The organism is Pseudomonas sp. Lb2C2, from assembly GCF_052112205.1.
Classification (GTDB): Bacteria; Pseudomonadota; Gammaproteobacteria; order Pseudomonadales; family Pseudomonadaceae; genus Aquipseudomonas; species Aquipseudomonas kilonensis.
This window is the reverse complement of sequence record NZ_JAUTYW010000010.1, coordinates 1-113,572: the sequence shown is the minus strand read 5'-3', so window position 1 is coordinate 113,572 and position 113,572 is coordinate 1. Positions and strand designations below refer to the sequence as shown.

Here is a 113,572-nt window from a genome sequence, read left to right as displayed (position 1 = left end):
CTTGAGGGAGCTTCGACTCCCCCTCATCCACCCCAACCTTAACCGCCGGATCCTGCTCCCCAACCGCCGACCTACACCCACCCTTCCCCGGACAATCCACCAACCCCAACGGATCCACCCACCCCGTCGGGTTCAGGGTGTACCGGTACCCATTTAGCCCACCCGCCAACTTGCTCGGGTCAGGCGTCAAATAGCGGCCAGTCTCGGGATTGTAGTAGCGGTGCCGGTTGTAGTGCAGGCCGCTTTCGGGGTCGAAGTATTGGCCTTGGAAGCGCAACGGTTGCTCAATCTGTTCGCCGTCGCCGTGCTGGAGTTCGGTGAGTTTGCCGTAGCCGTTGTAGCGCGCCGACCAGACGATCTGGCCGGTGGGGTCGGTCAGTTCCTGGGGCGTGCCCAGGTGGTCGAGGTGGTAGTAGAACGGCGTGGCTTTTTCCGGGCCTTCGCCATCAAGCATCGCCAGTGGGCGGAAGGTGCCGGGTTCGTAGACGTAGCTGCGGTGGTGGCGCGGGCTGTTTTCGGCGACGACCTGGTCGCCCTGCCAGAAAAACTCCGTGGTCAGGCCATCCACGGTCTTGCTGATGCGTCGGCCAAAGGCGTCGTAGCGGTAGGACGTTTCACGCCCATCCGCCGTGGTGACGGCGATCAGGTGGTGCTGGCTGTCGTAGCGGTAGGTGCTGACCAGGGCCTGGCCGCGGCGTTCGCGGATCAGGTTGCCGAAGGCGTCGTAGTCGTAGTGGCGGTCGCCCTCCTTCAGCAGGCGGTTGCCCTTGAGGGTGGTCGGGCCGGGGCGGTCCTGCATCATCAGGTTGCCGGCCGGGTCGTGGCAGAAGTGTTCCGGCGGTTCGCTGTGGGAAAAGTCGATGCGGGTCAGGCGATCCAGCGGGTCGTACTGGTAGCTGCGGCGGTTTCGGTTGTCGGAAAGGTTCTGCAAGTTGCCCTTGGCGCTGTAGGCATAATCGCGCCAGAACAGTTGCTGCTGTTGGTTCTGCCATACGGTGTGGGCCTTGAGGCGGCCCTGTTCGTCGTACGTGTAGTCACTGAGCAGCCGGCCTTGCTGACGTTGCCGTTCGCGACCGCCGACAAAGCGGTGTTCGGTCAGGCGCGAGCCGTTGAGGTCGATGGCGGTCAGTACGCCGCCCGGGGCATGGTGGTAGTCGAGTTGGCTGTCGTCCGGCAGGCGCAGGTGATTGAGGCGTCCGCAAGCGTCGTAGCGATAACGCAGGGTGCCCCAGCCCTGGTGCTCGCAGACCAGCCGATCCTGGGCGTCGTATTCGAAGGCCAGCGGATGATTGCTGCCGTCGTTGACGTGGACCAGCCGGCCCAGTTCGTCGTAGCGGTACTCGATGGCCTGGCCGTCGGGCAAGGTCTTGACCCGCAGCCGCCCGGCCGCGTCGCGCCGGTACTGGGTGAGCCGTTGCGAACCGTCCTCGCCGTGCTCGGTTTTTTCCAGCAGGTGGCCATTGAGGTCATAGGCGTAGGCGGTGCGTTGGCCGTCGAAGCCGACTTGCTGTCGGATCAAGCCGTTGGGCGTGTAGTCCAGCTGATACTTTTCGCCGGATTCGTTTTCGATCTCGGTCAGCAACAGCCGCGCCGAGTCGTAGCGGTACTTCAGCTCGCTGCCGTCGGGGTTCAGGCGGCGGCTGACCAGGTGCAGGTCGTCGGCGTATTCGTAGCGGGTGACCCGCCCTTGTTCATCGCACTCGGCGGTGACCTTGCCGTAGGCGTTGTAGCGCCAGGTTCGGGTGGCACCGTTAGGCAAGGTCACCTGCAGCAGGCGGCCGACGGCGTCCCATTGGTAGTGCGTGAGCGCGCCGTGTTCGTCCTGGCGGCTGAGCAAACGTCCCAGGGCGTCGTAGGAAAAACACCGGCGACTGCCGTCGGGCAGGATCTCTTCGGTCAGTTGGCCCAGGCGACTCCAGGTGAAGCGATGTTCAGCGCCATCCGGGTCATACGTCGCCAGCAGTTGTCCGTGGACGTCGTAGGCATATTCCGTGCGCCGGCCGTCCGGGTCGATGAGGACGATCACGTCGCCGCGGGCATTGCGCCGGTAGCTCCACACGGCCTTGCCGCGCGCACGGGTGTGCAGGAAACCGTTGCGGTATTCGTAGGACGTCGGCGTTTCGTCCGGGGGAAGCAACGCCACCAGCCGTCCGACGTCGTCGTAGCGGTATTCGGTCACGGCGCCCAGCGGGTCCTGCTCGGCGATCAAGCGACCTTGTTCGTCGTAGGCCTTGAGGTGCTCGCCGCCGTCGGGCTCGACCTTGCGCACCAGCCGCGCCCGGTCGTCGTGGACATACACCTCCTGGCTGCCATCCAGGTGCCGGACCGTGACGCTGCCGTCTTCGCCCCAGGTGTAGCGGCTGTCCATCTGTGCAAACGAGGCCCAATGCCGTACGCAGCGAGACGCCGGCCCGAGGCCTTGCCACTCCCAATAAAAACTCGCTCCACCGGCCAGTTGCCGCTGGAGGATGACGTGCTGGTCGTCGTAGTCGTAGCGTTCGCTTTCACCGGCGGCATTGGTCGCTTCGATCAGTCGCAAACGTCCGTCGTAGCGGTAGGACACCAGCGTCTGTTCGGTCCGCCAGGCTTCGTCGAGGGTGATAGCGGGATGGAAGCTCTGGTAATCGACGGCGATCAGGTGGCGCTGCTCGTAACGCAGGCGCAGGGCGCGCCCGGCGCCGTTGTCCAGGCGGCAGATGTCGCCATGGATGTTGCGCTGGAGGGTCAGGCGGTTGTCGTAGCGGTCGCTGAGGGCGCTCAGGTGGCCGTCGCGAAAGTGCAGGAATGGAGCGTTTTCGCCGGGTTGGGCAACGATCAGTTCGTCCGCCTCGGCCCCCAGGTAGATCGCCGCGCGGGCCAGGCTGTTGTGAATCGCCGGACGCTGGGCGCTGGGCAGCGGAAAGGTCGTGCGGCGGTTTTCCTGGTCGACCCAGGTGACCTGCTCGCCCTTGAGTTCCAAGCGATGGGCCAGGGCATGGCTCCAACCGCGGCCGAGGCCGACGTCCAGGTCGGCGGCGCTGGTGCGGTACAAACGGGTGAAGACGAACGGCAAGCGGCCATCGAGGGTGCCATCGTCGAGGGTCAGCAGTTCTTCGCCGGTGACCATCGACACCGGGCAGCCGCTGGTCTGGGTCTGGGACGCGGTGTCGGCGGGGTCGCCGTTGGGGTTTTTCGATTGGGTGGGGGCGTCGTCGTGGGGTTCGTATTTACTCAGTCGCGTAGATGCCTGGGATTTTTCCCGCACGATCGGAGCCGGGTTGCTGACCGATAGCGGCGCGGAATCCCCAGTGGCGATCTGTAACGGTCTGACAGGCGCCGGCCCCACCGACGGTCCTTGACCGGCGATTACTACTGGCTTCAGTACATCGGCATGTTTGTTGAGGCTGTCGCCGCCAAGTTGGCCCAAACGCTGGCTCGATGCCTGCAACCACTCGCGGGCGCGTTCCGAGCGGACATGGCGCAACACTTTGCCGCTCATACGAAGCCCAACGCCCAGCCCACCGGTCACACGCGCCAAGAGGAAGTTGATCAAAATCGAGGCGCGCATTTCCCCCAGGAGTTCGGCCAGGTACTGCGGCGGCAGCATCCGCAGCCAACCGATGAACGCCGCGGTGTAGACGAAGAGCAAGGGCTCGTCGCTGAGGATCATCAGGCCTTTGGCAATTGCCTCCGATGAGGCTTTCAGCAGTTGCTCAAGCTCAGTCTCGGTGAGGTATTCCAGCAGTTTTTCACTGTTGGCCTGTAGATCCGCCAACAGATCGAAGACCTGTTTTACGTCGTCCCATAGCCCAAACAGGGCGTTTTCAAAGCCACGTAGCTGGGCGTCCTGCAATGCGTTGAAGCGCTTTACAAAACCGCTCTCGGAAGACGCCTTCCACAACGGTTGAAACTCGTTCCATTCCGCTTTCAGCCAACCTTCGAGCTCGACGATCTCGCGCTGGTAGGACGCGTATAGCGCCTCGACATGATCGCTCGTGATATTTGGAAAGAAACTGATGCGGTAACGCTGGCCGCGGTCGCATTCGGATATTTCCAAAATGCCGCTGGGGCCAATGACATGAGGGATCGGATCGCCAAAGATTTCCTTCCCCCACTCGTCTTTAGTGATCGGTTCCAACACCACTGGTGAGTCGCCGATCGGCACGAAACGCGAGGCTTGGAACATGTGCACCAGCGTCAGCGGGCCTTGTGCCGGACACCTCGCCACCACGGCGCTGACCTGCTTGCCATCGTCCTTCGCGGGTGCGAGCGACACCTCCTGGCCAACTTTAAACACCTGCTTAATGTCCAGCGTCCGATTGGTCCAGAATCTTTCCGCCCAACTGTCGTAGTCGCCCAGGCAGCGGCGAAAGTCCTGCAGTACTTCCTCGACATCGGGCGAGTTCATGGCGGCCAAGACCAGCGAACCGATGGCGCCGGTTAATGACGGGATCTTGTCAGGGAACTTCATGCAGGCAGCTCGCGGCGCAGGAGTGGGCGCGAGACTCTGCCTGCGATGGCGAGAGAAATAAGTCAGGAAAAGAGGGAATGGATGTAGGGCGATTCGCTAAATTTAGACGCTTGGCGTGGAAAACCCGCCGATGACTATAAACACCGCGCCATCAGCCATTGCTCTTTCCCCCAAGCCTCAAAACGCTCCAGCACGTCCCAACCCAGCTTGGCGTAATAGTCACGTTGGCTGTGGGTGTGCAGGAACAAGGTGATGATTCCAGCCTCTCGCGCATGACTGCAGATGCCTTCGATCAACTGCGCTGCAAGCCCTCTGCGTCGAGCCTCTGGGGTGATGAATACACACGCCAGCCACGGGCCCAGCTCTGGCTGGTCAGGCAGGTCGTGGCTGGCCAGTGAAGCGCCGCCGAGCAACTGGTCGTGTTCCATGGCGATCAGGCACTTCCAACGGCCATCGTGCTGCCCCGCAGCGAATTCCTGCTGCCAACTGGCGAGGGATTGCTGGGCAAATTCATAACTGAATTCCCGATGGAGCCACTCGGCCATCTGGTCGCTTTTATCCATGTGGTTAGTGAGCCAATCCATTTGCAGCATTTGAAACACTCCTTGTTTATTTGTTTGGGTGGTAAAGCTGAAGATCTATTTGTTTGCCGTATCGCCATCGCGAGCAAGCTCGCTCCCACAGGGGAATTTTGGTGAGGTCGGTATTGTGGCGAGGGAGCTTGCTCCCGCTCGGCTGCGCAGCAGTCGTAAACCTACCCGGTCACCGCGTTGAAAGGCTTTGGGGCTGCTGCGCAGCCCAGCGGGAGCAAGCTCCCTCGCCACAGGGTCAGCTTTTTTTCAGTTTCCTAGGCGTCTTGCGCAGATAAATACGCGAATAGATGCCTACCCGCACTCATTCTCAAGAAATACCCGCCTGCAACCCCTCAACCTATCGTAATCTCGCACCTGTATAAGCCCAGCCCCGCAACCGGCCGAGATCTCACCCCGATGCCCTCCATCTACCAACTCAAGCCCGCCTTTCAAAACCTGCTGCGCCCCATGGTTCAACGCCTCTACAACAACGGTGTCACCGCCAACCAGGTCACGGTGCTCGCCGGCATCGTTTCGGTATTGGTCGGCGCGGTCATCGCCTGGTTTGCCAACCATCCGTGGATCTTCGTCCTGGTGCCGATCTGGATGTTCCTGCGCATGGCGTTGAATGCCGTGGACGGCATGTTGGCGCGTGAGTTTGGCCAGCAATCGCATCTGGGCGCCTACCTCAATGAGCTATGCGATATCATCGCCGACGCTGCCCTGATCCTGCCTTTTGCCCTGTTTGCCGATACCAGTCTGTTGCTCGTGTTGTTGGTCACGCTGTTGGCGTTGTTCAGCGAATACGCCGGCGTGCTGGGGGCGATGGTGGGAGCTTCGCGGCGGTATGACGGGCCGATGGGCAAGAGTGATCGCGCCTTTGTGTTGGGCGTGCTGGCGACCGGCATTGCCCTGGGTTGGCTCGGGGCGCTCTGGGTAGATGGTGTGATGGCGGTGGTTGCCGCCCTGCTGGTTTATACCTTGGTCAATCGGGTCCGTCATGGCCTGGGCCAAGTGAAGGAAAACGCTCCCTCAGCATAAAGGAACTTGCAATGCGCGAAGCCCAGGAACTGACGTTCACTACCTTTGACGGCGTAGAGTTGTTCTACCGGCACTGGCCGGCTGTCGACGCGGCGGTGGGTGAACCCCGCCAGGCTGTGTTGTTGTTTCATCGTGGCCATGAACACTCCGGGCGCATTGCGCACCTGGTGGATGAACTGGACCTGCCCGGGTTCGACTTCTTTGCCTGGGACGCGCGCGGCCATGGCCAGTCGCCTGGCGAACGGGGCGACAGCCCGAGTTTTGCCACCAGTGCGCGGGATGTGCAGACCTTCTGCGATCACATCGGCGCGGCGCATCAGATCGACGAAGCGAACATCGCCGTGGTCGCACAAAGCGTCGGCGCGGTGATCGCGTCCACCTGGGTCCACGACTACGCGCCGCGCATTCGCTCGCTGGTGCTGGCGTCGCCGGCGTTCAAGGTCAAGCTCTACGTACCCTTCGCCCGTCCGGGCCTGGCGCTGATGCGCAAGTTGCGTGGCAATTTCTTCGTCAACAGCTACGTCAAGGCGAAATTCCTCAGCCATGACCCGGAGCGCGTGGCGTCCTACGACAGCGATCCGTTGATCACCAAGGCCATTTCGGTGAACGTGCTGCTGGGCCTGTACGAAGCCGCCGACCGCGTGGTGGCCGATGCCCAGGCGATCCAGGTGCCGACGCAACTGTTGATCTCCGGCTCGGACTTCGTGGTGCACCGCAAACCCCAGGAGCAGTTCTTCGAGCGCCTGGGCAGCCTGCACAAAGAGAAGCACATCCTGCCGGGTTTCTTCCACGACACCCTCGGCGAGAAGAATCGAGCGCCGGCCGTTGCCAGTGCCCGCCGCTTCATCCTGCAGAACTTTGCCCGTCCGCTGGACCGCCCTTCCCTGCTCGACGCCGATCGCCTGGGCGCGACCTGCGCCGAAGCCGAAACCCTGGCCACGCCGCTGCCGCACAACTCGCTGCGCGACCTCTACTGGCGCATGACCCGCGCCAGCATGCGTTTTGGCAGCAAATTGTCGGCCGGGGTGAAGTTGGGCTTCGACACCGGGTTCGACTCCGGCAGCACCCTGGACTACGTCTACCGCAACCGCCCCACCGGCACCTCGGCGCTGGGCAAGATGATCGACCAGAACTACCTGAACTCCATCGGCTGGCGCGGCATTCGCCAGCGCAAGCTGAACGTCGAGGAATTGCTGCGCCTGGCGATGGCCGAGTTGCGCGCCCAAGACCGCGAGGTGCGCATCGTCGACATCGCCGCCGGCCATGGCCGCTACATTCTCGAAGCGCTGCAAGGCGTCAGCCCGTTGCCCGAGTCGATTCTGCTGCGCGACTACAGCGACATCAACGTGCGCGACGGCAGTGCGCTGATCGTGGAAAAAGGCTTGGGCGACATCGCCCGATTCGTCAAAGGCGATGCCTTCGACCGCCAGGATCTGGCGGTGCTGGAGCCGAAACCAACCCTCGCCGTGGTGTCGGGCCTGTACGAGCTGTTTGCCGACAACCAACTGGTCGGTGGTTCCCTCGCTGGCCTGGCCGAAGCCGTGGAGCCTGGCGGTTTCCTGGTCTACACCGGCCAGCCGTGGCACCCGCAACTGGAACTGATCGCCCGCGCCCTCACCAGCCACCGCGCAGGGCAAGCCTGGGTGATGCGTCGGCGTACGCAGGCGGAGATGGATCAATTGGTTGAGGCGGCGGGCTTCCGCAAGATCACCCTACGTGTCGATGAATGGGGCATTTTCAGCGTTTCGCTGGCTCAGCGAGTGCAGTAATGAGCGCCGTCATCGCTCCAGCCCGCGAACCCGCACTGCTGAAACCGGCGGTGCTGTGGCTGCTGTTGCTGGCGCCGCTGTTCTTCACCACTTACGGCTTCGCCACCTGGGTCACGTCCCAGCGTGACGACGTCGGCACGCTGGTGTTCGCCTGGGAAAGCCACATGCCGTTCATGGCCTGGACCATCGTGCCGTACTGGTCGATTGATCTGCTGTACGGCCTGTCCTTGCTGTTGCCCACCAGTCGCGAAGAACTCAAGCGCCACGCCTTGCGCCTGCTCACGGCCCAGGCGATTGCGGTCAGTTGCTTTTTGCTCTGGCCGTTGCGCTTTACCTTCCCCCGCCCGGAAATGGACGGGGTATTTGGTTGGTTGTTCGAAGTGCTGGCGGGTTTCGACAAGCCGTTCAACCAGGCGCCGTCGCTGCACATCGCGTTACTGGTGGTGCTGTGGGTCTGCTATCAGCGGCATCTGCAGGGCTTCTGGCGCTGGGTGATGCACGGTTGGTTCGCGTTGATCGGCGTGTCGGTGCTGACCACGTATCAACATCACTTCATTGACCTGCCCACGGGCGCGCTGGCCGGTTGGCTGTGTGTCTGGCTGTGGCCGCTGGACCGTCCGAGTCCGCTGCTGAGTGCACGTCTGGCGACGGATCCTGCCCGCCGACGCTTGGCCTTGCGTTATGGCTTGGGCGCGGCGGCGCTGTTCATCCCGGCGTTTGCCTTGGGCGGCGCGTGGCTCTGGCTGATCTGGCCGGCGGTCGCGGTGCTCATGGTGGCGTTGAATTACCTGCTGTTCGGTGCCGACGGTTTCCAGAAGCGTGCCGACGGCCGCTTGAGTCCGGCGGCGCGTTGGTTGCTGGCACCTTATCTGGCGGCGGCGTGGATCAATTCGCGTTGGTGGACACGCCAGCATCCGCAGCCGGATCAGGTGGCGGATGGCGTCTGGCTCGGGCGAATCCCCACGCCGATGGAGCTGAAGGACAGCGCGTTTACCGGGGTGCTCGACCTCTGCGCCGAACTGTCCCTGGACAGCACGGGGGTCGCCTATCGCTCATTGCCGGTGCTCGACCTGACCGCACCGACCGCCGAGCAATGCCTGAAAGCGGCAGAGGCCATCGAAAGCCTGCGCCAGCACGGGCCGGTGCTGGTCTGCTGCGCCCTGGGTTATTCACGCAGCGCCACCGCGGTGGTTGCCTGGTTGTTGCACAGTGGGCGGGCAGCGAACGTTGATGCGGCAATCGTGCAAATCCAGCGCGCTCGACCGCGTATCGTCTTGCACGCGGCGCACCGTCGAGCGCTGGAACAGTTATCCACAACGCCGGGAAATGACCATGATCACTGATATGGAACTCCACACCGTGGCAAGTCTGTTGCGCCGAGGGCATTCGCTGGACCAGTTTTCCACCGGGCTGACGCTGCTGGCAGCGCTGGTAGGACTGGGCCAATGGCTGGTGGGCGTCATCGATCCGTGGTTGCTGCTGCTGAGTGCCGCACTGATCGTCTTCGGCGTGCTGGAAAAATACTGGGCGCTGCGCGTGGCATTCGATGCCGATCTGTTTCAGCGCATGGCTGACAGCACCCAATCCCTGGCCGAACGCACCTACACCTTGGACCAGGCCCTCACCTCGCTGGGCCTGCAACCGGCCGAACGCGCCGGCCGTCTCTGGACCGAACGCCGGCACGGTGCGTTGTTGCTGCTGCGTCGGCAGTCGCGGTTGCTGGCCATACAAGTTGTCTTGGTGCTGGGCTTCATCCTGGCCAGTCCCTGGTTAGCCTTTTCAGGATAAGGAATCCTCATGTTCGAACCCGTGGTCGCCAACCTCATCACCTCCGCCGCTCGCATGGTCACGGGCGCTCGCAGCCTGTGGCTCGGCTGCGCGCCGACGCCGGTGCAGCGGATCTACTTCGCCAACCACAGCAGCCACGGTGACTTCGTGTTGCTCTGGGCCTCGCTGCCGCCGGCGCTGCGCAAGCTCACCCGTCCGGTGGCGGGGGCCGATTATTGGCAAACCAGCCCGATGCGTCGCTACATCATCAACCGGGTGTTCAACGGCGTGCTGGTGGACCGTGAGCGCAAGGATCCTTCCTACAGCCCATTGCAGCCGATGCTCGATGCGCTGGAAAACGGCGACTCGCTGATCATCTTTCCGGAAGGCACGCGCAATCCGGAGGAAGGCCTGTTGCCCTTCAAGAGCGGGATCTATCACTTGATGAAAAACCACCCCGAGGTCGAGGTGATCCCGGTGTGGATCGCCAACCTCAACCGCGTCATGCCCAAGGGCCGTGTCCTGCCGCTGCCGCTGTTATGCACCACCAGTTTCGGCGCGCCGCTGTGCATCGAAGAAGGTGAAAGCAAAGAGCAATTTCTTGAACGCAGCCGCGCCGCGCTGCTGGCACTGGCCCCGGAGCACGTCTGACATGGATCGATATACCCTGATGTTGTTTGGCGGGATCGGCGCCATTCTGGTGCTGGCTTCGTTGATCGGTTTCATTCTCAGGCTGCGGACCAAAGGCGCGCCGAACTCGGTTATCGACAACCTCAATGCCCGGATCAATGCCTGGTGGATCATGGTGCTGGTGATCGGCATCGCGTTCTGGCTCGGCAATGCGGCGGTGATCCTGTTGTTCTACGCGGTGTCGTTCTATGCCCTGCGGGAATTCCTCACCCTGACCCCGACCCGGCGCAGTGATTATCCAGCCCTGGTTGCGGCGTTCTACTTGGCGCTACCGCTGCAATACCTGTTGATCTACTACGACTGGTACGGGCTGTTTTCGATCTTTATCCCGGTGTATGTGTTCCTGCTGCTGCCGATCCTGGCGTCCCTGGGCGGCGACAGCACGCACTTCCTGGAGCGCGCTTCCAAGGTCCAATGGGGCTTGATGATTGCGGTGTTCTGCATCTCCTTCGTCCCGGCTCTGCTGACGCTGGACATCGCCGGTTTCGAAGGGCGCAACCTGTTGCTGATCGCGTACCTGGTGATCGTGGTGCAGCTCTCGGATGTGTTGCAGTACGTCTGCGGCAAGCTGTTCGGCAAACACAAGATCGCGCCGAACCTGTCGCCCTCAAAAACCGTGGAAGGGTTTGTCGGCGGCATTTTCCTGGCCTCGCTGATCGGTGGCGCGCTGTGGTGGATCACGCCGTTCAATCCCTGGCAGTCGTTCCTCATCGCCTTGCTGATCAACCTGCTGGGGTTTGCCGGCGGCATCGTCATGTCAGCGATCAAACGCGACCGCGGCGTCAAGGACTGGGGCCACATGATCGAAGGCCACGGCGGCATGCTCGACCGGTTGGATTCGGTGTGCTTCGCGGCGCCGATCTTCTTTCATCTGGTGCGGTACTGGTGGACCTGAAAAAACAGTGGACGGCCTGACTCTGTGGGAGCGAGCTTGCTCGCGATAGGGCCAGGTCAGTCAACATCGATGTTGATTGGTCCACCGCCATCGCGAGCAAGCTCGCTCCCACAGGGGTTTGGGTGTGGAGGGGGTAATCAGTCAAGGATCAGGTGCGGCAGGAACCGGCTGGAATCCTTGGTGATCAGGCTGTTGTCTTCCCGCACGCCAATGCCGGCGGCCTGGTCGCCGATGACCCATGAGCCGATCAGCGTGTAGCTGTCGTCAAAGCGTGGCAGCGGCGCGAATTCCTGGAGGATGAACGGCGCGTCGGTGTAGGGGCCGTCTTCTTTTACGATCAGGCCATCAGCGGTCTGCAGCTCGATGTTGGCGCCTTCCCGGGAAAAGAACGGCTTGCGCACCCAGCCCTTGGGCACCGCTTTGCTGGTGTCGGTATCCAGGTGGGCCGCGAGCAGGTTCGGGTGGCCTTTGTTGAATTCCCACAGCAGCGGCAGGATGCCTTTGTTCGAGATGATGGACTTCCAGGCCGGCTCGAAAAACTGCGTATCACACTGGGCAATCGCTTCACCAAACGGCTCGTGGAAGATGAACTCCCAGGCATGCAGCTTGAACAGGTGCGGAATCCAGCGCTCTTCCAGATCAACAAAACGCCCGTCACTGTTGAGGCCGATGTCTTCGATATCGATGTGCCGCGATTCAATGCCGACTTTTTCCGCGATCAGGCGCAAGTAGTCCGTGGTGCCCTTGTCTTCCACCGAGCCTTTCATCGAGGCGAAATAAAACGGCTCTTTGAGCTGCAACTGGGCAAAGGCCTGGTGCAGCTTGGTGTCGATGCTGTTGAACTGGTCGGCATGGGCCGGCAGCATGCCGCGCTCGATGCATTGCTCCAGCCAACCCCACTGGAACGCCGCCGCCTCGTAGAGGCTGGTCGGTGTGTCGTAGTTGAGCTCCAACAGCTTGGCCGGGCCCGTGCCGTTGTAGGAGAAATCCATGCGCCCATACAGGTGCGGGTGGCCTTCCAGCCATGAAGTGCGCACCTGGTCGAAGAACGGCGCGGGAATGCTCAGGCGCTCCAGCAGTTCTTCGCTCTGGACCACGCGGGCCACGAGGTCCATGCACATCTCATGGATCTCGGTGGTCGGGTCTTCCAGGTCGTCCTCGATCTGCTTGAGGGTGAACTGGTAGTACGCGCTTTCGTCCCAATAGGGTTCGTCGTCGATGGTGTGGAACAGAAAGCCGAGCTGCTCGGCCGTCTGCTTCCAGTCATGACGTTCTGCGCAATGGATCTTCTTCATGGCGCTGGTTCCTCAACCGCCGGAGCTGCTCGAACCGCCCCAACCGCTGCGGGCGCTGGACTTGCTGCCAAAGCCACCGCGAGAGGTGGACGAAGCGACGGACATCGCCTTGCTGCTCTTGATGGAGTCGGTATAGCTGCCGTACCGCGCCTGGTTGGACCGGGTAAAGGTCGAACCGCTGGAAACCCGCTGGCTGAGCGTCGAAGACCCGAAGTTGCCGCGATCATCGCGGTAGCGGTAGACCGGCTCGGAGTAGTAGCTGTTGCGGTTGCCGCTCAACATGTTGCCGATCAGCATGCCAGTCAGCAGGTTGCCGAAGCCTGAACCACCGACGTTCGCTTCCGAGGCCGGCAACTGGGCGCGGGCGGCGTCGACCTGGGATTGCGTAACTTCGCCATCGGCGCTCAGTTCGAAACCACCCAGCTTGGGGATGAACTGGCCGGCCGAATCCTGCTGGCACCAATCCGGAACAAAGTCGGCATCGCAATCGGCCTGGCTGGCGTACGTCGGCGCGATGCGACGATGCTCGCTCATGGCGCTCATGTAGGCGTCGGCGCAAATGTCCACCGGCAGCTTTTCATCGACACATTGCTGGACGGACTGGAAGTTGTACTTCTTCTGCAACTTGTAGGTTTTTTCCGTTGGCCCGCAGCCGGATATCGCCAGGGCGACCGACGCGGCCAGCGAAAGCTGGACGTACTTGCTTCGTTTCATCGGGATCTCCGTGGCGCAATCAGTTGGTGGAAGGCGTCATGCACGCGGCGTTCAACATGCCGACGCTGATGGCCACGGCAGCGATGTAGATACCGGCGGCGATTTCACCGTTCTTGATGCGCGCCGAAGCACCCTTGAGCACCAGGCTGGTCACCAGGAACGCCAGCAACTGAACGACAGCGGCGATCACCGCCCAGACGACGAAGTCCAGCATGCTGATCGAGTAGGCGATCACGTTGCTGGCCGGGATGGCGAAACCGATGACGGCGCCGCCCAGGGCGATGGCCGCGGCCACGTTGCCCGAGCGGATCAGTTCGAATTCCTTGTGCGGCGTGACGCGGGTGTAGATGAACTGGAACAACGCGAACAGCACGGCGGCGCCGAGGATGTACATGACAAAGCCAAGCACGGCGGCTTTGTTCAGGGAAATGGAGAGCGCTTCAAGCATGGACTTCTTCCTTATTCAAAGAGTGTTCAGGTCAGTGGTGTACAGCGAAATACCCAGCGAAGTGCTCAGGCTGACGGTGCCTTCGGCGTCCTCTTCGACGGAGAACAGCAGGAACTCCCGGCGATCCGTCAGGCCGGTGTCGCGGGCGTACAGCATCGAACGGTGCTCGACGCTGTAGGACTCATCCGGGTTGCTCACGCGCTCGCTCATCCCCACCAACTCTGTCTGGCCCGCCTCGGTGCCCCATTCGCGGGTGTACTCGACGCCGTCGTGGGTGTAAGTCGGCAGGCCGATCAGGCTTTCAGGGCCGGCCAGGCGCCGCAATTCCGCTTCGCTGTTGATCGTGACGTAGCTGAGGTAGTTGAACAGGATCACCGACTCGACCTGCCCGGCGATGTCGCCGCTGGTGTGCACTTGCAGCCAGTAGTCTTCGTCGTTCATGTAGCAACGCGACAGCCAGTTCGACTGCCCGAGGTCGACGATGCCCAGGCTCCAGATCTGTTGGGAGCCCGGGATGGCCACGGCGCTGTTGCCGTCGAGCAGCAACTTGAGCGTGGAGTCGAACATGACCTGCTTGCCGGAGGCCAGGCCCAGCGGCCCGGTGACGGGCGCGTTATGGCTGGCTGTCGTGTTCGCGTTCGGGGCCTCAAGCCCCATCAACTGTTTAAACCACCCCATGGGAAATTTCCTTGAGACGCGTGGAGGCGATGTAGAAGAGTTCTCCGCCCACGACGCGGGTGGCGCCGGGCGGGTTGATCGACGGCTGGCGGGCGCCCTGGGCGCGGTAGCCGATCAGCGTAGCGTTGTGCTGCTCTTTCATCCGGGTATAGAGGTCGCCGAACGTCGCTTCAAACGCCTCGGGGAGCTTCATCAGGTACTGGGTGGCGCCTTGGCCGACGCAGAGCAATTCATTGATGACCACGGACGAGCCCGGGTCCTGGGAGGCACGCACCAGCATTTCGATGGCCATGCTGGAGGTGCATTCCAGGCTCGGCGCATAGGCACTGGCGAGGGCGGCGATTTCGCTGTCATTGAAGTGTGCGACCACATGCCCGGCAGGCCCCAATTGATTGACCGCCAGCACGGTGGCCAGGGTCAGGTCGTCGGAATGGGTTCGTACCAGCACGCGTTCGGCACCCGGCACGCCGGCACGCTGCAACAGCGCGACGGAGGACAGGCTGTCGCCCTTGATGAACGAGGTCTTGCCAGGCATGGGGTTTTCTTCGAGATCGCAATCGCAGATGACGATCAGGTTGTCATTGGACGTTTCGTCCTGCAGCAGCAATTCGATGACCCGCTCGCTGGAGGCGCCCTCCCAACCGATGAGAACCGTGTGGCCGACTTTACCGGTGAAATCGCCTTTGCCCTTCATGCCTTTTCTCCGTACATCGATGACGCTGCTGGTGGTTTTGCCGATGACCGTCGTCAACAGGGCAATGCCCCCGAGCATGATCCAGGTCGCCACGAAAATTCGCCCGGCGGATGTCTGTGGCAACAGATCGCCATAGCCGACGGTGAGCGTGGTGGTGAGATAGAAGTAGATAAACGTGGCGGCGGCGATGAGGTGTTGCTCGCCCAACAGCACCAGGCCGATCCAGGCCGTGGACAGGTGCACGCCCAACGCAATGGCCAGGCCCGCCCAGCCGAACCGATGGAAGAAGGACGACGCGTACGTGCGCAACAAAAGGAAAATCGACATTTCGTCCCTGACTCCGTGGGGCTTCGTTCCTGGCGGGATAATCGCTCTGGCGCCTGAGTGCTCGAGCGTAGTGGCCGGACAGCATTAAACCTGTTGCGCGGCTTGGATAAAAGTACCTTGGTGACAATAAATCCGATGAGCAGGCAGGCCAGGCACAGTCCTTGTGGCGAGGGGATTTATCCCCGCTGGGTTGCGAAGCAGCCCTAAAACCTGACACCTCGGTGTGTCAGTCAGGTAGCGTTCGCTGCTTTGGGGCCGCTTCGCAGCCCAGCGGGGATAAATCCCCTCGCCACAGGTTTTGTGCTCGGCCTGCCTTGATTGATCAGGCCGAACCGATCACTCAGCCGATTTTTTCTTCAAGCGTTCCAGGATCGCATTGGCGCTGCCTTCGTTCGGCGTGATGCCGGCATCGCGCAGCTTGCGCTCCAGGTCCGAACCAGTGGAAGCCTCAGCCAGTTCATCCTGAGCTTGCAGCTCAGCGGCACGTTGCTGTTGCTTGGCCTGCAGGCGGTTGAGCGTACCGACAGCGGTTTCCAGCTTGCCATTGGCGCCGCCGCTGGCGATCGAAGCACTGACCTGTGCCTTCTGCACGCTTTCGCGGGCCTTGGCCATGTCCACTTGCTGACGCAGGCTTTTGATCCGGCTTTCGGCCTTGGTGATGTCTTTGCGCATGTTGTCCGCGTAACCACCGAATTCGGTCGCGTGCTTCTGCTCGGCGTCCAGTTCGTTGGTCAGGGTCGAAATGGCTTCGGCCACCTCCAGCGCCAGGTCTTCGCGGTTGGCCTGGATCGCGGCCAGGGCCTTGGCTTCCAGGTCCTTGATCTTGGCGTTGTATTCGCCGACGCGATCGGTCGCCAGTTTGTGCTTGGCCATGATGGTGACCAGCTCACGCTTAGCGTTGGCCAGCGCGCTGTCGGCATCGCGAATTTCCTGGTCGAGGATGCGCAGGGCCTGTTGGTCGACGATCGATTCGCCGACTTCGTTGGCACCGCCACGCAGTGCGGTGAACAACTTGCTCCAGATGGACTGAGTCATTGGATGGTTCCTATTCGGCGAATTAAATGAAGAAGCGTTCGAAGGCTTCGCTGGCGCGCTGGACGTTGTCGACGAGGGTTTTGACCTCGGTGACGACGTTGGTCAGGCTGGAGTCGGAGCTCAACGCACCGAACATGTTGTAGACGACCTGTCCGTTGGGCATGGTCTCGATGCCGATGGACGACAGCGGGAACATCTCCCGGCTGCGCAGCACGGCATCGTTGAAGGCCGCGACGTCGTTGATCGACTCGACGTCCACCAGGACGGTATCGACGATGATCTGGTCGCCCACCACTGCGATGTAGATCGGCAAGCCACCGAAGTCATTCATTTCCAGCTTGATGCTGGACTCGGAGCCTTGGACGAGAGAGAGAGTGATGTCGTTCGCGACCACGTCGTCCAGGGCCTGAAGGGCGCTGTAGAGGCGATCGATGTTCCAGTTATTACCTGCGCTCATGTAATCCTCCGACATGAATGAGCCAGCCAGAATCGGTTGGCGTAGCTGTTTCTCCATTTGCTTGAGCAGGCTTCGGTTTTCGGGAAGCACCCAAGTCTCGTGTTTCACATACCCGGCGGCACTCAGGCCCGCGCGCATCTGCTTCATGTAGAAGCTCGATGGTTTTTTCGCGGAGGGTTTGGCGCGCTCTCCCGTGCGGCTCGTTGAATCGGTTACAGACCCGTCTTGCGGATCTGATGGAGAGCTGGTTGGCATGGTACTGACCCCACTGTGAAAAACTCACGCGTGAGAAACACTACAGGTACTTTCGAAACCTCACAATAGCTCACGCGTGAGATTTTTTTTAGCGACTCATCCTCCCTGTGGGAGCGAGCTTGCTCGCGATGGCGGTGGGTCAGCTTGCATTGATGCTGGATGCAAGACCGTCATCGCGAGCAAGCTCGCTCCCACAGGGGGACGTCCACAGGCTGCAACATCAGTTGTGACTGCTGATGGCGACTTACGGATAGCTAAAGCTTTTGACCAACGTCAGCTCACCCACCGCCCGCATCGGCACGACGAAGGTTTCCATCTTCTCGTTCGGCGTGCCTTCTTCGGTGATCACGGTGACTTGTGCGGTGGTCAGGGCTTGCTGCGCTTGTTCTCCACCGTCCTCGCCGTCTTCCTGATAGCGATAACCGCCACCGTAGTAGTTCACATACACCAGGTACTGGCCTTTGATTGGCGCGGGCATGGCGAAGATTTCCGGGCCGTAGCCGGTGGTGACGTCGACGTCGAGGGCGCCGCCGTTGGCGACGGCACGGTCGCCGTACCAGATGTGGGCGCCGTCGGGCGTGACCAGGTGCAGGTCCAGGTCGGTGCCGTCGCTGTCCCAGGTCAGCAACACCCGCAGCTTGGCCGGTGTGGCACCGCCGCTGGTGTTGAGAAATTGCGTGCGGTGGCGCTGCTGGCCATCGGCGCTGCGCACTTCGACGCTGTTGCTGCCGTTAGGGAACGAGAATGGCCGGTCAAAGCGGCCTTCCCCATCCAGTTTCAGCGGCAGGCTCACACCGTTGACGATCAGCTGGCCCGGCGCGTTGCTGTCCTTGGGTGCGCCTTTGATCTGCCCAGTAATGCGCGCGGTGTTGGCCTGGCCTGGGGGCGTGTTGACCGACGAGGCCGGGTAGTTGACGGTCTGGCTGAAACTTTCGCCTTCACCGCCCGGCGCACCGCTGCGCCAGCCGCCAATCGGAGTGTCGAGCTTGATAGTGTCGGCGGCCATGGCCGAGGGCAACGCGGTCAGGGCGCAGAGCAACAGCAAGACCTGTGGATAACGGAGTGTCATGGTCTATTCCAGCAAGAGGTGACGGGCGAGCCCTTCGATATAGGTTTCATCCTGGCCGTTGGGATGAGCTTCGAAGGCCAGGTGCAGATATTCATGCGTCAGGTCGAGACGATCCTGCAGCGACAGCACGCCGCGCACGTAGATGCGCTGGCGCTCGCGGTCGACATAAGGCCGGCCGAAGGCGACGCGGCAGACGGCGAAAGCGCTGATTTCGTTGTAGCCCACTTCACTTTCCAGCCGCTCACGCCAACCTCGGCGCTGTTTCAGCAGCCAGTCCTGGGCGGCGGGCAGCGCTTCGCAGGATGCCACCGGGTTGTCCCAGCGGCTGAGGCTGGCACGCGGGTAGGCATGCAGCAGGATGGCGTCGTAGCGTTGGCCGGCGTTGGCTTGCTCCACCGCTTGCGCCCAGGACAGTTTGTCCGGGCCAGGCTGGTCGGAGTGGTAGGTGACATCGGTGCCGGCCAGGACCAGGTCGCTGGTCCAGGCGGCAATGGCGCGGGTTTGCGGCGCCGCCGGGCGTGGCGCGACACGCTGGCGATGGCTGCTGTCGTCGATGCTCAGGCAATCACCGTTGCGTTGGGCGTTCTGCAGCAAATAGGTGCGAATCGCCACGGCCAGGGCCTTGGCAGCTTCGGCAGGCTCGGCCTTGGCTTCGCGCTGCAAGACCCGGGCGACGTATTCCTCGCGGTCCAGGCGCGCCACCAGCTTGCCGGGCATCAGGAACAGCTCGCCATCGCTGTGGATGTCCAATTGATTGCCGTTGGTAAATTCGACCCGGTAGTCGCCGCGCAGTTGACCTGGCGAGGCCGGACGGTCACCGGACATCACCCGTTGCAAGGGATAGCGGGCAAACAGGCCGACTTCCACGCAACGCCCGGTTTCCGCCGGCCAGCGTGACGGCAATGCTGCAGCCAACCCTTCGCCGTAGACCTTCAGGACCTGCTGGCTGGTGCCGCGGCCACCGGCCCATACCGGGGTGCCATCGGCCAGCCAACCGGCGAAACCGCCCTGTCGCGATGAAGGCCCCTGATCACCCAGCCAGCTCCAGGTCTTGACCCGCAGGCGACTGCCCAATTCGCCGACCAGTCGCCCGTCGGCCGCGCTGAGTGCCACATCCAGCAGCACCCGTCGGGCCTGCTCCTGGGCCGGCAGCGTGGCCAGGGCCTTGAGCAATTGCGCGACGGGCACTTGCGTCTGGGGTTGCAAGGTCGGCAGATCCAACAACCAGGCCGGCGCCTGACGGGCCTGCCAGTAATCACGCCAGTTCGCGGCCGACAGCCCGAGCCGCTGCGGCTCGAAATACAAGCCGCAGGACTTCACCAGTGCCTGGTCGCGACCGATGCTCTGCCCGGCATTGCAGCAATAGACTTCTTCCTTCGACTCGCCGCGGCACTCATAGACCGGTTCGCGAGCGTCGGTGTCCACCAGCCAGGCGTAGACAAACAGCTTCCACAGGCTGCCCAGTGGCGCCTGCAAAGTGTCGGGCAATGGTTGGCGAGCCAGCACCTGGGTCTGGCTCACTTGCAGCAACTGACCGTCGAAGGCCAGGCGCAACGGCTCGTCCTGCGCTGTTGCCAGCGCAGGGATCAAGCACAGCAGCCACCCAACCAGCAGCCAACGCATATCAGTTGACCGTGACCTGACCGAGCGCCGGTTTCTGTTCCCGCGCCTGGTGTTGCGGCGCGTAGACCTGGGTGAAGCGCACTGGCGGCAAAGTGAACTGGCCTTTCTGGGAGAAGCGCACCAAGTGCCGCAGGCGCAGCTCGCCACTGAGGGCATCCACCGGCACTGCATACGCCATCTGGCCGGGCTCGAAGCGAGCCCTTTCCAGGGACGTCGGCTCGCTGTCGGCCTTGCCCATCAACTGGATACCCCAGGTGGTGCGCTCCACGTCGGCGCCCGGCGGCAGCGGCACTTCGAGCATGCCGTAGCGCAGTGGTGTCGGCGCCTTGCTGTTGATGATCACTTCATCCAGGTAGAGGCTGTCGCTGGACAACGGCTTGTTGCCCACGGCTTCGAGCTTGAAGGTGAAGGCCTCGTCGCCCGGCACCAGACGCGACAGGCGACGGGTGATGGACACAGCCATCGGCGCTACCGGCGGTTGCTGGCTCTGGAAACTCAGTGCCGCTTGCAGTGGACGCTCCTGGGCACCGGTCAGGGTCAGCATCGTTGGAAGCTGCGCACCCTGCCACTGCCAGTAGGTTTCACCGGTCACACCCTGCTTGGCTGCCCAACCTTCGCCCGGCGCCAGGGCCACGGCCGGTGCCGCCTGTTCGATGCTGCCCTGCAACCAGGTCAGGGCCAGGGCCCGTTCCAAGGTGGACTGCTGCGGCAACACGCGCTCCAGCAATGCAGTGGCGCGGGCCTGATCGAAGCTCTGCAACGACAGCACCAGGGCCTCGACGAACGGCTGCGAGCTGAGTTCCAGTTGCTGCTGGGCCGCATCGGCTTGACGGCTGAAGGCCGCCGGCAACGGCACCTTCGCCTGTTTCGCCAGGGACGCGGTCAGGACACGGGCACTGGCCAAGCCAAGGGCCGAGTCCGGCGCGTACATGACCAGGCTGTCTTCGCCACTGTCCAGCACGCTCTCGGTACTGTCTTCACTGGCCTTGGCCAGGTCGTCCATCAGGCCGCTGAGCAAGGTGTTCACCGGCAGTTGCATCTGCTTGGCGAACGACAGGATCAGCGCACGCTGCAGCAGCGGCGTATCGCCGGCCTGCTTGGCGTAGACCTCCAGCACCCGCTGCCAGTGTTCCGGCGGCAGGCTCAGGTCCAGGGCCTTGCTGGCGTGCCAGTCGGCGTAATAGGCATAGGCGGTGAGGAATGCATCCGGCTCACCGTCCTGGCCCCACCAGGTGAAGCTCGCCGACGGTCCGGCCATCTGCACCAGGCGCAAGCGGCTGTTCTGCATGATCAACCGCAAACGGTCGCGGATCTGCGGGTTCGACGCCAGGGTCGGATAGGCAATGCTCAACGGCAACAGACGGCTGGCGGTCTGCTCGACGCCACCGTATGGGTAGCTCAGCAGGTCATCCAGGGCCGAACGGAACAACGCTTGGGGGCTGTCGTCCAGGCGCAGGCGAATATCGCTGGCGTCGGCCGGCAGGGTCAGCGGGGTGTCGCCGCTCGCCACATCCAGGCGTTGGCTCTGGGTGACTTGCCAACCGTTGCCGCTGGCGTTCAAGTGCATGGCCAGGGCGTCCTGGGTTTCGCCATTCAATTGCAACTGCACGGTCAAGTCGCCACTGCTCAGTTCCAGGACCGGCAGCGCCACATAGTTGATGCCGTTTTTCAGCTCCGCCACCACGCGCTGTTCAGCGCCGGCGTAACGGATCAGCAGCTCGGCCTTCAGTGGTTTTTCCGATTGGCTGAAGGCGAACAGGCCCAGTTGCGGCTTGTCGCCCATACGGAAACGGGTCGGGCCGCTCCACTTCAGGTACAGCGGCTTTTCCGAGACGATGAACTGCTTCTTCTGGCCCACCTGGCCGTCGTCGGCAATGGCCTTGGCGGTGATGCGCCAGCGTGTCAGCGAGTCCGGCATCTTGAACGTGAAGCGGGCCTTGCCGTTGGCGTCGGTGACCAGCTCCGGTTGCCAGGCAGCGGTGTCGACGTCTTCACGACGCGGCCGCTCCAGCACCTTGACCCCGCGTTCGCTGCGGTTGGCCTTGCCCGGCGCGCCAGGGCTGCCTGGCAGCGCCACGTCGTAGCTGATGAACGACAGGCTGGCACTGGTGCGCACGTTGTTGCGACGCGGGTGATAGAAGAACTGATCGATGGTCGGCGCCACTTCCGGTTGCAGGGCATAGACCATTTCGTCCACCACGCTGACCGTCAGGTGCGCGGGGATCGCCTTGCCGGCGAACTGGGTACTCAGGTCCACGGTCACCGTGTCGCCCGGGCGGTAGGTGGCTTTATCCGTGACGACGGCAACGTCGATCTGCGGCGTGACCACCTTGATGCCGGCGTTCTGGAAGCTGTACTGGCCGCCCTTGGTGTACAGCACCGAGAAGGTCAGGTTGGGCGCAAAGCTATCCTTCACGGCAATGCGCGCGCGGTATTGGGTGTCGCTGAGTTTTTCCATCTTCAGCCAGTCGCCGCCCTTGGACAGCAGCGCCGTGGCCTCGACTTTGTCCCGCTCAAGCGACAGCAGCGCATCGCTGACCGGTTCCGGGAAGGTGATCAGCGCCAGCGCTTCGTCACCGGTCTTGTATTCAGGCTTGTCGAAGACGATCTCGACAGTGCCCGGCACGGCCTTGATGCCTTCACCGGTTACCGCGTGGGCGGCGGCGCCAACGACTCGGCCATGATCGTCCTTGAGCGTCAGGTTGTAGGTGCCAGGGCGCTCGAAGGTCAGGCTGAAGCCCTTGTCCTTGGCCGCCAGCTTGCCTTCGCCGGTGCTCTGGTCTTCCAGGCGCACCCAGGCATAGCTGCCTGGCGTCACAGCTTTGGCTTGTTCGTTGCCGCCTTCGTTGGCGTAGCTGAACGACACCTTCTGGCCGGCGGCGCTGAACCGCTGGGGAGCGCTCAGGCGGAAATTCGCCGCGCCACGGTCGATGAGGATTTCCTTGGTGGTCTTGACCCGATACGCCGCGCCATCGCTGGCGAACACGGTGAGCGTGTAGCGGCTCGGCTTGTCGGCGGCCGGCAAGTCGAGGGTCGCGTTGCCCTTGGCATCGGTGGTCACTTCGCTGCTGGTCAGCTCGACCGGGAATTGCCCCAGGTATTGCAGCTCGTTATCGACCATCGACAATTGCTGGGCGCGCAGGCTCAGGCTCACCGTGGCATTCACCACTGGTTTGCCGTCCGGGTACAGCAGCACGAGGTTGCCCTTGACCGGTTCGCCGGTGCGGTAATCCTGCTTGGCCAGGTTCAGGGCGATCTCGAAGTGCGGCTTGATGTATTCGGCGACACGAAAGGCGCTGCTGTAGAGCTGGTCCTTGTAGCGCAAGCGCAGTTCATAACCGCCGGCCACGGCGTTTTCCGGCAGTTGGAAACGGCCTTGGGTGCCGGCCTTGGAATCGAGCTTCAGGGCCAGGGTTTGCAGCTCGGTGCCGGTGGCGTCCAGCACGCTGACATTGACGTCGGCGGCAGTCGGTTGCACCGAATCACGGGCGTTCTTGAACTCACGACCAACGATTTTCAGCGATACCCAATCCCCTGGACGGTACAGCGGCCGGTCGGTGAAGGCATAGAGCTTGGTGTCGTAGATTTCGCTGTCGTAGTAGAAGTTTTCCGAGACGAATACCCCGCCCTCCTCGTCTTCACCAATGACGAACGAACGCTCCGGGCTGACGTGCTTGAGGCGCAGCAGGCCGTCTTCATCGGTGGCCCCGCTGCTCATCACGCCCAGGCCGTCGGTCCACAGCACGTTGACCTTGGGCACCGAACGCCCTTCATGCTTGCGTGCGGCCCAGACCAGCAGTTCATCGCCGGCAATCTTGCTCACCGCCACAGTGTTGGAGACGAAGACCATGGTGGTTGCGCGGTATTTGCCGATCAGCGCTTCCACCAGGTACAGGCCAGGCTTCAACTGGCCCAGCGGCACATAGACGTTGCCCGGCGCGACGTTGACAAACTGGCTGGACGAGCCGGCCAGATTGACGCCCGCAGGCGGCTGGATCGGCTTGGCCTGCCACAGCGGATAACGGAACTGACTGACCACCGGCAAGCCCGGGATCAAGGCGAATTGCGCCGGAGCGTCGTACGGTGTCGGTGCGACCAGGGCGTTGCCGATCTTCAGTTCCGGCACTTCTTCAGTGACTTGCTGGCGCGACTCGTAGGAGAACGCCCGCTGCATCACTCGACGGGACTTGCGGTACCAGTTGTCCCACAGGTACGCGAGGGTATTCGACAGGCCTTCACCCTTGAACTGGCCATCGCTGACCACGCGGTGCAGGTTCTTCTGGCGCTTGAGGAAATCCAGCGGTTTGTCGATGCGATAGACGCGGATATCGGCGCCGCCGTAGGGCTCCATGCGAAACCGGCGGTAGTCGCGGCCCGGCGCTTCGAGGCGGACCATGGCCTGCTCGTCGCTGGCAAAGCTGCTGTCGGCCAGCAGGAAGAAGCTTTCACCGGACACCGGCGTGTAACCGCTGGGCTCCACCGTGTCTTCGGCATTCACGACAGGTGCCAGCAACAGGGCAAACAGCAGGGGCAATTTTGAACACAAGCGCAGCATGCGGGCACCGGTCATTGGGAGAGAAAGTTGAGTCGATAGACGCCGATGAAGTTGGGGTTGGCTGCGTCGGGTATCCATCGGGTGTCCTTCCAGTTCATGAGTTGTTGCAGGCTTGCGGAGCGCATGCCGTTGTCGGTTGGGGTGGTAGTGCCGGTGTGATAGGCGATGTAGCGGCCCATCCAGATCATCAGGTGCTGGTCGTCGCCCTGATCGAAGAACATCAGGTCGCCGGGGCGGGCCTGGGTGACATCCCGGCCCACCAGGCGGCTGTTGAACTGGATCAACTTGATCGCATTGACGTAGGGCCCGACCTTGCCGCCGCCCTGTTGCCACTGCTGGGCGAGACGCCGCTGCCCATCGCTGAGCGGCAGTTCCGGCGGCAGGTAGCGATTGGACAGGCCATTGCTGCGCAGCCATTTTTCATCGTGGACCTTGAGCGCTTCGTTGGCGGCGAAGCGCACCAGCCCGGCGCAATCCTGCTGATACCAGCGCGGGCTCGGGCCTTTGGTCAGCTGTTCCTGGGCGATGCGCACGAACCAGGCGCGAAAGACCTGGGATTGCTGCGCATCCAGCGCCGGCGCCTCGACGGCAAGCGCAGGCCCGCCGAGGAGCAACGCCAGCAGCAGCGTCAACGCGGAGTTGCGGATCAGTGCTGTCACAGCGCTTTCCATTCCAGCGGCAGCCACTGCCAGTGGCCGTCCGGCTCGCTGCCTTCAGGCAAGGTCAGGGCGTATTTGCCGTAGCCGCCGAGGGTGCGCAGTTTCGGGATCAGGTAGGTTTGCGCAGCGTTGTAGAACACCGGTTCCATATCCTGGGGCAAGCTGTCGAGGGTTTCGCGCTGCATCAGTTGCGCCATGGAGTCCGGGCCGAAGTAGACCGGCATCAGCAGGTCCTTGGGCACCACGTCGGCCATGGGTGGGAAGCGTTTGTCGAGGGTGCCGAGGGCTTTGTCCACCAACTTGTCATCAAGGGAGAACAGCAAGGTCGAACCGTGGCGTGCCAGGCTGACCCGCAGGAACGCCTTGCCGGTAATCGCCTCAGGCTGCTCCGCGTCCTTGGCCAGGTAAGGGCCGAAATTGGAGCTGACCTGACGCAGCCACTGGTGCGTCGAGCCTTGCTGCTTCTCGACGACCGGGAATGCATGCTCGGCAACGTTGTTTTCATAAGCACCGACCATCGAACCGAACAGGTTGCCCAGGTCGGCGTCGAGCTTGCCGTCGTCTTCATTCAGGCTCGCCACCAACAGCGGCGTGTACAGGCGCGAATCGGCGTACCAGCACAGGCCCGCCGCGCCGGCCACATGGTCGACCATGGCCTGGGCGGCTTTTTCGTCGGCGCCGAGTTTTACCAGCAAAGGTTTCTGTTGCTCGGCGGCCAGGGGCAAGGCCACGCAGGCACTGGCGCCCATGGGCATGGCTTGCCAGATCGGCTTGAAGTCGAAGTCCGGCTGGTTTTCCAGCTCGTCCATCGCCAGGAAGCTGTGCCAGCCCTTGTCGTCCATGTCGAAACGCAAGCCGGCGAAGTTCGGGATGAAACGCTGGTAGCCCATGGCGAGCACACTGGCGTTGACCGAGATGCGTTGCTTGACCTCGGGCGCCTTGGGCGGCAGGCCGAAGGCTTCCGGGAACAGCTTTTCACCGGCCAGCAGTGCTTCCAGGGCTTGGGTCGAGACCATGCCAGGTTCGTCGGTAGGACCATTGCCTTTGTCGTAGAGCTTGGTCGGGTTGGACAGCACGACCAGCTTGTCGCCATGGGAGGCGAAGACCAGGGATTTGCTGGCGTTGTAGTTGAGCTGGTAGAGCGCGACTTCATCGCCGCTGACTTTCAGGTCGCTGAGCTTGCTCAACTGAGTGTCGTCCAGGGCGACTTTCGCCAACGGTTCCAGGACCTTGGCCAGGCCACCGCGATCCATCACCAACAGGAAGTCCTTGAGGCGACCGTCCGCACCACGCCACAACGCGACATCGGCCGGCTGGTCGAAAAGCTCTTCGATCAGGCTGTCCTGCAGCTTGAGGTCATGCTCGTAGATGATCCGGCGCAGGCTGCCGATCAGCCCGAGATGATCGGCATGGGCCTCGTAATAGAAGACGAAGTCCTCAGTGAGCGTGGCCTTGAGGAACGGCACCGCCAACAGGTCCTTGGGCAACTGGCTCAGAGAATGGGCCTCGAGCAAGCCGTCGGGACGGCTCACGCCGAGCTTTTCCAACGCCAACTCCATGGGCGGCGCCTTGGGCTTGGTCATGAACCAGCCCAACCCGGCAGCGACACCGGCGACCAGGCACAGCCCGATCAGTATCGCCGGCCAGCGGCGCACAGGTTTGGCGACAGGTGTCGGCGTGGTCGGGGCAGCAGTGTTGTCGCTCATATTCACAAGGGCCTGTTCATCCGTGGAGCTTAGTAATTGAAAGTCTTGACCAGCAACAGATCGCCAATGGCGCGCAGGGGCACGACAAAGGTCTCGCGTTTTTCATCGACGGTGTTTTCGTTGAGCACCAGGTTGATCTGCGAGGTGATCACCTCGTTCTCGTTACTGGTCTCATCGAAGTTGTAGCCACCGCTGCCGTAGTTGCCCCAATAGTTCACGTAGACCAGGTAGGTGCCGTGCATCGGCGCGGTCATGGTGAACATTTCAGGGCCGGGGCCATCGACGCCATCCGGGTCGAGACCGCCGCCGTTGCTCAGCGCCGGCTGGCCGAAGAACGCATGCTGGCCGTCGGGGGTGACGATATGCAGATCGAGTTCGGCCTTGGGGTCGTCCCAGCCCAGCACCACGCGGATCTGCGCCGGGGTGCGCAGGTTGTTGGCTTCGTAGAATTGCACGCGCTTGAGGGACTGGCCTTCGGAGCTGCGCACCTCGACGCTGTTGGAGCCGGCGCCGAATGCATACGGCCGGGCGAAACGCCCCTCGTCGTCGGTATAGAGGTTCAGTGGATTGCCGTTGACCGCCAGGCTGTGGGGCTGGCGAGCCGTGCCCATGGCCTTGAGCCGGCCCTCGATCATCGTACGGTTGCGCTGCACGCCCCGGTCGATGGGAGGTGTGGGATAGGCGACTTGCGGGTTTTCGGTGCGATCGAGCAAGCCGCTGTAGCGCCAACCGCCCACCGGCTCCGACATCTCGGCAGAAGGCTGCGCCCACGCCAGTGGCGCGCCCATCAGCACGATCAATAAAGAAAGAAAACGCACGTATGCCTCCTGCCATGCACGACGCAACCCGGCGCTAATCCTCAGCGCGCTTGTCATTATTCAGGTTTCGTCTGAAGGCCCCGTCGCAAGGGGGCCGTAGATGGCGCGAAGAGTATCGATTTGACGGTTTTTTCACAATCGGGGAACGCGCGATTCTGTGTGGGAAATCACGTACTGAGGGGGACGTGAGCCGAATAGAGGATTTATTCGGCTCACAAAATGAGCCGAATAGCGCTATTATTCGGCTCATTCATCTTTGGACAGGCGCATGACACCCCATTGGATCTGGCAACAGCCCGACTGGCCCGACTTCCGCTGGCAAGCTGAAGCATTGGCCCCCCTGCTACGCGAATGCGTGCAGACACAAGGTCAATTGCTCGGCATGACGGGCACGGTCACGGCTTCCCTCAGTGCCCAGAACGAACTGGATGCCTTGCTGCAAAACATCGTGACCTCTTCGGCTATCGAAGGAGAACAATTGAATGTCGGCTCGGTGCGCTCGTCGCTGGCTCGCCGCCTCGGCCTGGAACAAGGCGACGAAACGCCGGTCAGCCAACGCAGCGAAGGCTTGGCGAACCTGTTGCTGGACGCGACCCGACATTTCAACCAGCCCCTGACGGTCGAACGCCTGCTGGAATGGCATGAGTGGTTGTTTCCTGATCAAACCAGCGACTTTGCCCACCGACAGATCCGCGTCGGTACGCTGCGCGGTGACGAACCGATGCAAGTGGTCTCAGGCAGGCTGGACCGACCTATCGTTCACTTCGAGGCGCCGCCTCGCCAGGGCCTTGAACAGCAATTGCAAACGTTCGTCGACTGGTTCGAAGCCAGTCGCCATCAGGTCAGCCTCGATCCGCTACTGCGTGCCGGCATTGCTCATTTCTGGTTTGTTACCCTGCACCCATTCGACGATGGCAATGGTCGCCTGACCCGCACCCTGACCGATTTGGCATTGGCCCAGGGTGAGGCTCAGGCGATCCGTTTCTACGCCATGTCCGTGAGCATCCTCGACGACCGCGCCGGTTATTACCGGATCCTGGAGAACAGTCAGAAGGCGACGCTGGATATCACTGCCTGGCTGACCTGGTTTCTGCAGACGCTGTTGCGCAGCCTGCACAAAGCGATGACGCAGATCGAAAGCGTCCTGGGCAAGACGCGGTTCTGGCAGGCCCATCGTGCTTCGGCACTCACCGCTGAACAGAGCAAAGTGCTGAACCGGCTGCTCGACGGCGGTGAAAAGGGTTTCGAGCAGGGGATCAACGCCGCTCAATATCAAGCCGTGGCCAAGGTCTCCAAGGCGACGGCCACGCGACACCTGGCGGAACTGCTGGAAAAAGGCTGCCTGGAGCGGATGCCCGGTGGCGGGCGCAGTACCCGGTACCGAATCAACTATCCAGCCGACTGAACACCCTGTGGCGAGGGAGCTTGCTCCCGCTGGCCTGCGAAGCAGGCCCCAAGCATTTGCGACCGCTGCGCGCTCGAGCGGGAGCAAGCTCCCTCGCCACAAAAGCAATGGATCATGGCAGACGTTTACCCCGCCCTGATTTGCCCGAACCCCCCATGTCTGCTAGTGTCGCGCCGGTTTAACAGTCAACCGGAATAGCCGCCATGGCCCGCAAAAAAGCTGCACTGGATTTCGAACAATCTCTGGCCGACCTGCAAACGCTGGTCGAACGGCTGGAGAACGGCGAATTGTCGCTGGAAGACTCGCTGACCGCCTTCGAGCAGGGTATCGGCTTGACTCGCGACTGCCAGGCGGCGCTGGCCCAGGCCGAGCAGAAGGTGCAATTGCTGCTCGAGCGTGACGGTGAGCTGACCGAAGAGCCTTTCGACGCGGAACAGCCTGAATGATCGGCGCCTATCAGGCCAGCAGCCAGGCCCGGGTCAATGCTGCACTGGATAGCTTGTTCAGCGCCCCGAGCCCGGAACTGGCGCGCCTGTACGAAGCCATGCGCTACAGCGTGATGAACGGCGGCAAGCGTGTCCGGCCGCTGTTGGCCTACGCCGCGTGCGAAGCCTTGGGCGGCCAGGCCGAGCAGGCCAACGGCGCCGCCTGTGCGGTGGAGTTGATCCACGCGTATTCGCTGGTGCACGACGATTTGCCGGCCATGGACGACGACGACCTGCGTCGCGGCCAGCCCACCACCCACAAGCAATTCGACGAAGCCTGCGCGATCCTGGCCGGCGACGGTTTGCAGAGCCTGGCCTTCAGCGCCCTGCTGGACCCGGCCCTGAGCGATTGCCCGGCGCAGGTTCGCCTGGACATGGTCAGTGCCCTGGCGCTGGCGGCAGGCCCTGCCGGAATGGTCGGCGGCCAGGCCATCGATTTGGGCTCAGTGGGCCTGAAGCTGGACCAGAGCGCCCTGGAATACATGCATCGGCACAAGACTGGCGCCTTGATCGAAGCCAGCGTCAAACTCGGTGCCCTGGCCAGCGGCCGGGCCACGCCCGCCCAGTTGCAAGCCTTGCAGACCTACGCCCGAGCCATCGGCCTGGCGTTCCAGGTGCAGGACGACATCCTCGACGTCGAAAGCGATACCCAGACCCTGGGCAAACGCCAGGGCGCCGACATCGCCCGCGACAAGCCGACCTACCCGGCCCTGCTCGGCCTCGACGCTGCCAAGGCCTACGCCCTGGAGTTGCGCGACCAGGCCCTGGCCGCGCTGCGACCCTTTGACGCGGCGGCCGAGCCGTTGCGCGACTTGGCGCGTTATATCGTCGAACGGCGCAGCTGATACAGGGTCAACCCATTCATAAGTGCGTATCGGCCAAGTTCCGGCCTACGCGTGGGCAGCTTGCGATGCATAAGGTAAACTGCCGCCTCTTTCTATACCTATAACGATTCGCCTGATGCCCACGACGTTTCAAGAGATTCCCCGCAAGCGCCCGACCACGCCCCTGCTGGACCGCGCCAACACGCCGGACGGCCTGCGTCGCCTGGGTGAAGCCGAGCTGGAAACCCTGGCCGATGAGTTGCGCCTGGAGCTGCTCTACACGGTCGGCCAGACCGGTGGGCACTTCGGCGCGGGCCTGGGCGTCATCGAGCTGACGATCGCGTTGCATTACGTGTTCGACACCCCGGACGACCGGCTGGTGTGGGACGTCGGGCACCAGGCCTACCCGCACAAGATCCTCACCGGTCGTCGCGAGCGCATGGGCACGCTGCGTCAGAAGGACGGTATCGCCGCCTTCCCGCGCCGCTCCGAGAGCGAATACGACACCTTTGGCGTCGGTCACTCCAGCACCTCCATCAGCGCCGCCCTGGGCATGGCGATTGCCGCCCGCCTGCAAAACAGCGAGCGCAAGGCCATTGCCGTGATCGGCGACGGCGCACTGACTGCGGGCATGGCCTTCGAGGCACTGAACCACGCGCCGGAAGTCGACGCCAACATGCTGGTGATCCTCAACGACAACGACATGTCGATCTCGCGCAACGTTGGCGGTTTGTCCAACTACCTGGCGAAGATCCTCTCCAGCCGCACCTACGCGAGCATGCGCGAAGGCAGCAAGAAAGTCCTGTCGCGCCTGCCCGGCGCCTGGGAAATCGCCCGCCGTACCGAAGAATACGCCAAGGGCATGCTGGTCCCCGGCACGCTGTTCGAAGAACTGGGCTGGAACTACATCGGCCCCATCGACGGCCATGACCTGCCCACGCTGATCGCCACCCTGCGCAACATGCGCGACCTCAAGGGCCCGCAGTTCCTGCACGTGGTCACCAAGAAAGGCAAAGGCTTCGCCCCGGCGGAAGTCGACCCGATCGGCTACCACGCCATCACCAAGCTCGAACCCCTGGACGCTCCGGCGGCCACGCCGAAAAAGGCCGGCGGACCGAAGTACTCCGGCGTCTTCGGCCAATGGCTGTGCGACATGGCCGCCGCCGACCCGCGCCTGGTGGGCATCACCCCGGCGATGAAGGAAGGCTCGGACCTGGTGGCCTTCAGCGAACGCTACCCGCAACGCTATTTCGACGTGGCGATTGCCGAGCAGCACGCCGTGACCCTCGCTGCCGGCATGGCCTGTGAAGGCGCCAAGCCGGTGGTGGCGATCTATTCGACGTTCCTGCAACGGGCCTACGACCAACTGATTCATGACGTCGCGGTACAGAACCTCGACGTGCTGTTCGCCATCGACCGCGCCGGCCTGGTGGGCGAAGACGGCCCGACCCACGCTGGCAGCTTCGACCTGTCGTTCCTGCGCTGCATCCCCGGCATGCTGGTGATGACCCCGAGCGATGAAAACGAGCTGCGCAAGATGCTCACCACCGGCCACCTGTTCAATGGCCCGGCGGCAGTGCGCTACCCGCGCGGTACCGGCCCGAACGCGACGATCTCGACCGACCTCGAGCCCATCGAGATCGGCAAGGGTGTGATCCGCCGCCAGGGCAAGCAAACCGCCCTGCTGGTGTTCGGCGTGCAACTGGCCGAAGCCCTGAAAGTCGCGCAAACCCTGGACGCCACCGTGGTGGACATGCGCTTCGTCAAACCCCTGGACGAAGCCCTGGTGCGCGAGATGGCCGGCAACCATGACCTGCTGGTCACCCTCGAGGAAAACGCCATCATGGGCGGTGCCGGCGCGGCGGTCAGCGAATTCCTGGCCAGGGAAAACATCCTCAAGTCCGTGCTGCACCTGGGCTTGCCGGACACCTACGTCGAACATGCCAAGCCGGCGCAGATGCTGGCTGAATGTGGATTGGACGAGGTGGGGATCGAAGCGGCGGTGCGTCAGCGGTTGCAGTTGTTGGGCCTGTAATTTTCAGCCCACACAGATCCCCTGTGGGAGCGAGCTTGCTCGCGATAGCGGAAGATCAGTCAATTAACCCATTGGCTGACACACCGCTATCGCGAGCAAGCTCGCTCCCACAAGGGTTTTGTGCAGACCAGAAATGTCCGGAACCCCATGAAACTCCGCCTAGCCCTCACCCTCTCCCTGCTCCCGACCTGCTGGCCGACACCTTCGAGCGCGACCAGGCCCTGAAGCTGCCCGACATCGTGATCAGCGCCAACCGCCAGGTCGAAGCCCGCAACGACAGCAGTGCCGCCAATACCGTATTCACCCGCGACGACATCGATCGCTTGCAACCGGCCAGTGTCACTGACTTGCTCAGCCGTGTGCCAGGCGTGCAGGTGGCACCGCTGGGTGGGCGCGGCAGCCTGCCGGGGATTTACATTCGCGGCACCAAATCGGCCCAGAGCCTGGTGCTGGTGGACGGTCAGCGCATCGGTAATGCCACCTCCGGCGACAGCAACCTGCAACGCCTGAACATCAACCAGATCGAGCGTGTGGAAGTGCTGCGCGGTTCGCGTTCGGTGATCTACGGTGCCGATGCGGTGGGTGGCGTCATTCAGATTTTCACCCGCCGCGGCAACGAGCAAGGCCTGCAACCGCGCTTGCATGTGGGTGTCGGCAGCCACCAGACCTGGGAACGCAGCCTGGGCCTGTCCGGCGGCGACGAGCAGACCCGCTTCAACCTCGGCGCCAGCCTCGACGACAGCGCCGGAAGCAATCGGACCCGCGAGTCCTATGCCAGCGACCGCGACGACGATGCCAACCGCAATCAGTCTTTCAGCCTGAGCCTGAGCCATGCGGCCAGCGATGACCTGGAAGTCGGCCTGAACCTGCTGGATAACCGCGGCAAAAGCGAATACGACAACCCGTTCGGCCGCTTCGACCCGAAGACTTTCGAATCCCTGCCCCAGCAACCCTACAGCGAGTTTGCGGTGAGCAGCTTCAGCACCTATGTGGACGGGCGAATCAACGACGTCTGGAAATCACGCCTGGAACTGGGCCACAGCGAGAACCGTGAAAAGACCTTCGACAAGCTCAGCGACGTCCGCGAAATCTTTAACACCTACCGCGATTCCGTGACCTGGCAGAACGACGTGACGCTGGACGAGCGCAATAGCCTGATCGTCGGCGGCGACTGGTATCAGGACCGGGTCAACAGCAGCACGCCGTTCGACGAAGACAGCCGCTGGAACCGTGCCGCGTTCATCCAGCATCGCTTCCAGGCCGAAACCTTCTCCACCGAACTGGGCCTGCGTCGCGACCAGAATCAGCAGTTTGGCGGCCAGAACAGTTGGAGCGGCACGCTCACCCTGCCGATCAACCCGGACAACGACGTATTGCTGACCTACAGCGAAAGCTTCCGCGCGCCGACCTTCAACGACCTGTACTACCCGAACTTCAGCAACCCTGACCTGAAACCCGAAACGGCGAAAAGCTACGAACTGCAATGGCGCAGCCAGCTGAGCGACAGCGCCCGCCTGGAGACCTCGCTGTACCGCACGGACCTGGAAGACGCGATCATCTTTGGCAGCAACTCACGCCCGCAGAATGTCGCGTCGGCGCGGATCAACGGTTTTGAGATGGCCTACCTGCAGGATGTGTTCGGCTGGCAGGGCAACCTGGGCCTGGCCATCATCGACCCACGGGACCGCGACAGCGGCCACACCCTGGCCCGCCGCGCCCGACGGACCTTGAGCCTGGACCTGGACCGGCAATTCGACCGCCTCGGCCTGGGCGCCACCTGGCAAGCGGTGAGTGGCAGCTACGACGATGAAAACAACCGCAATGCCCTGGGCGGCTATGCCCTGCTCGGGTTGCGCGGAAGTTGGACCCTGACCCGGGAGGTTAAGCTGGAGATGAAGGTGGATAACCTGCTGGACAAGGGGTACAGCCGGGCGCTGTATAGCCATGATGGGGGTCAGCATGGGTATCGGGAGGAAGGTCGGGCATGGTTGTTTGGGGTGACTTGGACTCCCTCCCTCTGATCCAGAACCTGTGGTGCCTGGGCTGGCCTCATCGCGAGCAAGCTCGCTCCCACAGTGGATTGATGTTGCCTTTGTGGGAGCGAGCTTGCTCGCGATTGCAGGCGCCGCGGTCTACCGATCAGGCGCAATCAACTCACACAACCGCGCCGTCGCCTCGATCATCTGCCCACTGGGCCGCTCCAGCCCCTTGTCATTGACCAGCAACAGCCGCCCCTGCGCCACCGGCCAGGTTTTCCAGGCGTCGAGTTGTGCCTGCTCCGTGGCCAGGATGATCTGCGGATTGCGCTGCAGCACCGCTTCCACACTCACCTGCGGGGCCGGCAGGCTCAGGTCGGCGAAGACGTTGCGCGCCCCGCATACCGCCAGTGCATCACTGATGATCTGCCCGCCACCGACGGTGTACAGCGGTCGGTCCCAGACCTGGTAGAACACCGGCAACGGTGGGTCCCGTCGATAGCGCTGGCGTAATGCTTCAAGACGCACACGCAATTGCGCCGCTCGCTGCACGCCCCGCTCCGGGCGGCCGAGTTGCAGGGCAATGTCTTCGATTTGCGCGATGAGTTGGTCGAGGCTGCGGGGTTCGGCGACGTAGAGGGGGATGCCCAGGCCCTTGAGCTGTGCGCGCTGGGCCGGGCCGACACTGCCGGGCCAGAGCAGAAGCAGGTCGGGCTTGAGGCTGAGCAAGCGCTCCATGTCCAGTTGGCCATAACGCCCTACGGAAGGCAGGTCTTTAAGGATTGGCGGACGGTCACCGCCATCCAGTACGCCCACCAAGAGGTCGGCGGAGCCCAGCTCAACGACGATTTCCGACAGCGACGGCGCGAGGCTGACGACCCGCGTAGCCGCCATCGTCGAGGCGCTGACGGCCAGCAGCAAGACCGCCAGCCAGCGGCTCATCAGCCGAGTTGACGCGGGATGCGATACAGGTAGAACAACACGGTGGTCGACAAGGCCAGCAGCATCAACGGCACCGCTTCCAGGCCCACGAACACGGCGAGGGCGCCGATCCAGGCCGGCAGCCCGGCCACCAGGAAGGCCGCGCGACGACGGGCCGCCAGGTCAATCCAGGCCTGGGGCTCTTCGGGCGTGTCGAGGGCTTTCTGGGTGGCGATCAAGGCTTGTTTATAAGGCCCGAAGAAGCGCAGGCTGACAAACATCGAGGCCACGCCGGCAATGAACAGCGGCATCGCCAGCACTGGGAGAATCGCTTCGCCCTCACCGAACACCGCGTTGATCACAAACAGCGGCAACAAGGCCAGCGCCAGGTATTTCCACCAACTGACCGACAGCCGCCGCCGGACCTGACCGCGCGTCACGCCCGGTCAACCTCGCCTTGGTGCTCGTTGCCCATCATGTGGTCGAGCTTGCTGGCCTTGGTCGCCAGGTAGAGTTTGTTGTGGGGGTTGTGGCCAGTGTGCAGCGGCACACGCTCGGCCACCACGATGCCCATGTCGGTCAACGCCTTGACCTTGCGCGGGTTGTTGGTCATCAAGCGCAACGACTTCACGCCCAGATGCTCCAGCATCGGCAGGCAGATGCTGTAGTCACGCAGGTCGGCGGCAAAGCCCAGGCGTTCGTTGGCTTCCACGGTATCGGCGCCGCCGTCTTGCAGCTCATAGGCGCGGATCTTGTTCAACAGGCCAATGCCACGGCCTTCCTGGCGCAGGTACAGCAGCACGCCACGTCCTTCGCGGGCGATGGCCTGCAGCGCGGCCTCGAGTTGCGAACCGCAATCGCAGCGCTGGCTGAACAGCGCGTCGCCGGTCAGGCATTCGGAATGCAGGCGGCCCAGCACCGGAGAACCGTCGGCGAAATCACCCAGGCTCAGCACGACGTGCTCGCGGCCGGTGGCTTCATCGAGAAAACCATGCATGGTGAATTGCGCAAAGGGCGTTGGCAGCTTGGAAGCGGCAACAAAAACGACAGGCACCGGTGTGCTCCTGATCTAGTACTGGAGATTCGCAGAGGCGGGCATTGTAACAGCACGCTCCTGTAGACGCTTAGGCTGAATTGTCGGCCATAACCATCGAAAAGTTTGATCAAGGCTTCGGCGGCTTGCCGTGCTCGTCGAAAGGATAGGGTTGCTTCCAGCGTTCGAAAATCGGCTTCAACTCGCCGCTCTTCGCCAGCACTTCCATGCGTCGGTCGAACAGCGCACGCAACACACGGCCGTTTTCGTTGTTGGCGAAGCCCAGGTACAGCGGCAAATTGATCAGCGGCGAGAGCTTGAATTGCTTGGGGTCGTCGGCCTTGGCGAGCACTTCTTCGATTTCCATCGATGCATCGATGTAAAAGTCCGCTCGCTCATGAATCAGCATCGGCAAGATACCCACCGACCGGTGGATCTCATTGAAACGCCGGATGTTGGGCAGGTAGTTGTTGTATTCGTAGCCGCGCATCCAGACCAGTCGATAGTTGCCAATCGTCGCCAGGGTAGGCGTCGGCTTGGACGCCAGCCCCAGGGCATAGATGTGATCGACGTCATAGTGCCACTTCGGGTAAAGCACGCCTTCGGACTCATCCCGATAGGCACCGACCTGCACATCGACCTCGCCGCGCTGCACCAACCCGATCGAGCGGGTGTAGGGCACACTGCGGATCTCCAGCTTGACGCCTTCAGGCTCGAACACTGCACGCAAGATGTCCCAGCCCATTCCCTGGCCATCGGCCTGGGTGTAATCGGCCCACTCCTCGCTGGCCGCGCGGACCTTGTCAGGCAGCGGCGTAGACTCGGCCACCCTCGCCCCTATACAGGTTCCCAAACACAGCAACAGCAGTAGTGCGCGGCTTACGCCCATGCCTGACTCCCTCAGGTGAAACACCACACCAATCCTTGCATTGCCAGCCAGGCGAAAACCCCGGCCAATACATCATCGAGCATGATACCGACGCCTCCGTGCACATGCCGGTCGATCCAGCGGATTGGCCACGGCTTGAGGATATCGAAGAAACGGAACACCAGGAAACCCGCCAGCAACCAATACCAGCCTTCCGGTACCAACCACAAGGTGATCCACATGCCGACCATTTCGTCCCAGACGATGCCTTCATGATCGTGCACCCGCAGGTCGTCCGCCACTTTGCCACACAGCCAGAAGCCAAACAGCATGGTGATGCCCAGCATCAGCCAATAACCCCAGTCCGGCAACATCTGCCACAACGGTATGAAGGGTAGCGCAACCAGAGAGCCCCAGGTGCCTGGGGCTTTGGGCAAAGTGCCCGAACCGAAGCCAAATGCCAGGAAATGCCAGGGATTGCGCCAGACCGAAGGCGGAACGAACTCTGCCGGGACCTGGTTGGGATGATCTGTCACGGTGTCTCCCGAAAATGTTGATAGCCCCGCACTCGCGGAGTGATGTCGTGCCCGTCGCTGTCGACCAGCGTGACACCCTGCCCGGCCAGCACGCTGCCGATCACGTGGATCGACCAGCCTTCGGCCTGCAACGCCGACAATCGGCTCGGTGGCACGGCGAACAGCAGCACGTAATCGTCACCGCCGCTCAGGGCGACCTGCTCGGCGTCCGCCCGGCCAAGAAACGCTAATAGAGCGTTGGACAGCGGCAATCGGTCCCGTTCAACCTGTAAAGCCACCCCGGACGCCACGGCGATATGCCCGCAATCGGCCAACAGGCCATCGGAAATATCCATCGCCGCGCTGGCCTTGCCCCGCAGCGCCAGGCCCAGGTCGATCTGCGGACGCGGCGACCAGTAATGGGCCAGCAGCGGCTCGGCAATCGCAGGTTCGGCGCTGCGCTGGCCGAGCACCAGCGGCAACGCGCCGGCGGCATTGCCCAGCTCGCCGCCGACACACAGCAGATCGCCGGGCTGCGCGCCGCTACGGGTCAGGGCCTGGCCGGACGGCACGTGGCCGAACACGGTCATGGTCAGGCTCAGGGGCCCACGCGTGGTATCGCCTCCCACCAGCGCCACGCCACAGGCCTGGGCCATCTGGTTCAAACCGCGGGCATAGGCTTGCAGCCAATCGGTGGTCACCGTCGGCAAGGTCAGGGCAAGGGTAAAGGCGAAAGGCTTGGCGCCCATGGCAGCCAGATCGCTGACCGCCACGGCCAGCGAGCGCTGGCCGAGCAGGAACGGGTCGCACGGGTCTGGAAAATGCACACCGGCCACGAGCGTGTCGGTGGACACCGCCAACTGTTCCCCGGAAGGAACGGCCAGCAAGGCGCAGTCGTCGCCGATCCCCAGCGCAACGCCCTCGCCGCCTTGCGCGCAAGGCGCGGCGGCGAAGTAGTTACGGATCAGCTCAAACTCACCCATGGGATTTCAAGCGCCAATCAGCGCTTGAACGCCTTCACTTCAGCTTCACGCAGACGCGGGGCGAGTTTGTCGAGCACACCGTTGACGAACTTGTGGCCATCGGTGGAACCGAAGACTTTCGCCAGCTCGATCCCTTCGTTGATCACTACGCGATATGGTACGTCGACGCGCTTGAGCAGTTCCCAGGTGGACAGGCGCAGCACCGCCAGTTCAACCGGGTCCAGCTCTTCGATGGTCAGGTCCAGGCAAGGCGTGAGCGCGGTGTCGATTTCGGTCTTGAACTGCGGGACCCCGTGCAGGATCTCGCGGAAGTAGGCACCGTCGACATCACTGAAATCGTTGTCGACCCGAAACTGCGCTTCGATCTCGTTCAGCGATTGCTTGGCCATGTGCCATTGATACAGCGCCTGGGTCGCGAGCTGACGGGCTTCGCGACGCTTGACGCTTTTTGACGGCTTGCCGGCATCCGCAGGCTTTGGATCGCGCGGGTTGAAACGATCGCTTTCGTCGCTAATCACTTGGCCTCCAACTGCGCCAGCAGGCTGACCATTTCCAGGGCGGAGAGGGCTGCTTCGGCACCTTTGTTACCGGCCTTGGTGCCGGAACGCTCGATGGCTTGCTCGATGGAATCAACGGTCAGTACGCCGAAAGCGACTGGCACGCCGAATTCCATGGACACCTGGGCCAGGCCCTTGGTGCATTCGCCGGCCACGTATTCGAAGTGCGGAGTACCGCCACGAATGACCGCGCCCAGGGCGATGATCGCCGCATATTCGCCCTTTTGAGCGACTTTCTGCGCAACCAGCGGAATTTCGAAGGCGCCAGGGGCACGGATGATGGTGATGTCGCTTTCGCTCACGCCATGGCGAACCAGGGCATCGACCGCACCGCCAACCAGGCTCTCGACCACGAAACTGTTGAAACGGCCCACTACCAGAGCGTAGCGGCCTTTGGGGGCGATGAAGGTACCTTCGATGGTCTTCAGGGTCATTCGTCAGATCTCTTAAAGAGCCGGAGCGCGTTCTATAACGCGCTCCTCAGTGATATTAGCCACGAATACAGGGCCGGAAAATCCCGGGCTATTATTCGGAGGGCACGTATTCTACAACTTCCAGATCGAAACCGGATATCGCATTAAATTTCATTGGTGCGCTCATCAGGCGCATTTTTCGCACGCCCAGGTCACGAAGGATCTGCGAACCGGCACCGACGATGCTGTAAGTGGTCGGTTTTTTCACTGGCGCCTGGTCTCCGGTTTCACGGATGTGCGCCAACAGCACGTCGCCATCGAGCGGGTGCCCGAGCAGCAGCACCACGCCGCTGCCGGCCTCGGCCACCGCAGCCATGGCGGCCCGCAGGCTCCAGCGCCCGGGCTGCTTGACCATCAACAGGTCGCGCAACGGGTCCATGTTGTGCACACGCACCAGGGTCGGTTCTTCGGCGCACACGGTGCCCAGGGTCAGCGCCATGTGCACGTCGCCTTCCACCGAGTCGCGGTAGGTCACCAGGTTGAACTGGCCCAGTTCGCTGTCCAGCGGCTGCTCGGCAATCCGCTGAACGGTACGTTCGTGGATCATCCGGTAGTGGATCAGGTCGGCGATGGTGCCGATCTTGATGTTGTGTTCGGCGGCGAAGGTTTCCAGTTCCGCGCGACGGGACATGGTGCCGTCGTCGTTCATCACTTCGCAGATCACGCCGCTGGGTTCAAAGCCCGCCATGCGCGCCAGGTCGCATGCCGCTTCGGTGTGGCCGGCGCGAGCCAGGGTGCCGCCAGCCTGGGCCATCAGCGGGAAGATGTGGCCGGGGCTGACGATGTCTTCGGCCTTGGCGTCCCGGGCGGCAGCGGCCTGCACGGTACGCGCGCGGTCAGCGGCGGAGATACCGGTGGTCACGCCCTCGGCGGCCTCGATGGACACGGTGAACTTGGTGCCGAAGCCCGAGCCGTTGCGCGGCGCCATCAGCGGCAGCTTCAGCAGCTCGCAGCGCTCGCGGGTCATCGGCATGCAGATCAGCCCACGGGCATGCTTGGCCATGAAGTTGATGTGCTCGGCCTTGCAGCATTCGGCGGCCATGATCAGGTCGCCTTCGTTCTCGCGGTCTTCGTCATCCATGAGGATGACCATCTTGCCTTGGCGGATGTCTTCAACCAGTTCTTCGATGCTATTGAGCGCCACGCGGCACCCCCTTGGGTCAGGATTTGAGGTAGCCGTTGGCGGCCAGAAAACTTTCGGTGATGTTACCCGGCTTTTGTGGGGAGCCCGGCTCTGCGGCCTTGTCGCCCAGCAACAGGCGCTCCAGGTAACGGGCCAGCAAGTCGACTTCCAGGTTGACCCGGCGACCTGGCCGGTACGAGGCCATGATGGTTTCGCTCAGGGTGTGGGGAATGATTGTCAGCAGGAATTCGGCGCCATCCACCGCGTTGACCGTCAGGCTGGTGCCGTCGACGGTGATCGAGCCTTTGTGGGCGATGTACTTGGCCAGTTCCTTCGGCGCGCGGATGCGAAATTCCACGGCCCGGGCGTTATCCGTGCGCGAGACCACTTCGCCAACGCCGTCCACGTGACCGCTGACCAGGTGCCCGCCCAGGCGAGTGGTGGGGGTCAGGGCTTTTTCCAGGTTGACCGGGCTGCCGCTCTTGAGGTCGTTCATGGCCGTGCAGTCGAGGGTTTCGCGGCTGACGTCCGCCAGGAAGCCGTTGCCCGGCAATTCGACGGCTGTCAGGCACACGCCGTTGACCGCGATGCTGTCGCCCAACTTGACGTCGCTCAGGTCGAGCTTGCCGGTTTCGACGTAGACCCGCACATCGCCGCCCTTGGGGGTGAGTGCACGGATGCTGCCGATGGATTCGATGATGCCGGTAAACATGGAGTCCTCCTCGAGAACGGGCCGCCGCTTGCGCGAAAGCCGGGAATTATACGCTCGCCTGCACAACGGGAACGGCGATGACTCGCCAGTCATCGCCCACGGCGCGGATTTCGGTGATTTTCAGCTGCGGGGCGTCCTTCATCTGCGCCAGCGGCCAGTCCAACAGCGGTCGCGCCGAAGAACCGAGGAACTTGCCGGCGATGAAAATCTGGAACTCATCGACCAACCCTTGCTGGGCGAAAGCCCCCGCCAGGCGCGGACCGGCTTCCACCAGCACCTCGTTGACGCCACGGCCCGCCAGCTCCACCAGCAGGCGATGCAGATCGACCTGGCCGTCATCGCCTGCCACGATCATGCATTCGGGACCGTTGGCGTATTGTTCTTCCACCGCCATGCAGGTCGCGACCAGCGCCGGGCCGGCCTTGAAAAACGCGGCATCCAGCGGCACCCGCAGGCGCCCGTCCACCAGCACCCGCAGCGGCGGACGGCTCATGACCAACGCCGTCTGCTCGGCATCGAGCCCCAGTTCATCGGCGCGCACGGTCAGCCGGGCGTTGTCCGCCAGCACCGTATCGGCGCCGGTCAATACCACGCTGGCCTGGGCGCGCAGGCGTTGGACCGCCGAGCGTGCGGCGGCGCCGGTGATCCACTGGCTTTCGCCGCTTTCCATGGCGGTACGGCCATCGAGGCTCATGGCGAGCTTGACCCGCACGAACGGCAGGCCGTGCTCCATGCGTTTGAGGAAACCTTCATTGAGCTTGCGCGCTTCGCCTTCCAGCACGCCGCTTTCGGTGGCGATGCCGGCCTGGGCCAGCCGTTGCAGGCCACGCCCGGCAACTTCCGGGTTGGGGTCCTGCATCGCCGCCACCACCCGCGCCACGCCGGCATTGACCAGCGCATCGGCACACGGCGGCGTACGCCCGTGATGGCTGCACGGCTCGAGGGTCACGTAGGCTGTGGCGCCGCGGGCCTGTTCGCCAGCGGCGCGCAGGGCATGGACTTCGGCATGGGGCTCGCCAGCGCGGATGTGCCAGCCTTCGCCGACAATCTGCCCGTCACGCACGATCACGCAACCGACCCGGGGATTGGGGTGGGTGGTGTAGTGACCGCGCCGCGCCAACTCCAGGGCACGGGCCATATAGTGGGCGTCGAGGATGGCTTGCTGCGCCGAGGTGGTCATTCTTTCACCGGTTCACGGGCCAGGCGGTCGATTTCTTCGCGGAACTCGTTCAGGTCCTGGAAGCGCCGGTACACCGAGGCGAAACGGATGTAGGCGACTTCATCGAGCTTCTGCAGCTCGGCCATCACCAACTCACCGACCACCAGGGATTTGACCTCGCGCTCGCCGGTCGCCCGCAGCTTGTGCTTGATGTGCACCAGCGCCGCTTCCAGGCGCTCGACGCTCACCGGGCGTTTTTCCAGGGCGCGCTGCATGCCGGCGCGCAGTTTTTCTTCATCGAACGGCTGGCGGCTGCCGTCGGTTTTGATCAGGCGCGGCAACACCAGTTCAGCGGTCTCGAACGTCGTGAAACGTTCGCCGCAAGCCAGGCATTCGCGGCGGCGGCGGACTTGTTCGCCCTCGGCGACCAGTCGCGAGTCGATGACCTTGGTGTCGTTGGCACCGCAGAATGGACAGTGCATGGTGGCAGGCAACAAAAAAAGGGAGGGCCATGGTAGCGCATCCCACTGGCAAGACAAGCCATAGGGTTTACGGTATACAGACGGGCTTACCGTCAGATCCATGGAATTCACCTTGCTGGAGCCACACATGCCGCTACGATCGCTCGTTTTGCTCAGTTTTTTCAGCCTGCTGATGGCGTGCAGCAGCGATGCCCCCAAGCCCGCCGCTCCCGCCCCGGCCCCCGCGCCGAAACAGGCCCAGGAAAAAGCCCGGCAGGCCACCGAACTGGGGCCGCTGCCAGCGCATCAGCGCGAGTTGAGTGGCACCTTGCAAGGCGTGCCGGCCGGCGCCGAAGTGGAACTGGCGTTGCTGGTGATCGATGACAAGGACCGTCCGCAACAACTGCTTGCCAGTTCCAGCCTGATCGGCACCAACCAGGCCCTGCCCTTCCGCTTGCGCTTCAACCCGCAAGCCTTCCCGGTAGGCGCCCGCGTGGAACTGCGTGGCCGCGCCAGCCAGTCCGGCCAGTTGATCCTGCACTTGCCCGAGCAACGCATCAGCCAACCGACCACCCAGGCGTTGGGCGCCCTGCAATTCGTCAAAGCACCATGAGTGCACCGCAGGACCTGCAACAGGCATTGAGCGAGTTGCTTGGAGACGCGCGCCTGGTCGCTTGTCCGCTACCCGGCACCGACTTGAAGTTGTGGCTGATCGACGGCGACAACATGGACCGCGCCTTCAGCCCGGAGGAAACCCGGCGCATTCTCCACGAGCCGCCCTACTGGAGCTTCTGCTGGGCCAGCGGCCTGGCGATGGCCCGCTACCTGGCCGAACAGCCGCAGTGGGTCGAGGGCAAGCGCATATTGGATTTTGGCGCTGGTTCCGGCGTGGCGGGCATCGCAGCGGTCAAGGCTGGAGCGCTAGAGGTGGTGGCCTGCGATCTGGACCCACTGGCGATTGCCGCGTGCCGGGCCAATGCCGCACTCAATGGCGTGGAGCTGGGTTATTCGACGGATTTTTTTGCCGAAGTTGATCGTTTCGACCTGATCCTGGTCGCCGACGTGCTCTATGACCGGGCCAACCTGCCGCTGCTCGATCAATTCCTCAGCCGTGGCCGTGAGGCGTTGGTGGCCGACTCCCGGGTACGGGATTTCCAGCATCCGCTGTACCGACGCATCGACATGCTCCAGGCCATGACCTTGCCGGACCTGGCCGAGCCTGAAGAGTTTCGGCATGTGAGCCTGTACCACGCGCGGCGCTAGCCTTAAAAGCATCGCGAGCAAGCTCGCTCCCACAGGGGTCGCATGAACACTTGGGATCCCTTGTGCGAGCGAGCTTGCTCGCGAAGGCGTCCTGCCAGACACGAAAGACCTCCCCGCTTTCAGCCACCCCCACCAAGCCGTATAGTTGCCCCATTCAAGCGCTCTACGAGATTGCCCATGACTCAGGAAACGCCCTACATCTTCGACGCCACCACCGCCGATTTCGACCAGTCGGTGATCGCGAACTCTTTCCACAAACCGGTACTGGTGGACTTCTGGGCCGAGTGGTGTGCGCCGTGCAAAGCCCTGATGCCGATGCTGCAAACCATTGCCGAGAGCTATCAAGGCGAACTGCTGCTGGCCAAGGTCAACTGCGACATCGAGCAGGACATTGTCGCCCGCTTCGGCATTCGCAGCCTGCCAACGGTGGTGCTGTTCAAGGACGGCCAACCGGTTGACGGTTTTGCCGGTGCCCAGCCGGAATCGGCCGTGCGAACCCTGCTCGAACCCCATGTGCAGATGCCGCCTCCGGCTGCGGCTGACCCATTCGAACAGGCCCAGGCGCTGTTCGACGACGGTCGTTTCGCCGACGCTGAAGCCGTGCTCACGGTGTTGCTGGGTGAAGACAACACCAACGCCAAGGCGCTGATCCTGTATGCCCGCTGCCTGACCGAGCGCGGTGAGTTGGACGAAGCGCAGACCGTGCTCAACGCGGTGAAAAGCGACGAACACAAGGCCGCCCTCGCTGGCGCCAAGGCGCAGATCCAGTTCCTCGGCCTGGCCAAGCACCTGCCGGACGCCGCCGACCTCAAGGCGCGCCTGGCGAAAGACCCGCAGGACGATGAAGCGCTGTACCAACTGGCGATCCAGCAACTGGCGCGCCAGCAGTACGAAGCGGCCCTCGATGCACTGCTCAAGCTGTTCATGCGTAACCGCAGCTACAGCGAAGGCCTGCCCCACAAGACCTTGCTGCAGGTGTTCGAACTGCTGGGCAACGATCATCCGCTGGTGACGACTTATCGTCGCAAGCTGTTCGCGGCGTTGTATTAAGCCTCAGCCCCAGCCCAGCTATAGAGCGGCGTATCGGCGCCGCTCAATACCTTGACCTCGGCACAGTGGCGCAAGCGCACCAACAGGCGCTTGCCCGCCGAGGCGCTGCCGGTCAAGCCTTCGAGCTGTTCCAGCAGGTCCGGGCCGCTCAACTGCCCGGCCTTGCGCAGCAGTTCCTTGGCGATCTGCCATTGGGCATCGTCCTGACTCACTGGTTTGGCCGCAGGCGCCACTGCGCTCTCGGACTTGGCCACTTGCAACTGCGCGCCGAGCTGCGCCCAGTCGCCCTCATCCATTTCGATCGACAAGTCCACCGGCCAATCGCCGACGGTTCCGCGTATCCGCAACATCACCGTACTCCTGAATATTTCATGTACGCATGCTCCCATGGCCCTTGCGCGACGCCAAGCAGACGGTCAAACTCTCCGAACTTTCGTTATAAGATTACATAACCTTTTCGGAGACTCGTCATGCGTCGTCTGCTTCTCGCTTTGCCGTTCGCCCTGCTGCCATTGGCTGTCGCTCACGCGGCGGTCGAGCATGATCATGACCACGAGCATGGCAGCCTCAGCGCCCATGAACACGGCGTCGGCCGATTGAACGCTGCCCTGGACGGCCAGACTCTGGAGCTGGAACTGGAAAGCCCGGCGATGAACCTGGTGGGCTTCGAACACACCGCCACCAGCGATGCCGACAAGGCCAAGGTCGCCGCCGTACGCGCGCAGTTGGACAAGCCACTGGCATTATTCAACCTGCCGGCCGCCGCCAAGTGCACCGTGGCCCAGCAGGAACTGGAAAGCCCGTTGTTTGGTGATGAACCGGACCACGATCACGACCATGACGAAGACGCAGATGGCGACGAGCACCACGGCGAGCACAGTGAGATCCATGCCCACTACCAGTTCACCTGCGCCGCCCCGGGTGCATTGAAGAACCTGGACCTGGCGACCCTGTTCAAAACCTTCCCGGCCACCCAGAAGATTCAGGTACAACTGATCAGCCCGAGCGGCCAGCAAGGCGTGGAAGTGACGGCCAAGGCGCCAGCCCTGAAGTTCTGATTCATCGCAACCCCAATGTGGGAACAAGCCTGGTGGGAGCAAAGCTTGCTCGCGATAGAGGTCCGACAGTCAACATCCAAGCTGGATGTAATGACCTCATCGCGAGCAAGCTTTGCTCCCACAGTTGTTCCACAGGTTCCACTATTTTGAAGCGACAAACATGATCCAAGCACTCATCGAACTCTCCGACCTGGGCTTCAGTTGGCCCGGGCATCCGCCGTTGCTGGATATCCCAGCGTTTCGCCTGGAGGCCGGTGAGACGCTGTTTCTCAAGGGCCCGAGCGGCAGCGGCAAGACCACCTTGCTGGGGCTGCTGGGCGGGGTGCAGACACCGGATCGCGGCAGCATCCGCCTGCTCGGTCAGGAACTCACCGAACTGGGCGCCGGCAGCCGCGATCGCTTTCGCGTCGACCACACCGGCTACATCTTCCAGCAATTCAACCTGCTGCCGTTTCTCTCGGTGCGCGAGAACGTCGAACTGCCCTGCCACTTCTCGAAATTGCGCGCACAACGGGCGATCCAGCGCCATGGCAGCGTCGATCAGGCCGCCGCCACGCTGCTGGCCCACCTGGGCTTGACCGATCCGAACCTGTTGGAGCGGCGCGCCGACTCGTTGTCCATCGGCCAGCAACAACGGGTCGCCGCCGCCCGGGCGCTGATCGGCCAACCGGAACTGGTGATCGCCGACGAACCGACTTCGGCCCTGGACTACGACGCCCGGGAAAACTTCCTGCGGCTGTTGTTCGCTGAATGCCGCGAGGCCGGGTCGAGCCTGTTGTTCGTCAGCCACGACCAGAGCCTGGCGCCGCTGTTCGACCGCAACCTGTCGCTGGCCGATCTCAATCGCGCCGCCACGCCACTCGAGGTTTGAGATGTATTTGTTCCGTCTAGCCATGGCCAGCCTGGCGAACCGCCGCTTCACCGCGATCCTCACCGCGTTTGCCATCGCCCTTTCCGTTTGTTTGTTGCTGGCCGTGGAGCGGGTACGTACCGAGGCGCGGGCCAGTTTCGCCAGCACCATCAGTGGCACCGACCTGATCGTCGGCGCCCGCTCAGGTTCTGTGAACCTGCTGCTGTACTCGGTGTTTCGCATCGGCAACGCCACCAACAACATCCGCTGGGACAGCTTCGAACACTTCGCCAGCAACCCGAAAGTGAAATGGGCGATCCCCATGTCCCTTGGCGATTCCCACCGCGGTTATCGGGTGATGGGCACCACCGAGGCCTACTTCGAGCATTACCAGTACGGCCGCCAGCAGCACCTGGCGCTGGCCGATGGCCGGGCGTTCGCAACCGATCCGTTCGAAGTGGTGCTCGGTGCCGAAGTGGCCGAGGCGCTGCACTACAAACTCGGCGACAAACTGGTGCTGGCCCACGGCGTGGCGGTGGTCAGCCTGGTCAAGCATGACGACAAGCCCTTCACCGTGGTCGGGATTCTCAAGCGCACCGGCACCCCGGTGGACCGCACGCTGCACATCAGCCTCGGCGGCATGGAGGCGATCCACATTGACTGGAAGAATGGTGTTCCGGCCCAGGGCAATGGGCGCATCAGCGCCGACCAGGCCCGCAACATGGACCTCACGCCCCAAGCAATTACCGCCTTCATGCTCGGCCTCAACAGCAAGATTTCAACCTTTGCCTTGCAGCGCGAGATCAACGAGTTCCGTGGCGAACCGCTGCTGGCGATCCTGCCCGGCGTGGCGTTGCAGGAGCTGTGGAGCCTGATGGGCACGGCGGAAAAAGCCTTGTTCGTGATTTCGTTGTTCGTGGTCCTGACCGGATTGATCGGCATGCTCACGGCGATCCTCACCAGCCTTAACGAACGCCGCCGGGAAATGGCGATCCTGCGTTCGGTGGGCGCGCGGCCGTGGCACATCGCAACGCTGCTGGTGCTCGAAGCCTTTGCCCTGGCGCTGGCCGGGGTCATCGCCGGGCTGGCGCTGCTGTACATTGGCATCGCCGCCGCCCAGGGTTACGTGCAGTCGGCCTACGGCTTGTACCTGCCGATGAGCTGGCCGAGCGAATATGAATGGACGCTGCTGGCTGGCATTCTGGTTGCCGCCCTGCTGATGGGCAGCGTGCCGGCCTGGCGCGCCTATCGCCAATCGTTGGCCGACGGCCTGTCGATTCGTCTATGAGGACCTTGAAGATGCCCCGCGCCCTGCTTGCGCTGTTGATGATGGTCGCCCTGCCGCTATGGGCGGCCGAGCCGAGGGACCTGGCCTGGTCGGAAATGATCCCGCCGGACGCGCCGCCGGAAGTGCCGAACATGACGCCGCTGCACGACCTGTCGAAGATGAGCGATGCCCTGGCCGCCGAGTCCGCGCCAGCCGCCAAGCAGGACCTGCCCAACGCCCCGGTGGTCAAGGCCCTCGATGGCCAGCAGATTCGCCTGCCGGGCTACATCGTGCCGCTGGAAGTCAGCGAGGAAGGTCGCACCACGGACTTCTTGCTGGTGCCGTATTTCGGCGCCTGCATCCACGTACCGCCACCGCCATCGAACCAGATCGTGCATGTGAAAAGTGAAGTCGGGGTCAAGCTCGATGAGCTGTACCAGCCGTACTGGGTCGAAGGGCCGATGCAGGTCAAGCCGTCCACCAGTGAACTGGCCGATGCCGGGTATCAGATGGAGGCCGAGAAGATTTATGTGTATGAGCTGCCGGAGTGAACCCGGTGGTGATGTGTTGTTTGTAAGATAGCCATCGCGAGCAAGCTCGCTCCCACAGTTTGATTGCATTCCTTCTGAAGAAACTCGATCCAATGTGGGAGCGAGCTTGCTCGCGATGGTTCCCTCGAATTTTCCCATCAGCGTTTTTATTGAGCTGAGTCAATTAAACACCCCCTGACTCATTGAGCTGTGTCAAAAGACCGGAGCAGACGGCTTCGTACCATGAGACATCAAATTTCGATGCCCTTTGGAGCCCTCATGAACAAGTCCTTGCTCAGCGCTTCCCTCGTTGCCCTCGCGCTCGCTGCCCCACTCGCCCAAGCCCACACAGCCGGCGACATCATCGTTCGCGCCGGTGCTATCACCGTCAACCCGGAAGCCGATAGCTCCAGCGTCAAGGTCGACCGTGGCCCGCTGGCCGGTGCCGACCTGGGCGGCAAGGCGACCATGAGCAGCGACACGCAGTTGGGCTTGAACTTCGCCTACATGATCACCAACAACCTGGGGATCGAACTGCTGGCGGCCTCGCCGTTCGAACACGACGTGAAAATCAAAGGCACCGCCCTGGGCGCGGCCAACAACAAGCTCGGCACCCTCAAGCACCTGCCGCCGACCCTGAGCCTGGTCTACTACCCACTCGACGCCAAGTCGACATTCCAACCTTATGTCGGCGCCGGCATCAACTACACCTGGATCTACGACGAACACGTCGGCAGCGAAGCCAGCGCCAACGGCTTCAGCAACTTTCGCGCAAGCAACAGCTGGGGCATGGCGTGGCAAGTGGGCGCTGACTACATGTTGACCGACAACGTCATGATCAACGGCCAGATTCGCTACATCGACATCGACACCACCGCGTATGTGGACAACAACGCCGTGGCTGGTGGCACCCGGGCCAAAGTGAATGTCGATGTGGACCCATGGATCTACATGGTGGGGTTGGGCTACAAGTTCTGACCCAAACTTAAAGATACGAAAATCCCTGTGGGAGCGAGCTTGCTCGCGATGACGGTGGATCAGCCAGCGATGATGTTGGCTGACCTACCGCTATCGCGAGCAAGCTCGCTCCCACAGGTTTGTGGCGGCTGAAAATCAGCGCCCCAACAACCGCGCCAGCCCCACGCTCATCGGGGTTTGTGGTGGAAAGCTGAAGCGCTGCAGCAACCGATGGTTATCCGCCCGTGAATGACGGATGTCGCCGGAGCGCGCCGGGCCGTAGCTGATCGGCGGCAGATCGCCCACCACGGCGGCCAGGGCCTGGAGCATCTGCTTGAGGGTCGTGGCCTGGTTCCAGCCGACGTTCACCGCGCCCACTTCCACTTCGGGCTTCTCGATGGCCTGTACCAGCAAGTCCACCAAGTCTTCGACGTAGACAAAATCCCGAGTCTGCTCGCCGTCGCCAAACACGGTGATCGGCAGGCCTTTCTGCGCCCGTTCGCTGAAGATGCTGATGACCCCTGAATACGGCGAGGATGGATCCTGGCGCGGGCCATAGATGTTGAAGAAGCGGAACACCACCGGTTCCAGGTCGTGCTGGCGGCGATAGAAGTCGAAGTAGAACTCGCTGGCCAGCTTGTCCGAGGCATACGGCGTGAGTGGGGCCTTGGGGGTTTCTTCGTCGATGGACTCGCCTTCGCCGTTGTTGCCGTAGACCGCTGCGCTGGAGGCGAACAGCACCCGTTTCACACCGCTCTGGCGCATGGCTTCGCAGACATTCAGAGTGCCGATGAAATTGCTCTGGTGAGTGCGTACGGGGTCGTCCACCGAGGCTTGCACCGAGGCCACCGCCGCCAGGTGCGCCACGGCGCTGCAACCGATCATGGCCCGGGCCACCAGGGCGGCATCGGCGACGTCGCCTTCGATCAGTTCGACCGCCGGGTTGTCCAGCGGCAGGTTGCTGCGCTTGCCGGTGGAGAGATCATCGAGGATGCGCACCGAATGTCCCTTGGCGAGCAAGGCGTCGGTCAGGTGCGAACCAATGAAACCCGCGCCGCCGGTGATTAAAACAGGGCCTTCAGCCATGGCGATAAAACCTATCCAGTAAGCCCGGGAGTGCCGCGCGCCAGGCGCGGGGCTTGATCCCGAAAGTGTGCAGAATTTTCTTGCAGGCCAACACCGCGTGTTGCGGTTCTTCCGCGGCGTCCGGCCGTGCGGCGTGGGCCTGGGGGGTGGGCGACTCGATGGCCAACTGATGCAGGGCGCGGGCTTCAGTGAGGATCGCCTGGCCCAGCGCCAGCGGCGTAGTCGCCTCGTGGCCGGCGTAATGGTAGGTGCCCCACAGCGGCGCCGCGCAATCGAGTTGCTTGAGCACCGAGATGATCACGCGCGCGGCATCATCCACCGGCGTCGGATTACCGCGGCGGTCGTCGGCCAGCAACAGCTCGTCGGGCTGTTCGGCCCGGGCCAGGAAACGCCCGAGGATGCCATCGGCGCTGTCGTCCAGCAGCCAGCCAAACCGCAGCAGCACGTGTTGCGGACAGGTGGCGCGCACGCTTTGTTCGATTCGCCACAGCGCCTGGCCACGCACGCCCAGGGGTACGGGCTCGTCTTTCTCGCTGTAGGCCGTGGCACGGGAACCGTCGAACACCCGATAGCTCGACGGTTGCAGCAAGACGATGTTGTGATGCTGGCACAGCTCGGCCAAGCGCTCGACAGCGCGCTCCTGGCTGGCCAGGCGCTGCTCGCTGACGGCCTCGGCCTGGAACCAGTCGAAGTAGTACGCCAGGTTGATCAAGGCGTCCGGGCGGGTGTCGTCGAGCAGTTGCGTCAGGCTCGCGGCATCCCAACCGTCTTCGGGCGGGCGGGGTGCAAGAAAACCGATGTCTTCTTCTGCACCGAGGCGAATCAGCGCCTGCCCAAGGGCATTTCCGCCGCCCAGTAACATAAGGCGCATTCGCATAAAGTCAGCAGGCCCAGTCTATTGGCACAAGAATTTGGTCGATAACGCCCGCGGGCGTTGTCGGAATCGTTGCATTTTGCGGGTTTAGTGCGCAACCGTCATCCGCAATGTGCAGATCGCCGGGTTTGTGCAGGTCTTGAGGCCGCTATCGCGAGCAAGCTCGCTCCCACAGGGATCGCATGCACACTGGAGATCCCCTGTGGGAGCGAGCTTGCTCGCGAAGGGGCCGGAACAGGCAATAGAGGTCCCGGACGGTACTTGCATCTTGCCCACCCCACCCGCATAAACTGCCCCATGAATCTGCCCCTTGCAGCCAACCACGCCATGGCCGGCTTTCACCCCGCCGTTCGCGCCTGGTTCAGCCAGACATTCCCGGCGGTCACAGCCGCCCAGGCCCGGGCGTGGCCGTTGATCGGCCAGCGTCGTTCGACCCTGGTGGCGGCGCCTACCGGCTCGGGCAAGACCCTGACGGCGTTTCTCGCCGTGCTCGATGACCTGGTGCACCGCGGCCTGGAACAGGGCGGCCTGCCGGACCAGACGCTGGTGGTCTACGTCTCGCCGCTCAAAGCCTTGAGCAACGATATCCAGATCAACCTGCAAAATCCCCTGGCCGGCATCACCGAGCAGTTGCAACAAATGGGCTTGCCGCCCTTGCCCATCACCACCGCCGTACGCACCGGCGACACGCCGCAGAAAGAACGCTCGGCGATGCGCAAGACCGCGCCGCACATCCTGGTCACCACGCCTGAATCGCTCTACGTGCTGCTCGGTTCCGACTCCGGCCGACAGATGCTCGCCAGCACCCGCACGGTCATCGTCGACGAAATCCACGCCATTGCCGCCAGCAAGCGCGGCAGCCACCTGGCCTTGAGCCTGGAACGCCTGCAAGCCCTGTGCGCCGAACCGCTGATGCGCATCGGCCTGTCCGCCACGCAAAAGCCCATCGAAGCGGTGTCACGTTTTCTCGTCGGTGAGGGACGCACCTGTGAAATCGTCGACATCGGCCACGCCCGCCCCCGGGACCTGGACATCGAGGTGCCGCCGGTGCCGCTGTCAGCGGTGATGGCCAACGACGTGTGGGAACTGGTCTACAACCGCCTCGCCGAGCTGGCCCGGGAACACCGCACCACCCTGGTGTTCGTCAATACCCGGCGCTTGGCCGAACGCCTGAGCCGTCATCTGAGCGAACGCATGGGCAAGGACGCCGTGGCCGCCCACCACGGCAGCCTGGCGAAAGAATTTCGTCTCGACGCTGAACAACGCCTCAAACGCGGCGAGCTGAAGGTGCTGATCGCCACCGCGTCCCTGGAGCTGGGCATTGATATCGGCGATGTCGACCTGGTGTGCCAGATCGCCTCGCCCCGTTCGATCTCGGCATTCCTGCAACGGGTCGGTCGCTCCGGCCACCAGGTCGGCGGCACACCCAAGGGGCGACTGTTCGCCACCACCCGTGACGACTTGATCGAATGCGCCGCCCTGCTCGACTGCGTACGCCGTGGCGAACTAGACATCCTGCACATCCCCAAGGCGCCGTTGGATGTGCTGGCCCAGCAGATCGTCGCCGAGGTCAGTTGCCAGGAATGGCAGGAGCAGGCGCTGCTGGAGAGTTTCCGCCGCGCGGCGCCCTACACGGACCTGGACGACCACCACTATCAGGCTTTGCTGCAGATGCTCGCCGAAGGCTTCAATGGCCGCCAAGGCGTGCGCAGTGCCTACCTGCACCGGGACGCTGTTGCCCGGACCTTGCGCGGGCGCCGGGGCAGCAAGCTCACGGCCGTGACCAGCGGTGGCACCATCCCGGACAATGCCGACTACAGCGTGCTGCTCGAACCCCAAGGGCTGAATATCGGCAGCGTCAACGAAGACTTCGCGGTGGAGAGCATTGCCGGCGACGTGTTCCAGCTGGGCAATACCTCCTACCGCATCATTCGCGTCGAGACCGGCCGCGTGCGGGTCGAGGATGCCCAGGGCCAGCCGCCGACCATCCCGTTCTGGCTCGGCGAAGCGCCGGGGCGCAGCGCCGAATTGTCTTTCGCCGTGGCGCGCCTGCAAGCCCAGCTCGACCAACTGCTGGCCGCCACGCCGGGCCACCTGCAACCGGCCCTCGATTGGTTGACCGGTACCTTGCAACTGAACCTGGCCAGCGCCGAACAACTGGTGGATTACCTGGCCCCGGCGCGCCTGGCTTTCGGCGCGTTGCCGTCCCAGGACACGTTGCTGATGGAGCGGTTTTTCGACGAGTCCGGCGGCACGCAACTGATCATCCACACGCCCTTCGGCAGCCGCATCAACCGCGCCTGGGGCCTGGCCTTGCGCAAGCGCTTCTGCCGCACCTTCAACTTCGAATTGCAGGCCGCCGCCAGTGAAGACGCCATCGTGCTCTCGCTGTCCACCAGCCACAGCTTCGAACTGGACGAGGTGTGGCGCTACCTCAATAGCCACAGCGCCGAGCAGATCCTGGTCCAGGCGGTACTGGATGCGCCGCTGTTCGGCGTGCGCTGGCGCTGGAACGCTGGCGTGGCCCTGGCTTTGCCGCGCTACATCGGCGGACGTAAAGTCGCCCCGCAGATCCAGCGGATGAAAAGCGAAGACCTGATCGCCAGCGTGTTTCCGGACCAGATCGCCTGCCTGGAAAACCTGGCCGGCGAGCGTGAGATCCCCGACCACCCGCTGGTGGAACAGACCCTCGACGATTGCCTGCACGAAGCCATGGACAGCGAGGGCTGGCTGACGCTGTTGCGGCGCATGGAGGCGGGGGAGATTCGCCTGATCAGCCGCGACCTGCCAGCGCCCTCGCCGCTGGCGGCAGAAATCCTCAGCGCCCGCCCCTACACCTTTCTCGACGACGCGCCGCTGGAAGAACGGCGCACCCAAGCGGTGATCAACCGGCGCTGGAGCGATCCACAGGCCACCGACGACCTGGGCGCGCTGGACGCCGAGGCCATCCAGTCGGTCCGCGATGAAGCCTGGCCGGCGCCGGCCAATCTCGATGAGATGCATGAAGCCTTGATGAGCCTGGCCTGCATCGCCGACAGCGAAGCCGACGCCCATGCGCCGTGGCTGGATTGGTTGCCGGCATTGGCCGCCAGTGGTCGCGCCAGTCACCTGCAGATCAGTGCCGAGCGTGGTCTGTGGGTGCCGCTGGAGCGCCTGACCTGCCTGCAAGCCCTTTATCCACAGGCCCGCTGGCAACCGGAGCTGACGCCCCTGGCTGGTTTCGATGAAGCCTGGGACCGCGACGAAGCCCTGGTGGAAGTGCTCCGCGCCCGGCTCAGTGCCTTTGGCCCGCTGCCGTTGAAGGCCATCGCCTACCCGCTGGGGCTGTCGACCCCGCAGGTCACCCAGGCCCTGGCGCAGCTTGAGCAACAAGGCTATGTGCTGCGCGGACGGTTCACGCCGGGCACCGGCCAGGAGGAATGGTGCGAGCGACATCTGCTGGCGCGGATCCATCGTTACACGGTCAAGCGCCTGCGGCGGGAAATCGAGCCGGTGATGTTGCAGGACTTCATGCGCTTCCTGTTCGACTGGCAGCACCTGTCATCGTCCAGCCAAGGTCGAGGCAATGCCGTGCTGCCGTCGATCCTGGGCCAGTTCGAAGGCTTCCCGGCCGCGGCGTCAGCCTGGGACAGCGACCTGCTGCCGGCGCGGATCAAGGACTATTCGCCCAGTTGGCTCGATGAGTTGTGCCGCAGTGGCAAGTGGGTATGGACGCGCCTGAGCGCGCGCCAGAAGCCTTCCGCCAGTGCCCTGCGCAGCACGCCGGTGGTGTTGCTGCCGCGCAGTCAGGTGGCGTTGTGGAGCAGCCTGGCCGGGCAAACGGCCCTGGATGAGTTGTCACCCAAGACACAAAAAGTCCATCAGGCCCTCAGCGAACACGGCGCGCTGTTTTTCGATGAGCTGGCCCACGAAGCCCACCTGCTGCGCAGCGAACTGGAAATCGCCTTGCAGGAACTGGTGGGCGCCGGGTTGGTGAATGCCGACAGCTTCGCCGGCTTGCGCGCGCTGATCACCCCGGCCAGCAAACGCCAGGCCCGCAGCAGTCGACGCGGGCGTGGAGCGTTTGTCGGCGGCATGGACGACGCCGGTCGCTGGGCCTTGTTGCGCCGCAGCCAGCCCGTGCCGGCGGAAGGCAATCGTCCCGCGCCCACACCGCCCGACACCCTGGAACACATCGCCATGACCCTGCTGCGCCGTTACGGCGTGGTGTTCTGGCGCTTGCTGGAGCGGGAGGCGGATTGGCTACCGAGTTGGCGCGAGCTGCTGCGCACCTTTCATCGCTTGGAGGCGCGGGGCGAGATTCGTGGCGGGCGTTTTGTCAGCGGGCTGGCGGGCGAACAATTCGCCCTGCCCGAAGCCATCCCGCTGCTGCGCGAAACCCGCCGCCGCCCCACCGATGGCAGCCTGGTGGCGGTGTGCGGCGTCGACCCGCTGAACCTGGCCGGCACCTTGCTGCCAGGGGCGAAAGTGCCGGCACTGGCGAGCAATCGGCTGGTGTATCGCGATGGGTTGCCGGTGGCGGCGCAGATTGCCGGCAAGCAGCATCTGTGGGTGGAATTGGATGTTCAAGGGATGGCTGAGGTCAGGAACAAGCTGATTCAGAAAGGTTGAGGGCGTCTGGGCCGGCCCTATCGCGAGCAAGCTCGCTCCCACAGGGATTGTTCATTCACCACAAACCTACTGTGGGAGCGAGCTTGCTCGCGATGAGGCCATAGGCCCCACCACAGCCCCAGGCAATCATTGAGCTTGATCGGGCAGCTCATCCCCCGCTTTTTGCTCCTCGACCAACCGCTTGGGCAACACCACCTGCTGTGGATAAGTCTGCGCGAAGTGCACCGCCGGGTGGTTATCCACAAGCTTCTTCAACTGCTGGTTGAATGCCCGGCTCACCGCATACTGCCCGCCGGATACGGTGCGGAACTGCGCCGTGAGCACCACGCCGTTGAGGTCCATCTTGTCCACGCCAAACACATCCAGCGGCCCTTGCAGGTTGAATTTCAGGAACGGGTCTTCGGCGATCGAACGCCCGGCTTCGCGGATCAGTTCGATGGCCTGGTCCACGTCGGTGTCATAGGTGAACTGCACAGAGAAGAACGCAAAGGCAAATTGCCGGGACTGGTTGGTCACGGCCTTGATCTGGCCGAACGGCACCGAATGCACGAAGCCCTTGCCGTCGCGCAGGCGCAGGGTGCGGATGGTCAGGCCTTCGACGGTGCCGGCGTGGCCGGAGCTGAGCACCACCCAGTCGCCAATGGACAGCGTGTCTTCGATGATGATGAACAGCCCGGTGATCACGTCCTGCACCAGTTGCTGGGAACCGAAACCGATCGCCAGCCCTACCACCCCGGCACCGGCCAGCAACGGCGCGACGTTGATGCCCAGGTTGGCCATGGTGGTGATTGCGCAAATCACCACCAGGATGATTTTCGCCGCGTTGCGCAACAGCGGCAGGATGGTCTTGACCCGGGTGCTGGGCTGGCGGGCCCCGCGCTTGTTCAGCGGCGGTTTCAGGGCTTCCTGGATCGCCGTGTCGAGCACCACCCACGTGAGCCAGGTCATCAGGAAGATCAGGCCGATGCGGCTCAAGGAATCACTGATCGCCCGGCCTATGGCATTGCGCGAGGCGAACTCGAACAGGGAAAAACCCCAGATCTGCCCGAGGGCCTCAATGAATACCACCGCCATGACGATGCGCAGCAACGCGTGCAGCAGGCTCAACAGGCGCCCCTTGTAGGCGCTGTTGCGCTGGATGGCCTCGGCCTTGGGCGACTTGAAGACGTGTTGGAACACGGTGCTGAGGAACACCGTGGCGATCAGCAGGATGGTGGTGAACAGCGCGCAACGCAGGGCTTTCTGGTTGTCCTCGCCGACACCGATCAGGCTCACCGCCGACACCAGCACCATCAACAGGATCGGCCAATACCAGAGCCCGGAGAAAATCCGCAGCGACTCCTGCAAGGCCGGTTGCTTCAAGCGCTGGGCCAGCGGGCGGTTGCGGATCAGGTGCGCCACGGGCCGGCGCATGCGAATCACCAGCCAACCAAAGATCACCGAGGCGAACAGACCGGTGAACACCGCGATGCTGCTGGTGATGTTGCCACCCAGTTGCCGGGCGATCTGCGGGCTGGTCAGGGCATCGCTGAGGGCGGCAAGAAAGCCGATCATGAACAATGGCCGGGGGCTGAAGCGCCGGATCATCGCCACCGCCCGGCGTTTGTGGCCAGCGTTGAACATCACGATCACGCACAGCAACACCGAAGTGGAGAAAATGCCACTGCTGGTGGCGTAGGCGAAACACAGCGCCAGGGCGCGACCGACCGAGACCTGAAGGAAGTGGCTGACGTACAAGGTCAGCGGCAGGCAGATCAACGCCGCAGCGGTGTACGGCAGCAGATAACCGAGCAGGTCGCGCAGGCGCTGGCGGGTGCGCAACCAACGGCGCCGGCCCAGATGGCGCAGCAGCAGCCGCGCGCCCGACCAGATCAGTGCGAAAGCGCCGATCCAGACGCTCGACAACAACAGGAAATCCCCCGCCACGCGCCAGGACGAACGGGACGTCTGGTCCACCAGCCGGTCCACCTCATCCGCCGCCCGGTCCGCCCGCAGGCGCCAGGCATCCACCAGGCTCTGGTTGAGGTCGAGCTTGTCCTGGACGTCGTCGATGCTCGAACTGATGGCCCCCAATAAACCGCCCTGCACCAGCGGCGCGGGTTCGGCGGGCGGTTCATCGGCCTTGGCGGTGCCAGGGACAGCGGCGGTCCCGTAGGCGCTGGTGCCGGTCATTGCCAGCAGGAACAGCAGCAATACAGTGCTCAATCGAGACAAAACGCGAGGCTCCTTCACACGGGATCGGTAAGGAACTGATCAATAACGAGCGAGCAAGTTCGCTCGGAAGATCAATACAAACCCTGTGGCAAGAGGATTATGTGGGAGCAAGGCTTGCCCGCGATGGAGGCACTGCGGTCTTTCAGAAATCGAGGCGCCTCCTTTCGCGGGCAAGCCTTGCTCCCACACAGCGGGCCACGCCCTCCACCGCTGGGCACCCCATCGAAACTTTCCGGGCCGCGCAACAGTCATCACAAGACACAGGCAGTACGAGGTCATTGGCACGGGAGGGATACATGACGGCGATCCACATTGGTATTTCCGGCTGGCGCTACACGCCTTGGCGGGGGGATTTCTACCCCAAGGGCCTGACCCAGAAACGGGAATTGCAATTCGCCTCGCGAGCGGTCAATAGCATCGAAATCAATGGATCGTTCTACGCCCTGCAACGCCCCGAACGGTATGCCCAGTGGTATGCCGAGACACCGCCCGGCTTCGTGTTCAGCGTCAAGGCGCCGCGTTTCATCACCCACATCAAGCGCCTGCGGGACATCCGCAAGCCCCTGGCGAATTTCTTCGCCTCCGGCGTGCTGGAGCTCAAGGAGAAGTTGGGCGCGATCCTCTGGCAGTTTCCGCCCAGTTTCAAATTCGACCCCGGGCTGTTCGAAGACTTCCTCAAGCAACTGCCCCACGACACCGAAGACGCCGCCGCCCTGGCCCACGAGCACGAGCCGCGCCTGGACGGCCGCGCCAGCACCACCACGGATAAAAAGCGCCCTTTGCGCCACGCCGTGGAAATCCGCCATGACAGCTTTATCGACCCGCACTTCGTCACGTTGCTCAAGCGCTACGACGTGGCCCTGGTGATCGCCGACACCGCCGGTAAATGGCCCTATCGCGAAGACGTCACCAGCGATTTCGTCTACCTGCGCCTGCACGGTGCCGAGCAGCTGTACGCCAGCGGCTATACCGACGAGGCGTTGAAGCGCTGGGGCGAGCGGATCGAGGCCTGGCGCCACGGCAAGCAACCCGCCGACGCCCACCTGATCGACCCCGACAAGAAGCCCCGGGCCCGCAAAAGCCGGGAAGTGTTCTGCTATTTCGACAACGACATCAAAGTCCGCGCGCCCTATGACGCACGCCACTTGCTGGAACACTTCCATCTGGACAAGGACCTCGCCACCGCGCCCGGCGAACGCCCGGCCGAAGGGGTGTTGCCATGAACCGCCCGGAAACCAGCGAAGCGACCCACGAGCCGACCCAGCAACAGGCCCAGGATCTCGACCGGGTCAGCCACTTCACCGTGCTGACGGTCAACACCCACAAGGGCTTCACCGCCCTGAACCGGCGCTTCATCCTGCCGGAACTGCGCGAAGCGGTGCGCAGTGTGTCCGCCGATGTGGTGTTCTTGCAGGAAGTCCACGGCACCCACGAACACCACCCCCAGCGCTACAGCAACTGGCCGAGCATGCCGCAGTACGAATTCCTGGCCGACAGCCTCTGGCCGCAGTTCGCCTACGGGCGCAACGCGGTGTACCCGGCGGGCGACCACGGCAACGCGTTGTTGTCGAAATTCCAGATCATCCGCCACGACAACCTCGACGTGTCCATCAGCGGCCATGAGAACCGCGGCATGCTCCACAGCGTGCTGCGCCTGCCGGGTGATGGACCGCAAGTGCATGCCATTTGCGTGCATTTGGGGCTGCGCGAAGGTCATCGTGTCGAGCAACTCAAGCTGCTTTGCCAGCGCTTGAGCGAACTGCCGCCCGACGCGCCCGTGATCGTCGCTGGCGACTTCAACGACTGGCGCGGCAAGGCCAGTGAACTGCTCGAACCCTGCGGCCTGCGGGAAGTGTTCGCCGAACAGTGGGGCAAACCGGCCCGCAGCTTTCCGGCGCGCCTGCCGATCCTGCGCCTGGACCGCATCTACGTGCGCAACCTCAAGGCCCGTCATCCCAAGGTGTTGAGCGTACGACCCTGGTCGCACCTCTCCGACCACGCACCGCTGTCGGTGGAGATCGAATTATGAGCGCGACGATGAACAAGGCGACGGTTGAGCAGGTCGAGACGCCACCCACCGAGCGCAACCCGGCGCTGACGGATATCGAATACGGCTGGCACGGCAACAATCGCGTCAAGCTGCTGGAGAACGGCGAGGAGTTTTTCCCCAGGGTCTTCGAGGCCGTTCGCCGGGCCGAGACAGAAATCCTTATTGAGACCTTCATCCTGTTCGAGGATAAGGTCGGCATTGAACTGCGGGATCTGTTGGTCGAAGCCGCCGAGCGTGGCGTGCGCATCACCGTCAGCCTCGATGGCTTCGGCTGCGGTGAGTTGACCACCGATTTCCTGGCCTCATTGAGCAACGCCGGGGTGCGCTTGCAGATGTTCGACCCGGCGCCCCGGCGTCTGGGGTTCCGCACCAACTGGTTCCGCCGCCTGCACCGCAAGATCGTGGTGGTGGACGGGGTGATTGCGTTTATCGGCGGGATCAACTTTTCCGCCGACCATCTGGGTGATTTCGGCCCCGAGGCCAAGCAGGACTATTCCGTGGAGGTCAAAGGCCCGGCGGTGGTGGATATCCATCACTTCGCGCTGTTGCAGAGCGGCCGGCCCGCCCGGGCCAAATACTGGTGGCAACGCCGCCGCAGCCGCCGCCACGCGCTGGAGTTCAGCGACCATGACGGTCAGGTGCGCCTGGTCTACCGGGATAACCACGAACACCAGACCGACATCGAAGAGGTCTACCTGCAAGTGCTGCGCAGTGCCCAGCGACGGGTGGTGATCGCCAATGCCTATTTCTTCCCCGGCTACCGGTTGCTGCGCGAGATCCGCAACGCGGCGCGGCGCGGCGTGGAGGTGCGGCTGATCCTGCAGGGCCAGCCGGACATGATGATCGCCAAGCTCGCCGCACGCATGCTCTACAGCTACCTGCTCAAGGCCGGCGTGGTGATCTACGAATACTGCGAGCGACCGCTGCACGGCAAGGTCGCCCTGGTGGATGAGGACTGGAGCACGGTGGGTTCGAGCAACCTCGACCCGCTGAGCCTGTCCCTGAACCTGGAAGCCAATGTGCTGATCCGCGACCGGGCGTTCAACCGCGAGCTATTCGAGCGCCTCGACTTTCTGAGCCGCAACCATTGCACCGCCATGCCCGAGGACCACGCCCCCCGGGGCCTGTTGTGGCGCATGACCATCGGTTTCATGGTGTTCCACTGTTTGCGCCATTTCCCGGCCTGGGCCGGCTGGCTGCCGGCCCATAAACCGCGTCTGAAACCATTTTCGCCGCCGACGGCGGTCCGGAGCGAACCCCATGAACCACTCTGAAGCGCATGCCGCGCCGAGAGATGCCCATGCGCCGGAACAGTCCAAGCCCAAATCCCGCTGGAGCCGCTGGAAAAGACCGCTGACCCTGGCGTTCTTCCTGCTGCTGATCGTGCTGTTCACCGCCCTGGCCCGGCGTATCGATTGGTCCGAGGTGTTAGCCACCTTGGCCGACTTCAAGGTGCGCACCTTGATCATTGCCGCCGCACTGACCGTCACCAGCTTCATTACCTATGCCTGCTTCGATCTGATCGGTCGCACCTACATCCGCCAGAAACTGGGTTGGCGGCAGATCTTGCCGGTGGGGGTGATCAGCTACGCGTTCAACCTCAACCTCAGCGCCTGGGTCGGTGGCATCGCCATGCGTTATCGGCTGTATTCGCGACTGGGGGTCAGCACCGGGAACATTGCCAAGATCCTCGGCCTGAGCCTGGCCACCAACTGGTTCGGCTACATGACCCTGGCCGGCGTGGTGTTCAGCAGCGGCCTGGTGACCATGCCACCGGGCTGGAAGCTCAGCAGCGATGCACTGCAAGGCGTCGGCGCGCTGTTGCTGCTGGTGAGCGCGGGTTACCTGGTGGCCTGCCGATTTTCCAAGCGTCGGGCGTGGACGATTCGCGGCATGGAAATCAACCTGCCGTCGCTGCGCATGGCGGTGCTGCAACTGGCGTTGGGCGCGCTGAACTGGTCGTTGATGGCGGCGGTGATCTTCACGCTGCTGCCCGGCAAACTGGATTATCCGGTGGTGCTCGGGGTGTTGCTGATCAGCAGCATCGCCGGGGTCATTACCCACATTCCGGCGGGGCTCGGGGTGTTGGAGGCGGTGTTCGTTGCGCTGCTGCAACATGAAGTGTCGCGGGGCAGCCTGCTGGCGGGGCTGATCGCCTACCGGGCGATCTACTTCATCCTGCCGTTGCTGATTACCGTGGTGATGTACCTGGTGATCGAGGCGAAGGCCAAGGCGTTGCGGGTCAAGCCTGGGCCCAAGTGATGGGTTGCCTGGTTTGGCCCCATCGCGAGCAAGCTCGCTCCCACAGGGGATTTGTAGCGTTCGAAAGATTGGGTTCACACAGGTCCATTGTGGGAGCGAGCTTGCTCGCGATGAGGCCCGCCTGAACACCAAACATCTACCGCTCCTGGATAATGCTCAACCGCTCTCCCACCACCATTTCCGTGATCCAGCCCACCAGGATCGAGGTGTAGGCCTGCTGTGACACGGGGTCGCTCAAGGCATGGTCGGCGCCGTCGATGATCCGGTGCGTCAGCGAATGGGTCTGCTGGCACGCCGCCCGGTAGCTCATGATGGTGGCATGGGGCACGTAGGCATCGGTCTCGGACTCCACCAGCAATACATCGCCGGTGAACTGTGAACACGCATGCAAGGCGCGATTGGTTCCGGCGTGCACCAGGGTGCTGCGGTAATCCAGCAGGTCGGTCTTGTCCAGGTCGCGCTTGGGCGTGTGCCATTGCTCGTCGCGGTACAGCGCCGGCACCCGCAGGGCCAGCCAGCGCACCGGGCGCAGCGAAGTCAGAATCGAAGCCAGGTAGCCGCCATAACTGGTGCCCACCACGGCAATCGCCGAGGTATCCAAGGCCGGGTGCGCGAGCAGTCGGTCGTATGCCGCCAACAGGTCTCGCAGGTTGTCCTCGCGGGTGACTCGCGCCAAGGGAATCCCCGCCCCGCCGGTGTGCCCACGCAAGTCGAAGGTCAAGCACACGCAACCCAGGCCGGCGATGCCTTTGGCCCGTTCCAGGTCCCGCTCCTGGCTGCCACCCCAACCGTGCACGAACAGCACGCCAGGGACCTTCGACTTGGGACTCAGGAACGTCCCGTTCATGCGTTCATCGTCAATCTCGATCTGAATGGTTTCACTTCTAGCCGTCATAGGATTGAACCGTTACGTATTTGAGAAGGAAGTCGCCGTTGTGCGCCGGGCCGCGATAGACCTCCCTCGCGCCGGGCGGCAGCGATTGCTCGGCGTAGGTCTCCACCGAGGACACCCGCACCGCGCTGGTTTGCGGCGCGTCGACGAACACCTGCAACGCCGCCAGCTCGGCACTGCTGGCGCCGCCCATGCGCCACGACTGTTCCAACACGCCGCCACGGGGCTGGCCGGCGGTATCCAGGCCCTGGGCAATGTCGTAATTGCGCCGCGATGCAAAAAAGCTCGGGTAGGCCTGGCTGGCGGCGTCATCGAACACTTGCGCCAGCCGCACCGCCTCGCGCACATCATCGGGCAGTTCGAGCCTGAGCAACTCGATGTAGCCGCCCTGCACCACCAGCAGGTCCGACCCGCCGTACACCTCCAACCCTTCGCTGTCGTGGGTCAGGTGTTGCACACCGCAATAGCTCAGGACCTTGCCATTGATGAAGCTCTGGCCGACGCTCTGGGTCTTGACCTCGTTGAGGTGCTGTTCCAGCACCACCCCATCGCGAAACAGCGCCTGGGCGTCGGGCCCGGCGGCAATTTCATCGAACTGCGCCAGGCTCTTGATCAACCGTTGACCACGCCCGGCACAGGCATGGATCGGCTTGAGGCGGATCGGCCCGGTGTACAGCAAGTGCTCGGCGGCCGGGCGCGCATCCTTGAGCGAAAAGACCGTCACGCCATCGAGTACCGCGCCTCGCGTGAGCTTGGCAAACAGCGGCGACCAGCCTTTGGGCGCCACGGCGTCCTTATTCAACAGACCGTGGGTAATCGCCTTGGTGCAAATAAAATCGTGCTCGACATACCCGCCCCACACGTCCTCCGGCCCTTTGACACCCAGGCGCATCAAGGTTTCGGTGCCGATCAGGGTTTGCGTGGGCAACAGATAAAGATCATGACCGGCCTGAGGGTCATGACTGTCGCCGTACTCCCATCCCAGGATCTGTGCCAGCCACTGGGCCAGCGCACGATTGGTCTCGACTTCATGGTGCGGTGCTTGTGGATTGACCGAATAGGCCACTACCCGCTTGTTGCGATTAACTGGTGTCATGCCTTGCCCTTTTTCCTGCGCTCAATGGCTTTAGACAAGGGAAGGTGCAGAGATCAGGCCAACGAGGTGATGGGCGATGATGGTCAGCCAAGCGGGCGCATCGGAAGCAGTTGATAGCACCGGGCCTGTTTCATTCTGCACGACCCATGGCAGGCATCCCGCAAATTGCACGATGGCCAGCAGCAGACGCAGCCCTCTGTGGCGAGGGAGCTTGCTCCCGCTGGGGTGCGAAGCGCCCCCAAAAAAGAACCTACACCGCGGTGGGTCAGTCAGGATGGTGGGGCTGCTGCGCAGCCCAGCGGGAGCAAGCTCCCTCGCCACAAGGGTCAGTGTCATCCCTTGGGAGTACTCGGCGGATTTACTCCAAACCGCGCCCGGTAATCGCTCGGCGCCAACCCGGTGATTTTCTTGAACGTCGCGCGAAAGGCGCTCGGGTCCTGGTAACCGACGGTCCAGGCAATGTGGTCGATGGTGCCATTGGTGAATTCCAGCATTTCCCGGGCCTTGCCGACGCGCAGGTGCTGGCAGTATTCGGTGGGCTTGAGCCCGGTGGCGGCGCGAAACCTGCGCAGGAAGGTACGTTCTTCCAGACCGGCGCGTTCGGCCATCGCACCGAGGGAAACCTCCACCGCGCCGCTGCTTTGCAACCAATGCTGGACCTTGAGAATCGCTGCATCGCCATGGCCGAGGATGGGCGCGAAGTTACTGCCACACTGGCTCGCGCTGTCGCTGTGCTCGATCACCAGAAATTGCGCGGTGCGCGTGGCGATGCTGGGCCCGAGCAGGCGGTCCACCAGGCGCAGCCCCAGTTCCGACCAGGCCATCAGCCCGGCGGTGGTGATCAGGTCGCCGTCGTCGACAATGGGTTTGTCGGCGTTGAGCTTGATCTTCGGGTAACGGGTGGCGAAATCCTTGGCCGAGGTCCAATGGGTGGTGGCGCTGCGCCCATCGAGCAGGCCGCTTTCGGCCAGCAGGATCGAGCCCACGCAAACTCCCCCCAACACCGTGCCGTCGGCATGTTGCGCCCGCAACCAATCCATCAGCGGCTGAGAGACCAAGCCTTCACTGAAACCGGCAAGGGACGGCGGAATCAACAACGCAACCAGCTTGCCCGCCGGGCCGGTTTCACTGTCGAAGACCCGCAGCGGAGCCTCGCCCTCCTCCGCCCGCCAGTGACTCACCCGCAGCGTTGGCAACTGCACGCTGGCATGCTCGGCCGCGATCCGTTGCGCCACGGAGAACAGATCGGTCAAGCCATGCACCGCCGCCAGTTGCGCGCCGGGGTAGATGAGCACCCCAATCTCGGCGACTGCCCTTTGCTGCGCCATTGTCAGTTTTCCCTCGCTTATTGTCGTTGCGGCCAATCCTCGAACCGGCGGTAAACACCAATACTGGCGCCCTACCCCACCTGATCAAGGAAGCCCCATGTCCAAGCAAGCGCTCATCGTAGTCGATATCCAGAATGACTACTTCCCCCAGGGCAAATGGCCGTTGGTCGGTGCCCAAGCCGCCGCCGATAACGCCGCACTCTTGATCGAAGCCTTTCGCCAGGCCGGCGACAGCGTGGTGCACATCCGCCACGAATTCACCTCCGATGACGCGCCCTTCTTCACCCCAGGTTCCGAAGGCGCCCAATTGCACCCCAAGGTGCTCAACCGCGCCGATGAACCGGTGGTGCTCAAGCATTTCGTCAATTCGTTTCGCGAAACCGAACTGCAAGCCATCCTCGACCAGCACGACATCGAGCAACTGGTGGTGGTCGGCAGCATGAGCCACATGTGCGTCGACGGTGTGGTGCGGGCGGCGGCGGACCTGGGTTACGGCGTCACGCTGATCCATGATGCCTGCGCTACCCTCGACCTGGAATTCAACGGCGTCGTCGTGCCCGCCGCTCAGGTGCATGCGGCGTTCATGGCAGCGCTGGGGTTTGCCTACGCGAGTGTGGTGAGTACCGAGCAATTTCTGGCGGCCAATCGCTAACGACACGACACCTCTAAAAAAAACCGCGCTTCGTCGGCGAAGTGCGGTTTTATCTCAAGCAGCAACGGTGTGCCGGAAGCGATCACGCATCCAGTACTTGCAGCAACCTCGGCATCGTCGCCACAAATCCCATCTGCTGTGCTTCGCGCACCATCCCTTTGAGCTTCTCGCCGCTGGCTTGATCGGCGCTACGCAGCCACTGCCCCGCCACGTCGATCAACCGCACATGATGGGTGATCCAGGCGCACGACGCCGACTCGGGCAATGCTGCCATCTGTTGTCCATGCCAGATCGCCTGTTCGGTATTGCCCGCCAACAGGCAGGTTTCAGCGGCGGCCACGCGAAAGCGCAAAGCGTTGTGGGCCAGGCAGGCCAGGGTGAGCTGGGCTTCGCCCTTCGCCAAGGCCTGCTGGCTGAGCGGCCCATCGTCGCTGATCATCGCCAGACTGCCGTAGACCCACGGCCCGATGTAGCGCTGCAGCTCGAAGCGCTCCACCAGGCTCGCCGCCTCCATGATCAAGCTCTGCGCCAGCCCGCGCTCGCCCTGGCGCAACGCCACCCGCGCCAACCCTTCCAGCAGGATCGCTTCGAAACGGCTGGCGCCGAGATTGCGCGCCAAGGCCAGGGCACAGGTCAGTTCTTGCTCCGCCAAGGCATCCTGACCAGCCGCCACCAACACCCAGGCCGCCGTGAGCCGCGAGAAAACCTGTGCCCGATGATTGCCCAGCCGGGTGCTGCATTCGATGGCTTCCATGGCGTCACGCAAGGCCAGCTCCGGCTGGCCCAGGTACAGCTGCGCCGATCCGCGGGCGCTGCGATTGCCCGCCTCCACGTGCGCCAGCCCATTGCGTTCGCACAGGCGTACGCATTGATCGAACACCTCGTAGGCGGTCTGCATGCGCCCTTGTGCGTAATAAGAGTCGCCAATGCCACTCAGGGCCTTGGCCTCGGTTTCCAGATCCCGACCGATGCGGGCAAAGGACAAGGCCTCTTCATGGAGCCGGCGACACTCGGAGTAATCGCCCCGTGGAAAATAGATGTTCCCGTGCAAGTGATTCAACCGGGCCAGCGCCGTATGGGCCTGCATGGCCCGGGCGATGGGCAGCACGCCCTCGATCAGGCGCTCCTCCTCGTCCAGGCAATCGAGGGTATTGAGGACTGCTGCCAGCCCCAGCGCGGCCTCGATCTGATCCTGTGGCTGCTCGGCCAAAGCCAAGGCCCGCTGCAAATGCGCCCGAGCCTCCACGGTCTGGCCCAGGCCCGAGCACGCCTGACCACACAACAATGCGAAAGGAAAACTGCCCTGCGTACGCTCGGCAAACACCGCGCACTGCCGCGCCAGCGCAAGGATACTGTCGTACTGGCAGGCCAAGCGTTTTTCGGCCATGGCGACCAACAACGCGTCGAACGCCGCCGGATCGTTGGCCCGCAGCAAATGCTGGGCATAGAGCACCCGGTCGCGGTCGCGGTAGAGACTCGCCACCTCACCGTGCAACTGCTCGCGAAGCAACGTAGGTATCGCGTCGTAGAGACAATGCATGACCAAGTCGTGGACAAACAGATAGCTGCCAGGCTCGACTTCCCGCAGCAGCCCCTGGCGCATGTCCGCCGTCGGCAGATAACCGGGCTGCCCCAGCGCTTGGCGCCACAGCGTCAGCTCGAAACGATTGCCCAGCACCGCGGCGTAATGCAGGGCTCGACGTTGCTCGGGGGCCAGCTTGTCAAAGCGGGTCTGGACCAGATGCCGCAGACTGTCGGGGAAAACACCTTGCTGGCTCGACAGCAGTTGCGTCAGGTACAGCGGATTGCCCTGGGCGCGGGCAACACACTCAGCCCGGTAGCGCGGATCAACATCGATGAACTGCTCCGCCAGGACCGTGGCCTCCCGCGCCCGGATCGGCGCGATGTCGAGCAGGCTCATGGGGCTGGAGGAATACGAACGGATTTCGCCGCCCAGCGGGTCATCTTCGGGACGGGACGTCAGCAGCCAGACCACCGGCGCTTCGTCAGTGGCATCGAGCAGCTTGCCCAACAGCGTAAACAGCGTGGTGTCGCCCCAGTGCAGGTCTTCGAGGCAGATCAACAAAGGCTGTTGCACCGCAACGCGCAGCAACACATCGAGCAAAGCCTGGAACAGCCCCTGGGTACGGGCCTGGTTGCCCATCGCGCCATACAGGAGGGGCGGCTCGGCAGACGACACGCCGGTCAGCACTTGCAGGAACATGCGATGTTCGGCGGCCACTTTCAGGCGGGACAAGGCCGCGTCCAACAACGACGCGCTGATGGGCGGCGCCCCACCGAGGTTGAGCAGGCTGGCCACCAATTGCCCCAGAGGCCACAGACTGTTGTCCATGCCGAAATCCAGCACATCGCCGCGATGGCAGGCGAAGCCACGCTGCCGAGCCATTTCGAAAAATTCGCTGACTAATCGGGTCTTGCCAATGCCCGCCATGCCCCGCACATACACGACATGCCCGTCCTGGCATTCCTGGGTGGCCTCGATCACTGCCTTGAACTGCAATAACTCAATGGATCTCCCCACCAACGGACGCGGCGCATTTTCGTCGAGGCTGCGTGGGCGCAGGCATTTGCGATAGGCCTGGAACTCATCGTCGGAGGCGGAAAACTCAAACCGGGCAGCGAGTTGTTCCAGCAGGTTCTGTGCAACATACACCGGCGCATTCCCATGACGATCCAACAACGGCTTTTGTGCGAGCAAAACAGGCTCAGCGTGGGGATCTGCCGCTTCGCCACTCAGGCGCACAAACCGCAGCACCAAGGCATGCCCTGGCGTGACGAATTGCTCGCGGCTCAGCGCCAACGCGCAGAGCAGGCCCCGTTCGCTATCACTGCGATACGCCTGCGGAGAGCCGAATTGGGCGATCACCACATCCTGCGTCATCCCCAGTGGAACGCCACCGAACTGACGCACCAGGCGCTCGATTTCATCCATGAGCGCCGCCACTGGCACACCATCGATCCGAAAGGACAGTTCAAGCACGTAGCGAATGACGCTGTCATCGACCTGTTTCTGCGCCTGTTGCGCAAAGGCCACCTGGTGCAGTTCGGTCATCGTCTGTTGGATGTGCACCAAAGCCGCCGAGACGGGATCGCCGAGCAGCGCACTCACATCGACCCCGAAGGCCGTCGCCAGGTGCCGAGCGGTGCGATAAAGCACCGGCTTGCCGGCTTCGGCCCGCTTGATGGAGGCGATCGAAACGCACAAATGCCGGTTCAGGCAGGCTTCGGCCAGGGTTTCCTGGCTCAGGCCATGCTGTTTGCGCAGCCCTTTCAACGACACCGCGTTCAGCAGAACACGACCGTCGGATATCGAGGTATCGCGCTTGGGCAGGGCAGCAAAGGTGTTTGGTCGCAAGTCCATGTCGATAACCCTTCTACCCTGGGACAACGGCAGCCGATCGAGTGTACTCCAGCGCTTCTTCCGGGTTAATGAAAAGATGGCATTTGGCCTGATACCAAACTGATACCGGACTGACACCGCTCTGGACTGTCCAGGGATCCCACCCCTCCCAATACTGACTCCCATCAACTGCACTTCTGCGGGAGCGATCTCGCGATAGCGGTGGTTCAGCCTGCTTCAATGTAGGATGTGCTGCCGCCATCGCGAGCAAGCCCCACAGACTCGCTGGGCGATTGAGCGCCCTTCCTCTAGCCCTCTTGCGTGCGTGGTCCCATACGATGCAAGTCTTCAACAGTGTTCCCTTTATTGGCGACGGCGTGGAAACAGCGCTCGATCCCCGCCGGTTTCCCTATCTGTTCAACGACCATGGGTTGGCGCAGCCGAGTGTCCAGGTGCGCGGCAACCTGATCCCGCTCAGCCCCGAGAATCCATCCCTGTCCCTGGGCACTCGCTACTCCGGCATCAGTTGGAGGGACCGTGAGGTTCCAACGAACACCGGCTCCTACTGGATAAAGACGTTCGACTTCCACGCCAGCGAAGTGCACTACGCACCGATCTGGGCAACCAAGGAAACGGCGCAAGCCTTCGGCATGACCCTGCTCGGCAACGGCGAATGCCTGCGTTTCGAGTACGACCAACTGATCCTGGGCCAATACACCTACGGCAAATGGGCCGGCCACCAATCGCCCTACCTGGGCCCGGCGCGCCAGCGCGAGCTGCTGACCTACAACCCGACCGACCTCGAATACCACAACTTCCCCCACGCGTTCTTTTCCCGCTACGGACGCTTGCCGCTGGTGATCAGCGTCGCCCGCTGGCGTCCTGCGGCCAGGGAAATTCATCTGGCTGACCTGTGGCTGCGGCCCGGTGATGCATTGGTCCTGCCGCCCAAGCATTACCCCGACATTGCCCCAAGTGACGCCCACGGCATCGAAAACTGGCCGGCCGTCGTGGACATGCATGGCAACCGAAACTCGGCGCTGGCCTGCTGGTTCGGGGAAGGCGAGGACTGTTTGCTGACGGAGACGATCCTGGCCAATTCGACCTTGATGAACTCCCCCCAGGGTAAACCGCACTATCACGAAGAGAAGACGCCGACACGGCATGAGTTACCGGCAAATTATCGGCCGTGAGAGTGACGGCACGGCAGGTGAACATGACCGCGATTGCCCGGTGTACCCAGCGCCCAACAAAAAGCCCCAAGAGCAGAGCACTTGGGGCTTTTCAGGAACTACCTGCGTTATGAGTTCAGGCAGGATCAGAACGGAATATCGTCATCAAAGCTGTCGAAATCCGGAGCCGGTTGCGGCGCGGCCTGTTGTGGGGCCGGGCGTTCGCGTTGTGGCTGTGGAGCGGACTGCGGACGAGGCGCCTGCTGACGCGGGGCCGGAGCCGACTGCTGGTAGTTGTTGCCACCTTGCTGCTGGTCGCCTTGTGGACGGCCACCCAGCAATTGCATGGTGCCTTGCATGTCGACCACGATTTCGGTGGTGTAGCGCTTGATGCCGTCCTTTTCCCACTCGCGAGTCTGCAGCTTGCCCTCGATGTACACCTGCGAACCCTTGCGCAGGTATTCGCCGGCGATCTCAGCCACCTTGCCGAACATCGACACGCGGTGCCATTCGGTCTTCTCGACCTTCTGGCCGGTCTGCTTGTCGGTCCACTGTTCGCTGGTCGCCAGACTCAGGTTGGTCACGGCGTTGCCGTTCGGCAGGTAGCGAACTTCGGGATCCTGGCCGCAAGTACCGACCAATATGACTTTGTTAACCCCACGGGCCATAACGTTCTCCTAGGCTTCGCACGTAGTCGGGGCCGGGTTGTTCACCAGGCGCTCGAGCGTCGCACGATCCAATAATTCGGTGTCCAGTTTGATGTAAACGGCCGCTTCGTCGGCGACCACCACTGCATCGGTTACTCCAACGACGGCCTTCAGACGCTCGGTCAGGCCAGCCTCACGAATCGCCTCGGGCGATAAGGGCAAGCGCAGGCTCGTCACATAGGGAGGTTCGCGCATGGTAACAGCAAAGGCTAACCAAAGTGCAGCCAGCGCGGCACATCCCAGGAACACAACCGACAAACCGCCGTGCTGGAACAGCCAGCCGCCGAGGATCCCACCCAACGCCGAGCCCAGGAACTGGCTGGTGGAGTAGACCCCCATCGCCGTGCCCTTGCCGCCCGCCGGTGAAACCTTGCTGATCAGCGATGGCAGCGATGCTTCCAGCAGATTGAACGCGGTGAAGAACACCACAGTGCCGATCACCAGGGCTCGCAAGCTATCGCCGAACTGCCAGAAGAATAGCTCAGTGAGCATCAGCGTCACGACGGCGCCGAGCAAAACTCGTTTCATTTTGCGTCGTTTCTCGCCATAGATAATGAATGGGATCATGGCGAAGAACGAAATCAGCAACGCGGTAAGGTAGACCCACCAGTGCTGTTCCTTGGGCAGGCCAGCCTTCTCGACCAGGGCCAGCGGCAGGGCCACGAAGCTGGACATCAGCATGGCGTGGAGCACGAAAATGCCCAGGTCCAGGCGCAACAGGTCCGGGTGCTTGAGCGTCGGGATCAGTGCCTGGCGCGCCACCCCGGATTCCCGGTGCTGCAGCGGCCCGGTGGCGCGCGGCACCATGAACGCCACGATCAGGATCCCCACCAACGCCATGGCGCCGGTCGCCAGGAACAGGCCCGACAAGCCAAAGGCACGGGTCAGCAAGGGGCCTACCACCATGGCGACTGCGAATGACAGACCGATGGTCATGCCGATCATGGCCATGGCCTTGGTCCGATGCTGTTCGCGGGTCAAGTCTGACAGCAGCGCCATGACCGCCGCGGAAATAGCCCCGGCGCCTTGTAGGATGCGTCCGGCGATCACGCCCCAGATCGAGTCGGCATTGGCTGCCAGCACACTGCCAAGGGCGAAGACGATCAACCCCAGGTAGATGACGGGGCGCCGGCCGATGCGGTCGGAAATGACCCCGAACGGGATCTGGAAGATCGCCTGGGTCAGGCCATAAGCGCCAATCGCCAACCCGATGAGGGCCGGGGTCGCGCCCGCCAGGTCCATGCCATAGGTCGCCAGCACCGGCAACACCATGAACATGCCCAGCATACGGAAGGCGAACACCAGGGCCAGACCGCTTGCTGCGCGTGTCTCGCCACTACTCATGCGTTCGCTGTGGGGATCTTGCATGTAAAAACCTCATGTGAACCGGCGGCGATTCTACCAGTCCCATCGATTGAGAGGGTATATGGCGACCGTTTGCCGCGCAGTCTTCATGTATGGCTGCAACCGCACCTTCAATAGTGTGCATCCATCCAGTATTTGCCCGTATACTCCTACGTTTTCGACGCCCGCCGAGCGAGGCCACTTTGGACAAGATCCTGATTCGTGGGGCCCGTACCCACAACCTGAAGAACATCGACCTGACCCTGCCACGGGACAAGCTGATCGTCATCACCGGCCTGTCCGGATCCGGCAAATCATCCCTGGCCTTCGACACGTTGTACGCCGAAGGCCAGCGACGCTATGTCGAATCGCTGTCGGCCTACGCCCGGCAGTTCCTGTCGATGATGGAAAAACCCGACGTCGACACCATCGAAGGCCTGTCGCCGGCGATTTCCATCGAACAGAAGTCGACCTCCCATAACCCACGGTCGACGGTCGGCACCATCACCGAGATCTACGACTACCTGCGTCTGCTGTATGCGCGGGTCGGTATTCCCCGTTGCCCCGATCACGACATTCCCCTGGAAGCCCAGACCGTCAGCCAGATGGTCGACCTGGTGCTGGCCCAGCCGGAAGGCAGCAAGCTGATGCTGCTGGCGCCAGTGATTCGCGAGCGCAAGGGCGAACACCTGATGGTTTTCGAAGAGCTGCGCGCCCAGGGCTTCGTGCGGGCCCGGGTCAACGGCAAGCTGTGCGAACTGGACGAATTGCCGAAGCTGGATAAACAGAAGAAGCATTCGATCGATGTGGTGGTCGACCGCTTCAAGGTCCGGGCCGACTTGCAACAGCGGCTGGCCGAGTCTTTCGAGACGGCGCTGAAGCTGGCCGACGGCATCGCCCTGGTCGCGCCGATGGACGACGAGCCCGGCGAAGAGATCATTTTCTCCGCGCGCTTCGCCTGCCCGATCTGCGGCCACGCCATCAGCGAGCTGGAACCCAAGCTGTTCTCCTTCAACAACCCGGCTGGCGCCTGCCCGACCTGCGACGGCCTGGGGGTCAAGCAGTTCTTCGACACCAAGCGGCTGGTCAATGGCGAGCTGACCCTGGCCGAAGGCGCGATTCGCGGCTGGGACAGGCGCAACGTCTATTACTTCCAGATGCTCGGTTCGCTGGCGGCCCATTACAAGTTCAGCCTGGACATGCCGTTCAACGAGTTGCCCGCCGACCAGCAGAAATTCATCCTGCAGGGCAGCGGCTCGCAGAATGTCGACTTCAAATACCTCAACGACCGCGGCGATATCGTCAAGCGCTCCCACCCGTTCGAAGGCATCGTGCCAAACCTGGAGCGACGCTACCGCGAGACAGAGTCGGCCAGCGTGCGCGAAGAACTGGCCAAGTTCCTCAGCACCCAGCCCTGCCCCGATTGCCGTGGCACCCGCCTGCGTCGCGAAGCGCGGCACGTGTGGGTCGGCGAGAAGACGCTACCAGCGGTGACCAACCTGCCGATTGGCGACGCCACCGATTATTTCGGCGGCTTGAAGCTCACCGGTCGTCGTGGCGAAATCGCCGACAAGATCCTCAAGGAAATCCGCGAGCGCCTGCAGTTCCTGGTAAACGTCGGCCTGGATTACCTGACCCTCGATCGCAGCGCCGACACCCTGTCCGGCGGCGAAGCCCAGCGTATTCGCCTCGCCAGCCAGATCGGCGCCGGCCTGGTGGGGGTGATGTACATCCTCGACGAGCCGTCCATCGGACTGCATCAACGGGATAACGACCGCTTGCTCGGGACCCTGAAGCACCTGCGGGACATCGGCAACACGGTGATCGTGGTCGAGCACGACGAGGATGCCATCCGCCTGGCCGACTACGTCGTCGACATCGGCCCGGGCGCGGGCGTGCATGGCGGGCACATCGTCGCCCAGGGCACCGCCGCCGAAGTCATGGCGCACCCTGATTCACTGACGGGCAAATACCTGTCGGGCCGGGTCAAGATCAAAGTCCCGGCCAAACGTACGCCGCGCAACAAGAAATTGTCGCTGACCCTCAAGGGTGCTCGCGGCAACAACTTGCGCAACGTCGACCTGGAAATCCCGATCGGCCTGCTGACCTGCGTTACCGGCGTGTCCGGCTCCGGAAAATCGACGCTGATCAACAACACCCTGTTCCCCCTCAGTGCCACCGCCCTGAACGGCGCCACCACCCTGGAAGCGGCCGCCCACGACAGCATCAAGGGCCTGGAGCACCTGGATAAAGTCGTCGACATCGACCAAAGCCCCATCGGCCGTACCCCGCGCTCCAACCCGGCGACCTATACCGGGCTGTTTACGCCGATCCGCGAACTGTTCGCCGGCGTGCCGGAGTCCCGTTCACGGGGCTACGGCCCGGGGCGTTTCTCGTTCAACGTCAAGGGCGGGCGCTGCGAGGCCTGCCAGGGCGATGGCTTGATCAAGGTGGAAATGCACTTCCTGCCAGACATCTACGTGCCGTGCGATGTGTGCAAGAGCAAGCGCTACAACCGCGAAACCCTGGAGATCAAGTACAAGGGCAAGAACATCCACGAAACCCTCGAGATGACCATCGAGGAGGCCCGGGTGTTCTTCGACGCGGTGCCGGCCCTGGCGCGCAAGCTCCAGACGCTGATGGATGTCGGCCTGTCGTATATCAAGCTGGGGCAGTCTGCAACCACGCTGTCTGGCGGTGAAGCCCAGCGGGTCAAGTTGTCCCGCGAACTGTCCAAGCGCGACACCGGCAAGACCCTGTATATCCTCGACGAGCCGACCACAGGCCTGCACTTCGCCGATATCCAGCAATTGCTCGACGTGCTGCACCGCCTTCGCGACCACGGCAACACCGTAGTGGTGATCGAACACAACCTGGACGTGATCAAGACCGCTGACTGGCTGGTGGACCTGGGGCCGGAAGGCGGCTCCAAAGGCGGCCAGATCATCGCCGTGGGTACGCCGGAACAAGTGGCCGAGATGAAGCAGTCCTACACCGGCTACTACCTCAAGCCGCTGCTGGAACGTGATCGGGACTGATTTCAACCGAGCACGAAAAAGCCCCTGTCATCTCATCGATGGCAGGGGCTTTTTGTTTTCCTATGGGAGCGAGCTTGCTCCCATAATAAATACATCAGAACTGCGATTGCAGGTAGTTTTCCAACCCGATCAGCTTGATCAGACCCAACTGCTTCTCCAGCCAGTAGGTGTGGTCTTCTTCGGTGTCGTTGAGCTGGATCCGCAGGATCTCGCGGGTCACGTAGTCGTTGTGCTGCTCGCAGAGCTCGATGCCTTTGCACAGCGCAGCGCGGACTTTGTATTCCAGGCGCAGGTCGGCGGCGAGCATGTCGGGCACCGTGGTACCGACGTCGAGATCATCGGCGCGCATGCGTGGCGTGCCTTCGAGCATCAGGATCCGGCGCATCAGTGCATCGGCGTGCTGGGTCTCTTCTTCCATCTCGTGGTTGATACGTTCGTAGAGCTCGGTAAAACCCCAATCCTCGTACATCCGCGAATGGATGAAATATTGATCACGGGCTGCCAGTTCGCCTGTCAGCAACGTGTTGAGGTAATCGATTACGTCTGGGTGACCTTGCATCGCCCTACATCTCCACAAGCTTTTAAAGGTTGTAGTTTGAACCAAGCTGACCGCAAGGTCACTGCCTCAACGCAACAAAAGCGAAGAAAATCCGAGAAAACCAGGTTAAATAACGCAAAAACCGCCCTAATGAGGGCGGTTCTGCTTCTCGTTTAGACTTAGTTAAGCGCTACACCCAAGGCTTTTGCGATGCCCTCTCCATAGGCAACATCGGCCTTGAAGAAATGTTGCAACTGACGGTCAACCACATCTGCCGACACGCCTCCCATTGCACCGGCGATGTTGCTGATCAACAGCGCCTTCTGCTCATCGCTCATCAAGCGGAACAGCGCACCGGCGTGGCTGTAGTAGTCGGTGTCTTCGCGATGATCGTAACGGTCCGCCGCACCACTGAGGGCCAGTGCTGGTTCTGCATAACGCGGGGCCTGCTTTGGCGCCTCCACGTAGCTGTTAGGCTCGTAGTTCGGTGCCGCCCCGCCATTGCTGCCAAACGCCATGGCACCGTCGCGCTGGTAGGTATTGACCGGACTGCGCGGCGCATTCACCGGCAATTGCTGGTGATTGGTGCCCACACGGTAGCGGTGCGCATCAGCGTAGGCGAAGACACGGCCCTGCAGCATGCGGTCCGGCGAGAGCCCAACACCTGGCACCATGTTGCTCGGGCCGAACGCCGCTTGCTCGACTTCAGCAAAGTAGTTCAGCGGGTTACGGTTGAGCTCGAGCACACCGACTTCGATCAACGGAAACTCTTTCTGCGACCAGGTCTTGGTGACATCGAAGGGATTCTCGTAATGCGCTGCGGCCTGGGCCTCGGTCATGACCTGGATGCAAACACTCCATTTCGGGAAGTCACCGCGCTCGATGGCGCTGAACAAGTCACGCTGGGCGTAATCCGGGTCGGTACCCGCCAGGCGTGCTGCCTCTGCCGGCGCGAGGTTCTTGATCCCTTGCTGGGTCTTGTAGTGCCACTTCACCCAGTGGCGCTCACCCTGCGCGTTGATCAGGCTGTAGGTATGACTACCGAAGCCGTGCATGTGGCGGTAGCCATCCGGAATGCCGCGATCAGAGAACAGAATGGTGACCTGGTGCAACGCCTCTGGCGAATGCGACCAGAAATCCCACATCGCCTGGGCGCTTTTCAGGTTGCTTTGCGGCAGACGTTTCTGGGTGTGGATGAAGTCTGGAAACTTCAACGGATCACGAATGAAGAATACCGGCGTGTTGTTGCCGACGATGTCCCAGTTACCTTCCTCGGTGTAGAACTTCAGGGCGAAACCGCGTGGGTCGCGTTCAGTGTCGGCCGAACCACGCTCGCCACCCACGGTGGAGAACCGCAGGAAGGTGGGCGTCTGCTTGCCGACCGACTCGAACAACTTGGCGCTGGTGTACAGGGTAATGTCCTGGGTGACGGTAAATGTACCGTAGGCGCCCGAGCCTTTGGCGTGCACACGGCGCTCAGGAATGTTCTCGCGATTGAAGTGAGCAAGCTTCTCGATCAGGTGGAAATCGTCGAGCAGCAGCGGGCCGCGCGGGCCGGCGGAACGAGAGTTCTGGTTATCGGCGACAGGAGCGCCGCTGGCGGTCGTAAGCGTTTTGGTCTGGCTCATGCTCAATCTTCCTAGGTCGGTCTTCGAACTGCCGGCTAATCGGCTGGAAAGGAGTATTGATCATATTAATGACAGTATCCAAATTCATTAAATCATGGACATCGATAGTCATTATCTAACGTTGAAGACTTGCGATAGCCAAGCCGGGCGAAACGGTTTGTCTGCTTTTCTATCAGGCACAAAAAACCGGGCACAAGGCCCGGTTTTTTGTATGTTGCCGACTTACTCAGCGGATACAGCTTCACCGCTGGTAGCACGATCAACCAACTCGACGTACGCCATAGGCGCGTTGTCGCCAGCGCGGAAACCGCACTTGAGGATGCGCAGGTAGCCACCCTCACGGGTAGCGTAACGCTTGCCCAGGTCGTTGAAGAGCTTACCAACGATAGCTTTCGAACGAGTACGGTCGAAAGCCAGACGGCGGTTAGCCAGGCTATCTGTCTTGGCCAGAGTGATCAGCGGCTCAGCAACGCGACGCAGTTCTTTGGCTTTCGGCAGTGTAGTTTTGATCAGCTCGTGCTCGAACAGCGACACCGCCATGTTTTGGAACATGGCCTTGCGGTGCGAGCTGGTGCGGCTCAGGTGACGACCACTTTTACGATGACGCATGGTTCATTCCTTACCAAACACAACGTTCGGTGATTACGACGATCAGGCAGTCGCCTTGTCGTCCTTCTTAAGACTTGCAGGCGGCCAGTTGTCGAGGCGCATGCCGAGGGACAGACCGCGGGAGGCCAGAACGTCCTTGATTTCAGTCAAGGATTTCTTGCCAAGGTTCGGAGTCTTCAACAGCTCTACTTCGGTACGCTGAATCAGGTCGCCGATGTAGTAGATGTTTTCCGCCTTAAGGCAGTTAGCCGAACGTACAGTCAGTTCCAGATCGTCAACCGGGCGAAGCAGGATCGGATCGATCTCGTCTTCCTGCTCGACAACCACTGGCTCACTGTCACCCTTGAGGTCGACGAACGCAGCCAACTGCTGTTGCAGGATGGTTGCAGCACGGCGGATAGCCTCTTCAGGATCCAGGGTACCGTTGGTTTCCAGATCAATAACCAGCTTGTCCAGGTTGGTACGCTGTTCGACACGGGCGTTTTCCACCACGTATGCGATACGGCGAACCGGGCTGAACGAAGAGTCAAGCTGCAAGCGACCGATGCTGCGGCTTTCGTCTTCATCGCTCTGACGCGAGTCTGCCGGTTCATAACCACGACCACGAGCTACAGTGAGCTTCATGTTCAGGGCGCCGTTAGACGCCAGGTTAGCGATTACGTGATCGGGGTTAACGATCTCGACATCATGATCCAGCTGAATATCGGCAGCGGTAACCACCCCCGAACCCTTCTTCGACAAGGTCAGCGTAACTTCGTCACGACCGTGCAGCTTGATAGCCAGACCTTTAAGGTTCAACAGGATTTCAATTACATCTTCCTGTACACCTTCGATGGCGCTGTACTCGTGGAGCACACCGTCAATCTCGGCCTCGACTACTGCACAGCCGGGCATTGAGGACAACAGGATGCGGCGCAGCGCGTTGCCCAGGGTGTGGCCGAAACCACGCTCGAGAGGCTCGAGTGTGATCTTGGCGCGGGTTGGACTGACAACCTGCACATCAATATGGCGGGGTGTCAGGAACTCATTTACCGAAATCTGCATGGATGCACCTATTTTCTAGCCCTTACTTGGAGTAGAGCTCGACAATCAGGCTTTCGTTGATGTCGGCGGACAGATCACTGCGAGCAGGAACGTTCTTGAAAACGCCCGACTTCTTCTCAGTGTCTACTTCTACCCATTCTACGCGGCCACGTTGGGCACACAGATCGAGAGCTTGGACAATGCGAAGTTGGTTCTTTGCTTTCTCGCGAACAGCAACCACGTCACCAGCACGAACCTGGTAGGACGGAACGTTTACGGTCTGACCGTTAACGCTGATCGACTTGTGCGATACCAGCTGACGGGATTCGGCACGAGTAGAACCGAAACCCATACGGTATACAACGTTGTCCAGACGGCATTCGAGCAGTTGCAACAGGTTTTCGCCGGTTGCGCCTTTCTTGCCAGCTGCTTCTTTGTAGTAGCCGCTGAATTGACGCTCGAGAACGCCGTAGATACGACGGACCTTCTGCTTTTCACGCAGTTGGGTGCCGTAGTCGGACTGGCGACCGCGGCGTTGGCCGTGGATACCAGGTGCTGCTTCAATGTTGCACTTCGATTCGATCGCGCGCACGCCGCTCTTCAGAAAAAGATCGGTGCCTTCGCGACGAGCGAGTTTGCATTTTGGACCAATGTAACGAGCCATTCTTTACAATCTCCTGGATTACACGCGGCGCTTCTTCGGCGGACGGCACCCGTTGTGCGGGATTGGCGTCACGTCGGTGATGCTGGCGATCTTGTAGCCACAGCCGTTCAAAGCGCGGACTGCGGATTCACGACCTGGACCTGGACCTTTGACGTTGACGTCGAGGTTTTTCAGGCCGTATTCCAGCGCAGCTTGACCAGCACGTTCAGCAGCTACTTGAGCAGCGAACGGGGTGGACTTGCGGGAACCGCGGAAACCCGAACCACCGGAGGTAGCCCAGGAAAGAGCGTTACCTTGACGGTCGGTAATGGTCACGATGGTGTTGTTAAAAGAAGCATGGATGTGGGCGATGCCATCAACCACTGTCTTTTTAACTTTTTTACGAGGACGAGCAGCAGGTTTTGCCATGATTAAATTCCTGTCGATTCGCTGGGGCGATTACTTGCGGATCGGCTTACGCGGACCTTTACGGGTACGCGCGTTGGTCTTGGTACGCTGACCGCGTACTGGCAGACCACGACGATGACGCAGACCGCGATAGCAACCGAGGTCCATCAAGCGCTTGATTTTCATGTTGATTTCGCGACGCAGGTCACCTTCAGTGGTGAACTTCGCCACTTCGCCACGCAGCTGTTCAATCTGCTCGTCGCTCAGATCTTTGATCTTTGCCGCTGGGTTGACCCCAGTCACTGCACAAATTTTCTGTGCAGTAGTGCGACCAACACCATAGATGTAGGTCAGCGAGATAACAGTATGCTTGTTATCTGGAATGTTGACGCCTGCAATACGGGCCATTCAGTGGGACTCCAATTGACAGCTACCTACGCCCCGGAAGCCAAGAAATAGGGCGCGAGATAATATCGCTGTAATAACAAATAATCAACCCGGCAGCGCACTAGCTGCCGGGCTTAAGCACAATCACACTCAGCCTTGGCGCTGTTTGTGACGCGGTTCCGCGCTGCAAATTACCCGAACAACACCTTCGCGGCGAATAATCTTGCAGTTACGGCACAGCTTTTTCACCGATGCACGAACTTTCATCACCAACTCCTCGAACCTTATGGACGCTACTCAGCGCAACATGCCGCTGCCGTAGCCCTTCAGGTTGGCTTTCTTCATCAGGGATTCGTACTGGTGCGAAACGAGGTGCGATTGTACTTGGGACATGAAGTCCATCACAACCACGACCACGATCAGCAACGAGGTCCCGCCAAGGTAGAACGGTACGTTTGCCGCAACCACCAGGAACTGGGGAAGCAGGCACACGGCCGTCATGTAAAGAGCACCGAACAAGGTCAAACGAGTCAGAACGCCATCAATGTAGCGCGCCGACTGCTCACCTGGACGGATACCCGGAATAAAGGCACCGGACTTCTTCAGGTTTTCCGCTACGTCTTTCGGATTGAACATCAACGCCGTATAGAAGAAGCAGAAGAAAATAATCCCTGCACTAAACAGCAGAATATTCAACGGCTGACCAGGAGCGATCGACTGCGAGATGTCCTGCAACCAGCCCATACCTTCAGACTGGCCGAACCAGGCACCCAACGAAGCCGGGAACAGCAAGATGCTGCTCGCGAAAATAGCCGGGATAACGCCGGCCATGTTCACCTTCAACGGCAAGTGGCTGGTCTGCGCAGCAAACACCTTGCGGCCCTGCTGACGCTTGGCGTAGTGAACAGCAATACGACGCTGGCCACGCTCAATGAACACCACGAAACCGATAATCGCTACTGCCAGCAAACCGATGGCAACCAGGGCGAAGATGTTGATATCACCCTGACGCGCAGACTCGAAAGACTGCCCGATCGCTCTCGGAAGACCGGCGACGATACCTGCGAAGATCAACATCGAGATACCGTTGCCAACACCACGCTCAGTAATCTGCTCACCCAGCCACATCATGAACATCGCGCCCGCCACAAAAGTGGTTACCGCAACGAAATGGAAGCCAAAGTCACCAGTGAACGCTACGCCCTGCCCCGCCAGACCGATGGACATGCCAACAGCCTGGACGAGAGCGAGGACGACAGTGAGGTAGCGGGTGTACTGGCTGATCTTGCGACGGCCAGCTTCACCTTCCTTCTTCAACTGCTCCAGCTGCGGGCTGACGGCGCTCATCAATTGCATGATGATCGATGCCGAAATGTACGGCATGATCCCCAGTGCAAAGATGCTCATCCGCTCCAGCGCGCCGCCGGAAAACATGTTGAACAAGCTAAGAATGGTCCCCTCATTCTGTCGAAACAGGTCCGCGAGTCGGTCCGGGTTGATACCTGGAACCGGGATGTGTGCGCCTATTCGGTAGACGATAATCGCCAGGAACAGAAAACGCAGACGAGCCCAGAGTTCAGACATACCGCCTTTGCCGAGCGCAGAGAGAGCACCTTGCTTAGCCATTTATTCCTCGAATTTGCCGCCAGCTGCTTCGATAGCCGCGCGCGCACCTTTGGTGGCGCCGATTCCCTTTCCGATGGTGACAGCACGAGCAACTTCGCCCGACAGCATGATTTTCACACGCTGAACGTTCTGGTTGATCACGTTGGCATCCTTCAGGGACTGCACGGTGACGATGTCGCCATCCACTTTGGCCAGCTCGGACAGACGCACTTCTGCGCGGTCCATGGCTTTCAGGGAAACGAAACCGAACTTCGGCAGGCGACGATGCAGCGGCTGTTGACCGCCTTCAAAGCCTGGAGCAATGGTGCCACCGGAGCGGGAGGTCTGACCTTTGTGGCCACGGCCACCGGTCTTGCCCAAACCACTACCGATACCACGGCCCGGACGATGCTTTTCACGACGGGAACCCGGCGCTGGACTCAGATCATTGAGTTTCATCGATTAACCCTCGACACGCAGCATGTAGTAAGCCTTGTTGATCATCCCGCGATTCTCGGGAGTATCCAGGACTTCTACAGTGTGACCGATGCGACGCAGACCCAGACCCTTAACGCACAGTTTGTGGTTAGGGATGCGGCCGGTCATGCTTTTGATCAGCGTAACTTTTACGGTAGCCATGATCAGAAGATCTCCTTGACGCTTTTGCCACGCTTGGCGGCAATGGATTCAGGAGACTGCATTGCTTTCAAACCCTTGAAAGTGGCGTGAACCACGTTTACCGGGTTAGTCGAGCCGTAGCACTTGGCCAGAACGTTCTGAACGCCAGCAACTTCGAGGACAGCACGCATAGCGCCGCCAGCGATGATACCGGTACCTTCAGAAGCAGGCTGCATGTACACCTTCGAAGCGCCATGGGCAGACTTCATTGCGTACTGCAGCGTGGTGCCGTTCAGATCAACCTGGATCATGTTGCGGCGAGCAGCCTCCATTGCCTTCTGGATCGCAGCAGGCACTTCACGCGACTTGCCACGGCCGAAGCCAACACGGCCCTTACCATCACCCACTACGGTCAACGCAGTGAAAGTGAAGATACGGCCGCCTTTAACGGTTTTGGCTACGCGGTTAACTTGAACCAGCTTCTCGATGTAGCCTTCGTCGCGCTTTTGGTCGTTATTTGACATAACTTAGAACTCCAGCCCAGCTTCACGAGCAGCATCAGCCAGCGCCTTGACGCGGCCGTGGTACTTGAAGCCAGAGCGGTCGAAAGCCACCTGCGAGACGCCAGCGGCTTTAGCACGCGTAGCGACCAGCTGGCCAACCTTAGTGGCCGCGTCGATGTTGCCAGTGGCGCCATCACGCAGTTCTTTATCCAAAGTCGAGGCACTTGCCAGGACTTTGTTGCCGTCGGCCGAAATGACCTGGGCGTAGATGTGCTGCGACGAGCGGAACACGCAGAGACGCACGACTTCGAGTTCGTGCATTTTCAGGCGTGCTTTGCGAGCGCGACGCAGTCGAGTAACTTTTTTGTCGGTCATTTGCTATGCCCTACTTCTTCTTGGCTTCTTTACGACGGACGACTTCGTCCGCGTAGCGCACACCTTTGCCTTTGTACGGCTCTGGTGGACGGAAGTCGCGGATCTCGGCGGCCACTTGACCTACCAGCTGCTTGTCGATGCCCTTGATCAGGATATCGGTCTGGCTAGGAGTCTCAGCGGTGATGCCTTCCGGCAGTTCATAATCCACTGGGTGCGAGAAGCCAAGAGCCAGGTTCAGCACTGTGCCTTTTGCTTGCGCTTTGTAACCAACACCGACCAGCTGGAGCTTGCGCTCGAAGCCTTGGCTTACGCCTTGGACCATGTTGTTTACCAACGCACGAGTGGTACCAGCCATTGCGCGAGTCTGTTGATCGCCATTGCGAGCAGCGAAACGCAGCTCACCAGCTTCTTCAACAATCTCAACGGACGAATGGATGTTCAGTTGCAGAGTGCCCTTGGCACCCTTCACCGAAAGCTGTTGGCCTGCGAATTTGACTTCGACACCGGCTGGCAGCTTAACGGGGTTCTTAGCGACGCGTGACATGCTTATCCCCCCTTAGAACACAGTGCAAAGAACTTCGCCGCCGACACCGGCAGCGCGCGCAGCACGATCCGTCATCACACCTTTGTTGGTGGAGACGATAGACACACCGAGACCGCCACGAACTTTTGGCAGATCATCGACGGACTTGTACTGACGCAGGCCTGGACGGCTAACGCGCTTCACTTCCTCGATGACCGGACGGCCTTCGAAGTACTTCAGCTCGATGGACAGCAGAGGCTTGATTTCGCTGCTGATCTGATAACCCGCAATGTAACCTTCGTCCTTCAGGACTTTGGCAACAGCTACCTTCAACGTAGAAGATGGCATGCTTACGACGGACTTTTCAGCCATCTGGGCATTACGGATACGAGTTAGCATGTCCGCTAACGGGTCCTGCATACTCATGGGCTAGACGCTCCTAATACACAAAAAATTAGCCTTTCGGCTAGTACGTGTCGCCGAGCGCATCCGCGCAATAAAAACACGGGCTCAGGCGAGCCGGGTATTCTAGACACACCCCACAAATGAATCAAGCCCCAAAAGGGGCTTGATTCAAGTTCAAGGCCACCGGCGGTCAGGATCTTGCGATCCCGAACGCCGCGACTTTGACAGTGCTTACCAGCTGGCTTTAACCAGACCTGGAACGTCACCACGCATTGCAGCTTGACGCAGCATGTTACGGCCGAGGCCGAACTTGCGGTACACGCCGTGCGGACGACCAGTCAGGCGGCAGCGGTTACGCATGCGCGAGGCGCTTGCATCACGTGGCTGCTTCTGCAGGGCTACGGTAGCTTCCCAACGCGCTTCTGGACTTGCGTTCAGATCAACGATGATAGCTTTCAGCGCTGCACGCTTGGTGGCGTACTTGGCAACGGTGAGCTGACGCTTCAGCTCACGGTTCTTCATGCTCTTCTTGGCCATTTTCCTACTCCAATCAGTTGCGGAACGGGAATTTGAAAGCGCGCAGCAGTGCGCGACCTTCGTCATCCGTCCGAGCAGTGGTGGTCAGGGTAATGTCCAGACCGCGGAGAGCATCGATCTTGTCGTAATCGATTTCCGGGAAAATGATCTGCTCTTTAACGCCCATGCTGTAGTTGCCACGACCATCGAAGGACTTGGCATTCAGGCCGCGGAAGTCGCGAACCCGAGGCAGGGAGATCGACAGCAGACGATCCAGGAACTCGTACATACGCTCACGGCGCAGGGTCACTTTGACGCCGATCGGCCAACCTTCACGGACTTTAAAGCCAGCGATGGATTTCCGAGCGTAAGTCACAACGACTTTCTGACCGGTGATCTTTTCCAGGTCGGCAACAGCGTGCTCGATGACTTTTTTGTCGCCGATCGCTTCGCCCAGACCCATGTTCAGGGTGATTTTGGTAACGCGCGGAACTTCCATCACGTTCGAAAGCTTAAGTTCTTCCTTAAGTTTCGGTGCGATTTCCTTCCGGTAAATCTCTTTTAGTCGTGCCATGGTCTTCTACCTAGCAGTGTTCAAGCATCAACCGCTTTTTGGGTCGACTTGAAGACACGAATTTTCTTACCGTCTTCTACTTTGAAACCAACGCGGTCAGCCTTGTTGGTTTCGCCGTTGAAGATGGCGACGTTGGAAGCGTGCAGTGGCGCTTCTTTCTCGACGATACCGCCTTGTACGCCCGACATCGGGTTTGGCTTGGTATGGCGCTTGACCAGGTTCAGACCACCAACAACCAGACGGTCATCAGCGAGAACCTTAAGCACCTTACCGCGCTTACCTTTGTCTTTGCCGGCGATCACGATGATCTCGTCGTCACGACGAATCTTTTGCATGTCGGATCTCCTTACAGCACTTCTGGGGCGAGCGAGACGATCTTCATGAACTTCTCAGTACGAAGTTCACGGGTCACTGGCCCAAAGATACGGGTGCCGATCGGCTCTTGCTTGTTGTTCAACAGAACAGCAGCGTTGCCATCAAAGCGGATAATGGAGCCATCTGCACGGCGAACGCCGTGACGAGTGCGGACTACAACAGCAGTCATCACTTGGCCTTTTTTCACTTTACCGCGAGGAATTGCTTCCTTGACGGTAACCTTGATGATGTCACCGATACCAGCGTAACGACGATGGGAGCCACCCAGCACCTTGATGCACATAACGCGGCGAGCGCCGCTGTTATCGGCCACATCGAGCATGGATTGAGTCTGAATCATATAATTTCTCCGACCCCTAGTCCTTAGACTTCCACAGCGCGTTCGAGAACATCAACCAGCGCCCAAGACTTGGTCTTGGCCAAAGGACGAGTTTCACGAATAGTGACTTTGTCGCCGATGTGGCACTGATTGGTTTCGTCGTGCGCGTGCAGCTTAGTCGAACGCTTAACGTATTTACCGTAGATCGGGTGCTTAACGCGACGCTCGATCAGAACGGTGATGGTTTTGTCCATCTTGTCGCTGACAACACGGCCAGTCAGCGTACGGACAGTTTTTTCGGCTTCAGCCATGATTACTTACCTGCCTGCTGGTTGAGCACAGTTTTCACGCGAGCGATGTCACGCTTAACTTGCGAGAGCAGATGAGACTGCCCCAACTGGCCAGTTGCTTTCTGCATACGCAGATTGAACTGGTCGCGCAGCAGGCCGAGCAGTTGCTCGTTCAGCTGCTGTGCTGATTTTTCACGAAGTTCATTCGCTTTCATCACATCACCGTCCGTTTAACAAAGGAGGTGGCGAGCGGCAGCTTTGCAGCAGCCAGGGCGAAAGCCTCACGCGCCAGCTCTTCAGAAACACCCTCGATTTCATACAGGACTTTACCTGGCTGAATCTGGGCAACCCAGTACTCCACGTTACCCTTACCTTTACCCATCCGAACTTCGAGTGGCTTCTTGGTGACAGGCTTGTCCGGGAATACACGGATCCAGATCTTGCCGCCACGTTTTACGTGACGGGTCAGAGCACGACGCGCTGACTCGATCTGACGAGCGGTGAGACGACCACGAGCAACAGACTTCAGCGCGAACTCGCCGAAGCTGACTTTGCTACCGCGCAATGCCAGGCCACGGTTGTGGCCGGTCATCTGCTTGCGGAACTTCGTACGCTTTGGTTGCAACATTTGGCGTACCCCTTACTTAGCAGCTTTTTTACGAGGCGCTGGTGCTTGTGGTTTCAGTTCTTCTTGGCGACCACCAATTACTTCGCCTTTGAAGATCCAAACCTTTACACCGATCACACCGTAAGTGGTGTGAGCTTCGTAGTTGGCATAGTCGATGTCGGCACGCAGGGTGTGCAGTGGCACACGACCTTCGCGATACCATTCAGTACGTGCGATTTCAGCACCGCCGAGACGACCGCTCACTTGGATTTTGATGCCTTTGGCACCAATGCGCATTGCGTTCTGTACAGCGCGCTTCATAGCGCGACGGAACATTACGCGACGCTCCAGCTGCTGAGCTACGCTCTGCGCAACCAGCATACCGTCGAGCTCCGGCTTGCGGATCTCTTCGATATTGATGTGCACAGGCACACCCATTTGCTTGGTCAGGTCCTGACGCAGTTTCTCAACATCTTCACCTTTCTTCCCGATAACGATACCTGGACGAGCGGTGTGGATGGTGATACGTGCAGTCTGCGCCGGACGATGGATATCGATACGGCTTACGGACGCGCTTTTTAGTTTGTCTTGGAGATACTCACGCACCTTCAGATCAGCGAACAAGTAGTCCGCATAAGTCCGACCGTCTGCGTACCAGACGGAGGTGTGCTCCTTGACGATTCCCAGGCGAATGCCAATGGGATGTACTTTCTGACCCATCTCTTCGACTCCGTTACTTGTCAGCAACCTTGACAGTGATATGGCAAGACCGCTTGACGATGCGATCAGCACGGCCTTTGGCACGTGGCATGATGCGCTTCAGCGAACGCCCTTCGTTGACGAAAACGGTGCTGACCTTCAGGTCATCAACGTCTGCGCCTTCGTTATGCTCGGCGTTGGCTACGGCCGACTCCAGCACTTTCTTCATGATCTCGGCGGCTTTCTTACTGCTGAAAGCCAACAGGTTGAGCGCTTCGCCCACCTTCTTCCCGCGGATCTGGTCGGCGACCAAGCGGGCTTTCTGGGCGGAGATTCGAGCGCCCGACAACTTAGCGGCTACTTCCATTTCCTAACCCCTTAACGCTTGGCTTTCTTGTCTGCCACGTGCCCGCGATAAGTGCGGGTACCGGCGAACTCGCCCAGTTTGTGGCCGACCATGTCTTCGTTAACGAGAACTGGGACGTGTTGACGACCGTTGTGTACTGCGATGGTCAAACCGACCATTTGTGGCAGGATCATCGAACGACGCGACCAGGTCTTAACTGGTTTGCGATCGTTCTTTTCCGCCGCCACTTCGATCTTCTTCAGTAGGTGAAGATCAATAAAAGGACCTTTTTTCAGAGAACGTGGCACTGTCGTATCCCTCTATTTACTTGCGACGACGGACGATCATTTTGTCGGTACGCTTATTACCACGAGTCTTCGCGCCCTTAGTCGGGAAGCCCCATGGCGATACCGGATGACGACCACCAGAGGTACGACCTTCACCACCACCATGTGGGTGGTCAACCGGGTTCATGGCAACACCACGAACGGTTGGGCGAACGCCACGCCAGCGCTTGGCACCAGCTTTACCCAACGAACGCAGGCTGTGCTCGGAGTTCGAGACTTCGCCCAGGGTCGCACGGCATTCAGCCAGTACTTTACGCATCTCACCAGAACGCAGACGCAGGGTCACGTAGACACCTTCACGAGCGATCAGCTGAGCCGAAGCACCAGCGGAACGAGCGATCTGTGCGCCTTTACCTGGCTTCAATTCGATGCCGTGTACGGTGCTACCAACTGGAATGTTACGCAGTTGCAGAGCGTTGCCCGGCTTGATCGGTGCCAGGGCACCTGCGATCAGCTGGTCGCCAGCACTCACGCCTTTAGGGGCGATGATGTAGCGACGCTCGCCATCTGCGTACAGCAGCAGAGCGATGTGAGCAGTACGGTTTGGATCGTATTCGATACGCTCGACGGTGGCAGCGATGCCATCCTTGTCGTTGCGACGGAAGTCGACCAGACGATAATGCTGCTTATGACCACCACCGATGTGACGAGTGGTAATACGGCCATTGTTGTTACGACCACCAGACTTCGATTTTTTCTCGAGCAGCGGTGCGTGAGGAGCGCCTTTATGCAGCTCCTGGTTGACCACCTTGACCACAAAACGGCGGCCAGGGGAAGTCGGTTTGCATTTAACGATTGCCATGATGCACCCCTTCCTTACTCAGCACTGCTGCTGAAATCGAGATCTTGGCCTGGCTGAAGGGAGATAACTGCCTTCTTCCAGTCATTACGCTTGCCCAGACCGCGAGCAGTGCGCTTGCTCTTACCCAGAACATTCAGGGTAGTAACGCGCTCTACTTTCACGCTGAACAGGCTTTCGACGGCCTTCTTGATTTCCAGCTTGGTTGCGTCGGTCGCAACCTTGAAAACGAACTGGCCTTTCTTGTCTGCCAGAACCGTAGCCTTCTCGGAAACGTGCGGGCCAAGCAGAACTTTAAATACGCGTTCCTGGTTCATCCCAGCAGCTCCTCGAATTTCTTCACGGCCGACACGGTGATCAACACCTTGTCGTATGCGATCAGACTGACCGGATCGGAACCCTGCACGTCACGAACGTCGACGTGTGGCAGGTTGCGAGCAGCCAGGTACAGGTTCTGATCAACAGCATCAGACACGATCAGGACGTCAGTCAGGCCCATGCCGTTCAGCTTGTTCAGCAGATCTTTGGTTTTCGGTGCTTCAACAGCGAAGTCCTGAACCACGACCAGACGATCAGTACGCACCAGCTCAGCAAGGATGGAACGCATTGCTGCGCGATACATCTTCTTGTTCAGCTTCTGGGAGTGATCCTGAGGACGAGCTGCGAAAGTGGTACCGCCGCCACGCCAGATTGGGCTACGGATAGTACCGGCACGAGCACGGCCAGTACCTTTCTGACGCCATGGGCGCTTGCCGCCACCGGAAACGTCGGAACGGGTCTTTTGCTGCTTGCTACCTTGACGGCCGCCGGCCATGTAGGCCACGACTGCTTGGTGAACCAGCGTCTCGTTGAATTCGCCGCCAAATGTCAGTTCGGAAACTTCGATCGCTTGAGCGTCATTTACATTTAATTGCATGTCAGCTTCCCCTTAACCGCGAGCCTTGGCTGCTGGACGTACAACCAAGTTGCCGCCAGTAGCGCCAGGAACAGCGCCCTTGACCAACAACAGATTGCGTTCAGCGTCCACGCGCACTACTTCGAGGGACTGCACGGTCACGCGCTCAGCGCCCATATGACCGGACATTTTTTTGCCCTTGAATACACGACCAGGAGTCTGGCACTGGCCGATAGAGCCTGGAACGCGGTGGGATACGGAGTTACCGTGGGTATTATCTTGCCCGCGGAAGTTCCAACGCTTGATCGTACCCTGGAAGCCTTTACCCTTGGACTGACCGGTTACATCAACCAGTTGACCAGCGGCGAAGATTTCAGCGTTGATCAGATCGCCGGCCTGGTACTCGCCTTCTTCAAGGCGGAATTCCATTACGGTACGACCAGCGGCAACGTTCGCCTTGGCGAAGTGGCCAGCCTGAGCTGCTGTTACACGCGAAGCACGACGCTCGCCGACAGTGACTTGCACTGCACGATAGCCATCGGTCTCTTCAGTTTTGAACTGGGTGACGCGATTCGGCTCGATCTCAATGACCGTGACCGGAATGGAGACACCTTCTTCGGTGAAAATACGGGTCATACCGCATTTACGACCGACTACACCAATAGTCATGTTGTAAACCTCATGAGTGTACGGGGCTTTCACCCGCTATGGCCGCCCATTTCAGAGCGTTACACGACTAAGACCGAGTCTTAGCCGAGGCTGATCTGCACTTCCACACCGGCCGCAAGATCAAGCTTCATAAGTGCATCAACGGTTTTATCCGTTGGCTGGACGATGTCCAGAACGCGCTTATGAGTACGGATCTCGTACTGGTCACGCGCGTCTTTGTTGACGTGCGGGGAGACCAGAACGGTGAACCGCTCTTTACGGGTAGGCAGTGGAATTGGACCACGCACTTGAGCACCAGTACGTTTCGCGGTTTCCACGATTTCCTGGGTGGATTGGTCGATCAGGCGATGGTCGAAAGCCTTCAACCTGATACGGATTTGCTGATTTTGCATTGGATTTCAGACTCCGGCTGCTATTCCCACCGAGCGCAATACGCCCGTTAAAAGGAGGCGCAATTCTATAGACGCCCCATATAGGTGTCAACCCAATAAAAAAGCCCCCGCTGGGCGGGGGCTTTTTCAACTCATCGAAGCTGACTCAAAAAGAGCTTACTCGATGATTTTGGCTACGACGCCAGCGCCGACGGTACGACCGCCTTCACGAATAGCGAAACGCAGACCGTCTTCCATTGCGATGGTCTTGATCAGGGTGACAACCATTTTGATGTTGTCGCCTGGCATTACCATTTCAACGCCTTCCGGCAGCTCGCAGTTACCGGTCACGTCAGTGGTCCGGAAGTAGAACTGTGGACGGTAGCCTTTGAAGAACGGAGTGTGACGACCGCCTTCTTCTTTGCTCAGAACGTACACTTCAGCTTCGAACTTGGTGTGCGGCTTGACCGAACCCGGCTTAACCAGAACCTGGCCACGCTCAACGTCGTCACGCTTGGTACCACGCAGCAGAACGCCGCAGTTCTCGCCAGCACGACCTTCGTCGAGCAGTTTACGGAACATTTCAACACCGGTGCAGGTGGTGACGGTGGTGTCACGCAGACCTACGATTTCCAGTGGATCCTGAACCTTGACGATACCGCGCTCGATACGACCAGTCACAACAGTACCGCGACCAGAGATCGAGAATACGTCTTCGATTGGCATCAGGAACGGCTTGTCGATAACACGAACTGGCTCTGGGATGTAGCTGTCCAGAGTTTCTACCAGACGCTTGACAGCGGTGGTACCCATTTCGTTGTCGTCTTGGCCGTTCAGAGCCATCAGAGCCGAACCGATGATGATTGGAGTGTCATCACCTGGGAAGTCGTAAGTGCTCAGCAGATCGCGCACTTCCATCTCAACCAGTTCCAGCAGCTCAGCGTCGTCAACCATGTCAGCCTTGTTCAGGAAGACAACGATGTACGGAACGCCTACCTGACGGGACAGCAGGATGTGCTCACGGGTTTGCGGCATCGGACCATCAGCGGCCGAGCAAACCAGGATCGCGCCGTCCATCTGGGCAGCACCGGTGATCATGTTCTTCACATAGTCAGCGTGACCTGGGCAGTCAACGTGAGCGTAGTGACGAATCGAAGAGTTGTACTCAACGTGCGCGGTGTTGATGGTGATACCACGAGCCTTTTCTTCCGGAGCGCTGTCGATCTTGTCGAAAGCAACAACGGCCGAACCGAAAACTTCGGAGCAGACGCGAGTCAGAGCAGCAGTCAGAGTGGTTTTACCGTGGTCAACGTGACCAATGGTGCCAACGTTGACGTGCGGTAGGGAACGATCAAATTTTTCTTTAGCCACGACAATTAACTCCTTGCCTAAAGGGCTGAATCAGCCTTGCTTTTTGGTAACAGTCTCGACGATATGCGACGGAGCTGTATTGTATTTTTTGAATTCCATAGAGTAGCTTGCGCGACCCTGAGACATGGAACGAACGTCGGTCGCGTAACCGAACATTTCACCCAACGGAACCTCGGCACGAATAACCTTGCCGGAAACCGTATCTTCCATACCCAGAATCATGCCACGACGACGGTTAAGGTCGCCCATGACATCACCCATGTAGTCTTCAGGCGTAACGACTTCTACTGCCATGATCGGCTCGAGCAACTCACCACCGCCCTTCTGGGCCAGTTGCTTGGTTGCCATGGAAGCAGCCACCTTGAACGCCATCTCGTTGGAGTCGACGTCGTGGTAAGAACCATCAAACACAGTCGCCTTCAGGCCGATCAGCGGATAGCCGGCAACAACGCCGTTCTTCATCTGCTCTTCGATACCCTTCTGGATCGCCGGGATGTATTCCTTAGGAACCACACCACCTACGACTTCGTTCACGAATTGCAGACCTTCCTGACCTTCGTCAGCCGGTGCAAAACGGATCCAGCAGTGACCGAACTGGCCACGACCGCCGGATTGGCGAACGAACTTGCCTTCGATTTCACAGTTCTTCGTGATGCGCTCACGATAGGAAACCTGAGGCTTACCGATGTTGGCTTCGACGTTGAACTCACGGCGCATCCGGTCAACCAGGATGTCCAGGTGCAACTCGCCCATGCCGGAGATGATCGTCTGACCAGTCTCTTCATCAGTCTTGACGCGGAAAGACGGGTCTTCCTGAGCAAGCTTGCCCAGAGCGATACCCATTTTTTCCTGGTCGTCCTTGGTCTTAGGCTCAACGGCAACCGAAATAACCGGCTCCGGGAAGTCCATGCGAACCAGGATGATTGGCTTGTCGCCATTGCACAAAGTTTCACCAGTGGTGACGTCCTTCATGCCGATCAAGGCCGCGATGTCACCAGCGCGCACTTCCTTGATCTCTTCGCGGGCGTTTGCGTGCATTTGCACCATACGGCCTACGCGCTCTTTCTTGCCTTTTACAGAGTTGATCACGCCGTCGCCGGAGTTCAACACGCCCGAGTAAACACGGACAAAGGTCAAGGTACCCACGAATGGGTCGGTAGCGATCTTGAACGCCAGAGCCGAGAACGGCTCGTTGTCGTCTGCATGACGCTCCAGTTCGACACTCTCGTCATCCGGGTCAGTACCCTTGATGGCAGGAATGTCGGTCGGCGCAGGCAGGAAGTCGATAACGGCGTCGAGAACCAGGGGAACACCCTTGTTCTTGAAGGAAGAACCGCAAACAGCCAGGACGATTTCGCCAGCGATAGTACGCTGACGCAGAGCGGCCTTGATTTCCTCGTTGGTGAGTTCTTCACCCTCGAGGTACTTGTTCATCAGCTCTTCGTTGGCTTCGGCCGCAGCCTCAACCATGTTGCCGCGCCACTTCTCGGCTTCTTCCAGCAATTCAGCAGGAATATCCTTGCGAACAGGGACCATGCCCTTGTCAGCATCGTTCCAGTAGACAGCTTGCATGTTGATCAGATCGATCTGACCCTGGAAGTTGTCTTCGGAACCGATAGCCAGCTGGATTGGCACTGGAGTGTGGCCCAGACGCTGCTTGATCTGACCGATCACGCGCAGGAAGTTGGCACCAGCACGGTCCATCTTGTTCACATAAACAAGACGCGGAACGCCGTATTTGTTGGCTTGACGCCATACGGTTTCCGACTGAGGCTCAACGCCCGAGGTACCGCAGAATACAACCACAGCGCCGTCGAGTACGCGCAGGGAACGTTCTACTTCAATGGTGAAGTCAACGTGGCCCGGGGTATCGATGACGTTGAAGCGGTGCTCGTCCTTGTACTGCTTCTCGGAACCCTTCCAGAAAGCGGTAATGGCAGCAGAAGTAATGGTAATACCACGCTCCTGCTCCTGCACCATCCAGTCGGTGGTCGCGGCGCCATCATGCACCTCGCCCATCTTGTGACTTTTGCCGGTGTAAAAAAGGACGCGCTCGGTGGTGGTGGTTTTACCAGCATCCACGTGAGCAACGATACCGATGTTACGGTAGCGGTTAATCGGTGTAGTACGAGCCATAAAGCCCTCGCAAATTGAGTGACGCTAAAATTAGAAGCGGTAGTGCGAGAAAGCCTTGTTGGCTTCAGCCATACGGTGCACGTCTTCACGCTTCTTAACTGCAGCACCTTTACCTTCAGCAGCGTCCAACAGTTCGCCAGCCAAACGCAGGGCCATGGACTTCTCGCCGCGCTTGCGGGCGAAGTCTACCAACCAGCGCATTGCCAGGGCGTTACGACGGGACGGACGAACTTCGACCGGAACCTGGTAAGTAGCACCGCCTACACGGCGCGACTTCACTTCGACCAGCGGAGCGATGGCGTCGAGAGCTTTCTCGAAGATTTCCAGGGGATCGCTGTTCTTGCGTTCCTTAACTTTGTCCAGTGCGCCATAAACGATACGCTCGGCAACGGCTTTCTTGCCGCTTTCCATTACGTGGTTCATGAACTTGGCGAGAATCTGGCTTCCGTATTTCGGATCGTCCAGAATCTCACGTTTGGCTGCTACGCGACGTCTTGGCATTGATAAGCCCTCAAACGGTCTTCAGGTTAGCCCGGGACAGCAGATGCGTGCCCGACCTTACTCTTATCGACTCAATAAAATTAAAAACTGCAAAACGGCCGATTATTTCGGACGCTTGGTACCGTACTTCGAACGACCCTGGTTACGACCTTTAACGCCGGAAGTATCCAAAGAGCCGCGAACGGTGTGGTAACGAACACCTGGCAAGTCTTTTACACGACCGCCGCGGATCAGTACCACGCTGTGTTCTTGCAGGTTGTGGCCTTCACCGCCGATGTACGAGGAAACCTCGAAACCGTTGGTCAGACGCACACGGCATACTTTACGCAGTGCCGAGTTAGGTTTTTTCGGCGTGGTGGTATACACACGGGTGCATACGCCACGACGTTGCGGGCAGTTCTGCAGCGCAGGCACGTCGGATTTCTCGACGATACGCTTACGCGGCTGACGTACCAGCTGGTTGATAGTTGCCATCTACTAGCTCCACTGTTGTCTTGCGACGCTATTGTCTTACAAGAAAAGCAAAATGGCAGGAACGAATTCCCGCCAAATTTAGGGGATCAAGAGTCTAAAGAGGATCTTGTCCCCAGTCAAGGCAAGGCCCCGACCTCCCCGCCCGCCGGATCTCGACAATTTGTCTCGATCCGCCGAACGGGGTGACCAGGGCCAGGCACTCAATTACCGCAGAACTCAGTTACCACTCGAGTTCAGTGCTTCGGTCAGTGCAGCTTCCACTTCACTGGCGCTTACGCGCAGCGGCTTGTCAGCATCACGGCGACGCTTGCGTTCGCTGTGATAGGCCAAACCGGTACCGGCCGGGATCAGACGACCCACGACCACGTTTTCTTTCAGGCCGCGCAGGTAATCGCGCTTGCCGGTTACCGCCGCTTCGGTCAGTACGCGGGTGGTTTCCTGGAAGGAAGCCGCCGAGATGAACGATTCGGTGGACAACGACGCCTTGGTGATACCCAGCAGCACGCGAGTGAACTTGGAGACGAACTTGTCTTCGGTCGCCAGGCGCTCGTTTTCCACCAGTACGTGAGTCAGTTCCATCTGGTCGCCCTTGATGAAACTCGAGTCGCCGGATTCAGCGATCTCGACCTTACGCAGCATCTGACGCAGGATGGTCTCGATGTGCTTGTCGTTGATCTTCACGCCTTGCAGACGGTAAACGTCCTGGATCTCGTTCACGATGTACTTGGCCAGCGCACTCACACCCAGCAGACGCAGGATGTCGTGTGGATCGCTAGGACCGTCCGAGATAACTTCGCCGCGGTTTACCTGTTCGCCTTCGAAAACGTTCAGGTGACGCCACTTTGGAATCAGCTCTTCGTACGGATCGCTACCGTCGTTCGGTGTAATGACCAGGCGACGCTTGCCCTTGGTCTCTTTACCGAACGCGATGGTGCCGCTGACTTCAGCCAGAATCGAGGCTTCTTTCGGACGACGGGCTTCGAACAAGTCGGCAACACGCGGCAGACCACCGGTGATGTCGCGAGTTTTCGAAGTTTCCTGCGGGATACGGGCGATAACATCACCGATCGCGATCCGCGCACCGTCCGCAACACCGACCAGGGCGTTGGCTGGCAGGAAGTACTGAGCGATTACGTCAGTGCCTGGCAGCAACAGATCCTTGCCGTTGTCGTCGACCATCTTCACAGCAGGACGGATGTCCTTGCCGGCAGCTGGACGATCTTTCGCATCGAGTACTTCAATGTTGGTCATACCGGTCAATTCGTCGGTCTGACGCTTGATCGTGATGCCTTCTTCCATGCCCACGTAGGTCACGGTACCTTTCATTTCGGTAACGATCGGGTGAGTGTGCGGGTCCCACTTGGCCACGATGGCACCAGCGTCGACCTTGTCACCTTCTTTAACCGAAATCACAGCACCGTACGGCAGCTTGTAGCGCTCGCGCTCGCGACCGAAGTCGTCAGCGATGGCCAGTTCACCGGAACGGGACACAGCAACCAGGTGACCATCCACTCGCTCAACGTGCTTCAGGTTGTGCAGACGGACGGTACCGCCATTCTTCACCTGGACGCTGTCGGCTGCGGAGGTCCGGCTTGCCGCACCACCAATGTGGAACGTACGCATCGTCAGCTGGGTACCCGGCTCACCGATGGACTGGGCAGCGATAACGCCGACCGCTTCACCGATGTTCACCTGGTGACCACGTGCCAGGTCGCGACCGTAGCACTTGGCGCAGATGCCGTAGCGAGTTTCGCAGCTGATCGGCGAACGTACGATCACTTCGTCGATGCTGTTGAGCTCGATGAACTCAACCCACTTCTCGTCAACCAGGGTGCCCGCAGGAACGATTACGTCCTCGGTACCCGGCTTGAATACGTCACGGGCGATGACACGACCCAATACGCGCTCACCCAACGGCTCTACAACGTCACCGCCTTCAATGTGCGGAGTCATTACCAGGCCATGTTCGGTGCCGCAATCGATCTCGGTCACGACCAGATCCTGGGCAACGTCCACCAGACGACGAGTCAGGTAACCGGAGTTCGCGGTTTTCAACGCGGTATCCGCAAGACCCTTACGAGCACCGTGAGTGGAGATGAAGTACTGGAGTACGCTCAGGCCTTCACGGAAGTTCGCGGTAATCGGGGTCTCGATGATGGAGCCGTCCGGCTTGGCCATCAGGCCACGCATACCGGCGAGCTGACGGATCTGCGCAGCAGAACCCCGTGCGCCCGAGTCGGCCATCATGTACATCGAGTTGAAGGATTCCTGGTCGACTTCGTTGCCATGGCGGTCGATGACTTTCTCTTTCGAGAGGTTGGCCATCATCGCCTTGGATACTTCGTCGTTCGCCTTGGACCAGAGGTCGATCACCTTGTTGTACTTCTCGCCCTGGGTTACCAGGCCGGAGGCGTACTGACTTTCGATCTCTTTCACTTCTTCGGTAGCAGCACCGATGATGCGGGCTTTTTCATCCGGGATAACGAAGTCGTTAACACCGATGGAAACGCCGGAAATGGTCGAATAGGCAAAACCGGTGTACATCAACTGGTCAGCGAAGATCACGGTCTCTTTCAGACCAACCACGCGGTAGCACTGGTTGATCAGCTTGGAGATCGCCTTTTTCTTCATCGGCTGGTTGACGACGTCGTACGACAGGCCCGGTGGAACGACCTGGAACAACAGCGCACGGCCAACAGTGGTGTCGACGATACGGGTGTTCTTGACGCTGCCACCATCACGATCGTTCACGGTTTCGTTGATCCGCACCTTGACCTTGGCGTGCAGTGCGGCTTCGCCAGCACGGAACACACGGTCAACTTCCTGCAGATCCGCGAATACACGACCTTCGCCCTTGGCGTTGATCGCTTCACGCGTCATGTAGTACAGACCCAATACAACGTCCTGCGACGGAACGATGATCGGCTCACCGTTGGCTGGCGACAGGATGTTGTTGGTCGACATCATCAACGCACGCGCTTCCAACTGGGCTTCCAGTGTCAGCGGTACGTGCACGGCCATTTGGTCGCCGTCGAAGTCGGCGTTGTACGCAGCACAGACCAACGGGTGCAGCTGGATAGCCTTACCTTCGATCAGTACCGGTTCAAACGCCTGGATACCCAGACGGTGAAGGGTCGGTGCACGGTTGAGCAGAACCGGGTGTTCGCGAATCACTTCGGCGAGAACGTCCCAGACCTCTGGCAGCTCGCGCTCGACCATCTTCTTGGCGGCTTTGATGGTAGTCGCGAGACCACGCATTTCCAGCTTGCCGAAAATGAACGGCTTGAACAGCTCCAGAGCCATTTTCTTAGGCAGACCGCACTGGTGCAGACGCAGGGTCGGGCCTACGGTAATTACCGAACGACCGGAGTAGTCAACACGCTTACCGAGCAAGTTCTGACGGAAACGACCCTGCTTACCCTTGATCATGTCAGCCAGGGATTTCAGAGGACGCTTGTTGGAACCGGTGATAGCGCGGCCACGACGACCGTTGTCGAGCAGTGCGTCGACCGCTTCCTGCAACATACGCTTTTCGTTGCGCACGATGATGTCCGGAGCGGACAGATCGAGCAGGCGCTTCAAGCGGTTGTTACGGTTGATCACTCGACGATACAGATCGTTGAGGTCGGAAGTCGCGAAACGACCGCCATCGAGCGGAACCAGTGGACGCAGGTCTGGCGGCAGAACCGGCAGAACGGTCAGCACCATCCACTCTGGCAGGTTGCCGGAGCCCTGGAAGGCCTCCATCAACTTCAGACGCTTGGATAGTTTCTTGATCTTGGTTTCGGAGTTGGTTTGCGGAATTTCTTCGCGCAGACGGCCAATCTCGTGCTCCAGGTCGATCGCGTGCAGCAGTTCGCGGACAGCTTCGGCACCCATGCGGGCATCGAAATCGTCGCCGAACTCTTCCAGCGCTTCGAAGTACTGCTCGTCGTTGAGCAGCTGACCTTTTTCAAGGGTGGTCATGCCTGGATCGATAACGACATAGCTCTCGAAGTAGAGAACGCGTTCGATATCACGCAGGGTCATGTCCATCAGCAGGCCGATACGGGACGGCAGCGATTTCAGGAACCAGATGTGGGCAACTGGCGAGGCCAGTTCGATGTGCGCCATGCGCTCACGACGAACTTTTGCCAGCGCGACTTCAACGCCGCACTTCTCGCAGATCACACCACGGTGCTTCAAGCGCTTGTACTTACCGCACAGGCACTCGTAATCCTTGACCGGGCCAAAGATCTTGGCGCAGAACAGGCCGTCACGCTCAGGTTTGAACGTACGGTAGTTGATGGTTTCCGGTTTTTTAACTTCACCGAACGACCACGAACGGATCATCTCAGGCGAGGCCAATCCAATACGGATGGCGTCGAACTCTTCGACTTGACCCTGGTTTTTCAGCAAATTCAGTAGGTCTTTCAAGGCCTTTCCTCCTGGCGGAGCAGAGAGCGGGCAAAACAGCCCCGCTCTCGATTCGCGTCACGTGTTATTCGGTTTCCAGATCGATATCGATGCCGAGGGAACGAATTTCCTTGATCAACACGTTGAAAGACTCGGGCATGCCCGGCTCCATACGGTGATCGCCGTCCACGATGTTTTTGTACATCTTGGTCCGGCCGTTCACATCGTCCGACTTCACTGTGAGCATTTCTTGCAGAGTGTATGCAGCACCGTACGCTTCCAGTGCCCAGACCTCCATCTCCCCGAAACGCTGACCACCGAACTGCGCCTTACCACCCAGCGGCTGCTGGGTAACCAGGCTGTAAGAACCGGTAGAACGAGCGTGCATCTTGTCGTCTACCAAGTGGTTCAGCTTCAGCATGTACATGTAGCCAACGGTAACCGGGCGCTCGAACTTGTTGCCGGTACGGCCGTCGAACAGCTGCATCTGGCCGCTTTCTGGCAGGTCCGCCAGTTTCAGCATGGCCTTGATTTCGCTTTCCTTGGCACCGTCGAACACCGGAGTAGCCATTGGAACGCCGCCGCGCAGGTTCTTCGCCAGGTCCAGGATTTCCTGGTCGGAGAAGGTGTCCAGCTCTTCGTTGCGGCCGCCGATTTCGTTGTAGATCTCGTGCAGGAACTTACGCAGGTCCGCGACCTTGCGCTGCTCTTCGATCATACGGTTGATCTTCTCGCCCAAGCCCTTGGCCGCGAGGCCCAGGTGGGTTTCAAGGATCTGACCAACGTTCATACGCGAAGGTACGCCCAACGGGTTGAGGACCACATCGACCGGGGTGCCATTGGCATCGTGCGGCATGTCTTCAACCGGCATGATCACGGAGACCACACCCTTGTTACCGTGACGACCAGCCATCTTGTCGCCCGGCTGGATGCGGCGACGGATTGCCAGGTAAACCTTGACGATTTTCAGCACGCCTGGAGCCAGGTCATCGCCCTGCTGCAGTTTGCGCTTCTTGTCTTCGAACTTGTCGTCCAGCAGACGGCGGCGATCAACGATATAGGCCTGAGCCTTCTCGAGCTGCTCGTTCAGAGCATCTTCAGCCATGCGCAGTTTGAACCACTGGCCATGCTCAAGACCGTCGAGAACTTCGTCGGTGATTTCCTGACCTTTCTTCAGGCCGGCGCCGCCTTCGGCTTTGTGGCCGACCAGAGCGGAGCGCAGACGCTCGAAAGTTGCGCCTTCGACGATACGGAACTCTTCGTTCAGGTCCTTGCGGATCTCGTCGAGTTGAGTCTTCTCGATGGACAGTGCACGAGCATCACGCTCAACACCGTCGCGAGTGAAGACTTGTACGTCGATGACGGTACCCTTGGTGCCGGTAGGCACGCGCAGGGAGGTGTCTTTAACGTCGCTGGCTTTTTCACCGAAGATGGCACGCAGCAGTTTTTCTTCCGGAGTCAGCTGGGTCTCGCCTTTCGGAGTGACCTTGCCCACCAGAATGTCGCCTGCGCCTACTTCAGCACCTACGTAAACGATACCGGCTTCGTCCAGCTTGTTCAGTGCAGCTTCACCCACGTTCGGGATGTCCGCAGTGATTTCCTCTGGGCCAAGCTTGGTGTCACGAGCCACACAGGTCAGTTCCTGGATGTGGATCGTGGTGAAGCGGTCTTCCTGAACCACACGCTCGGACAGGCAGATGGAGTCTTCGAAGTTGAAGCCGTTCCATGCCATGAACGCGATGCGCATGTTCTGACCCAGCGCCAGCTCACCCATATCGGTGGACGGACCGTCGGCCATGATGTCGCTGCGCTGAACCCGATCACCCTTGCTCACCAGCGGACGCTGGTTGATGCAGGTATTCTGGTTGGAGCGGGTGTATTTGGTCAGGTTGTAGATGTCGACACCGGCTTCGCCAGTTTCAACTTCGTCATCGGCAACACGAACCACGATGCGGCTGGCGTCGACGGAGTCGATCACGCCACCACGACGAGCCACGACGCAAACGCCGGAGTCACGGGCAACGTTACGCTCCATGCCGGTACCTACCAGCGGCTTGTCGGCACGCAGGGTGGGTACAGCTTGACGCTGCATGTTCGAACCCATCAACGCACGGTTGGCGTCGTCGTGCTCGAGGAACGGGATCAGCGACGCTGCAACCGAAACTACCTGCTTCGGCGACACGTCCATCAAGGTGACGTCTTCCGGCGCCTTGACGGTGAACTCGTTCAAGTGACGAACAGCTACCAGCTCGTCGACCAGGACCTTCTTGTCGTTCATCGTGGCCGAAGCCTGAGCGATCACGTGATCAGCTTCTTCGATGGCGGACAGGAACACGATCTCGTCGGTCACCAGGGCGTCCTTCACCACACGGTACGGGCTCTCGAGGAAGCCGTACTGGTTGGTGCGCGCATAGGCAGCCAGGGAGTTGATCAGACCGATGTTCGGACCTTCCGGCGTTTCGATCGGGCATACACGACCGTAGTGCGTCGGGTGTACGTCACGAACTTCGAAGCCTGCACGCTCACGGGTCAGACCGCCCGGGCCGAGTGCGGAGACGCGACGCTTGTGGGTGATCTCGGACAGCGGGTTGTTCTGGTCCATGAACTGGGACAGCTGGCTCGAACCGAAGAACTCCTTCACCGCCGCAGCCACAGGCTTGGCGTTGATCAGGTCTTGCGGCATCAGGCCTTCGCTTTCAGCCATCGACAGACGTTCCTTGACCGCACGCTCTACGCGCACCAGGCCAACACGGAACTGGTTCTCGGCCATCTCGCCTACACAGCGAACACGACGGTTACCCAGGTGGTCGATGTCATCGACGATGCCTTTGCCGTTACGGATGTCGACCAGGGTCTTGAGGACCGCAACGATATCGTCCTTGTTCAGCACACCCGAACCTTCGATCTCGGTACGACCGATACGACGGTTGAACTTCATCCGGCCGACCGCAGACAGGTCATAACGCTCAGGGCTGAAGAACAGGTTGTTGAACAGGGTCTCGGCTGCATCCTTGGTTGGCGGCTCGCCAGGACGCATCATGCGATAGATCTCGACCAGGGCTTCCAGTTGGTTGCCGGTGGAGTCGATCTTCAGCGTGTCGGAGATGAACGGACCGCAGTCGATGTCGTTGGTGTACAGCGTCTCGATGCGAACGACCTGGGCCTTGGCGATTTTCGCCAGGATCTCGGTGTTCAGCTCGGTGTTGCACTCTGCCAGGATTTCGCCGGTGGCCGGATGCACGATGACCTTGGCCGTGGTGCGACCCAGGACGTAGTCCAGAGGCACCTGCAGCTCTTTGATCCCGGCTTTTTCCAGCTGGTTGATGTGGCGAGCGGTGATACGACGACCCTGCTCGACAATAACCTTGCCTTTGTCATCCTGGATATCGAGGACAGCGATTTCACCGCGCAGGCGCTGTGGCACCAGTTCCAGGCTGAGGTTTTCACCTTGCACATGGAAAACGTTGGTGGTGTAGAACGCGTCCAGCACTTCTTCGGTGGTATAGCCGAGCGCGCGCAGCAGTACCGATGCAGGCAGCTTGCGACGACGGTCGATACGCACGAATACGCAGTCTTTCGGGTCGAACTCGAAGTCCAACCACGAACCGCGGTAAGGAATGATGCGCGCGGAGTAAAGCAGTTTGCCGGAGCTGTGCGTCTTGCCACGGTCGTGGTCGAAGAACACGCCCGGAGAACGGTGCAGCTGGGAAACGATTACACGCTCGGTACCGTTGATTACGAAGGTACCGTTCTCAGTCATCAGGGGGATTTCACCCATGTAGACTTCTTGCTCTTTGATGTCCTTGATCGCTTTGTTCGACGATTCTTTGTCGAAAATGATCAGGCGCACTTTTACCCGCAAAGGTACGGCGTAAGTAACACCGCGCAATACGCATTCTTTGACATCAAATGCCGGCTCGCCCAGGCGATAACCGACGTACTCCAGCGCAGCATTGCCGGAGTAGCTGATGATCGGGAAAACGGATTTGAAGGCCGCATGCAGGCCCACGTCGCGGAACTGATCTTTAGTCGCTCCCGCTTGCAAGAATTCACGATACGAATCCAGCTGGATGGCCAGGAGGTACGGCACATCCATGACGTCCGGCAACTTGCTAAAGTCCTTGCGGATACGTTTTTTCTCAGTATATGAGTAAGCCATCAGCGTTCCCCAGCTTGGTCACCTGCTTGTTTGGCCCCTCCCGACGGGAGCAGCCAGAAAATCGTGCAAACCCCATGGTTTGCGCCACCACATCGGGTGGTTACAGCTCGTGATCAGCACCGACCCAGTCGGCTGCCAATAACGGAAAAAGGCCGGTGGCAAGAGCCACCAGCCATCAGCCTGTCGCTTAACGCTCGGGCTGGAGACGCAAAGTCGATGCTTACTTCAGCTCGACTTTAGCGCCTGCTTCTTCCAGAACTGCTTTGGCTTTGTCAGCTGCGTCTTTGGCAACAGCTTCCAGAACCATGGCAGGAGCGCCGTCAACTACAGCCTTGGCTTCTTTCAGGCCCAGACCGGTCAGTTCACGTACTGCCTTGATCACGTTTACTTTCTTCTCGCCAGCTTCGGTCAGCATGACGTTGAATTCGGTTTGCTCTTCAGCAACGGCAGCAGCAACAGCTGGACCAGCGGAAGCAGCAGCAGCGGTAACACCGAATTTTTCTTCGAAAGCTTTGATCAGCTCAACAACTTCCATTACGGACATGTTGCCAACGGCTTCGAGGATATCGTTTTGAGAGATAGACATGACTCTAAATTCCTGGATTGGGGGACGGCCTACGCGACCATCGAAATAAACAAAAAACGCGAAAAGGAGTGTCGAGCCTTAGGCTGCGGCAGCTTCTTTCTGGTCGCGCAGTGCCGCCAGAGTACGAGCCAATTTGCTGGTTGCGCCTTGAATCACGCTCATCAGCTGGGAAATTGCTTCGTCACGGGTCGGCAGAGTTGCCAGTACGTCGATCTGGTTAGCTGCGAGGAACTTGCCCTCGAACGCAGCTGCCTTAATCTCGAACTTGTCCTGACCTTTGGCGAATTCCTTGAACAAACGGGCAGCAGCGCCAGGATGTTGGGTGGAGAACGCGATCAAGGTCGGGCCGGTGAACACGTCGTTGAGGACACTGTATTCAGTGTCAGCAACAGCGCGCTTGAGCAGGGTGTTACGTACAACACGTACGTAAACGCCAGCTTCACGAGCCTCTTTACGGAGTCCGGTCATAGCGCCTACTGTTACGCCACGGGCATCAGCCACGACAGCGGACAGAGCAGCTTTGGCAGCCTCGTTGACTTCAGCGACGATGGCCTTCTTGTCTTCGAGTTTAATTGCCACGGGTTTAACTCCTGCTTGTTACCGTTTCATCCGGTCGAAACCGAATGTCGTTTTGGTGTCTGATTCGGTAAGGAACCGGGAGCACCATCTGCGTAGGCTTGTGGTTTAAGACTTGCGTCGCCTACGGTCTTGGACAGCCCCCGCCAGGCAGGGACCCCAATTTTTTGATTGGCGCAATTACTTGCGCCAACCTGAGTCTTACGCGTCGAGCGAGCTCTGATCGATGACCAGACCTGGGCCCATAGTGGTGCTCAGGGTGACGCGCTTGACGTAGATACCTTTCGAAGAAGCTGGCTTGATACGCTTCAGATCAGCGATCAGGGCTTCAACGTTTTCCTTCAGCTTGACGGCGTCGAAGCCGATCTTGCCAACGGAAGTGTGGATGATGCCGTTTTTGTCGGTGCGATAACGAACCTGACCAGCCTTGGCGTTTTTAACCGCGGTGGCTACGTCTGGCGTTACGGTGCCGACTTTAGGGTTAGGCATCAGACCGCGTGGACCGAGGATCTGACCCAACTGACCTACAACGCGCATGGCATCCGGGGATGCGATCACTACGTCATAGTTCAGGTCGCCGCCCTTCATTTCAGCAGCCAGATCGTCCATGCCTACGCGATCAGCACCAGCAGCCAGAGCAGCTTCAGCTGCTGGGCCCTGGGTGAAGACAGCTACACGAACGGTCTTGCCAGTGCCGTGTGGCAGCACAGTAGCGCTACGAACGACCTGGTCGGATTTACGTGGGTCAACGCCCAGGTTTACAGCAACGTCGAACGACTCGCTGAACTTGACAGTCGACAGCTCAGCCAGCAGAGCGGCGGCGTCTACAAAGTTGTAGGCCTTGCCTGCTTCGATTTTGCCGGCGATAGCCTTTTGACGCTTGGTCAGCTTAGCCATTACACACCCTCCACGTTAAGGCCCATGCTACGAGCAGAACCGGCGATAGTACGCACGGCTGCATCCATATCAGCTGCAGTCAGATCCGCGTTTTTGGTTTTCGCGATTTCTTCCAGCTGAGCACGGGTAACGGTGCCAACCTTAACGGTGTTTGGACGAGCGGAACCGCTGGTCAAACCTGCAGCCTTCTTCAGCAGAACCGAAGCTGGGGTGCTTTTTGTTTCGAAAGTGAAGCTACGGTCGCTGTAGACAGTGATGATCACTGGAGTCGGCAGACCTGGCTCAAGACCCTGAGTACGGGCGTTGAAGGCCTTGCAGAATTCCATGATGTTCACGCCGTGCTGACCCAGGGCAGGACCAACAGGTGGGCTTGGGTTAGCCTGAGCGGCCTTCACTTGCAGCTTGATGTAAGCGGTAATTTTCTTGGCCATGAGGCACTCCAATTACGGGTTCGAACGCCTCGAAAGGCTCCCCGGCTACTTGCGCGTTTATCCCAGTGACGACAAAACCCCACAGCCTTGGGCTGCGGGGTTGGGATGCCTGCTCAATCAGACCTTTTCGACCTGACTGAACTCTAGCTCTACCGGAGTAGAGCGACCGAAAATGAGCACTGCCACTTGGATCCGGCTCTTTTCGTAGTTAACTTCTTCAACCGTGCCGTTGAAATCAGCGAATGGACCGTCGGTGACGCGTACAACCTCACCTGGTTCAAACAGTGTCTTCGGCTTCGGCTTGTCGCTACCATCAGCGACGCGACGCAGAATCGCTTCTGCCTCTTTATCCGTGATCGGCGCAGGCTTGTCGGCGGTACCGCCAATGAAGCCCATCACCCGAGGGGTATCCTTGACCAAGTGCCAAGTCCCTTCGTTCATGTCCATCTGCACCAGCACGTAGCCCGGAAAGAACTTACGTTCACTTTTGCGCTTCTGGCCATTACGCATCTCAACCACTTCTTCAGTGGGGACCAGAATTTCGCCAAAGCCATCTTCCATGCCAGCCAGCTTTACGCGCTCTACCAGCGAGCGCATAACATGCTTCTCGTAACCCGAGTAAGCATGCACAACGTACCAACGCTTAGCCACGGGACACCCTTAGCCAACAATCAAGGAAACAAGCCAGCCGAGCAGGGAATCGAGCCCCCACAACAGCAACGCCATTACCAGAACAACAGCCACAACGATCAACGTGGTCTGCGTGGTTTCTTGGCGAGTCGGCCATACGACTTTACGAATCTCGGTGCGAGCTTCCTTAGCGAGTACAAAGAAAGACTTGCCCTTGGCTGTTTGCAGGCCTACAAAGGCAGCAACAGCAGCAATGGCGAGCAATGCAAGTACGCGGTACAGGATCGGCGAAGCAGAATAATACTGATTGCCAACAACGCCAATAACCACCAAAGCGACTACCACTAGCCACTTGAGCAGATCGAAGCGAGAGCCTTGAGCTTCAGCTTTAGGAGTCATCTATGAAGATCCTGTGAAAAGAAAGCCAGACGCACTGAGTGAATCTGGCAGGTCAGGAGGGAATCGAACCCCCAACCTACGGTTTTGGAGACCGTCGCTCTGCCAATTGAGCTACTGACCTAAAACAAAATCAGGCCGACCATTATGCCGGCCCGAAAAAGACATTACAACTGTTTACTCGATGACTTTAGCTACGACGCCAGCGCCGACGGTACGACCGCCTTCACGGATAGCGAAACGCAGACCGTCTTCCATCGCGATGGTCTTGATCAGGGTAACAGTCATCTGAATGTTGTCACCCGGCATTACCATTTCAACGCCTTCTGGCAGCTCGCAGTTACCTGTCACGTCAGTTGTACGGAAGTAGAACTGTGGACGGTAGCCTTTGAAGAACGGAGTATGACGACCGCCCTCTTCCTTGCTCAGAACGTAAACTTCTGCGGTGAATTTGGTGTGCGGCTTGACGGTGCCTGGCTTGACCAGAACCTGGCCACGCTCAACGTCGTCACGCTTGGTACCGCGCAGCAGCACGCCGCAGTTCTCGCCAGCGCGACCTTCGTCGAGTAGCTTGCGGAACATTTCAACACCAGTGCAGGTAGTTTTCTGAGTATCGCGCAGACCGACGATCTCAACTTCTTCCTGGATACGGACGATGCCACGCTCAACACGACCAGTCACAACAGTACCGCGACCAGAGATCGAGAATACGTCCTCGATTGGCATCAGGAACGGCTTGTCGATAGCACGCTCTGGCTCCGGGATGTAGCTATCCAGAGTTTCCACCAGCTTCTTGACTGCAGTGGTACCCATTTCGTTGTCGTCTTGGCCGTTCAGAGCCATCAGCGCCGAACCGATGATGATTGGAGTGTCATCACCTGGGAAGTCGTAAGTGCTCAGCAGATCGCGCACTTCCATCTCAACCAGTTCCAGCAGCTCAGCGTCGTCAACCATGTCAGCCTTGTTCAGGAAGACAACGATGTACGGAACGCCTACCTGACGGGACAGCAGGATGTGCTCACGGGTTTGCGGCATCGGACCATCAGCGGCCGAGCAAACCAGGATCGCGCCGTCCATCTGGGCAGCACCAGTGATCATGTTTTTTACGTAGTCGGCGTGACCTGGGCAGTCAACGTGCGCGTAGTGACGCACGGCCGAATCGTATTCAACGTGAGCGGTGTTGATGGTGATACCGCGAGCCTTCTCTTCCGGGGCGCTGTCGATCTTGTCGAAGTCAACCTTGGCCGAACCGAAAACTTCGGAGCAGACACGGGTCAGAGCAGCGGTCAGCGTGGTTTTACCGTGGTCAACGTGACCAATAGTACCAACGTTGACGTGCGGCTTATTACGTTCGAACTTTTCCTTAGCCATCGAAATCACCCCTAGGAGAAGAATTTAGCGAGTCACACAAGCCATTAAAACAAAGGCAGATATTTTCATATCTGCCTTGTTATATGGAGCTCTTGAGCGGATTTGAACCGCTGACCTCACCCTTACCAAGGGTGTGCTCTACCAACTGAGCTACAAGAGCGAAACACTTTGCACAACCTGCAAACTTGGAGCGGGTAGCGGGAATCGAACCCGCATCATCAGCTTGGAAGGCTGAGGTTCTACCACTAAACTATACCCGCGGAGCTTGCAGCTCACGCTAAAAATGGTGGAGGGGGAAGGATTCGAACCTTCGAAGTCGTAGACGTCAGATTTACAGTCTGATCCCTTTGGCCGCTCGGGAACCCCTCCTAAGCGAGCCGGCATTCTATATCATGCCAGCCTTCTGTCAAGCATTTTCTCATTAAAAACCTGAGGTTAGCTGCGTTGACCTTGCTTCGTATCGCCAACCTTTAAAGGTCTTCGCTGCGAAGCGGGCGCCATTCTATGCAAACTACCCTGCGGGTGCAACCCCTTCGCATGGCATTATTTTATGTTTTAACTCATTGAATTCTTTAGAAAGGTTTTGAAGCAACGTTTCATTCACCTTTCCCGCGCTTTCCTGGGAAACCTGAACCCAGAATCCCCCACCCTCAGGGAGATTTGGCGAGTTCGGCGCAGCAGAACGAGCTACGACGCCCGAGGCGGCCAATCGCTGCTCCAACTGCCTGGCCAGCTCCGGACGAACAAAACCGCCCAAGTAAACACAGGTCTTTTGCGCTTCACCGGGTTTACCCAGGTCGCGCCTGACAAGTGCATCCGCCGTCTCGCTCAACAGGTGAATATCCTGCTGCGAACCGCGGTACAAACTGAGCGGAGTCACATCCTTGGCGCGAAGTGGAGCCTCCTGCTGATGCCAGATGTAGTAGAAGACATTCAAAACCAGCAACAACAGAAACAACCACCGCATAGAAACCTCAAGACAAGGGACAGGCCATCGCCAAACCGACAAAAACCAGGTCGGGCACCACTTTGGCATCAGGAACAACCCCGGAAACCAGATTGGCGTCTCCACCCGTGAGAAACACCACGAAATCCTTTCCCCAATATTGCCGCGCCAATTCAAGCTGCGTCAGGACAAACCCTCTGAGCATCAGCATGCAACCGCGCTCGACCGCTTCAACAGTTGTCCGACCTGGAGCGAGACTCTCATGGGCTCGCTCGGCCGCCATATCGTCATAGCGAATTCTTCGCGTATGAGTACGCAATTGGTTACGCATCAAAGGCATGCCCGGACAAATGAATCCGCCGAGATGTTCACCGTCCGTCGCCACAAAATCAGCAGTAATGGCAGTACCGAAATCGAGGACCAGGCACGCACCCGAAGCAAGATGGAACCCACCAAGCAGGGCCAGCCATCGATCAAGCCCCAACCGCTCGTAATCCTGGTAGCCGTTTTTCACCCCCGCCATTTCTCGGGCAGGCACAGCACGAGTCACCGACACCCCATACGCATCAACCAGAGAGGCGACCAATGAATCTGTCTCCTCCAGGGTCCTCACACTAACAAGACGACATTTCTTGAGCTGGAACTTCTCAGCATTACTCAGGCTCACCAGCAAATCGCTGTCAGAGCTGACCACACCGCCGTCAACCGGCGTCACCCCGTCGGCACGAAGAACACGCCATTTGATAAAGCTATTGCCGCAGTCAAGCTCAAGAATCATTACGCAACCTCAGACTGAGCTCACCACCGCTAAAGTTTTTTTCCACACCGTCCACCTTCAACCGCAGCGCACCCTGGTGATCAATGCCCAGCACAACACCGTCAATTTTATTAACACCAGCAATCAGGGAGACAGCCCTCCCCTGCCAAAGATGATATTGCTCCCACTCCGACTGTATTGCGGCAAACCCCGATGCGTGATGAAGCCTCAGATAGCGCTGAAGCTTCGCACCCAATCGTGCCACCAGCTCATTTCGATCAAAATCCCTTCCGGCTTCAAGGCACATGGATGTCCACTGCTGGTCGACCTCATCAGTCGATTGCATATTCACATTAATCCCCACGCCCAGGACAACATGGCAAACGTCCGCAGGATCCCCCACCAACTCAAGCAAGATGCCGGCGATCTTTTTCTCTCCCACCAGGACATCATTAGGCCATTTCAGCCCCGCCTCAGCGATGCCCATATCACGCAGGGCATGCATAACCGCAAGTCCGACGACCAGGCTCAGCCCTTCGATCTGCCGCATGCCGCCGTCAATGCGCAGCACCAGGCTGTGATAGAGGTTTTCGGCAAACGGACTGACCCACTTACGACCACGACGACCGCGACCAGCGATCTGTCGCTCGGCCAAAACCATGAACGGTGCCGCCGCCCCACGCTCGATCAAACGCAGCGCCTCGGCATTGGTCGAGTCGATAGCGTCAAAGACATGGACAGGCCACTCATGAAGGCCTTTTGCGTAAATCTCTGCAGCATCCAAAAGTACCAGTGGCTTAGCCAACTGATACCCCCTACCTCGAACCTTATGAACAGACAATCCTATTTCTGCTTCCAAGTGCTGCAATTGCTTCCATACAGCACTACGACTGATACCCAGCGCAGCACCCAGCGCCTGCCCTGAATGAAAGCGCCCATCCTTCAGAAGTTTTAGCAACGTGAGCATGCGGACTGCGCCCTGATAATGAGGCCCGCATGATAGCCATGCACAAGACCGTTGCATAGAAACACAAAATGACTTTCCTGCGGGCAAAACAAAACCCCTACCTGCATCAGCAGATAGGGGTTTCGGAATTTAATCTTGACGATGACCTACTCTCACATGGGGAAACCCCACACTACCATCGGCGATGCATCGTTTCAC

The 113,572-nt window shown here is 60.6% G+C and carries 110 protein-coding genes and 4 tRNA genes (1 of these 114 cut by a window edge); 27 read left to right on the top strand and 87 right to left on the bottom strand.

Translation table 11 applies throughout. From position 1 onward, the window contains the following. Positions 1-4,450, bottom strand: partial view of an RHS repeat-associated core domain-containing protein gene (locus Q7F16_RS26605; protein ID WP_409557463.1) — the 5' portion only. Its footprint begins 395 nt before the window's first position; the window shows 4,450 of its 4,845 coding nt (coding positions 1-4,450); it begins with the start codon at positions 4,448-4,450; its stop codon lies beyond the left edge, outside the window. 134 nt (positions 4,451-4,584) lie between these two features. Continuing rightward, on the bottom strand, positions 4,585-5,043 hold the full coding sequence (locus Q7F16_RS26600) for a GNAT family N-acetyltransferase (RefSeq protein ID WP_018612551.1): 459 nt from the start codon (positions 5,041-5,043) through the stop codon (positions 4,585-4,587). Between the two features lie 396 nt (positions 5,044-5,439). On the opposite strand from Q7F16_RS26600, the gene Q7F16_RS26595 reads away from it, so the two are divergent. From Q7F16_RS26595 to Q7F16_RS26570, 6 genes are read left to right on the top strand one after another with little or no spacing between them, the layout of a single operon-like run. Beyond that, a complete protein-coding gene (locus Q7F16_RS26595) occupies positions 5,440-6,063 on the top strand; it encodes a CDP-alcohol phosphatidyltransferase family protein (RefSeq protein WP_079302758.1) in 624 nt (207 codons plus the stop codon). A gap of 11 nt (positions 6,064-6,074) precedes the next feature. Beyond that, on the top strand, positions 6,075-7,832 hold the full coding sequence (locus Q7F16_RS26590; RefSeq protein WP_409557088.1) for a bifunctional alpha/beta hydrolase/class I SAM-dependent methyltransferase: 1,758 nt from the start codon (positions 6,075-6,077) through the stop codon (positions 7,830-7,832). Beyond that, entirely contained in the window at positions 7,832-9,175 is a 1,344-nt protein-coding gene (locus Q7F16_RS26585) for a phosphatase PAP2/dual specificity phosphatase family protein (protein ID WP_409557087.1), read from the top strand. The genes Q7F16_RS26590 and Q7F16_RS26585 overlap by 1 nt, the downstream gene beginning before the upstream one ends. Beyond that, complete coding sequence (locus Q7F16_RS26580) at positions 9,165-9,620, top strand: hypothetical protein (protein ID WP_409557086.1); 456 nt, start codon at positions 9,165-9,167, stop codon at positions 9,618-9,620. Before Q7F16_RS26585 ends, Q7F16_RS26580 begins: the two co-directional genes overlap by 11 nt. Positions 9,621-9,629: 9 nt before the next feature. Beyond that, entirely contained in the window at positions 9,630-10,250 is a 621-nt protein-coding gene (locus Q7F16_RS26575; protein WP_046064799.1) for a lysophospholipid acyltransferase family protein, read from the top strand. Between the two features lies 1 nt (position 10,251). Then, positions 10,252-11,184 (top strand): phosphatidate cytidylyltransferase, encoded by a 933-nt coding sequence (locus Q7F16_RS26570; RefSeq protein WP_003205974.1) that lies wholly within the window; start codon positions 10,252-10,254, stop codon positions 11,182-11,184. Between the two features lie 137 nt (positions 11,185-11,321). On the opposite strand, the gene Q7F16_RS26565 is transcribed toward Q7F16_RS26570, so the two are convergent. The 13 genes from Q7F16_RS26565 to Q7F16_RS26505 all read right to left on the bottom strand — a co-directional run bounded on the left by Q7F16_RS26565 (position 11,322) and on the right by Q7F16_RS26505 (position 27,487). Continuing rightward, positions 11,322-12,479 carry a glutathionylspermidine synthase family protein gene (locus Q7F16_RS26565; RefSeq protein ID WP_409557085.1) on the bottom strand — a complete coding sequence of 386 codons (1,158 nt, stop codon included), beginning with the start codon at positions 12,477-12,479 and terminating at the stop codon, positions 11,322-11,324. A 12-nt stretch (positions 12,480-12,491) separates the two neighbouring features. Then, positions 12,492-13,193, bottom strand: coding sequence for a DUF1190 domain-containing protein (locus Q7F16_RS26560; RefSeq protein ID WP_046064801.1), 702 nt, complete (start codon positions 13,191-13,193; stop codon positions 12,492-12,494). A gap of 19 nt (positions 13,194-13,212) precedes the next feature. Further along, on the bottom strand, positions 13,213-13,641 hold the full coding sequence (locus Q7F16_RS26555; protein WP_014340424.1) for a DUF350 domain-containing protein: 429 nt from the start codon (positions 13,639-13,641) through the stop codon (positions 13,213-13,215). 15 nt (positions 13,642-13,656) lie between these two features. Continuing rightward, positions 13,657-14,319, bottom strand: coding sequence for a DUF2491 family protein (locus tag Q7F16_RS26550; RefSeq protein ID WP_046064803.1), 663 nt, complete (start codon positions 14,317-14,319; stop codon positions 13,657-13,659). Continuing rightward, entirely contained in the window at positions 14,306-15,340 is a 1,035-nt protein-coding gene (locus tag Q7F16_RS26545; protein ID WP_409557084.1) for an ion channel, read from the bottom strand. Before Q7F16_RS26545 ends, Q7F16_RS26550 begins: the two co-directional genes overlap by 14 nt. Before the next feature lie 336 nt (positions 15,341-15,676). Further along, positions 15,677-16,375, bottom strand: coding sequence for a PspA/IM30 family protein (locus tag Q7F16_RS26540; protein WP_003185899.1), 699 nt, complete (start codon positions 16,373-16,375; stop codon positions 15,677-15,679). Positions 16,376-16,397: 22 nt separating this feature from the next. After that, complete coding sequence (locus Q7F16_RS26535) at positions 16,398-16,979, bottom strand: YjfI family protein (protein ID WP_095963446.1); 582 nt, start codon at positions 16,977-16,979, stop codon at positions 16,398-16,400. Positions 16,980-17,331: 352 nt separating this feature from the next. Next, complete coding sequence (locus Q7F16_RS26530; protein WP_095963445.1) at positions 17,332-18,156, bottom strand: YfaP family protein; 825 nt, start codon at positions 18,154-18,156, stop codon at positions 17,332-17,334. 3 nt (positions 18,157-18,159) lie between these two features. Then, positions 18,160-19,779, bottom strand: coding sequence for a DUF2300 domain-containing protein (locus Q7F16_RS26525; RefSeq protein ID WP_409557083.1), 1,620 nt, complete (start codon positions 19,777-19,779; stop codon positions 18,160-18,162). A 1-nt stretch (position 19,780) separates the two neighbouring features. Then, complete coding sequence (locus Q7F16_RS26520) at positions 19,781-24,349, bottom strand: alpha-2-macroglobulin family protein (RefSeq protein ID WP_409557093.1); 4,569 nt, start codon at positions 24,347-24,349, stop codon at positions 19,781-19,783. Next, positions 24,346-25,005 carry a DUF1175 domain-containing protein gene (locus Q7F16_RS26515; protein ID WP_409557082.1) on the bottom strand — a complete coding sequence of 220 codons (660 nt, stop codon included), beginning with the start codon at positions 25,003-25,005 and terminating at the stop codon, positions 24,346-24,348. The genes Q7F16_RS26520 and Q7F16_RS26515 overlap by 4 nt, the downstream gene beginning before the upstream one ends. After that, a complete protein-coding gene (locus Q7F16_RS26510; RefSeq protein WP_409557081.1) occupies positions 24,990-26,699 on the bottom strand; it encodes a DUF2138 domain-containing protein in 1,710 nt (569 codons plus the stop codon). Before Q7F16_RS26510 ends, Q7F16_RS26515 begins: the two co-directional genes overlap by 16 nt. Before the next feature lie 29 nt (positions 26,700-26,728). Further along, complete coding sequence (locus tag Q7F16_RS26505) at positions 26,729-27,487, bottom strand: YfaP family protein (protein ID WP_409557092.1); 759 nt, start codon at positions 27,485-27,487, stop codon at positions 26,729-26,731. 298 nt (positions 27,488-27,785) lie between these two features. Between Q7F16_RS26505 and Q7F16_RS26500 the strand changes: the two genes are divergently transcribed. From Q7F16_RS26500 to Q7F16_RS26480, 5 genes are all read left to right on the top strand, one after another. Further along, positions 27,786-28,922 carry a Fic family protein gene (locus tag Q7F16_RS26500; protein ID WP_409557080.1) on the top strand — a complete coding sequence of 379 codons (1,137 nt, stop codon included), beginning with the start codon at positions 27,786-27,788 and terminating at the stop codon, positions 28,920-28,922. Positions 28,923-29,125: 203 nt separating this feature from the next. Continuing rightward, on the top strand, positions 29,126-29,368 hold the full coding sequence (locus Q7F16_RS26495) for an exodeoxyribonuclease VII small subunit (protein ID WP_003185917.1): 243 nt from the start codon (positions 29,126-29,128) through the stop codon (positions 29,366-29,368). Further along, complete coding sequence (gene ispA / locus Q7F16_RS26490; RefSeq protein WP_014340434.1) at positions 29,365-30,252, top strand: (2E,6E)-farnesyl diphosphate synthase; 888 nt, start codon at positions 29,365-29,367, stop codon at positions 30,250-30,252. Before Q7F16_RS26495 ends, ispA begins: the two co-directional genes overlap by 4 nt. A gap of 115 nt (positions 30,253-30,367) precedes the next feature. Then, positions 30,368-32,266 (top strand): 1-deoxy-D-xylulose-5-phosphate synthase, encoded by a 1,899-nt coding sequence (dxs, locus tag Q7F16_RS26485; RefSeq protein WP_409557079.1) that lies wholly within the window; start codon positions 30,368-30,370, stop codon positions 32,264-32,266. A gap of 188 nt (positions 32,267-32,454) precedes the next feature. Then, complete coding sequence (locus Q7F16_RS26480) at positions 32,455-34,287, top strand: TonB-dependent receptor domain-containing protein (RefSeq protein ID WP_409557091.1); 1,833 nt, start codon at positions 32,455-32,457, stop codon at positions 34,285-34,287. Positions 34,288-34,398: 111 nt separating this feature from the next. On the opposite strand, the gene Q7F16_RS26475 is transcribed toward Q7F16_RS26480, so the two are convergent. From Q7F16_RS26475 to nrdR, 12 genes are all read right to left on the bottom strand, one after another. Beyond that, positions 34,399-35,184 carry a cobalamin-binding protein gene (locus tag Q7F16_RS26475; protein WP_095974594.1) on the bottom strand — a complete coding sequence of 262 codons (786 nt, stop codon included), beginning with the start codon at positions 35,182-35,184 and terminating at the stop codon, positions 34,399-34,401. Next, positions 35,184-35,603: a hypothetical protein gene (locus Q7F16_RS26470; protein WP_014340438.1), complete on the bottom strand. Its 420-nt coding sequence runs from the start codon at positions 35,601-35,603 to the stop codon at positions 35,184-35,186. Before Q7F16_RS26470 ends, Q7F16_RS26475 begins: the two co-directional genes overlap by 1 nt. After that, the gene (gene ribA / locus Q7F16_RS26465) at positions 35,600-36,217 is read right to left on the bottom strand and encodes a GTP cyclohydrolase II (protein ID WP_014340439.1); all 618 of its coding nucleotides are present in this window, start codon (positions 36,215-36,217) and stop codon (positions 35,600-35,602) included. The genes Q7F16_RS26470 and ribA overlap by 4 nt, the downstream gene beginning before the upstream one ends. 109 nt (positions 36,218-36,326) lie before the next feature. Further along, complete coding sequence (locus tag Q7F16_RS26460; protein WP_046064814.1) at positions 36,327-37,085, bottom strand: substrate-binding periplasmic protein; 759 nt, start codon at positions 37,083-37,085, stop codon at positions 36,327-36,329. Between the two features lie 11 nt (positions 37,086-37,096). Beyond that, complete coding sequence (locus Q7F16_RS26455; protein ID WP_003206020.1) at positions 37,097-37,600, bottom strand: phosphatidylglycerophosphatase A family protein; 504 nt, start codon at positions 37,598-37,600, stop codon at positions 37,097-37,099. After that, positions 37,597-38,562, bottom strand: a complete 966-nt coding sequence (thiL, locus tag Q7F16_RS26450; protein WP_046064815.1) for a thiamine-phosphate kinase — start codon at positions 38,560-38,562, stop codon at positions 37,597-37,599. The genes Q7F16_RS26455 and thiL overlap by 4 nt, the downstream gene beginning before the upstream one ends. 17 nt (positions 38,563-38,579) lie before the next feature. Beyond that, positions 38,580-39,080: a transcription antitermination factor NusB gene (nusB, locus tag Q7F16_RS26445; protein ID WP_003185935.1), complete on the bottom strand. Its 501-nt coding sequence runs from the start codon at positions 39,078-39,080 to the stop codon at positions 38,580-38,582. Further along, entirely contained in the window at positions 39,077-39,553 is a 477-nt protein-coding gene (ribH, locus tag Q7F16_RS26440; protein WP_003206025.1) for a 6,7-dimethyl-8-ribityllumazine synthase, read from the bottom strand. Before ribH ends, nusB begins: the two co-directional genes overlap by 4 nt. A 91-nt stretch (positions 39,554-39,644) precedes the next feature. Further along, positions 39,645-40,736, bottom strand: a complete 1,092-nt coding sequence (ribBA, locus tag Q7F16_RS26435) for a bifunctional 3,4-dihydroxy-2-butanone-4-phosphate synthase/GTP cyclohydrolase II (protein WP_046064816.1) — start codon at positions 40,734-40,736, stop codon at positions 39,645-39,647. A 16-nt stretch (positions 40,737-40,752) separates the two neighbouring features. Then, on the bottom strand, positions 40,753-41,427 hold the full coding sequence (locus tag Q7F16_RS26430) for a riboflavin synthase (RefSeq protein WP_018600195.1): 675 nt from the start codon (positions 41,425-41,427) through the stop codon (positions 40,753-40,755). A 46-nt stretch (positions 41,428-41,473) separates the two neighbouring features. Continuing rightward, positions 41,474-42,607, bottom strand: a complete 1,134-nt coding sequence (ribD, locus tag Q7F16_RS26425; RefSeq protein ID WP_046064817.1) for a bifunctional diaminohydroxyphosphoribosylaminopyrimidine deaminase/5-amino-6-(5-phosphoribosylamino)uracil reductase RibD — start codon at positions 42,605-42,607, stop codon at positions 41,474-41,476. Then, positions 42,604-43,068 (bottom strand): transcriptional regulator NrdR, encoded by a 465-nt coding sequence (nrdR, locus tag Q7F16_RS26420; protein WP_013694316.1) that lies wholly within the window; start codon positions 43,066-43,068, stop codon positions 42,604-42,606. Before nrdR ends, ribD begins: the two co-directional genes overlap by 4 nt. Before the next feature lie 127 nt (positions 43,069-43,195). On the opposite strand from nrdR, the gene Q7F16_RS26415 reads away from it, so the two are divergent. The 3 genes from Q7F16_RS26415 (at position 43,196) to trxA (ending at position 45,360) form a co-directional block, all read left to right on the top strand. Further along, complete coding sequence (locus Q7F16_RS26415; protein WP_046064818.1) at positions 43,196-43,660, top strand: YbaY family lipoprotein; 465 nt, start codon at positions 43,196-43,198, stop codon at positions 43,658-43,660. Next, positions 43,657-44,310 carry a class I SAM-dependent methyltransferase gene (locus Q7F16_RS26410; protein ID WP_409557078.1) on the top strand — a complete coding sequence of 218 codons (654 nt, stop codon included), beginning with the start codon at positions 43,657-43,659 and terminating at the stop codon, positions 44,308-44,310. The genes Q7F16_RS26415 and Q7F16_RS26410 overlap by 4 nt, the downstream gene beginning before the upstream one ends. Before the next feature lie 177 nt (positions 44,311-44,487). Next, on the top strand, positions 44,488-45,360 hold the full coding sequence (gene trxA / locus Q7F16_RS26405; protein WP_024617594.1) for a thioredoxin: 873 nt from the start codon (positions 44,488-44,490) through the stop codon (positions 45,358-45,360). Here trxA and Q7F16_RS26400 read toward each other — a convergent pair. Next, on the bottom strand, positions 45,357-45,710 hold the full coding sequence (locus Q7F16_RS26400) for a hypothetical protein (RefSeq protein ID WP_046064821.1): 354 nt from the start codon (positions 45,708-45,710) through the stop codon (positions 45,357-45,359). The two genes, trxA and Q7F16_RS26400, sit on opposite strands and share 4 nt — an antisense overlap. Before the next feature lie 120 nt (positions 45,711-45,830). Between Q7F16_RS26400 and Q7F16_RS26395 the strand changes: the two genes are divergently transcribed. The 5 genes from Q7F16_RS26395 to Q7F16_RS26375 all read left to right on the top strand — a co-directional run bounded on the left by Q7F16_RS26395 (position 45,831) and on the right by Q7F16_RS26375 (position 50,043). Continuing rightward, on the top strand, positions 45,831-46,418 hold the full coding sequence (locus Q7F16_RS26395; RefSeq protein WP_079302780.1) for a DUF2796 domain-containing protein: 588 nt from the start codon (positions 45,831-45,833) through the stop codon (positions 46,416-46,418). 163 nt (positions 46,419-46,581) lie between these two features. Then, positions 46,582-47,289 carry an ABC transporter ATP-binding protein gene (locus Q7F16_RS26390; protein WP_409557090.1) on the top strand — a complete coding sequence of 236 codons (708 nt, stop codon included), beginning with the start codon at positions 46,582-46,584 and terminating at the stop codon, positions 47,287-47,289. Between the two features lies 1 nt (position 47,290). Beyond that, positions 47,291-48,556 (top strand): ABC transporter permease, encoded by a 1,266-nt coding sequence (locus Q7F16_RS26385; RefSeq protein WP_014340452.1) that lies wholly within the window; start codon positions 47,291-47,293, stop codon positions 48,554-48,556. Positions 48,557-48,567: 11 nt separating this feature from the next. After that, positions 48,568-49,086 (top strand): DUF3299 domain-containing protein, encoded by a 519-nt coding sequence (locus tag Q7F16_RS26380; protein WP_013694320.1) that lies wholly within the window; start codon positions 48,568-48,570, stop codon positions 49,084-49,086. A 258-nt stretch (positions 49,087-49,344) separates the two neighbouring features. Next, on the top strand, positions 49,345-50,043 hold the full coding sequence (locus Q7F16_RS26375; RefSeq protein ID WP_409557077.1) for an OmpW/AlkL family protein: 699 nt from the start codon (positions 49,345-49,347) through the stop codon (positions 50,041-50,043). 135 nt (positions 50,044-50,178) lie between these two features. Here Q7F16_RS26375 and Q7F16_RS26370 read toward each other — a convergent pair whose 3' ends face one another. Together Q7F16_RS26370 and Q7F16_RS26365 are read right to left on the bottom strand one after the other, a co-directional pair. Next, positions 50,179-51,108 carry an NAD-dependent epimerase/dehydratase family protein gene (locus Q7F16_RS26370; protein WP_409557076.1) on the bottom strand — a complete coding sequence of 310 codons (930 nt, stop codon included), beginning with the start codon at positions 51,106-51,108 and terminating at the stop codon, positions 50,179-50,181. Next, on the bottom strand, positions 51,101-51,985 hold the full coding sequence (locus tag Q7F16_RS26365; protein ID WP_041476169.1) for a sugar nucleotide-binding protein: 885 nt from the start codon (positions 51,983-51,985) through the stop codon (positions 51,101-51,103). The genes Q7F16_RS26370 and Q7F16_RS26365 overlap by 8 nt, the downstream gene beginning before the upstream one ends. A gap of 294 nt (positions 51,986-52,279) precedes the next feature. Between Q7F16_RS26365 and Q7F16_RS26360 the strand changes: the two genes are divergently transcribed. After that, complete coding sequence (locus Q7F16_RS26360) at positions 52,280-56,593, top strand: DEAD/DEAH box helicase (protein WP_409557075.1); 4,314 nt, start codon at positions 52,280-52,282, stop codon at positions 56,591-56,593. 126 nt (positions 56,594-56,719) lie between these two features. On the opposite strand, the gene Q7F16_RS26355 is transcribed toward Q7F16_RS26360, so the two are convergent. Continuing rightward, the gene (locus tag Q7F16_RS26355; RefSeq protein ID WP_046064826.1) at positions 56,720-58,807 is read right to left on the bottom strand and encodes a mechanosensitive ion channel family protein; all 2,088 of its coding nucleotides are present in this window, start codon (positions 58,805-58,807) and stop codon (positions 56,720-56,722) included. A 296-nt stretch (positions 58,808-59,103) separates the two neighbouring features. Here Q7F16_RS26355 and Q7F16_RS26350 point away from each other — a divergent pair, with 296 nt between their 5' ends. From Q7F16_RS26350 to Q7F16_RS26335, 4 genes are read left to right on the top strand one after another with little or no spacing between them, the layout of a single operon-like run. Further along, the gene (locus Q7F16_RS26350; RefSeq protein ID WP_046064827.1) at positions 59,104-60,030 is read left to right on the top strand and encodes a DUF72 domain-containing protein; all 927 of its coding nucleotides are present in this window, start codon (positions 59,104-59,106) and stop codon (positions 60,028-60,030) included. Next, complete coding sequence (locus Q7F16_RS26345; RefSeq protein WP_079302787.1) at positions 60,027-60,836, top strand: endonuclease/exonuclease/phosphatase family protein; 810 nt, start codon at positions 60,027-60,029, stop codon at positions 60,834-60,836. Before Q7F16_RS26350 ends, Q7F16_RS26345 begins: the two co-directional genes overlap by 4 nt. Then, positions 60,833-62,131 carry a cardiolipin synthase ClsB gene (clsB, locus tag Q7F16_RS26340; protein WP_409557074.1) on the top strand — a complete coding sequence of 433 codons (1,299 nt, stop codon included), beginning with the start codon at positions 60,833-60,835 and terminating at the stop codon, positions 62,129-62,131. The genes Q7F16_RS26345 and clsB overlap by 4 nt, the downstream gene beginning before the upstream one ends. After that, a complete protein-coding gene (locus Q7F16_RS26335) occupies positions 62,118-63,119 on the top strand; it encodes a lysylphosphatidylglycerol synthase domain-containing protein (RefSeq protein ID WP_095962979.1) in 1,002 nt (333 codons plus the stop codon). The genes clsB and Q7F16_RS26335 overlap by 14 nt, the downstream gene beginning before the upstream one ends. A gap of 136 nt (positions 63,120-63,255) precedes the next feature. On the opposite strand, the gene Q7F16_RS26330 is transcribed toward Q7F16_RS26335, so the two are convergent. The 3 genes from Q7F16_RS26330 to Q7F16_RS26320 form a co-directional block, all read right to left on the bottom strand. Then, positions 63,256-64,014, bottom strand: coding sequence for an alpha/beta hydrolase family protein (locus tag Q7F16_RS26330; RefSeq protein WP_018612260.1), 759 nt, complete (start codon positions 64,012-64,014; stop codon positions 63,256-63,258). Next, on the bottom strand, positions 64,004-65,107 hold the full coding sequence (locus Q7F16_RS26325) for a DUF3182 family protein (RefSeq protein ID WP_409557073.1): 1,104 nt from the start codon (positions 65,105-65,107) through the stop codon (positions 64,004-64,006). Before Q7F16_RS26325 ends, Q7F16_RS26330 begins: the two co-directional genes overlap by 11 nt. 332 nt (positions 65,108-65,439) lie before the next feature. Next, entirely contained in the window at positions 65,440-66,435 is a 996-nt protein-coding gene (locus Q7F16_RS26320; RefSeq protein WP_409557072.1) for a GlxA family transcriptional regulator, read from the bottom strand. Positions 66,436-66,532: 97 nt separating this feature from the next. Here Q7F16_RS26320 and Q7F16_RS26315 point away from each other — a divergent pair, with 97 nt between their 5' ends. Beyond that, on the top strand, positions 66,533-67,087 hold the full coding sequence (locus Q7F16_RS26315) for a cysteine hydrolase family protein (protein ID WP_409557071.1): 555 nt from the start codon (positions 66,533-66,535) through the stop codon (positions 67,085-67,087). An 82-nt stretch (positions 67,088-67,169) separates the two neighbouring features. On the opposite strand, the gene Q7F16_RS26310 is transcribed toward Q7F16_RS26315, so the two are convergent. Beyond that, positions 67,170-70,469 (bottom strand): AAA family ATPase, encoded by a 3,300-nt coding sequence (locus tag Q7F16_RS26310; RefSeq protein WP_409557070.1) that lies wholly within the window; start codon positions 70,467-70,469, stop codon positions 67,170-67,172. Between the two features lie 317 nt (positions 70,470-70,786). Between Q7F16_RS26310 and Q7F16_RS26305 the strand changes: the two genes are divergently transcribed. Beyond that, on the top strand, positions 70,787-71,641 hold the full coding sequence (locus Q7F16_RS26305) for a hypothetical protein (protein ID WP_046064834.1): 855 nt from the start codon (positions 70,787-70,789) through the stop codon (positions 71,639-71,641). Positions 71,642-71,766: 125 nt separating this feature from the next. Here Q7F16_RS26305 and Q7F16_RS26300 read toward each other — a convergent pair whose 3' ends face one another. Together Q7F16_RS26300 and Q7F16_RS26295 are read right to left on the bottom strand one after the other, a co-directional pair. After that, entirely contained in the window at positions 71,767-72,288 is a 522-nt protein-coding gene (locus Q7F16_RS26300) for a single-stranded DNA-binding protein (protein ID WP_003206078.1), read from the bottom strand. Positions 72,289-72,297: 9 nt separating this feature from the next. Further along, positions 72,298-73,695 (bottom strand): MFS transporter, encoded by a 1,398-nt coding sequence (locus tag Q7F16_RS26295; protein ID WP_014340468.1) that lies wholly within the window; start codon positions 73,693-73,695, stop codon positions 72,298-72,300. Positions 73,696-73,874: 179 nt separating this feature from the next. Here Q7F16_RS26295 and uvrA point away from each other — a divergent pair, with 179 nt between their 5' ends. Continuing rightward, positions 73,875-76,709 carry an excinuclease ABC subunit UvrA gene (uvrA, locus tag Q7F16_RS26290; protein ID WP_003206082.1) on the top strand — a complete coding sequence of 945 codons (2,835 nt, stop codon included), beginning with the start codon at positions 73,875-73,877 and terminating at the stop codon, positions 76,707-76,709. A 94-nt stretch (positions 76,710-76,803) separates the two neighbouring features. Here the strand turns inward: uvrA and bfr are convergent, their stop codons facing one another. The 50 genes from bfr to birA all read right to left on the bottom strand — a co-directional run bounded on the left by bfr (position 76,804) and on the right by birA (position 113,374). Then, positions 76,804-77,268, bottom strand: a complete 465-nt coding sequence (bfr, locus tag Q7F16_RS26285; RefSeq protein WP_014340470.1) for a bacterioferritin — start codon at positions 77,266-77,268, stop codon at positions 76,804-76,806. 158 nt (positions 77,269-77,426) lie between these two features. Beyond that, entirely contained in the window at positions 77,427-78,875 is a 1,449-nt protein-coding gene (locus Q7F16_RS26280) for a catalase (RefSeq protein WP_409557069.1), read from the bottom strand. 222 nt (positions 78,876-79,097) lie between these two features. Next, on the bottom strand, positions 79,098-79,484 hold the full coding sequence (gene rplQ, locus Q7F16_RS26275; RefSeq protein ID WP_003186009.1) for a 50S ribosomal protein L17: 387 nt from the start codon (positions 79,482-79,484) through the stop codon (positions 79,098-79,100). Between the two features lie 42 nt (positions 79,485-79,526). Further along, a complete protein-coding gene (locus Q7F16_RS26270) occupies positions 79,527-80,528 on the bottom strand; it encodes a DNA-directed RNA polymerase subunit alpha (RefSeq protein ID WP_003186012.1) in 1,002 nt (333 codons plus the stop codon). 22 nt (positions 80,529-80,550) lie between these two features. Continuing rightward, positions 80,551-81,171, bottom strand: coding sequence for a 30S ribosomal protein S4 (gene rpsD / locus Q7F16_RS26265; protein WP_003176404.1), 621 nt, complete (start codon positions 81,169-81,171; stop codon positions 80,551-80,553). 18 nt (positions 81,172-81,189) lie between these two features. Next, positions 81,190-81,579: a 30S ribosomal protein S11 gene (rpsK, locus tag Q7F16_RS26260; RefSeq protein ID WP_002555466.1), complete on the bottom strand. Its 390-nt coding sequence runs from the start codon at positions 81,577-81,579 to the stop codon at positions 81,190-81,192. A 30-nt stretch (positions 81,580-81,609) separates the two neighbouring features. Next, the gene (rpsM, locus tag Q7F16_RS26255; RefSeq protein WP_003186020.1) at positions 81,610-81,966 is read right to left on the bottom strand and encodes a 30S ribosomal protein S13; all 357 of its coding nucleotides are present in this window, start codon (positions 81,964-81,966) and stop codon (positions 81,610-81,612) included. 129 nt (positions 81,967-82,095) lie between these two features. After that, entirely contained in the window at positions 82,096-82,212 is a 117-nt protein-coding gene (rpmJ, locus tag Q7F16_RS26250) for a 50S ribosomal protein L36 (protein WP_002555468.1), read from the bottom strand. A 30-nt stretch (positions 82,213-82,242) separates the two neighbouring features. Continuing rightward, the gene (gene secY, locus Q7F16_RS26245; RefSeq protein WP_018612224.1) at positions 82,243-83,571 is read right to left on the bottom strand and encodes a preprotein translocase subunit SecY; all 1,329 of its coding nucleotides are present in this window, start codon (positions 83,569-83,571) and stop codon (positions 82,243-82,245) included. Further along, entirely contained in the window at positions 83,572-84,009 is a 438-nt protein-coding gene (rplO, locus tag Q7F16_RS26240) for a 50S ribosomal protein L15 (protein ID WP_003186032.1), read from the bottom strand. It abuts the gene before it with no gap. Between the two features lie 3 nt (positions 84,010-84,012). Next, positions 84,013-84,189 (bottom strand): 50S ribosomal protein L30, encoded by a 177-nt coding sequence (gene rpmD, locus Q7F16_RS26235; protein WP_003186033.1) that lies wholly within the window; start codon positions 84,187-84,189, stop codon positions 84,013-84,015. A 2-nt stretch (positions 84,190-84,191) separates the two neighbouring features. Beyond that, positions 84,192-84,692, bottom strand: a complete 501-nt coding sequence (gene rpsE / locus Q7F16_RS26230; RefSeq protein WP_003186035.1) for a 30S ribosomal protein S5 — start codon at positions 84,690-84,692, stop codon at positions 84,192-84,194. Positions 84,693-84,695: 3 nt separating this feature from the next. Further along, positions 84,696-85,046: a 50S ribosomal protein L18 gene (gene rplR / locus Q7F16_RS26225; RefSeq protein WP_003186037.1), complete on the bottom strand. Its 351-nt coding sequence runs from the start codon at positions 85,044-85,046 to the stop codon at positions 84,696-84,698. 10 nt (positions 85,047-85,056) lie between these two features. Continuing rightward, entirely contained in the window at positions 85,057-85,590 is a 534-nt protein-coding gene (gene rplF, locus Q7F16_RS26220) for a 50S ribosomal protein L6 (RefSeq protein ID WP_003186039.1), read from the bottom strand. A gap of 12 nt (positions 85,591-85,602) precedes the next feature. Beyond that, a complete protein-coding gene (gene rpsH / locus Q7F16_RS26215) occupies positions 85,603-85,995 on the bottom strand; it encodes a 30S ribosomal protein S8 (RefSeq protein WP_003186040.1) in 393 nt (130 codons plus the stop codon). Positions 85,996-86,205: 210 nt separating this feature from the next. Then, positions 86,206-86,511, bottom strand: coding sequence for a 30S ribosomal protein S14 (gene rpsN, locus Q7F16_RS26210; protein WP_003186042.1), 306 nt, complete (start codon positions 86,509-86,511; stop codon positions 86,206-86,208). A 13-nt stretch (positions 86,512-86,524) separates the two neighbouring features. After that, a complete protein-coding gene (gene rplE / locus Q7F16_RS26205) occupies positions 86,525-87,064 on the bottom strand; it encodes a 50S ribosomal protein L5 (protein WP_003186044.1) in 540 nt (179 codons plus the stop codon). A 20-nt stretch (positions 87,065-87,084) separates the two neighbouring features. Continuing rightward, positions 87,085-87,399: a 50S ribosomal protein L24 gene (gene rplX, locus Q7F16_RS26200; protein WP_007896770.1), complete on the bottom strand. Its 315-nt coding sequence runs from the start codon at positions 87,397-87,399 to the stop codon at positions 87,085-87,087. 11 nt (positions 87,400-87,410) lie between these two features. Beyond that, positions 87,411-87,779, bottom strand: coding sequence for a 50S ribosomal protein L14 (gene rplN / locus Q7F16_RS26195; protein ID WP_002555479.1), 369 nt, complete (start codon positions 87,777-87,779; stop codon positions 87,411-87,413). A 23-nt stretch (positions 87,780-87,802) separates the two neighbouring features. Next, positions 87,803-88,069, bottom strand: coding sequence for a 30S ribosomal protein S17 (gene rpsQ / locus Q7F16_RS26190; RefSeq protein WP_003176419.1), 267 nt, complete (start codon positions 88,067-88,069; stop codon positions 87,803-87,805). Between the two features lie 2 nt (positions 88,070-88,071). After that, the gene (rpmC, locus tag Q7F16_RS26185) at positions 88,072-88,263 is read right to left on the bottom strand and encodes a 50S ribosomal protein L29 (protein WP_002555481.1); all 192 of its coding nucleotides are present in this window, start codon (positions 88,261-88,263) and stop codon (positions 88,072-88,074) included. Further along, on the bottom strand, positions 88,263-88,676 hold the full coding sequence (rplP, locus tag Q7F16_RS26180; RefSeq protein WP_003186052.1) for a 50S ribosomal protein L16: 414 nt from the start codon (positions 88,674-88,676) through the stop codon (positions 88,263-88,265). Before rplP ends, rpmC begins: the two co-directional genes overlap by 1 nt. 12 nt (positions 88,677-88,688) lie before the next feature. After that, positions 88,689-89,375, bottom strand: coding sequence for a 30S ribosomal protein S3 (gene rpsC / locus Q7F16_RS26175; protein WP_003176422.1), 687 nt, complete (start codon positions 89,373-89,375; stop codon positions 88,689-88,691). A gap of 13 nt (positions 89,376-89,388) precedes the next feature. Next, entirely contained in the window at positions 89,389-89,721 is a 333-nt protein-coding gene (rplV, locus tag Q7F16_RS26170) for a 50S ribosomal protein L22 (protein WP_003103908.1), read from the bottom strand. An 11-nt stretch (positions 89,722-89,732) separates the two neighbouring features. Beyond that, positions 89,733-90,008, bottom strand: a complete 276-nt coding sequence (rpsS, locus tag Q7F16_RS26165) for a 30S ribosomal protein S19 (RefSeq protein WP_002555486.1) — start codon at positions 90,006-90,008, stop codon at positions 89,733-89,735. A 16-nt stretch (positions 90,009-90,024) separates the two neighbouring features. After that, entirely contained in the window at positions 90,025-90,849 is an 825-nt protein-coding gene (gene rplB / locus Q7F16_RS26160) for a 50S ribosomal protein L2 (protein ID WP_003186055.1), read from the bottom strand. A 14-nt stretch (positions 90,850-90,863) separates the two neighbouring features. Then, on the bottom strand, positions 90,864-91,163 hold the full coding sequence (gene rplW / locus Q7F16_RS26155) for a 50S ribosomal protein L23 (protein WP_002555488.1): 300 nt from the start codon (positions 91,161-91,163) through the stop codon (positions 90,864-90,866). Next, positions 91,160-91,762: a 50S ribosomal protein L4 gene (gene rplD, locus Q7F16_RS26150; RefSeq protein ID WP_003186057.1), complete on the bottom strand. Its 603-nt coding sequence runs from the start codon at positions 91,760-91,762 to the stop codon at positions 91,160-91,162. Before rplD ends, rplW begins: the two co-directional genes overlap by 4 nt. Before the next feature lie 12 nt (positions 91,763-91,774). Continuing rightward, complete coding sequence (gene rplC / locus Q7F16_RS26145; RefSeq protein ID WP_003186059.1) at positions 91,775-92,410, bottom strand: 50S ribosomal protein L3; 636 nt, start codon at positions 92,408-92,410, stop codon at positions 91,775-91,777. Positions 92,411-92,490: 80 nt separating this feature from the next. Continuing rightward, positions 92,491-92,802, bottom strand: a complete 312-nt coding sequence (rpsJ, locus tag Q7F16_RS26140) for a 30S ribosomal protein S10 (protein WP_003186070.1) — start codon at positions 92,800-92,802, stop codon at positions 92,491-92,493. Between the two features lie 156 nt (positions 92,803-92,958). Next, a complete protein-coding gene (gene tuf, locus Q7F16_RS26135; protein ID WP_003186071.1) occupies positions 92,959-94,152 on the bottom strand; it encodes an elongation factor Tu in 1,194 nt (397 codons plus the stop codon). A gap of 30 nt (positions 94,153-94,182) precedes the next feature. Next, the gene (fusA, locus tag Q7F16_RS26130; protein WP_014340475.1) at positions 94,183-96,288 is read right to left on the bottom strand and encodes an elongation factor G; all 2,106 of its coding nucleotides are present in this window, start codon (positions 96,286-96,288) and stop codon (positions 94,183-94,185) included. A gap of 30 nt (positions 96,289-96,318) precedes the next feature. Further along, positions 96,319-96,789 carry a 30S ribosomal protein S7 gene (gene rpsG, locus Q7F16_RS26125; protein WP_003186074.1) on the bottom strand — a complete coding sequence of 157 codons (471 nt, stop codon included), beginning with the start codon at positions 96,787-96,789 and terminating at the stop codon, positions 96,319-96,321. A 102-nt stretch (positions 96,790-96,891) separates the two neighbouring features. After that, a complete protein-coding gene (gene rpsL, locus Q7F16_RS26120; protein WP_003186084.1) occupies positions 96,892-97,263 on the bottom strand; it encodes a 30S ribosomal protein S12 in 372 nt (123 codons plus the stop codon). 216 nt (positions 97,264-97,479) lie between these two features. Beyond that, a complete protein-coding gene (gene rpoC, locus Q7F16_RS26115; RefSeq protein WP_003206095.1) occupies positions 97,480-101,679 on the bottom strand; it encodes a DNA-directed RNA polymerase subunit beta' in 4,200 nt (1,399 codons plus the stop codon). Positions 101,680-101,743: 64 nt separating this feature from the next. Next, a complete protein-coding gene (gene rpoB, locus Q7F16_RS26110; RefSeq protein WP_013694338.1) occupies positions 101,744-105,817 on the bottom strand; it encodes a DNA-directed RNA polymerase subunit beta in 4,074 nt (1,357 codons plus the stop codon). 220 nt (positions 105,818-106,037) lie between these two features. Continuing rightward, a complete protein-coding gene (gene rplL, locus Q7F16_RS26105; protein ID WP_003206098.1) occupies positions 106,038-106,403 on the bottom strand; it encodes a 50S ribosomal protein L7/L12 in 366 nt (121 codons plus the stop codon). A 78-nt stretch (positions 106,404-106,481) separates the two neighbouring features. Beyond that, positions 106,482-106,982, bottom strand: coding sequence for a 50S ribosomal protein L10 (gene rplJ / locus Q7F16_RS26100; protein ID WP_003206099.1), 501 nt, complete (start codon positions 106,980-106,982; stop codon positions 106,482-106,484). Positions 106,983-107,180: 198 nt separating this feature from the next. Further along, entirely contained in the window at positions 107,181-107,876 is a 696-nt protein-coding gene (gene rplA / locus Q7F16_RS26095) for a 50S ribosomal protein L1 (protein WP_003186095.1), read from the bottom strand. Then, positions 107,876-108,307 (bottom strand): 50S ribosomal protein L11, encoded by a 432-nt coding sequence (rplK, locus tag Q7F16_RS26090; RefSeq protein ID WP_003176435.1) that lies wholly within the window; start codon positions 108,305-108,307, stop codon positions 107,876-107,878. Before rplK ends, rplA begins: the two co-directional genes overlap by 1 nt. 117 nt (positions 108,308-108,424) lie before the next feature. Then, complete coding sequence (gene nusG / locus Q7F16_RS26085) at positions 108,425-108,958, bottom strand: transcription termination/antitermination protein NusG (protein ID WP_003186097.1); 534 nt, start codon at positions 108,956-108,958, stop codon at positions 108,425-108,427. A 9-nt stretch (positions 108,959-108,967) separates the two neighbouring features. After that, positions 108,968-109,336 carry a preprotein translocase subunit SecE gene (secE, locus tag Q7F16_RS26080; protein ID WP_003206102.1) on the bottom strand — a complete coding sequence of 123 codons (369 nt, stop codon included), beginning with the start codon at positions 109,334-109,336 and terminating at the stop codon, positions 108,968-108,970. A gap of 45 nt (positions 109,337-109,381) precedes the next feature. Beyond that, positions 109,382-109,457: transfer RNA gene (locus Q7F16_RS26075), tRNA-Trp, on the bottom strand. Positions 109,458-109,510: 53 nt separating this feature from the next. After that, a complete protein-coding gene (gene tuf / locus Q7F16_RS26070; RefSeq protein ID WP_003186103.1) occupies positions 109,511-110,704 on the bottom strand; it encodes an elongation factor Tu in 1,194 nt (397 codons plus the stop codon). Between the two features lie 84 nt (positions 110,705-110,788). Continuing rightward, positions 110,789-110,864: transfer RNA gene (locus Q7F16_RS26065), tRNA-Thr, on the bottom strand. A 26-nt stretch (positions 110,865-110,890) separates the two neighbouring features. Next, a tRNA-Gly gene (locus Q7F16_RS26060) sits at positions 110,891-110,964 on the bottom strand. A 24-nt stretch (positions 110,965-110,988) separates the two neighbouring features. Beyond that, positions 110,989-111,073 (bottom strand) — tRNA-Tyr (locus tag Q7F16_RS26055). Between the two features lie 142 nt (positions 111,074-111,215). Continuing rightward, positions 111,216-111,671 carry a hypothetical protein gene (locus Q7F16_RS26050; protein ID WP_046064837.1) on the bottom strand — a complete coding sequence of 152 codons (456 nt, stop codon included), beginning with the start codon at positions 111,669-111,671 and terminating at the stop codon, positions 111,216-111,218. A gap of 7 nt (positions 111,672-111,678) precedes the next feature. Then, positions 111,679-112,428: a pantothenate kinase gene (locus Q7F16_RS26045; protein WP_046064838.1), complete on the bottom strand. Its 750-nt coding sequence runs from the start codon at positions 112,426-112,428 to the stop codon at positions 111,679-111,681. Beyond that, positions 112,418-113,374: a bifunctional biotin--[acetyl-CoA-carboxylase] ligase/biotin operon repressor BirA gene (gene birA / locus Q7F16_RS26040; RefSeq protein ID WP_046064839.1), complete on the bottom strand. Its 957-nt coding sequence runs from the start codon at positions 113,372-113,374 to the stop codon at positions 112,418-112,420. The genes Q7F16_RS26045 and birA overlap by 11 nt, the downstream gene beginning before the upstream one ends. Positions 113,375-113,572: the final 198 nt, after the last annotated feature.

Bases quoted from the DNA above. Each gene is read 5' to 3' on its own strand.
- rplB (WP_003186055.1), bottom strand. From the start codon at position 90,849: ATGGCAATCGTTAAATGCAAACCGACTTCCCCTGGCCGCCGTTTTGTG.
- Q7F16_RS26595 (WP_079302758.1), top strand. From the start codon at position 5,440: ATGCCCTCCATCTACCAACTCAAGCCCGCCTTTCAAAACCTGCTGCGC.
- fusA (WP_014340475.1), bottom strand. From the start codon at position 96,288: ATGGCTCGTACTACACCGATTAACCGCTACCGTAACATCGGTATCGTT.
- rpsJ (WP_003186070.1), bottom strand. From the start codon at position 92,802: ATGCAAAATCAGCAAATCCGTATCAGGTTGAAGGCTTTCGACCATCGC.
- Q7F16_RS26385 (WP_014340452.1), top strand. From the start codon at position 47,291: ATGTATTTGTTCCGTCTAGCCATGGCCAGCCTGGCGAACCGCCGCTTC.
- secE (WP_003206102.1), bottom strand. From the start codon at position 109,336: ATGACTCCTAAAGCTGAAGCTCAAGGCTCTCGCTTCGATCTGCTCAAG.
- rplD (WP_003186057.1), bottom strand. From the start codon at position 91,762: ATGCAATTAAATGTAAATGACGCTCAAGCGATCGAAGTTTCCGAACTG.
- rplF (WP_003186039.1), bottom strand. From the start codon at position 85,590: ATGTCACGCGTCGCTAAGAACCCCGTTAAGCTGCCAGCCGGTGTCGAA.
- Q7F16_RS26320 (WP_409557072.1), bottom strand. From the start codon at position 66,435: ATGGCGCAGCAAAGGGCAGTCGCCGAGATTGGGGTGCTCATCTACCCC.
- Q7F16_RS26365 (WP_041476169.1), bottom strand. From the start codon at position 51,985: ATGCGAATGCGCCTTATGTTACTGGGCGGCGGAAATGCCCTTGGGCAG.
- dxs (WP_409557079.1), top strand. From the start codon at position 30,368: ATGCCCACGACGTTTCAAGAGATTCCCCGCAAGCGCCCGACCACGCCC.
- Q7F16_RS26380 (WP_013694320.1), top strand. From the start codon at position 48,568: ATGCCCCGCGCCCTGCTTGCGCTGTTGATGATGGTCGCCCTGCCGCTA.
- rpsG (WP_003186074.1), bottom strand. From the start codon at position 96,789: ATGCCAAGACGTCGCGTAGCAGCCAAACGTGAGATTCTGGACGATCCG.
- clsB (WP_409557074.1), top strand. From the start codon at position 60,833: ATGAGCGCGACGATGAACAAGGCGACGGTTGAGCAGGTCGAGACGCCA.
- Q7F16_RS26270 (WP_003186012.1), bottom strand. From the start codon at position 80,528: ATGCAGATTTCGGTAAATGAGTTCCTGACACCCCGCCATATTGATGTG.
- Q7F16_RS26550 (WP_046064803.1), bottom strand. From the start codon at position 14,319: ATGGGGTGGTTTAAACAGTTGATGGGGCTTGAGGCCCCGAACGCGAAC.
- Q7F16_RS26330 (WP_018612260.1), bottom strand. From the start codon at position 64,014: ATGACGGCTAGAAGTGAAACCATTCAGATCGAGATTGACGATGAACGC.
- rpsC (WP_003176422.1), bottom strand. From the start codon at position 89,375: ATGGGTCAGAAAGTACATCCCATTGGCATTCGCCTGGGAATCGTCAAG.
- Q7F16_RS26505 (WP_409557092.1), bottom strand. From the start codon at position 27,487: ATGGGCGCGCCACTGGCGTGGGCGCAGCCTTCTGCCGAGATGTCGGAG.
- rplO (WP_003186032.1), bottom strand. From the start codon at position 84,009: ATGAAACTCAATGATCTGAGTCCAGCGCCGGGTTCCCGTCGTGAAAAG.
- rplW (WP_002555488.1), bottom strand. From the start codon at position 91,163: ATGAACCAGGAACGCGTATTTAAAGTTCTGCTTGGCCCGCACGTTTCC.
- ispA (WP_014340434.1), top strand. From the start codon at position 29,365: ATGATCGGCGCCTATCAGGCCAGCAGCCAGGCCCGGGTCAATGCTGCA.
- rplA (WP_003186095.1), bottom strand. From the start codon at position 107,876: ATGGCTAAGCTGACCAAGCGTCAAAAGGCTATCGCCGGCAAAATCGAA.
- rpsM (WP_003186020.1), bottom strand. From the start codon at position 81,966: ATGGCCCGTATTGCAGGCGTCAACATTCCAGATAACAAGCATACTGTT.
- Q7F16_RS26555 (WP_014340424.1), bottom strand. From the start codon at position 13,641: ATGCTTGAAGCGCTCTCCATTTCCCTGAACAAAGCCGCCGTGCTTGGC.
- trxA (WP_024617594.1), top strand. From the start codon at position 44,488: ATGACTCAGGAAACGCCCTACATCTTCGACGCCACCACCGCCGATTTC.
- rpoB (WP_013694338.1), bottom strand. From the start codon at position 105,817: ATGGCTTACTCATATACTGAGAAAAAACGTATCCGCAAGGACTTTAGC.
- Q7F16_RS26590 (WP_409557088.1), top strand. From the start codon at position 6,075: ATGCGCGAAGCCCAGGAACTGACGTTCACTACCTTTGACGGCGTAGAG.
- Q7F16_RS26530 (WP_095963445.1), bottom strand. From the start codon at position 18,156: ATGACACTCCGTTATCCACAGGTCTTGCTGTTGCTCTGCGCCCTGACC.
- ribD (WP_046064817.1), bottom strand. From the start codon at position 42,607: ATGACCACCTCGGCGCAGCAAGCCATCCTCGACGCCCACTATATGGCC.
- birA (WP_046064839.1), bottom strand. From the start codon at position 113,374: ATGCTCACGTTGCTAAAACTTCTGAAGGATGGGCGCTTTCATTCAGGG.
- Q7F16_RS26525 (WP_409557083.1), bottom strand. From the start codon at position 19,779: ATGCGTTGGCTGCTGGTTGGGTGGCTGCTGTGCTTGATCCCTGCGCTG.
- rpsL (WP_003186084.1), bottom strand. From the start codon at position 97,263: ATGGCAACTATCAACCAGCTGGTACGTCAGCCGCGTAAGCGTATCGTC.
- rpsE (WP_003186035.1), bottom strand. From the start codon at position 84,692: ATGTCAAATAACGACCAAAAGCGCGACGAAGGCTACATCGAGAAGCTG.
- rplE (WP_003186044.1), bottom strand. From the start codon at position 87,064: ATGGCACGACTAAAAGAGATTTACCGGAAGGAAATCGCACCGAAACTT.
- Q7F16_RS26475 (WP_095974594.1), bottom strand. From the start codon at position 35,184: ATGAGCCGCTGGCTGGCGGTCTTGCTGCTGGCCGTCAGCGCCTCGACG.
- Q7F16_RS26600 (WP_018612551.1), bottom strand. From the start codon at position 5,043: ATGCTGCAAATGGATTGGCTCACTAACCACATGGATAAAAGCGACCAG.
- Q7F16_RS26540 (WP_003185899.1), bottom strand. From the start codon at position 16,375: ATGACTCAGTCCATCTGGAGCAAGTTGTTCACCGCACTGCGTGGCGGT.
- Q7F16_RS26395 (WP_079302780.1), top strand. From the start codon at position 45,831: ATGCGTCGTCTGCTTCTCGCTTTGCCGTTCGCCCTGCTGCCATTGGCT.
- rplP (WP_003186052.1), bottom strand. From the start codon at position 88,676: ATGTTGCAACCAAAGCGTACGAAGTTCCGCAAGCAGATGACCGGCCAC.
- Q7F16_RS26580 (WP_409557086.1), top strand. From the start codon at position 9,165: ATGATCACTGATATGGAACTCCACACCGTGGCAAGTCTGTTGCGCCGA.
- Q7F16_RS26520 (WP_409557093.1), bottom strand. From the start codon at position 24,349: ATGACCGGTGCCCGCATGCTGCGCTTGTGTTCAAAATTGCCCCTGCTG.
- rpsH (WP_003186040.1), bottom strand. From the start codon at position 85,995: ATGAGTATGCAGGACCCGTTAGCGGACATGCTAACTCGTATCCGTAAT.
- nrdR (WP_013694316.1), bottom strand. From the start codon at position 43,068: ATGCACTGTCCATTCTGCGGTGCCAACGACACCAAGGTCATCGACTCG.
- Q7F16_RS26350 (WP_046064827.1), top strand. From the start codon at position 59,104: ATGACGGCGATCCACATTGGTATTTCCGGCTGGCGCTACACGCCTTGG.
- Q7F16_RS26460 (WP_046064814.1), bottom strand. From the start codon at position 37,085: ATGGGCGTAAGCCGCGCACTACTGCTGTTGCTGTGTTTGGGAACCTGT.
- Q7F16_RS26545 (WP_409557084.1), bottom strand. From the start codon at position 15,340: ATGTCGATTTTCCTTTTGTTGCGCACGTACGCGTCGTCCTTCTTCCAT.
- Q7F16_RS26335 (WP_095962979.1), top strand. From the start codon at position 62,118: ATGAACCACTCTGAAGCGCATGCCGCGCCGAGAGATGCCCATGCGCCG.
- Q7F16_RS26510 (WP_409557081.1), bottom strand. From the start codon at position 26,699: ATGAGCGACAACACTGCTGCCCCGACCACGCCGACACCTGTCGCCAAA.
- ribH (WP_003206025.1), bottom strand. From the start codon at position 39,553: ATGACCCTGAAGACCATCGAAGGTACCTTCATCGCCCCCAAAGGCCGC.
- rpsK (WP_002555466.1), bottom strand. From the start codon at position 81,579: ATGGCAAAACCTGCTGCTCGTCCTCGTAAAAAAGTTAAAAAGACAGTG.
- rplR (WP_003186037.1), bottom strand. From the start codon at position 85,046: ATGACCGACAAAAAAGTTACTCGACTGCGTCGCGCTCGCAAAGCACGC.
- Q7F16_RS26325 (WP_409557073.1), bottom strand. From the start codon at position 65,107: ATGACACCAGTTAATCGCAACAAGCGGGTAGTGGCCTATTCGGTCAAT.
- Q7F16_RS26050 (WP_046064837.1), bottom strand. From the start codon at position 111,671: ATGCGGTGGTTGTTTCTGTTGTTGCTGGTTTTGAATGTCTTCTACTAC.
- tuf (WP_003186103.1), bottom strand. From the start codon at position 110,704: ATGGCTAAGGAAAAGTTCGAACGTAATAAGCCGCACGTCAACGTTGGT.
- rplL (WP_003206098.1), bottom strand. From the start codon at position 106,403: ATGTCTATCTCTCAAAACGATATCCTCGAAGCCGTTGGCAACATGTCC.
- Q7F16_RS26575 (WP_046064799.1), top strand. From the start codon at position 9,630: ATGTTCGAACCCGTGGTCGCCAACCTCATCACCTCCGCCGCTCGCATG.
- Q7F16_RS26295 (WP_014340468.1), bottom strand. From the start codon at position 73,695: ATGCAAGATCCCCACAGCGAACGCATGAGTAGTGGCGAGACACGCGCA.
- secY (WP_018612224.1), bottom strand. From the start codon at position 83,571: ATGGCTAAGCAAGGTGCTCTCTCTGCGCTCGGCAAAGGCGGTATGTCT.
- rplQ (WP_003186009.1), bottom strand. From the start codon at position 79,484: ATGCGTCATCGTAAAAGTGGTCGTCACCTGAGCCGCACCAGCTCGCAC.
- Q7F16_RS26585 (WP_409557087.1), top strand. From the start codon at position 7,832: ATGAGCGCCGTCATCGCTCCAGCCCGCGAACCCGCACTGCTGAAACCG.
- Q7F16_RS26045 (WP_046064838.1), bottom strand. From the start codon at position 112,428: ATGATTCTTGAGCTTGACTGCGGCAATAGCTTTATCAAATGGCGTGTT.
- rpmJ (WP_002555468.1), bottom strand. From the start codon at position 82,212: ATGAAAGTTCGTGCATCGGTGAAAAAGCTGTGCCGTAACTGCAAGATT.
- Q7F16_RS26500 (WP_409557080.1), top strand. From the start codon at position 27,786: ATGACACCCCATTGGATCTGGCAACAGCCCGACTGGCCCGACTTCCGC.
- bfr (WP_014340470.1), bottom strand. From the start codon at position 77,268: ATGCAAGGTCACCCAGACGTAATCGATTACCTCAACACGTTGCTGACA.
- Q7F16_RS26400 (WP_046064821.1), bottom strand. From the start codon at position 45,710: ATGTTGCGGATACGCGGAACCGTCGGCGATTGGCCGGTGGACTTGTCG.
- Q7F16_RS26360 (WP_409557075.1), top strand. From the start codon at position 52,280: ATGAATCTGCCCCTTGCAGCCAACCACGCCATGGCCGGCTTTCACCCC.
- rpsQ (WP_003176419.1), bottom strand. From the start codon at position 88,069: ATGGCTGAAGCCGAAAAAACTGTCCGTACGCTGACTGGCCGTGTTGTC.
- rpmC (WP_002555481.1), bottom strand. From the start codon at position 88,263: ATGAAAGCGAATGAACTTCGTGAAAAATCAGCACAGCAGCTGAACGAG.
- Q7F16_RS26495 (WP_003185917.1), top strand. From the start codon at position 29,126: ATGGCCCGCAAAAAAGCTGCACTGGATTTCGAACAATCTCTGGCCGAC.
- Q7F16_RS26370 (WP_409557076.1), bottom strand. From the start codon at position 51,108: ATGGCTGAAGGCCCTGTTTTAATCACCGGCGGCGCGGGTTTCATTGGT.
- rplK (WP_003176435.1), bottom strand. From the start codon at position 108,307: ATGGCCAAGAAAATTACCGCTTACATCAAGCTGCAAGTGAAGGCCGCT.
- rplX (WP_007896770.1), bottom strand. From the start codon at position 87,399: ATGCAAAAGATTCGTCGTGACGACGAGATCATCGTGATCGCCGGCAAA.
- Q7F16_RS26315 (WP_409557071.1), top strand. From the start codon at position 66,533: ATGTCCAAGCAAGCGCTCATCGTAGTCGATATCCAGAATGACTACTTC.
- Q7F16_RS26410 (WP_409557078.1), top strand. From the start codon at position 43,657: ATGAGTGCACCGCAGGACCTGCAACAGGCATTGAGCGAGTTGCTTGGA.
- Q7F16_RS26430 (WP_018600195.1), bottom strand. From the start codon at position 41,427: ATGTTTACCGGCATCATCGAATCCATCGGCAGCATCCGTGCACTCACC.
- thiL (WP_046064815.1), bottom strand. From the start codon at position 38,562: ATGGGTGAGTTTGAGCTGATCCGTAACTACTTCGCCGCCGCGCCTTGC.
- Q7F16_RS26310 (WP_409557070.1), bottom strand. From the start codon at position 70,469: ATGGACTTGCGACCAAACACCTTTGCTGCCCTGCCCAAGCGCGATACC.
- rplC (WP_003186059.1), bottom strand. From the start codon at position 92,410: ATGACTATTGGTGTAGTCGGTCGTAAATGCGGTATGACCCGTATTTTC.
- Q7F16_RS26375 (WP_409557077.1), top strand. From the start codon at position 49,345: ATGAACAAGTCCTTGCTCAGCGCTTCCCTCGTTGCCCTCGCGCTCGCT.
- rpsD (WP_003176404.1), bottom strand. From the start codon at position 81,171: ATGGCTCGTTACATTGGTCCAAAATGCAAACTCGCTCGTCGCGAAGGC.
- rplV (WP_003103908.1), bottom strand. From the start codon at position 89,721: ATGGAAGTAGCCGCTAAGTTGTCGGGCGCTCGAATCTCCGCCCAGAAA.
- Q7F16_RS26345 (WP_079302787.1), top strand. From the start codon at position 60,027: ATGAACCGCCCGGAAACCAGCGAAGCGACCCACGAGCCGACCCAGCAA.
- rplN (WP_002555479.1), bottom strand. From the start codon at position 87,779: ATGATTCAGACTCAATCCATGCTCGATGTGGCCGATAACAGCGGCGCT.
- Q7F16_RS26300 (WP_003206078.1), bottom strand. From the start codon at position 72,288: ATGGCCCGTGGGGTTAACAAAGTCATATTGGTCGGTACTTGCGGCCAG.
- Q7F16_RS26280 (WP_409557069.1), bottom strand. From the start codon at position 78,875: ATGAGCCAGACCAAAACGCTTACGACCGCCAGCGGCGCTCCTGTCGCC.
- rpmD (WP_003186033.1), bottom strand. From the start codon at position 84,189: ATGGCTACCGTAAAAGTTACGCTGATCAAAAGCATGACCGGCCGCATC.
- Q7F16_RS26305 (WP_046064834.1), top strand. From the start codon at position 70,787: ATGCAAGTCTTCAACAGTGTTCCCTTTATTGGCGACGGCGTGGAAACA.
- Q7F16_RS26535 (WP_095963446.1), bottom strand. From the start codon at position 16,979: ATGAAGCAGATGCGCGCGGGCCTGAGTGCCGCCGGGTATGTGAAACAC.
- Q7F16_RS26515 (WP_409557082.1), bottom strand. From the start codon at position 25,005: ATGGAAAGCGCTGTGACAGCACTGATCCGCAACTCCGCGTTGACGCTG.
- Q7F16_RS26570 (WP_003205974.1), top strand. From the start codon at position 10,252: ATGGATCGATATACCCTGATGTTGTTTGGCGGGATCGGCGCCATTCTG.
- rpsN (WP_003186042.1), bottom strand. From the start codon at position 86,511: ATGGCCAAGAAGAGCATGAAGAACCGTGAGCTGAAGCGTCAGCTCACC.
- Q7F16_RS26565 (WP_409557085.1), bottom strand. From the start codon at position 12,479: ATGAAGAAGATCCATTGCGCAGAACGTCATGACTGGAAGCAGACGGCC.
- Q7F16_RS26560 (WP_046064801.1), bottom strand. From the start codon at position 13,193: ATGAAACGAAGCAAGTACGTCCAGCTTTCGCTGGCCGCGTCGGTCGCC.
- Q7F16_RS26415 (WP_046064818.1), top strand. From the start codon at position 43,196: ATGCCGCTACGATCGCTCGTTTTGCTCAGTTTTTTCAGCCTGCTGATG.